At 72.4% G+C, this 110,064-nt stretch carries 119 protein-coding genes, 2 tRNA genes and 2 pseudogenes (1 of these 123 only partly in view); 52 read left to right on the top strand and 71 right to left on the bottom strand.

The genetic code is table 11. The features are described from left to right. From KBX63_RS22780 to KBX63_RS22770, 3 genes are all read left to right on the top strand, one after another. Positions 1-234, top strand: the 3' end of a protein-coding gene (locus tag KBX63_RS22780; RefSeq protein ID WP_210913801.1) for a LacI family DNA-binding transcriptional regulator. 813 nt of this gene lie to the left of the window's left edge; the window shows 234 of its 1,047 coding nt (coding positions 814-1,047); its start codon lies off the left edge, out of view; its stop codon occupies positions 232-234. A gap of 32 nt (positions 235-266) precedes the next feature. Further along, positions 267-1,901 (top strand): glycoside hydrolase family 13 protein, encoded by a 1,635-nt coding sequence (locus KBX63_RS22775; protein WP_210913799.1) that lies wholly within the window; start codon positions 267-269, stop codon positions 1,899-1,901. Positions 1,902-2,029: 128 nt separating this feature from the next. Beyond that, positions 2,030-2,479: a VOC family protein gene (locus KBX63_RS22770; protein WP_307871802.1), complete on the top strand. Its 450-nt coding sequence runs from the start codon at positions 2,030-2,032 to the stop codon at positions 2,477-2,479. Between the two features lie 46 nt (positions 2,480-2,525). Here the strand turns inward: KBX63_RS22770 and KBX63_RS22765 are convergent, their stop codons facing one another. From KBX63_RS22765 to KBX63_RS22740, 6 genes are all read right to left on the bottom strand, one after another. After that, the gene (locus KBX63_RS22765; RefSeq protein ID WP_210913798.1) at positions 2,526-2,963 is read right to left on the bottom strand and encodes a hypothetical protein; all 438 of its coding nucleotides are present in this window, start codon (positions 2,961-2,963) and stop codon (positions 2,526-2,528) included. Positions 2,964-3,044: 81 nt separating this feature from the next. Continuing rightward, positions 3,045-3,413, bottom strand: a complete 369-nt coding sequence (locus tag KBX63_RS22760) for a GntR family transcriptional regulator (RefSeq protein WP_210913797.1) — start codon at positions 3,411-3,413, stop codon at positions 3,045-3,047. A gap of 17 nt (positions 3,414-3,430) precedes the next feature. Further along, positions 3,431-4,354 carry a YhjD/YihY/BrkB family envelope integrity protein gene (locus tag KBX63_RS22755; RefSeq protein ID WP_210913796.1) on the bottom strand — a complete coding sequence of 308 codons (924 nt, stop codon included), beginning with the start codon at positions 4,352-4,354 and terminating at the stop codon, positions 3,431-3,433. 79 nt (positions 4,355-4,433) lie between these two features. Beyond that, the gene (locus tag KBX63_RS22750; protein ID WP_210913795.1) at positions 4,434-5,015 is read right to left on the bottom strand and encodes a 2'-5' RNA ligase family protein; all 582 of its coding nucleotides are present in this window, start codon (positions 5,013-5,015) and stop codon (positions 4,434-4,436) included. 13 nt (positions 5,016-5,028) lie between these two features. Continuing rightward, positions 5,029-6,054: a tryptophan--tRNA ligase gene (gene trpS, locus KBX63_RS22745; RefSeq protein WP_210913794.1), complete on the bottom strand. Its 1,026-nt coding sequence runs from the start codon at positions 6,052-6,054 to the stop codon at positions 5,029-5,031. A 33-nt stretch (positions 6,055-6,087) separates the two neighbouring features. Beyond that, positions 6,088-7,233 (bottom strand): hemolysin family protein, encoded by a 1,146-nt coding sequence (locus KBX63_RS22740; RefSeq protein ID WP_210913793.1) that lies wholly within the window; start codon positions 7,231-7,233, stop codon positions 6,088-6,090. Between the two features lie 247 nt (positions 7,234-7,480). Here KBX63_RS22740 and galE point away from each other — a divergent pair, with 247 nt between their 5' ends. After that, the gene (galE, locus tag KBX63_RS22735) at positions 7,481-8,410 is read left to right on the top strand and encodes a UDP-glucose 4-epimerase GalE (RefSeq protein WP_247662907.1); all 930 of its coding nucleotides are present in this window, start codon (positions 7,481-7,483) and stop codon (positions 8,408-8,410) included. Then, positions 8,407-9,576, top strand: coding sequence for a galactokinase (galK, locus tag KBX63_RS22730; protein ID WP_210913790.1), 1,170 nt, complete (start codon positions 8,407-8,409; stop codon positions 9,574-9,576). Before galE ends, galK begins: the two co-directional genes overlap by 4 nt. Before the next feature lie 118 nt (positions 9,577-9,694). Here galK and KBX63_RS22725 read toward each other — a convergent pair whose 3' ends face one another. From KBX63_RS22725 to KBX63_RS22685, 9 genes are all read right to left on the bottom strand, one after another. Next, positions 9,695-10,990 carry a sulfate adenylyltransferase subunit 1 gene (locus KBX63_RS22725; protein ID WP_210913788.1) on the bottom strand — a complete coding sequence of 432 codons (1,296 nt, stop codon included), beginning with the start codon at positions 10,988-10,990 and terminating at the stop codon, positions 9,695-9,697. Then, positions 10,990-11,901 carry a sulfate adenylyltransferase subunit CysD gene (cysD, locus tag KBX63_RS22720; protein ID WP_210913785.1) on the bottom strand — a complete coding sequence of 304 codons (912 nt, stop codon included), beginning with the start codon at positions 11,899-11,901 and terminating at the stop codon, positions 10,990-10,992. Before cysD ends, KBX63_RS22725 begins: the two co-directional genes overlap by 1 nt. A 73-nt stretch (positions 11,902-11,974) precedes the next feature. Then, positions 11,975-12,805 (bottom strand): inositol monophosphatase family protein, encoded by an 831-nt coding sequence (locus tag KBX63_RS22715; RefSeq protein ID WP_210913776.1) that lies wholly within the window; start codon positions 12,803-12,805, stop codon positions 11,975-11,977. Positions 12,806-12,938: 133 nt separating this feature from the next. Continuing rightward, positions 12,939-13,529, bottom strand: a complete 591-nt coding sequence (gene pth / locus KBX63_RS22710; RefSeq protein ID WP_210913771.1) for an aminoacyl-tRNA hydrolase — start codon at positions 13,527-13,529, stop codon at positions 12,939-12,941. A 94-nt stretch (positions 13,530-13,623) separates the two neighbouring features. Then, positions 13,624-14,322 carry a 50S ribosomal protein L25/general stress protein Ctc gene (locus tag KBX63_RS22705; RefSeq protein ID WP_210913770.1) on the bottom strand — a complete coding sequence of 233 codons (699 nt, stop codon included), beginning with the start codon at positions 14,320-14,322 and terminating at the stop codon, positions 13,624-13,626. A gap of 319 nt (positions 14,323-14,641) precedes the next feature. After that, entirely contained in the window at positions 14,642-15,622 is a 981-nt protein-coding gene (locus KBX63_RS22700; RefSeq protein WP_210913769.1) for a ribose-phosphate diphosphokinase, read from the bottom strand. Positions 15,623-15,679: 57 nt separating this feature from the next. Further along, positions 15,680-17,215 carry a bifunctional UDP-N-acetylglucosamine diphosphorylase/glucosamine-1-phosphate N-acetyltransferase GlmU gene (glmU, locus tag KBX63_RS22695; RefSeq protein ID WP_210913844.1) on the bottom strand — a complete coding sequence of 512 codons (1,536 nt, stop codon included), beginning with the start codon at positions 17,213-17,215 and terminating at the stop codon, positions 15,680-15,682. 105 nt (positions 17,216-17,320) lie between these two features. Further along, a tRNA-Gln gene (locus KBX63_RS22690) sits at positions 17,321-17,392 on the bottom strand. A gap of 144 nt (positions 17,393-17,536) precedes the next feature. After that, positions 17,537-17,725 (bottom strand): hypothetical protein, encoded by a 189-nt coding sequence (locus KBX63_RS22685; RefSeq protein WP_210913768.1) that lies wholly within the window; start codon positions 17,723-17,725, stop codon positions 17,537-17,539. Positions 17,726-17,855: 130 nt separating this feature from the next. Here KBX63_RS22685 and KBX63_RS22680 point away from each other — a divergent pair, with 130 nt between their 5' ends. Both KBX63_RS22680 and KBX63_RS22675 read left to right on the top strand, forming a co-directional pair. Beyond that, a complete protein-coding gene (locus KBX63_RS22680) occupies positions 17,856-18,821 on the top strand; it encodes an acyl-CoA desaturase (RefSeq protein ID WP_210913767.1) in 966 nt (321 codons plus the stop codon). A gap of 224 nt (positions 18,822-19,045) precedes the next feature. Beyond that, positions 19,046-19,726, top strand: a complete 681-nt coding sequence (locus KBX63_RS22675) for a TetR/AcrR family transcriptional regulator (protein ID WP_210913765.1) — start codon at positions 19,046-19,048, stop codon at positions 19,724-19,726. Between the two features lie 6 nt (positions 19,727-19,732). Here KBX63_RS22675 and KBX63_RS22670 read toward each other — a convergent pair whose 3' ends face one another. From KBX63_RS22670 to KBX63_RS22640, 7 genes are all read right to left on the bottom strand, one after another. Then, a complete protein-coding gene (locus KBX63_RS22670) occupies positions 19,733-20,212 on the bottom strand; it encodes a DUF4383 domain-containing protein (RefSeq protein ID WP_210913764.1) in 480 nt (159 codons plus the stop codon). Positions 20,213-20,418: 206 nt separating this feature from the next. Continuing rightward, complete coding sequence (locus KBX63_RS22665) at positions 20,419-20,874, bottom strand: DUF4383 domain-containing protein (RefSeq protein WP_210913763.1); 456 nt, start codon at positions 20,872-20,874, stop codon at positions 20,419-20,421. A gap of 102 nt (positions 20,875-20,976) precedes the next feature. Then, the gene (locus tag KBX63_RS22660) at positions 20,977-22,782 is read right to left on the bottom strand and encodes an ABC-F family ATP-binding cassette domain-containing protein (RefSeq protein ID WP_210913762.1); all 1,806 of its coding nucleotides are present in this window, start codon (positions 22,780-22,782) and stop codon (positions 20,977-20,979) included. A gap of 134 nt (positions 22,783-22,916) precedes the next feature. Then, positions 22,917-23,867, bottom strand: coding sequence for a 4-(cytidine 5'-diphospho)-2-C-methyl-D-erythritol kinase (locus KBX63_RS22655; RefSeq protein WP_210913761.1), 951 nt, complete (start codon positions 23,865-23,867; stop codon positions 22,917-22,919). Further along, positions 23,864-24,448: a Uma2 family endonuclease gene (locus KBX63_RS22650; protein WP_307871800.1), complete on the bottom strand. Its 585-nt coding sequence runs from the start codon at positions 24,446-24,448 to the stop codon at positions 23,864-23,866. Before KBX63_RS22650 ends, KBX63_RS22655 begins: the two co-directional genes overlap by 4 nt. 32 nt (positions 24,449-24,480) lie before the next feature. Continuing rightward, complete coding sequence (gene rsmA, locus KBX63_RS22645) at positions 24,481-25,350, bottom strand: 16S rRNA (adenine(1518)-N(6)/adenine(1519)-N(6))-dimethyltransferase RsmA (protein WP_210913760.1); 870 nt, start codon at positions 25,348-25,350, stop codon at positions 24,481-24,483. Positions 25,351-25,457: 107 nt separating this feature from the next. After that, complete coding sequence (locus tag KBX63_RS22640; protein ID WP_210913758.1) at positions 25,458-26,357, bottom strand: TatD family hydrolase; 900 nt, start codon at positions 26,355-26,357, stop codon at positions 25,458-25,460. A 234-nt stretch (positions 26,358-26,591) separates the two neighbouring features. Between KBX63_RS22640 and KBX63_RS22635 the strand changes: the two genes are divergently transcribed. After that, positions 26,592-27,839: a hypothetical protein gene (locus KBX63_RS22635; protein ID WP_210913757.1), complete on the top strand. Its 1,248-nt coding sequence runs from the start codon at positions 26,592-26,594 to the stop codon at positions 27,837-27,839. 83 nt (positions 27,840-27,922) lie between these two features. Here KBX63_RS22635 and metG read toward each other — a convergent pair whose 3' ends face one another. Then, on the bottom strand, positions 27,923-29,725 hold the full coding sequence (gene metG, locus KBX63_RS22630; protein WP_210913756.1) for a methionine--tRNA ligase: 1,803 nt from the start codon (positions 29,723-29,725) through the stop codon (positions 27,923-27,925). 158 nt (positions 29,726-29,883) lie between these two features. Between metG and KBX63_RS22625 the strand changes: the two genes are divergently transcribed. Next, positions 29,884-31,095 (top strand): hypothetical protein, encoded by a 1,212-nt coding sequence (locus KBX63_RS22625; RefSeq protein WP_307871799.1) that lies wholly within the window; start codon positions 29,884-29,886, stop codon positions 31,093-31,095. 63 nt (positions 31,096-31,158) lie between these two features. On the opposite strand, the gene rsmI is transcribed toward KBX63_RS22625, so the two are convergent. Beyond that, positions 31,159-31,998 (bottom strand): 16S rRNA (cytidine(1402)-2'-O)-methyltransferase, encoded by an 840-nt coding sequence (gene rsmI, locus KBX63_RS22620; protein ID WP_247662900.1) that lies wholly within the window; start codon positions 31,996-31,998, stop codon positions 31,159-31,161. Positions 31,999-32,139: 141 nt separating this feature from the next. Here rsmI and KBX63_RS22615 point away from each other — a divergent pair, with 141 nt between their 5' ends. The 3 genes from KBX63_RS22615 to KBX63_RS22605 all read left to right on the top strand — a co-directional run bounded on the left by KBX63_RS22615 (position 32,140) and on the right by KBX63_RS22605 (position 36,305). Beyond that, positions 32,140-33,801 (top strand): dolichyl-phosphate-mannose--protein mannosyltransferase, encoded by a 1,662-nt coding sequence (locus KBX63_RS22615; RefSeq protein ID WP_247662899.1) that lies wholly within the window; start codon positions 32,140-32,142, stop codon positions 33,799-33,801. A gap of 438 nt (positions 33,802-34,239) precedes the next feature. Then, positions 34,240-35,523, top strand: a complete 1,284-nt coding sequence (locus KBX63_RS22610) for a VWA domain-containing protein (protein ID WP_210913752.1) — start codon at positions 34,240-34,242, stop codon at positions 35,521-35,523. After that, entirely contained in the window at positions 35,523-36,305 is a 783-nt protein-coding gene (locus KBX63_RS22605; protein WP_210913751.1) for a peptidase, read from the top strand. Before KBX63_RS22610 ends, KBX63_RS22605 begins: the two co-directional genes overlap by 1 nt. 51 nt (positions 36,306-36,356) lie before the next feature. On the opposite strand, the gene KBX63_RS22600 is transcribed toward KBX63_RS22605, so the two are convergent. Then, positions 36,357-36,626, bottom strand: a complete 270-nt coding sequence (locus KBX63_RS22600; protein ID WP_210913750.1) for a hypothetical protein — start codon at positions 36,624-36,626, stop codon at positions 36,357-36,359. Positions 36,627-36,837: 211 nt separating this feature from the next. Between KBX63_RS22600 and KBX63_RS22595 the strand changes: the two genes are divergently transcribed. Both KBX63_RS22595 and KBX63_RS36480 read left to right on the top strand, forming a co-directional pair. Continuing rightward, positions 36,838-37,494 (top strand): 4'-phosphopantetheinyl transferase, encoded by a 657-nt coding sequence (locus KBX63_RS22595; RefSeq protein WP_210913749.1) that lies wholly within the window; start codon positions 36,838-36,840, stop codon positions 37,492-37,494. A 209-nt stretch (positions 37,495-37,703) separates the two neighbouring features. Further along, positions 37,704-38,636, top strand: a complete 933-nt coding sequence (locus tag KBX63_RS36480) for a DUF4352 domain-containing protein (protein WP_210913742.1) — start codon at positions 37,704-37,706, stop codon at positions 38,634-38,636. Between the two features lie 39 nt (positions 38,637-38,675). Here KBX63_RS36480 and KBX63_RS22585 read toward each other — a convergent pair whose 3' ends face one another. Continuing rightward, positions 38,676-39,455, bottom strand: a complete 780-nt coding sequence (locus tag KBX63_RS22585; protein ID WP_210913741.1) for a ferritin-like domain-containing protein — start codon at positions 39,453-39,455, stop codon at positions 38,676-38,678. Positions 39,456-39,699: 244 nt separating this feature from the next. Between KBX63_RS22585 and KBX63_RS22580 the strand changes: the two genes are divergently transcribed. Then, positions 39,700-39,891 carry a general stress protein CsbD gene (locus tag KBX63_RS22580; protein WP_210913740.1) on the top strand — a complete coding sequence of 64 codons (192 nt, stop codon included), beginning with the start codon at positions 39,700-39,702 and terminating at the stop codon, positions 39,889-39,891. A 116-nt stretch (positions 39,892-40,007) separates the two neighbouring features. On the opposite strand, the gene KBX63_RS22575 is transcribed toward KBX63_RS22580, so the two are convergent. Then, positions 40,008-40,454, bottom strand: a complete 447-nt coding sequence (locus tag KBX63_RS22575) for a hypothetical protein (protein WP_210913739.1) — start codon at positions 40,452-40,454, stop codon at positions 40,008-40,010. An 81-nt stretch (positions 40,455-40,535) separates the two neighbouring features. Continuing rightward, entirely contained in the window at positions 40,536-41,621 is a 1,086-nt protein-coding gene (locus tag KBX63_RS22570) for a Gfo/Idh/MocA family protein (protein ID WP_210913738.1), read from the bottom strand. 107 nt (positions 41,622-41,728) lie between these two features. On the opposite strand from KBX63_RS22570, the gene KBX63_RS22565 reads away from it, so the two are divergent. Beyond that, positions 41,729-42,487, top strand: coding sequence for a hypothetical protein (locus KBX63_RS22565; protein ID WP_210913736.1), 759 nt, complete (start codon positions 41,729-41,731; stop codon positions 42,485-42,487). Positions 42,488-42,492: 5 nt separating this feature from the next. On the opposite strand, the gene KBX63_RS22560 is transcribed toward KBX63_RS22565, so the two are convergent. Further along, positions 42,493-42,927: an Lrp/AsnC family transcriptional regulator gene (locus KBX63_RS22560; RefSeq protein WP_307871798.1), complete on the bottom strand. Its 435-nt coding sequence runs from the start codon at positions 42,925-42,927 to the stop codon at positions 42,493-42,495. A gap of 32 nt (positions 42,928-42,959) precedes the next feature. Between KBX63_RS22560 and KBX63_RS22555 the strand changes: the two genes are divergently transcribed. Together KBX63_RS22555 and KBX63_RS22550 are read left to right on the top strand one after the other, a co-directional pair. Then, the gene (locus KBX63_RS22555) at positions 42,960-43,811 is read left to right on the top strand and encodes an LLM class flavin-dependent oxidoreductase (protein WP_210913734.1); all 852 of its coding nucleotides are present in this window, start codon (positions 42,960-42,962) and stop codon (positions 43,809-43,811) included. Next, positions 43,808-44,233: a nucleoside deaminase gene (locus KBX63_RS22550; RefSeq protein WP_210913732.1), complete on the top strand. Its 426-nt coding sequence runs from the start codon at positions 43,808-43,810 to the stop codon at positions 44,231-44,233. Before KBX63_RS22555 ends, KBX63_RS22550 begins: the two co-directional genes overlap by 4 nt. A gap of 427 nt (positions 44,234-44,660) precedes the next feature. Here KBX63_RS22550 and KBX63_RS22545 read toward each other — a convergent pair whose 3' ends face one another. Next, positions 44,661-44,816 carry a hypothetical protein gene (locus tag KBX63_RS22545; RefSeq protein WP_210913730.1) on the bottom strand — a complete coding sequence of 52 codons (156 nt, stop codon included), beginning with the start codon at positions 44,814-44,816 and terminating at the stop codon, positions 44,661-44,663. A 282-nt stretch (positions 44,817-45,098) separates the two neighbouring features. Between KBX63_RS22545 and KBX63_RS22540 the strand changes: the two genes are divergently transcribed. Next, a complete protein-coding gene (locus KBX63_RS22540) occupies positions 45,099-45,365 on the top strand; it encodes a hypothetical protein (RefSeq protein ID WP_247662872.1) in 267 nt (88 codons plus the stop codon). A 309-nt stretch (positions 45,366-45,674) separates the two neighbouring features. Next, positions 45,675-45,857, top strand: coding sequence for a hypothetical protein (locus tag KBX63_RS22535; protein WP_210913728.1), 183 nt, complete (start codon positions 45,675-45,677; stop codon positions 45,855-45,857). A 107-nt stretch (positions 45,858-45,964) separates the two neighbouring features. Here KBX63_RS22535 and KBX63_RS22530 read toward each other — a convergent pair. The 6 genes from KBX63_RS22530 to KBX63_RS22505 all read right to left on the bottom strand — a co-directional run bounded on the left by KBX63_RS22530 (position 45,965) and on the right by KBX63_RS22505 (position 52,787). Then, positions 45,965-46,038: transfer RNA gene (locus tag KBX63_RS22530), tRNA-Ala, on the bottom strand. A 272-nt stretch (positions 46,039-46,310) separates the two neighbouring features. Then, positions 46,311-47,093, bottom strand: coding sequence for a hypothetical protein (locus tag KBX63_RS22525; RefSeq protein WP_210913726.1), 783 nt, complete (start codon positions 47,091-47,093; stop codon positions 46,311-46,313). 271 nt (positions 47,094-47,364) lie between these two features. Beyond that, positions 47,365-48,015 carry a GNAT family N-acetyltransferase gene (locus KBX63_RS22520; protein ID WP_210913724.1) on the bottom strand — a complete coding sequence of 217 codons (651 nt, stop codon included), beginning with the start codon at positions 48,013-48,015 and terminating at the stop codon, positions 47,365-47,367. Positions 48,016-48,162: 147 nt separating this feature from the next. Beyond that, positions 48,163-49,476 (bottom strand): gephyrin-like molybdotransferase Glp, encoded by a 1,314-nt coding sequence (glp, locus tag KBX63_RS22515; protein WP_074316573.1) that lies wholly within the window; start codon positions 49,474-49,476, stop codon positions 48,163-48,165. Further along, entirely contained in the window at positions 49,473-50,435 is a 963-nt protein-coding gene (locus KBX63_RS22510; RefSeq protein ID WP_210913722.1) for a UTP--glucose-1-phosphate uridylyltransferase, read from the bottom strand. The genes glp and KBX63_RS22510 overlap by 4 nt, the downstream gene beginning before the upstream one ends. Positions 50,436-50,444: 9 nt before the next feature. Further along, on the bottom strand, positions 50,445-52,787 hold the full coding sequence (locus tag KBX63_RS22505; RefSeq protein WP_210913721.1) for a diguanylate cyclase: 2,343 nt from the start codon (positions 52,785-52,787) through the stop codon (positions 50,445-50,447). A gap of 85 nt (positions 52,788-52,872) precedes the next feature. Between KBX63_RS22505 and KBX63_RS22500 the strand changes: the two genes are divergently transcribed. Together KBX63_RS22500 and KBX63_RS35415 are read left to right on the top strand one after the other, a co-directional pair. Beyond that, positions 52,873-53,550, top strand: coding sequence for a 5-formyltetrahydrofolate cyclo-ligase (locus KBX63_RS22500; RefSeq protein ID WP_210913715.1), 678 nt, complete (start codon positions 52,873-52,875; stop codon positions 53,548-53,550). Beyond that, positions 53,547-53,753 (top strand): annotated as a pseudogene (locus tag KBX63_RS35415) (FmdB family zinc ribbon protein); the annotation flags it as partial. The gene KBX63_RS22500 and the pseudogene KBX63_RS35415, both read left to right, overlap by 4 nt. Positions 53,754-53,767: 14 nt before the next feature. Here the strand turns inward: KBX63_RS35415 and KBX63_RS35410 are convergent. Continuing rightward, complete coding sequence (locus tag KBX63_RS35410) at positions 53,768-53,989, bottom strand: hypothetical protein (protein WP_247662916.1); 222 nt, start codon at positions 53,987-53,989, stop codon at positions 53,768-53,770. Positions 53,990-54,199: 210 nt separating this feature from the next. On the opposite strand from KBX63_RS35410, the gene KBX63_RS22490 reads away from it, so the two are divergent. Continuing rightward, positions 54,200-54,775, top strand: coding sequence for a flagellar biosynthesis protein FlgA (locus tag KBX63_RS22490; RefSeq protein ID WP_210913713.1), 576 nt, complete (start codon positions 54,200-54,202; stop codon positions 54,773-54,775). A 64-nt stretch (positions 54,776-54,839) separates the two neighbouring features. Here KBX63_RS22490 and KBX63_RS22485 read toward each other — a convergent pair whose 3' ends face one another. Next, a complete protein-coding gene (locus tag KBX63_RS22485) occupies positions 54,840-55,022 on the bottom strand; it encodes a hypothetical protein (RefSeq protein ID WP_074316562.1) in 183 nt (60 codons plus the stop codon). 104 nt (positions 55,023-55,126) lie between these two features. On the opposite strand from KBX63_RS22485, the gene KBX63_RS22480 reads away from it, so the two are divergent. Then, a complete protein-coding gene (locus KBX63_RS22480) occupies positions 55,127-55,453 on the top strand; it encodes a hypothetical protein (protein WP_210913712.1) in 327 nt (108 codons plus the stop codon). Between the two features lie 18 nt (positions 55,454-55,471). Here the strand turns inward: KBX63_RS22480 and KBX63_RS22475 are convergent, their stop codons facing one another. Further along, the gene (locus KBX63_RS22475; RefSeq protein WP_210913711.1) at positions 55,472-55,954 is read right to left on the bottom strand and encodes a DUF2231 domain-containing protein; all 483 of its coding nucleotides are present in this window, start codon (positions 55,952-55,954) and stop codon (positions 55,472-55,474) included. Positions 55,955-56,153: 199 nt separating this feature from the next. Between KBX63_RS22475 and KBX63_RS22470 the strand changes: the two genes are divergently transcribed. Further along, positions 56,154-56,582, top strand: a complete 429-nt coding sequence (locus KBX63_RS22470) for a Fur family transcriptional regulator (RefSeq protein WP_210913710.1) — start codon at positions 56,154-56,156, stop codon at positions 56,580-56,582. 60 nt (positions 56,583-56,642) lie between these two features. Continuing rightward, on the top strand, positions 56,643-57,506 hold the full coding sequence (locus KBX63_RS22465; protein WP_210913708.1) for an oxygenase MpaB family protein: 864 nt from the start codon (positions 56,643-56,645) through the stop codon (positions 57,504-57,506). Positions 57,507-57,525: 19 nt separating this feature from the next. On the opposite strand, the gene KBX63_RS22460 is transcribed toward KBX63_RS22465, so the two are convergent. From KBX63_RS22460 to KBX63_RS22410, 11 genes are all read right to left on the bottom strand, one after another. After that, complete coding sequence (locus tag KBX63_RS22460) at positions 57,526-58,353, bottom strand: PD-(D/E)XK nuclease family protein (protein ID WP_247662888.1); 828 nt, start codon at positions 58,351-58,353, stop codon at positions 57,526-57,528. 138 nt (positions 58,354-58,491) lie between these two features. After that, positions 58,492-59,106, bottom strand: a complete 615-nt coding sequence (locus KBX63_RS22455; RefSeq protein ID WP_210913704.1) for a MarC family protein — start codon at positions 59,104-59,106, stop codon at positions 58,492-58,494. Between the two features lie 40 nt (positions 59,107-59,146). Continuing rightward, positions 59,147-60,019, bottom strand: a complete 873-nt coding sequence (locus KBX63_RS22450; RefSeq protein ID WP_210913702.1) for a PHP domain-containing protein — start codon at positions 60,017-60,019, stop codon at positions 59,147-59,149. Between the two features lie 71 nt (positions 60,020-60,090). Then, complete coding sequence (locus KBX63_RS22445) at positions 60,091-61,353, bottom strand: hypothetical protein (protein WP_210913701.1); 1,263 nt, start codon at positions 61,351-61,353, stop codon at positions 60,091-60,093. Next, positions 61,350-62,105 carry a SigE family RNA polymerase sigma factor gene (locus tag KBX63_RS35405; protein ID WP_307871797.1) on the bottom strand — a complete coding sequence of 252 codons (756 nt, stop codon included), beginning with the start codon at positions 62,103-62,105 and terminating at the stop codon, positions 61,350-61,352. Before KBX63_RS35405 ends, KBX63_RS22445 begins: the two co-directional genes overlap by 4 nt. A 103-nt stretch (positions 62,106-62,208) precedes the next feature. Next, entirely contained in the window at positions 62,209-63,084 is an 876-nt protein-coding gene (locus KBX63_RS22435; RefSeq protein WP_210913700.1) for a PH domain-containing protein, read from the bottom strand. 7 nt (positions 63,085-63,091) lie between these two features. After that, a complete protein-coding gene (locus tag KBX63_RS22430) occupies positions 63,092-63,250 on the bottom strand; it encodes a hypothetical protein (protein ID WP_165942702.1) in 159 nt (52 codons plus the stop codon). 116 nt (positions 63,251-63,366) lie between these two features. Further along, positions 63,367-64,044 carry a DUF6758 family protein gene (locus tag KBX63_RS22425; protein ID WP_374102256.1) on the bottom strand — a complete coding sequence of 226 codons (678 nt, stop codon included), beginning with the start codon at positions 64,042-64,044 and terminating at the stop codon, positions 63,367-63,369. A 79-nt stretch (positions 64,045-64,123) separates the two neighbouring features. Continuing rightward, a complete protein-coding gene (locus KBX63_RS22420) occupies positions 64,124-64,747 on the bottom strand; it encodes an RNA methyltransferase (protein WP_210913838.1) in 624 nt (207 codons plus the stop codon). Between the two features lie 57 nt (positions 64,748-64,804). After that, positions 64,805-65,320: a hypothetical protein gene (locus tag KBX63_RS22415; RefSeq protein WP_210913698.1), complete on the bottom strand. Its 516-nt coding sequence runs from the start codon at positions 65,318-65,320 to the stop codon at positions 64,805-64,807. A 112-nt stretch (positions 65,321-65,432) separates the two neighbouring features. After that, on the bottom strand, positions 65,433-65,948 hold the full coding sequence (locus KBX63_RS22410; protein WP_121674938.1) for a MaoC family dehydratase: 516 nt from the start codon (positions 65,946-65,948) through the stop codon (positions 65,433-65,435). A 548-nt stretch (positions 65,949-66,496) separates the two neighbouring features. Here KBX63_RS22410 and trxA point away from each other — a divergent pair. The 3 genes from trxA (at position 66,497) to KBX63_RS22395 (ending at position 68,431) form a co-directional block, all read left to right on the top strand. Then, positions 66,497-66,859: a thioredoxin gene (trxA, locus tag KBX63_RS22405; RefSeq protein ID WP_210913697.1), complete on the top strand. Its 363-nt coding sequence runs from the start codon at positions 66,497-66,499 to the stop codon at positions 66,857-66,859. Between the two features lie 163 nt (positions 66,860-67,022). Beyond that, on the top strand, positions 67,023-67,463 hold the full coding sequence (locus KBX63_RS22400; RefSeq protein WP_210913696.1) for a hypothetical protein: 441 nt from the start codon (positions 67,023-67,025) through the stop codon (positions 67,461-67,463). Further along, on the top strand, positions 67,460-68,431 hold the full coding sequence (locus KBX63_RS22395) for an HTTM domain-containing protein (RefSeq protein WP_210913694.1): 972 nt from the start codon (positions 67,460-67,462) through the stop codon (positions 68,429-68,431). The genes KBX63_RS22400 and KBX63_RS22395 overlap by 4 nt, the downstream gene beginning before the upstream one ends. On the opposite strand, the gene KBX63_RS22390 is transcribed toward KBX63_RS22395, so the two are convergent. Beyond that, positions 68,395-68,814, bottom strand: coding sequence for a thiol-disulfide oxidoreductase DCC family protein (locus tag KBX63_RS22390; protein WP_210913686.1), 420 nt, complete (start codon positions 68,812-68,814; stop codon positions 68,395-68,397). The genes KBX63_RS22395 and KBX63_RS22390 overlap by 37 nt on opposite strands. A gap of 87 nt (positions 68,815-68,901) precedes the next feature. On the opposite strand from KBX63_RS22390, the gene KBX63_RS22385 reads away from it, so the two are divergent. Together KBX63_RS22385 and KBX63_RS22380 are read left to right on the top strand one after the other, a co-directional pair. Beyond that, positions 68,902-70,974: an intein-containing Rv2578c family radical SAM protein gene (locus KBX63_RS22385; protein WP_374102255.1), complete on the top strand. Its 2,073-nt coding sequence runs from the start codon at positions 68,902-68,904 to the stop codon at positions 70,972-70,974. A gap of 26 nt (positions 70,975-71,000) precedes the next feature. Next, positions 71,001-71,408, top strand: coding sequence for a CoA-binding protein (locus KBX63_RS22380; RefSeq protein ID WP_210913682.1), 408 nt, complete (start codon positions 71,001-71,003; stop codon positions 71,406-71,408). Positions 71,409-71,567: 159 nt separating this feature from the next. Here KBX63_RS22380 and KBX63_RS22375 read toward each other — a convergent pair whose 3' ends face one another. Then, entirely contained in the window at positions 71,568-72,764 is a 1,197-nt protein-coding gene (locus tag KBX63_RS22375; RefSeq protein ID WP_210913681.1) for an acyl-CoA dehydrogenase family protein, read from the bottom strand. Between the two features lie 177 nt (positions 72,765-72,941). Here KBX63_RS22375 and KBX63_RS22370 point away from each other — a divergent pair, with 177 nt between their 5' ends. Then, the gene (locus KBX63_RS22370) at positions 72,942-73,478 is read left to right on the top strand and encodes a DUF4190 domain-containing protein (RefSeq protein WP_210913678.1); all 537 of its coding nucleotides are present in this window, start codon (positions 72,942-72,944) and stop codon (positions 73,476-73,478) included. A gap of 37 nt (positions 73,479-73,515) precedes the next feature. Here KBX63_RS22370 and KBX63_RS22365 read toward each other — a convergent pair whose 3' ends face one another. Then, positions 73,516-74,421: an SDR family NAD(P)-dependent oxidoreductase gene (locus tag KBX63_RS22365; protein WP_210913676.1), complete on the bottom strand. Its 906-nt coding sequence runs from the start codon at positions 74,419-74,421 to the stop codon at positions 73,516-73,518. 115 nt (positions 74,422-74,536) lie between these two features. Here KBX63_RS22365 and KBX63_RS22360 point away from each other — a divergent pair, with 115 nt between their 5' ends. Then, positions 74,537-75,046, top strand: a complete 510-nt coding sequence (locus tag KBX63_RS22360; protein WP_210913674.1) for a DUF4190 domain-containing protein — start codon at positions 74,537-74,539, stop codon at positions 75,044-75,046. A gap of 74 nt (positions 75,047-75,120) precedes the next feature. Here the strand turns inward: KBX63_RS22360 and KBX63_RS22355 are convergent, their stop codons facing one another. Continuing rightward, positions 75,121-76,077 (bottom strand): CoA ester lyase, encoded by a 957-nt coding sequence (locus KBX63_RS22355; protein ID WP_210913672.1) that lies wholly within the window; start codon positions 76,075-76,077, stop codon positions 75,121-75,123. A 129-nt stretch (positions 76,078-76,206) separates the two neighbouring features. On the opposite strand from KBX63_RS22355, the gene KBX63_RS22350 reads away from it, so the two are divergent. Next, entirely contained in the window at positions 76,207-77,031 is an 825-nt protein-coding gene (locus tag KBX63_RS22350) for an SDR family NAD(P)-dependent oxidoreductase (protein ID WP_210913835.1), read from the top strand. Between the two features lie 10 nt (positions 77,032-77,041). Then, entirely contained in the window at positions 77,042-77,317 is a 276-nt protein-coding gene (locus tag KBX63_RS22345) for a hypothetical protein (protein ID WP_307871795.1), read from the top strand. Here the strand turns inward: KBX63_RS22345 and KBX63_RS35400 are convergent. From KBX63_RS35400 to KBX63_RS22330, 3 genes and pseudogenes are all read right to left on the bottom strand, one after another. Continuing rightward, positions 77,314-77,901: a hypothetical protein gene (locus KBX63_RS35400; RefSeq protein ID WP_247662868.1), complete on the bottom strand. Its 588-nt coding sequence runs from the start codon at positions 77,899-77,901 to the stop codon at positions 77,314-77,316. The two genes, KBX63_RS22345 and KBX63_RS35400, sit on opposite strands and share 4 nt — an antisense overlap. Before the next feature lie 47 nt (positions 77,902-77,948). Further along, positions 77,949-78,134 (bottom strand): annotated as a pseudogene (locus tag KBX63_RS36795) (sigma factor); the annotation flags it as partial. Between the two features lie 87 nt (positions 78,135-78,221). Beyond that, positions 78,222-79,181 carry a DMT family transporter gene (locus tag KBX63_RS22330; protein WP_210913665.1) on the bottom strand — a complete coding sequence of 320 codons (960 nt, stop codon included), beginning with the start codon at positions 79,179-79,181 and terminating at the stop codon, positions 78,222-78,224. Positions 79,182-79,286: 105 nt separating this feature from the next. On the opposite strand from KBX63_RS22330, the gene KBX63_RS22325 reads away from it, so the two are divergent. Beyond that, positions 79,287-79,994, top strand: coding sequence for an HAD family hydrolase (locus KBX63_RS22325; RefSeq protein WP_210913664.1), 708 nt, complete (start codon positions 79,287-79,289; stop codon positions 79,992-79,994). Positions 79,995-80,011: 17 nt separating this feature from the next. Here the strand turns inward: KBX63_RS22325 and KBX63_RS22320 are convergent, their stop codons facing one another. Both KBX63_RS22320 and KBX63_RS22315 read right to left on the bottom strand, forming a co-directional pair. Beyond that, positions 80,012-80,542, bottom strand: coding sequence for a hypothetical protein (locus KBX63_RS22320; RefSeq protein ID WP_210913663.1), 531 nt, complete (start codon positions 80,540-80,542; stop codon positions 80,012-80,014). 15 nt (positions 80,543-80,557) lie between these two features. Next, on the bottom strand, positions 80,558-81,427 hold the full coding sequence (locus KBX63_RS22315; RefSeq protein ID WP_210913662.1) for a PhzF family phenazine biosynthesis protein: 870 nt from the start codon (positions 81,425-81,427) through the stop codon (positions 80,558-80,560). A 33-nt stretch (positions 81,428-81,460) separates the two neighbouring features. On the opposite strand from KBX63_RS22315, the gene KBX63_RS22310 reads away from it, so the two are divergent. From KBX63_RS22310 to KBX63_RS22300, 3 genes are all read left to right on the top strand, one after another. Next, entirely contained in the window at positions 81,461-82,747 is a 1,287-nt protein-coding gene (locus KBX63_RS22310; RefSeq protein ID WP_210913661.1) for a magnesium transporter MgtE N-terminal domain-containing protein, read from the top strand. Beyond that, positions 82,740-83,390 (top strand): DUF1003 domain-containing protein, encoded by a 651-nt coding sequence (locus tag KBX63_RS22305; protein WP_210913659.1) that lies wholly within the window; start codon positions 82,740-82,742, stop codon positions 83,388-83,390. The genes KBX63_RS22310 and KBX63_RS22305 overlap by 8 nt, the downstream gene beginning before the upstream one ends. An 87-nt stretch (positions 83,391-83,477) precedes the next feature. Continuing rightward, complete coding sequence (locus tag KBX63_RS22300; protein ID WP_210913657.1) at positions 83,478-84,626, top strand: Mrp/NBP35 family ATP-binding protein; 1,149 nt, start codon at positions 83,478-83,480, stop codon at positions 84,624-84,626. Positions 84,627-84,879: 253 nt separating this feature from the next. On the opposite strand, the gene KBX63_RS22295 is transcribed toward KBX63_RS22300, so the two are convergent. Then, positions 84,880-85,302 carry a preprotein translocase subunit TatB gene (locus KBX63_RS22295; protein ID WP_210913655.1) on the bottom strand — a complete coding sequence of 141 codons (423 nt, stop codon included), beginning with the start codon at positions 85,300-85,302 and terminating at the stop codon, positions 84,880-84,882. A 76-nt stretch (positions 85,303-85,378) separates the two neighbouring features. Next, on the bottom strand, positions 85,379-86,884 hold the full coding sequence (locus tag KBX63_RS22290; RefSeq protein ID WP_374102257.1) for a trypsin-like peptidase domain-containing protein: 1,506 nt from the start codon (positions 86,882-86,884) through the stop codon (positions 85,379-85,381). Between the two features lie 300 nt (positions 86,885-87,184). Between KBX63_RS22290 and KBX63_RS22285 the strand changes: the two genes are divergently transcribed. Continuing rightward, positions 87,185-87,754 (top strand): O-methyltransferase, encoded by a 570-nt coding sequence (locus KBX63_RS22285; RefSeq protein ID WP_210913834.1) that lies wholly within the window; start codon positions 87,185-87,187, stop codon positions 87,752-87,754. A gap of 6 nt (positions 87,755-87,760) precedes the next feature. Here KBX63_RS22285 and KBX63_RS22280 read toward each other — a convergent pair whose 3' ends face one another. Further along, the gene (locus KBX63_RS22280) at positions 87,761-89,236 is read right to left on the bottom strand and encodes a M17 family metallopeptidase (RefSeq protein WP_210913653.1); all 1,476 of its coding nucleotides are present in this window, start codon (positions 89,234-89,236) and stop codon (positions 87,761-87,763) included. 146 nt (positions 89,237-89,382) lie between these two features. Then, positions 89,383-89,550, bottom strand: coding sequence for a DUF3117 domain-containing protein (locus tag KBX63_RS22275; protein WP_007455245.1), 168 nt, complete (start codon positions 89,548-89,550; stop codon positions 89,383-89,385). A gap of 190 nt (positions 89,551-89,740) precedes the next feature. Here KBX63_RS22275 and KBX63_RS22270 point away from each other — a divergent pair, with 190 nt between their 5' ends. Genes KBX63_RS22270 through KBX63_RS22255 form a run of 4 tightly spaced genes read left to right on the top strand, consistent with a single transcriptional unit; the run spans position 89,741 to position 93,970 of the window. Beyond that, entirely contained in the window at positions 89,741-90,559 is an 819-nt protein-coding gene (locus tag KBX63_RS22270; RefSeq protein ID WP_210913652.1) for a PaaX family transcriptional regulator C-terminal domain-containing protein, read from the top strand. Between the two features lie 4 nt (positions 90,560-90,563). Further along, positions 90,564-91,355: an enoyl-CoA hydratase-related protein gene (locus KBX63_RS22265; RefSeq protein WP_210913651.1), complete on the top strand. Its 792-nt coding sequence runs from the start codon at positions 90,564-90,566 to the stop codon at positions 91,353-91,355. A gap of 58 nt (positions 91,356-91,413) precedes the next feature. Next, on the top strand, positions 91,414-92,712 hold the full coding sequence (locus KBX63_RS22260; protein ID WP_210913650.1) for a DUF1800 family protein: 1,299 nt from the start codon (positions 91,414-91,416) through the stop codon (positions 92,710-92,712). Positions 92,713-92,728: 16 nt separating this feature from the next. Then, positions 92,729-93,970 carry a DUF1501 domain-containing protein gene (locus tag KBX63_RS22255; RefSeq protein ID WP_210913649.1) on the top strand — a complete coding sequence of 414 codons (1,242 nt, stop codon included), beginning with the start codon at positions 92,729-92,731 and terminating at the stop codon, positions 93,968-93,970. Here KBX63_RS22255 and KBX63_RS22250 read toward each other — a convergent pair. The 4 genes from KBX63_RS22250 to KBX63_RS22235 all read right to left on the bottom strand — a co-directional run bounded on the left by KBX63_RS22250 (position 93,967) and on the right by KBX63_RS22235 (position 96,368). Next, a complete protein-coding gene (locus KBX63_RS22250) occupies positions 93,967-94,590 on the bottom strand; it encodes a hypothetical protein (protein WP_210913647.1) in 624 nt (207 codons plus the stop codon). The two genes, KBX63_RS22255 and KBX63_RS22250, sit on opposite strands and share 4 nt — an antisense overlap. A gap of 13 nt (positions 94,591-94,603) precedes the next feature. Further along, positions 94,604-95,185 (bottom strand): DNA-3-methyladenine glycosylase I, encoded by a 582-nt coding sequence (locus KBX63_RS22245; protein ID WP_210913646.1) that lies wholly within the window; start codon positions 95,183-95,185, stop codon positions 94,604-94,606. An 89-nt stretch (positions 95,186-95,274) separates the two neighbouring features. Then, entirely contained in the window at positions 95,275-95,772 is a 498-nt protein-coding gene (locus tag KBX63_RS22240; protein WP_210913643.1) for an SRPBCC family protein, read from the bottom strand. Then, positions 95,769-96,368, bottom strand: a complete 600-nt coding sequence (locus tag KBX63_RS22235) for a DivIVA domain-containing protein (protein WP_210913638.1) — start codon at positions 96,366-96,368, stop codon at positions 95,769-95,771. Before KBX63_RS22235 ends, KBX63_RS22240 begins: the two co-directional genes overlap by 4 nt. Before the next feature lie 155 nt (positions 96,369-96,523). On the opposite strand from KBX63_RS22235, the gene folP reads away from it, so the two are divergent. Then, positions 96,524-97,393: a dihydropteroate synthase gene (gene folP / locus KBX63_RS22230; RefSeq protein WP_210913637.1), complete on the top strand. Its 870-nt coding sequence runs from the start codon at positions 96,524-96,526 to the stop codon at positions 97,391-97,393. Positions 97,394-97,460: 67 nt separating this feature from the next. Here the strand turns inward: folP and ndhC are convergent, their stop codons facing one another. Next, on the bottom strand, positions 97,461-97,838 hold the full coding sequence (ndhC, locus tag KBX63_RS22225; protein ID WP_109819197.1) for an NADH-quinone oxidoreductase subunit A: 378 nt from the start codon (positions 97,836-97,838) through the stop codon (positions 97,461-97,463). A gap of 129 nt (positions 97,839-97,967) precedes the next feature. Here ndhC and KBX63_RS22220 point away from each other — a divergent pair, with 129 nt between their 5' ends. From KBX63_RS22220 to KBX63_RS22210, 3 genes are all read left to right on the top strand, one after another. Then, on the top strand, positions 97,968-99,413 hold the full coding sequence (locus KBX63_RS22220) for a hypothetical protein (protein WP_210913636.1): 1,446 nt from the start codon (positions 97,968-97,970) through the stop codon (positions 99,411-99,413). Between the two features lie 315 nt (positions 99,414-99,728). After that, entirely contained in the window at positions 99,729-101,576 is a 1,848-nt protein-coding gene (locus KBX63_RS22215) for a 2-oxoacid:acceptor oxidoreductase subunit alpha (RefSeq protein ID WP_210913635.1), read from the top strand. Further along, the gene (locus KBX63_RS22210; protein ID WP_210913634.1) at positions 101,569-102,603 is read left to right on the top strand and encodes a 2-oxoacid:ferredoxin oxidoreductase subunit beta; all 1,035 of its coding nucleotides are present in this window, start codon (positions 101,569-101,571) and stop codon (positions 102,601-102,603) included. Before KBX63_RS22215 ends, KBX63_RS22210 begins: the two co-directional genes overlap by 8 nt. Positions 102,604-102,722: 119 nt before the next feature. Here the strand turns inward: KBX63_RS22210 and KBX63_RS22205 are convergent, their stop codons facing one another. Both KBX63_RS22205 and KBX63_RS22200 read right to left on the bottom strand, forming a co-directional pair. Further along, entirely contained in the window at positions 102,723-104,480 is a 1,758-nt protein-coding gene (locus KBX63_RS22205) for a trypsin-like serine protease (protein WP_210913632.1), read from the bottom strand. Positions 104,481-104,945: 465 nt separating this feature from the next. Next, positions 104,946-105,590: an FMN-dependent NADH-azoreductase gene (locus KBX63_RS22200; RefSeq protein WP_247662866.1), complete on the bottom strand. Its 645-nt coding sequence runs from the start codon at positions 105,588-105,590 to the stop codon at positions 104,946-104,948. 82 nt (positions 105,591-105,672) lie between these two features. Between KBX63_RS22200 and KBX63_RS22195 the strand changes: the two genes are divergently transcribed. Continuing rightward, positions 105,673-106,161 (top strand): MarR family winged helix-turn-helix transcriptional regulator, encoded by a 489-nt coding sequence (locus KBX63_RS22195; protein WP_210913630.1) that lies wholly within the window; start codon positions 105,673-105,675, stop codon positions 106,159-106,161. Between the two features lie 22 nt (positions 106,162-106,183). Here KBX63_RS22195 and KBX63_RS22190 read toward each other — a convergent pair whose 3' ends face one another. Continuing rightward, complete coding sequence (locus KBX63_RS22190; protein WP_210913628.1) at positions 106,184-107,197, bottom strand: TrkA family potassium uptake protein; 1,014 nt, start codon at positions 107,195-107,197, stop codon at positions 106,184-106,186. 452 nt (positions 107,198-107,649) lie between these two features. Here KBX63_RS22190 and KBX63_RS36475 point away from each other — a divergent pair, with 452 nt between their 5' ends. The 3 genes from KBX63_RS36475 (at position 107,650) to KBX63_RS22175 (ending at position 109,950) form a co-directional block, all read left to right on the top strand. Further along, positions 107,650-108,147, top strand: a complete 498-nt coding sequence (locus KBX63_RS36475) for a helix-turn-helix domain-containing protein (RefSeq protein ID WP_210913616.1) — start codon at positions 107,650-107,652, stop codon at positions 108,145-108,147. Positions 108,148-108,280: 133 nt separating this feature from the next. Continuing rightward, positions 108,281-108,880, top strand: coding sequence for a ClpP family protease (locus KBX63_RS22180; protein WP_210913614.1), 600 nt, complete (start codon positions 108,281-108,283; stop codon positions 108,878-108,880). A gap of 305 nt (positions 108,881-109,185) precedes the next feature. Further along, the gene (locus tag KBX63_RS22175) at positions 109,186-109,950 is read left to right on the top strand and encodes a hypothetical protein (protein WP_210913613.1); all 765 of its coding nucleotides are present in this window, start codon (positions 109,186-109,188) and stop codon (positions 109,948-109,950) included. The last annotated feature ends 114 nt before the right edge of the window (positions 109,951-110,064 follow it).

Genomic DNA, 110,064 nt, shown 5'->3' with positions numbered 1-110,064 from the left:
TCCGTGGTCGGCTACGACGACTCGCCGCTGATGGCCTTCACCGACCCTCCGCTGACCACCATGCGGCAGCCGGTCATCGCGATGGCGGTGGCCGCGGTCCGGGCCCTCGTGGACGAGATCAACGGGCACGGCGCTCCGCACTCGGAGTACCTGTTCCGCCCGGAGCTGGTGGTGCGCGGCTCCACCGCCGTCGCCCCGAGCTCCGCGCGACTGGCTTACGCAAGATCTGCTTGACTCTTGCAGCGGCGGGCCGGCATATTGCTCAGATGATCAGCACCGCCACCCCGCCCCGCACCGCCGACGACGACTGGTGGCGCTCCGCGGTCGTCTACCAGGTGTACGTCCGCAGCTTCGCCGACAGCGACGGCGACGGCACCGGCGACCTCCAGGGCATCCGACAGCGCCTGCCGTACCTGCGCGACCTCGGGGTGGACGCGCTCTGGCTGACCCCCTTCTACACCTCCCCGATGGTCGACGGCGGGTACGACGTCGCCGACTACCGGGACGTCGACCCGATGTTCGGCACCCTCGCCGACTTCGACGCGATGATCACCGACGCGCACGCGCTCGGCCTGCGGATCATCGTCGACCTGGTGCCCAACCACACCTCCAGCGCACACCGCTGGTTCACCGCCGCCCTCGCCGCCGGCCCCGGCTCGCCGGACCGGGCCCGCTACCTCTTCGCCGACGGCCGGGGCGCGCACGGCGAGCTGCCGCCGAACGACTGGGAGAGCATCTTCGGTGGCCCGGCCTGGACCCGGGTCGCGGACGGCGAGTGGTACCTGCACCTGTTCGACCCGTCCCAACCGGACCTGAACTGGCGCCACCCCGAGGTCCGCGCCGAGTTCGAGGACGTGCTGCGGTTCTGGCTGGACCGGGGCGTGGACGGCTTCCGGATCGATGTGGCACACGGCATGATCAAGGCCGAGGGGCTGCCGGACGTCGGCTTCAGCACGACGACCACCGGCCAGCGCCAGGTCGAGCTGCTCGGCAAGGGCCGGCTGCCCTACTTCGACCAGGACGAGGTGCACGACATCTACCGCGCCTGGCGGCCCATCCTGGACAGCTACCCCGGCGGTCGGATGGCCGTCGCCGAGGCGTGGGCCGAGACCCCGCAGCGGCTGGCCCGCTACATCGGCCCGGACGAGCTGCACCAGGCGTTCAGCTTCGACTTCCTCGACGCGACCTGGTCGGCCGACTCGTTCCGCAAGGTGATCGACACCGCGCTGGCCGAATCGACCGTCGTCGGCGCGCCCACCACCTGGGTGCTCTCCAACCACGACAAGCAGCGACACGTCACCCGCTACGGCGACGGCGCCGAAGGGCTGCGCCGTGCCCGCGCGGCCAGCCTGCTGATGCTCGCACTGCCCGGCTGCGCCTACCTCTACCAGGGCGAGGAACTGGGGCTGCCCGAGGTGCTCGACCTCCCGGACGAGCTGCGCCAGGACCCGGCGTTCCTGCGCACCGGCGAGAGCCGGGACGGCTGCCGGGTACCCATCCCGTGGAGCGGCGAGCTGGCCCCGTACGGCTTCGGACCGGCCGGCAGCGAGCTGAGCTGGCTTCCGGCGCCGGCGACCTGGTCGGCCCTCTCGGTGACCGCGCAGACCGGCGTGTCCGGCTCCACGCTGGAGCTGTACCGGGCCGCGCTGCGGATCCGGCACGAGCACCCGGCGCTGGCCGTCGACGCCGGCGGTGTGACCTGGCTGGAGGGCGGGCCGGGCGTGCTGACGTTCTCCCGCACCGCTGGCGCGACCGTGCTGACCTGCGTGGTCAACCTCAGCGGCGCACCGGTCCCGATCGACGGGTACGGCGAACCGCTCGTCGCCAGCGAGGCGCTCACCGGGCAGGGCTCCGGCCACCTGCTGCCGGTTGACGCGGCCGCCTGGTTGGAACGGCGCTGAGCGGGTAACCCGTCATCGACCTGGTCGTCCGTCGTGCCCCGCGCCGACGGGCGACTGGGCTACCGGCCCCTTGTGGTGGGGGGTGAGGTGGCGCCGGCGCCACGCGGAGTCCGCTCCGCGCGGCGCCGGTGTCCGTCCGGGCCGAGGTGTACTCCGTCGCCACCGCGGGTACCGCATGGGACACCGGCGCGGTGGAGGTGACCCCCATGGTGGTACGGATGGCGCAGTGCACAATCGACGTCGAGGACCTCGACCTGATGGTCGCGTTCTGGTCGGCGGCGCTCGGCTACGAGATCGAACAGGGCGACGACGGCAGCGCCAAGCTCTGGCCGCCGGGGCAGCCCTCCGCCGCGGCGCCCACCATCTGGTTGCAGGGCTCCGGCACGCCGAAGCGGGGCAAGAACCGGCTGCACCTCGACCTCACCGCCGACGGTGACCCGCAGGCCGAGGTGCGGCGGCTGGTCGGGCTCGGCGCGCGGCACGTCGACATCGGGCAGAGCGGGACCGAGCAGTTCACGGTGCTCGCCGACCCCGAGGGCAACGAGTTCTGCGTACTGAACTCCGCGCCGACCCGCTGACCGCGCCGTCACCGGCGGGCGGACGGTGTCGCCGACCCGAAGCCGCTCACTTCGCGGTGAGCAGCGCCGCGATCCGGGTGAAGCCGGCGCGCACCTCGGCCTCGTCCGGCGGCTCGGTGGGTTCGCCATGGCCCGCCTCGTCGGCGGCGGCGTCCAGCTCCTCGTCGATCACGTCCTCGAAGTCGCCGTACAGGTCGGCTCCCTCGACCTGCCGGGCCTCATCCTCGGCGGCGACCTGCGCGGCGGCGATCTCGCTGCGGATCTCGTCGGCGGACAGCGCCGGGAGCAGCGGCTCCACAACGGCCATCAGCTGCTCCTCAGCCACCACCGCCTCGGCCAGTGCCAGCGCGTGCGGCCGCTCGTACGGGCCACAGACCACCGGCTCCCACTCGTCGAGGTCACCGAGCGGGCCGAAGGTGATGATCCACGGCAGGCCGAGCATCGGCGAGTCGGCCGGCAGGTCCAGTGTCATGAGTGCGCCCACCGGCTCATCATGGTCCGCCAACGCGAGCGGCGACGCCGTTCGCCTCGGTTGTCGCCCGTCCGGCGCCCGATCAGGCGCCGGTCAGCCGGGGCGGACGGCGTCCAGGGCGGCGCGGACCAGGGCGAGCGCGGTGGCCGGCGGCACGCCGAGCCGGACGGCCTCGGCGGCGTAACCGGCCGCCGCCCGGTGCAGGCGGTCGACGGCGTCGTCCCGGCCCGGGGCGACGAAGGTGCCGTTACGCCCCCGGGTCTCCAGCAGCCCGGCCGCCTCCAGCTCCCGGTACGCCCGGGCCACCGTGTTCGCCGCCAGCCGCAGGTCCGCGGCGAGCTGCCGGACGGTGGGCAGTCGGCTGCCCACCGGCAACCGGCCGTCGCCGATCAGCTCGGCGAGCTGCCCGCGCACCTGCTCGTACGGCGCCACCGACGAGTCCGGGTCGACCGAGATCAGCATCTGCGCACCTTCCGCCATCAGCCCGCGCCGCCCGGCGTACCGGGATCGGTGTCCTCGTCGAGATTCGCCGGCCGGGCGCCCTCCGCCAGGTCGACCACCCGCCCGCGCGTGCTGGTCGCGAGGAGGGCCGCCCCGAACAGCACCAGCTGGTTGAGCAGATAGAGGTAGAGCAGCAGGCCGACGGCGCCGGCCACCACCGTGTACGCGGGGTTCCGCTCGGTACGCACCACGTAATACCGCCCGACCGTGTTCAGCAGCGTGATGCCGATCGCGACCAGCACCACCACCGGGCGCAGCCGGGACCGGCTCATCCGCAGGCGGGGCACCGCGAGCAGCAGCGCGGTGGCGAGCACGGCGTTGATCAGCACGCTGAGCACGGCGCTGATCGTGGTCAGGCCGACCGAGCCGGTGCTGCGCAGCAGGAAGCGCAGCAGGGATTCCAACGCGTCCACCGCCGCCACCGAGACACCGAGCAGCACGAAGACGCCGACCATCACCCCCAGGTCGACCAGTCGCCGGATCACCAGGTTGCCGGGCTGCTGGTTGAGCCGGTACATCAACCGCTGCGAGGAGCGGATCGCCTCCACCCAGCCGATCCCGGTGAAGCCCAGGATGACGAGGCCCACCACACCGACGGTTCCGCTGGAGTTGGCGATCTGCTCCGCGTCCAGGAACGGCAGGTTCTCCTTCAGGAACCCGGCCGCCGCCGCGCTGACCTCGTCGTTGTCCTCCAGGATCGCGCCGAAGATGGAGTACGCGACCAGCGCCAGGGCGAACACCGCGAAGAAGCCGTAGTAGGCGATCGCCGCCGCCAGCCGCCCGGCCAGCACCTCGGCGTAGAGCGCGCCGGCTCGCCACACGTGGTCGAAGAGCCCCGACCGGCAGCGCGCGGCGCTCACCCAGCGGTCGATGCCCGCCTCGATCCGGCCGATCACGTTCACGCGGTCATCCTCGCCGATCTCCTGCCGCCGTGGTGGCAACCGGCTTCCCCTGCTCGCCGGGCGACGCGGCGCAGGCCGGTCAGCCGCCGAGGCGGAAGTCCCGACGCGGCTGCCACCGGGCCTGCCCGCTGTGCGAGAACAGGGTGAATGCCTCGACCTCGAACATCGCGGAGAAGTCGGCCAGATCCTCGTACGCCTTGTCCAGCGCCTCGGGCGCCACGTCCTGCGCCACGGTGACGTGCGGATGGTACGGGAAGCGGGTCTGGCGGTGCAGGCCCGGCGTCGCGGCGATGGCGGAGGCGAGCAGTTCGCATTCGCTGATCCCGGCGGCCACCGCCACGAACACCACCTGGGTCACCGGGCGGAACGTGCCGGTGCCCCGCAGGTGCAGCGTGAACGGCAGGTGCGCGGCGGCGACGCTGGCGAGGTGCCGCTCGACGGTCGGCAGGTTGGCGGTCGGGATCTCGGTGGGCCCGAGCAGCGTCACGTGCGCGGGTACGGCCAGCGGGTCACCGGCCTCGACCCGCCGCCGGGTGAGCAGGGCCCCCCACGGCTCCGGGATGTCCACCGCGATGCCGATCTGGATGGTGTCACCGGTCGGCGGCACCCCACCACTGCGATCCACGCTCCGCGCCGCCCCTTCGGCCACCGACCCGCCCACCTGTCCCGCGGCGCTATTCGCCGCGCACCGGCGGAAAGAACCCGACCCGCTCGTACGCGGACCGCAGGGTCGCCCCGGCCACCGCCCGAGCCTTCTCCGCGCCGGCGGCGAGCAGCTTGTCCAGCTGCGCCGGGTCGTCGAGGTAGGTGCTGGTGCGCTGCTGGATCGGGCGGACGAACTCCGTCACCACCTCGGCCAGTTCCTTCTTCAGGTCGCCGTAGCCGCGACCGGCGTACGCGGCCACCAGCTCGTCGATGTCGCGCCCGCTGAGCGCCGAGTGGATGGTCAGCAGGTTGGACACGCCCGGCTTGGTCTCGGCGTCGAAGACGATCTCCCGGCCGGTGTCGGTCACCGCCGACCGGATCTTCTTCGCCGACCGGGCCGGGTCCTCCAGCAGGTCGATGATGCCGGCCGGCGAGGACGACGACTTGGACATCTTCGCCGTCGGGTCCTGCAGGTCCGTGATCTTCGCGGTGTCCTTGACGATGTGCGGCGCGGGCACGGTGAACGTCGGGCCGAACAGCGAGTTGAACCGCTGGGCCAGGTCCCGGGAGAGTTCCAGGTGCTGGCGCTGGTCCTCGCCGACCGGCACCGCGTTGGCCTGGTACAGCAGGATGTCGGCCGCCTGGAGAATCGGGTAGGTGAACAGGCCGACGCTGGCCCGCTCGTTGCCCTGCTTCTGCGACTTGTCCTTGAACTGGGTCATCCGGCTGGCCTCGCCGAAGCCGGTGATGCAGCCGAGCACCCAGGCCAGCTGCGGGTGCTCGGGCACCTGCGACTGCACGAAGAGCGTGCTGCGCTCCGGGTCCAGACCGACCGCGAAAAGCTGTGCGGCGGCCACCCGCGTCCGCTGGCGCAGCAGCGCCGGGTCGTGCCCCGCGGTGATGGCGTGCAGGTCCACCACGCAGTAGAACGCGTCGTGGGTCTCCTGCAGGGCCACCCAGTGCCGCACCGCGCCGAGATAGTTGCCGAGGTGGAACGAGTCGGCCGTCGGCTGGATGCCGGAGAAGACGCGGGGGCGGGCGGGAACGTCGGACATGCCGATAATTCTGTCAGCAGGCAACGGGGTCCGTCATGACGGCCCGGCGGGTCGGCCGCGGCCCGCCGGTGTCGGGGCGTTGACCTCGCGCGCTTCCCTCGCGCCGACCCGGCGGGCGGGGGCGACACCGGCCTCGCGCTGCTGCCCCGCCACGACCTCCCACGCCTGCTCCGCCCCGGCGTCCCGCGCCGACCCGGCGCCGGACTCACGGCGTTGCTCCGGCACGCGCAGGGCGGAGACGGCGAGCCGGGCCACCCGGCGTCCGTCCAGTGCCAGCACCCGCAGCAGCCAACCGCCCGGTGGGTCGGTCGGGTCGGGCGCGCCGGCTTCGGCCGGCTCAGCGGGGACGGGCACCTCGTCGCCGGTGACCGGCAGTCGGCCCAGCGCGGCCATCACGAACCCGCCGACCGTCTCGTACGGCCCGGCGGGCAGCGCCACCCCTGTCCGCTCGGCGAAGTCGGCGAGGTTGAGCCGGCCGTCCACCACGGCGGGCAGGCCGGCGTGCACCGGGTCCGGCGCGACGTCGTACTCGTCGTGGATCTCGCCGATCAACTCCTCGATCAGGTCCTCCAGGGTGACGATCCCGGCGGTGCCGCCGTACTCGTCGACCACCACCGCGAGGTGCTGACCCTCCCGACGCATCTCGGTCAGCGCGGGCAGCACCCGCTTGCTGCCGGGCAGCCGCTTCACCTCCCGGGTGAGCTCGCCGACGGTGGCGCACGCGTCGGCCTCCGGGCGCAGCAGCACGTCGCGGAGGTGCACGAAGCCGACCACGTCGTCATGGGTGCCGTCGGTGACCGGGTAGCGGGTGTGCGTCTCGGCACGGACCAGCTGGGCGGCCTCGGCGATGGTCAGCCGGGCGGACAGGAAGACCACCTCGGTGCGGGGCATCATCACCTCGCGGACCAGGCTGGCGCCGGCCACCAGAACCTCGTCGATGATCCGCCGCTCATCCGGGTCGAGCAGCGTGTTCGCCGCGACCAGGTCCCGCAGTTCGGCCTCGGAGATGCGTTCCCGGCCGGCTGCCGGGCCGGTCCCCAATAGGTCGGTGACGAGACGGGTGGCGCCGTCGGCGGCGCGGACCAGCACCCGGGCGACGGCCCGGGCGAGCGGGCCAGGGTCGCGACGGGGCCTCCCCCGCGCGCCTCGCCGGAGCCCGGTACGGGCCGCTTCCCGCATGACAGAGATGGTAGACATCGGCGGCCCGTCGCACCGGGGTTCGCATGGAGCGAACCGAATGTTCGGCTCTGTTTAATCATGAGAGATTATGATGGAATAGGGGTGGCGGGTGATCCACCGAGGCACATCACCCGCCGCCGTAGGGTGATTCACCGAGGCCACGTCCCGGGCGGGCCAGGCAGGAGGCAAGGACGTGAAACTGCTCGTCACCGGGGGTGCCGGCTTTATCGGCAGCGTAGTGACCCGGATGCTGCTCGACGCGGGTCACCAGGTGGTGGTCCTGGATGATCTGCGCACCGGCCACCGCGAGGCGCTCGCTCCGGACGCGACCCACGTCGACGCGTCCATCCACGACGCCGCGCGGATCGTCACCCCCGACGCCGGCTTCGACGGGGTGCTGCACTTCGCCGCTCTGATCGCCGCCGGCGAGTCGATGGTCAAGCCGGAGCTGTACTGGCAGACCAACACGGTCGGCACGTTGGCCCTGATCGACGCGGTCCGGGCCGCCGGGGTGCCCCGGATGGTCTTCTCCTCCACCGCCGCCGTCTACGGCAACCCCACGGAACTGCCCATCCCGGAGACCGCGGTCAAGGCGCCCACCAACACGTACGGCGCCACCAAGCTCGCCGTCGACATGGCGCTCACCTCCGAGGCGATCGCCCACGGGCTGGCCGCCGTGTCGCTGCGCTACTTCAACGTGGCCGGCGCGCACCTCGCCGGTGACGTCGCGCTCGGCGAGCGCCACGACCCGGAGACGCACCTGATCCCGATCGCGTTGGAGGTCGCCGCCGGCCGGCGGGAGAAGCTCCAGCTCTTCGGCGACGACTACCCCACCGTGGACGGCACCTGCGTCCGCGACTACATCCACGTCGCCGACCTGGCCCGGGCCCACCTGCTGGCGCTGGACGCGGCGACCGCGGGCCAGCACCGGATCTACAACCTGGGCAACGGCAACGGCTTCACCAACCGGCAGGTGGTCGACGTCGTCCGCGAGGTCACCGGGCACCCACTGCCGGTCGAGGTGGCGCCGCGTCGCGAGGGCGATCCGGCCGAGCTGGTCGCCTCCTCCGCGCTGGCCCGTGACGAGCTGGGCTGGGTGCCGCAGAAGCCGACCCTGCACGACATGGTCGGGGACGCCTGGACCTTCTACCGCACGCACATCCTGGAGCAGTCATGACCCGGCCGACCGGTGACGTCGCCGAGCGGGCCGCCGCCGGCTTCACCGCGCAGTACGGCGACCAGGCCGCCGGCCGCTGGGCGGCTCCTGGCCGGGTCAATCTGATCGGCGAGCACACCGACTACAACGACGGGTTCGTGCTGCCCTTCGCGCTGCCACTGCGGACCGTCGTCGCCGCCGACCGGCAGGACGGCGAGCGGTGGACGGTCTGGTCGGAGCTCTCCGACGAGACGATCACCTTCGGCGCGGACGACGTCGCCGAGCCGGGCCGGGTCACCGGCTGGGGCGCGTACGTGGCCGGTGTGGTCTGGGCGCTGCGCGAGGCCGGCCACCCGGTGCCCGGCGCCCGGCTCGCGATCACCTCCGACGTGCCCCTCGGCTCCGGTCTCTCCTCCTCGGCCGCGCTGGAGTCGGCCGTGCTCGCCGCGCTGCTCGACCTCGGCGGGCTGGAGCTGCCCACCGAGCGGCAGCCGCGGCTGGCGCAGCGGGCGGAGAACGTCTACGTCGGCGCGCCGACCGGGATCATGGACCAGTCCGCCGTGATCCGGGGCCGCGTCGGGCACGCACTCTTCCTCGACTGCCGTGACGAGTCCGTCGAGCACATCCCGTTCGACCTGGACGCCGCCGGGCTTGCCGTGCTGGTCATCGACAGCCGGGCGCCGCACCGGCACGCCGACGGCGAGTACGCCGCCCGCCGCCGGTCCTGCGAGGCGGCGGCCAAGGCGCTCGGCGTCCCCGCGCTGCGCGACGTGGCCGTCGACCAGCTCGACACCGCACTTGCCCGGCTCGACGACGAGGAGACCCGGCGGCGGGTTCGGCACGTGGTCACCGAGGACCAGCGGGTGCTGGACACGGTGGCGCTGCTGCGTGCCGGCCGGGTCCGGGACATCGGCCCGCTGCTCACCGCCTCGCACGTCTCGATGCGCGACGACTTCGAGATCACCGTGCCCGAGATCGACACCGCGGTCGAGTCGGCGCTCGCCGCCGGCGCGCTGGGCGCCCGGATGACCGGCGGCGGTTTCGGCGGGTGCGTCCTCGCCCTGGTCGGCACGGATCGGGCCGACGCGGTCGCCGCCGCCGTGACCGCCGCCTACGCCGAGCGCGGCTTCACCGCGCCGGGCGCCGTCACGGTCCTCCCCGCCCCCGGCGCCGCCCGCCTCGACTAGCCCCCACCCAAACGGCAGGGGGAGATCGTGCCCGTTCATGGAAGTAGTGGCCACGTCCCTCGGGCGAGGCCACTACTTCATGGATCGAGCGTGATCTTGCTCGGGAACCGAGCGAGGGTCAGCTGGCTTCGACGATCATGCCGGCGCCGACGGTGCGGTTGGTGGCCTCGTCGATGATGACGAACCCGCCGGTGGTCCGGTTACGCCGGTACTCGTCGGCCAGCAGCGGGACCGTGGTGCGCAGTCGCACGCGGCCGATCTCGTTGAGCCGCAGCGCGTCGGCCGACTCGTCGCGGTGCAGCGAGTTGACGTCCAGCCGGTAGTGCAGCCCGCGCACGATCGCCCGCGCCGACCGGGTGGTGTGCTTGATCGCGTACCGGCCGCCGACCTGCAACGGGCGGGACTCGTCCATCCAGCAGACCATCGCCTCGATGTCCTGGGCCACCGCCGGCGCGTTGTTCGGCCGGCAGATCAGGTCACCCCGGGAGATGTCGATCTCGTCGGCCAGCCGTACCGTCACCGACATCGGTGGGAACGCCTCCGCGACCGGCCCGTCGGCGGTCTCCACCGCGGCGATCCGGCTGGTGAAGCCGGACGGCAGCACCATCACCTCGTCGCCCGGCTTCAGCACGCCGGAGGCGACCTGACCCGCGTAGCCGCGGTAGTCGGTGACCGTGGTGGACTGCGGCCGGATCACGTACTGCACCGGGAACCGGACGTCGACCAGGTTGCGGTCACTGGCGATGTGCACCCGCTCCAGGTGGTGCAGCAACGACGGGCCCTCGTACCACGGCATGTTCTCCGACCGGGTGACGATGTTGTCGCCGCGCAGCGCGGAGATGGGCACCACGGTCAGGTCCGGCACGTCGAGCTTCGCGGCGAACGCCGTGAACTCGTCGGCGATCCGCTCGTAGACCTCCTGCGACCAGTCCACCAGGTCCATCTTGTTGACGCAGAGGACCAGGTGCGGCACCCGCAGCAGCGAGCAGAGGAACGCGTGCCGGCGGGACTGCTCGACCAGGCCCTTGCGCGCGTCCACCAGGATCAGCGCCAGGTCGGCCGTGGACGCCCCGGTGACCATGTTGCGGGTGTACTGGATGTGTCCCGGGGTGTCGGCGATGATGAACTTGCGCCGCGGCGTCGCGAAGTACCGGTACGCCACGTCGATGGTGATGCCCTGCTCCCGCTCGGCGCGCAGGCCGTCGGTGAGCAGCGCCAGGTTGGTGTACTCGTCCCCGCGGGCCGCGCTGACCGCCTCCACCGCGGCGAGCTGGTCGGTGAAGAGCGACTTGGTGTCGTAGAGCAGCCGGCCGATCAGGGTCGACTTGCCGTCGTCCACGCTGCCGGCGGTGGCGAACCGCAGCAGGTCCATCGGTCGGGCTTCGGGAGCCGGGGCCACGATCTCGGTGGTCATCAGAAGTAGCCCTCCCGCTTGCGGTCCTCCATGGCGGCCTCGCTGACCCGGTCGTCACCACGGGTGGCGCCGCGCTCGGTGATCCGGGTGGCCGCCACCTCCTCGATGACCTTCTCCACGGTGTCCGCGTCCGAGCGGACCGCCGCCGTGCAGGAGGCGTCGCCCACGGTGCGGTAGCGCACCTGCGCCTTGAAGCGCTCCTCACCCGCCCGGGGACGGAAGAACTCGTTGACCGCGTAGAACATGCCGTCCCGCTCGATCACCTCGCGCTCGTGCGCGTAGTAGATCGACGGCAGCGGGATCCGCTCCCGGGCGATGTAGTGCCACACGTCCAGCTCCGTCCAGTTGGACAGCGGGAAGACCCGGATCGACTCGCCCGGGTGGTGCCGGCCGTTGTACAGCGACCAGAGCTCGGGCCGCTGGTTCTTCGGGTCCCACTGGCCGAACTCGTCGCGGAAGCTGAACACCCGCTCCTTGGCCCGGGCCTTCTCCTCGTCCCGGCGGGCGCCACCGAAGAGCGCGTCGAAGTGGTGCTTCTCCACAGCGTCCAGCAGCACCGGCGTCTGGATCCGGTTGCGCATCCCGTCGCCGGACTCCCGGACCAGCCCGCTGGCCAGCGCCTCCGGCACGCTCGCCACGATGAGCTGCAACCCCAGCTCGGCGACCCGCTGGTCGCGGTATTCCAGGACCTCGGGGAAGTTGTGCCCGGTGTCCACGTGCATGACCGGGAAGGGGATGTTGGCCGGGGCGAACGCCTTCTGCGCCAGCCGCAGCATGACGATCGAGTCCTTGCCGCCGGAGAAGAGCAGCACCGGGCGCTCCATCTCGGCGACCACCTCGCGCATCACGAAGACGCTCTCCGCCTCCAGCGCGTCCAGATGGGAGACCCGGTAAGCCGCGGGGGTGGTCACGACACCGGCTCGATTCGCTCGCTCATCCGATTTCCAGACCTTTCCGGTCGGGCATGTCAAGAAGTGCCTCAGGCTACCCGGAATGCCTCTGCAGCGCTGCAAGCAACCGGCTGGCGAGATCCCTGCGGCAGACCAGCAGGTCCGGCAGGCGCGGATCCGCCTCGTTGTATCTCAGCGCAGAACCGTCGATACGGGAAGCGTGCAGTCCGGTGGCCGTCGCCACAGCCACCGGCGCCGCCGAGTCCCACTCGTACTGCCCGCCGGCGTGAATGTAGGCATCCACCTCACCGGTGACCACCGCGGCGATCTTCGCCCCGGCCGACCCCATCGGCACCAGTTTCGCCCCCACGTCCTCGGCCAGATCGGTGAGGAACACCGGCGGCCGGCTCCGGCTCGCCGCCAACCGGATCACCCGCGCGCCGGCCGTCGCCGCCTCCACCGTCATCGGCGGGTACGCCGGCGGGTAGTCCGTACCCAGCACCCGGTGCTGCGCCGGCAGTCCCACCGCGCCGGCGACGAGCCCGTGCGGACTCGGGGCGTTGCGGGCCCAGAGCGCCACGTGCACCGCCCAGTCCGAGCGGCCCTCCTCGGCGTACTCCCGGGTGCCGTCCAATGGATCGATGATCCACACCCGGTCCGCCGCCAGCCGGGACACCGCCTCGGCGTTCACCTCCGCCGCCCACGCCAGCCGCGACCCCTCGTCCTCCTCGGAGAGCACCGCGTCGTCCGGCCGCCACTTCGCCAGCTCCGTGCGGATCAGGTCGTGCGACACCTTGTCCCCGGCCGACTTCAGGGCGCCGGTGTCCGCGAAACCCAGCTCCGCCCGCAGGTCGAGCAGCGCCTGACCGGCCCTGGCCGCCAACCACCGGGCGAACGCGCCGTCGATCATCGGAGGACTGCTCATTGCCACTCCCGTCGCCTCGCCGCGACCCGTACCCACCCGGATCGCCACACCGCGACCCGCGTCGCCGGTCGCGGCACGCCGAAAGGCGCAGACTACCGGCCGGCCAACCCCGACCCGGTACGCCCCGCCCGGCTCAACCGCCGTGGTAGAGGTTCTGCGTCGGCTCCACGCCCTTGACGATCACCGACTCCACCACGTCGGCAGCCCGGTCCACCAGGAAATCCAGCTCCTTGCGCTCCGCCGCGCCGAAATCCGACAGTACGTAGTCCGCCGGGTCCTGCCGCCCGGGCGGCCGGCCGACGCCGAACCGCACCCGGATGTACTCCCTGGTGCCCAGCGACTTCGACATCGAGCGCAGGCCGTTGTGCCCACCCTCGCCGCCACCGCACTTGACCCGCACCTGGCCGTACCCGATGTCCAGCTCGTCGTGCAGTGCGATCACCTGCGCCGGCGGCACCTTGTAGAACTGCGCCAGCGCCGCCACCGGCCCGCCGGAGAGATTCATGTACGTCAGCGGCTTCGCCAGCACCAGCTTCGGCCCGCCGAAGCCCAGTCGCCCCTCGGCCACCTCGGCGACCGCCCGCTTGTGCCGGCCGAACCGCGCGCCGACCCGCCCGGCCAGCAGATCGGCCACCATGAACCCGACGTTGTGCCGGTTCCCGGCGTACTCCCGACCCGGGTTTCCCAGGCCGACCACCAGCCACGGCCCCGCCTCGTCCGTCACGACCCGCCCCTCCCGACGTCCGTCCCACCGACTCCCGATACGACGGCAGGCGCCCCCGAACCCTCGGGGACGCCTGCCGCACAGTACGAACCGATCAGGCCTCGGTGCGCGCCTCGTTGTTCTCCCCGCCCTCGGCGGTCGGGGCGGCGTCCGCACCCTCGGAGCCCTCGGTGACCTCGCCGACCTCGGCCTCGGCCTCCTCGGTGGCCTCCTCGACCTCGGGCAGCGTCGCCTCGAGCTGCTCGGCGGTCGGCGCGGCGGTCACCGCGGCGACCGTCAGCTCCGGGTCGACGGCCAGCTCGACACCGGCCGGCAGCTGCACGTCGCCGGCGGTCACCTGGGAGCCCGCCTCCAGGCCCTCGATCGACGCCTCGAGGTGGTCCGGCACCTTGGTGGCGTCGGCGGTCACCGAGAGGGTGTCGTGGTCGTGCACGATCAGGGTGTCCCGTGCGGCCTCGCCGGTCAGCTGGATCGGGACCTCGACGGTGACCTTCTCGCCCCGGCGGACCAGGATGAGGTCAACGTGCTCGAAGGTGTCGCGGATCGGGTCACGCTGGATCGCCTTCGGCAGCGCCAGCACCTGGGTGCCGTCGGTGATGTCGATCGCGAAGAGCTGGTTGGCGCCACCCTTGCGGATCGCCGCGGCGAACTCCCGGGACGGCAGCGCGATGTGCTTGGGCTTCTCGCCGTGGCCGTACAGCACGGCGGGCACCTTGCCGGCCCGGCGGGTACGACGGGCACCACCCTTGCCGAACTCGGTACGGGGCTCGGCGCTGATCTTTACCTCGGACACGGGGAAACTCCTGATGCTTTCGCTGCGGCGGCTTGTCGTCTTGCGGTGCTGGGGCGAGGGGCTCGCTGGGGCTCATGCGTCATGAACGACTGCCCGGAGCACCGCGTCGATGACGGTGCCTCCGTGCGGCGCTATTCAGCGGCCCGCCGGGCACCCTCGCCGTGGCAACCGCACCAGTCTACCCGAGCGGATTCCGAGGTTCCCGGCAGTCCCCAGGTCACCGCTCCCACCGGCGCGCCGGCCGCGCGACCGACGCCGGTCGGGCGCGTTCCCGCCGGCGTCCCAGCCGGCGGGAACGGGCCTCACCGCAGCGCGACGCTCAGCTCAGCCCACCGAACAGGGTGGTCACCGAACCGTCGTCGAAGACCTCCCGGATCGCCCGGGCGAGCAGCGGCGCGATCGACAGCACGGTCAACTTGTCCAGCTGCTTCTCCGGCGGCAACGGCAGCGTGTTGGTCACCACGATCTCGCTGATCGGGCTGTTCTTCAGCCGCTCGGTCGCCGGGTCGGACAGCAGCGCGTGGGTCGAGGCCACCACGATCTCCGCCGCGCCCGACTCCTTGAGGATGTCCGCCGCCCGGGCGATCGTGCCACCGGTGTCGATCATGTCGTCGACGATCAGGCAGACCCGACCCTCGACCTCACCGACCACCCGGTTCGCCACGACCTGGTTCGGCTTCATCGGGTCACGGGTCTTGTGGATGAACGCCAGCGGGCAGCCGCCCAGCCGGTCGGTCCACCGCTCGGCCACCCGCACCCGGCCCGAATCCGGCGCCACCACGGTCATCGGCCGACCCGCGTACTTGTGCTCCACGTACTCGGCGAGGATGTCCATCGCGAAGAGGTGGTCGACCGGACCGTCGAAGAAGCCCTGGATCTGCGCGGTGTGCAGGTCGACGGTGAGGATCCGGTTGGCGCCGGCCGTCTTCAGCAGGTCCGCCACCAGCCGGGCCGAGATCGGCTCGCGACCCCGGTGCTTCTTGTCCTGCCGCGCGTACGGGTAGAACGGCAGCACCACGGTGATCCGCTTGGCCGACCCCCGCTTCAGCGCGTCCACCATGATCAGGGTCTCCATGACCCAGGTGTTCACCCCGTGCGTCACGGACTGCACCACGAAGGCGTCCGAACCACGCACCGAGTCCTTGAACCGTACGAAGATCTCGCCGTTGGCGAACTCGTACGCGTCGGCCGGCGTCGGCGCGACGCCGAGCACCTCGCCGATCTCCTTGGCCAGCTCCGGAAAGCCACGTCCGGAGAAGAGCATCAGGCTTTTGCGGTTTTCGGCGACGATGCTGCCCATGGGCCCGTCTGCTCCCGTTTCTCGGTGGTACCCGGCCCGGTGGTGGTGGGTCGGGGACTATTCGGTTGCAGTATCTCCCGCGCCGGAGCCGCCGCCCACCGTCTCGGCCTGCCCGTGCATTGCCTCACTGTCGCTTGCGGCGCCGACCCCGTCCGACGCACCCTCAGCGTCGCGGGCGCGCTGCGCGGCCTCCGCCGCGGCCGTGCCGGCCCGCCGCTTCACCACCCAGCCCTCGATGTTGCGCTGGCGTGCCCGGGCGACACCCATCGCCCCCGGCGGCACGTCGTCCACGATGACCGAGCCGGCCGCCGTGTACGCGCCGTCGCCCACCTCGACCGGCGCCACGAACATGTTGTCCGCCCCCGTCCGGGCGTGGCTGCCGATGACCGTCCGGTGCTTGTTCACACCGTCGTAGTTCACGAAGACCGACGCCGCGCCGATGTTGCTCTGCTCGCCGATCGTCGCGTCACCCACGTACGTCAGGTGCGGCACCTTGGAGCCGGCGCCGATCTGGGAGTTCTTCACCTCGACGAACGTGCCGATCTTCGCCTTGTCGGCCAGCCGCGCCGCCGGCCGCAGGTACGCGTACGGCCCGACGCTGGCACCCGCGCCCACCTCCGCGCCCACCGCGTGACTGCGCACCACCGACGCGCCGGGACCGACGATCGTGTCGACCAGCGTCACGTCCGGGCCGATCTGCGCGCCCGCCCCGACCACCGTACCGCCGCACAGCTGGGTGTTCTGGTCGATCACCGCGTCGCGGTCCACCGCCACCGTCACGTCGATCCAGGTGGTCGCCGGGTCCAGCAGGCTCACGCCGGTGCGCATCCACGCCTCGTTGATCCGGTCGCGTAGCAGCCGGCGCAGCGTCGCCAGCTCCACCCGGTCGTTGCAGCCCAGCGTCTCGACGTGGTCGACGGCCACGTGCACCGCGACCGGCTCGCCGGCCGAGCGGAGCAGGCCGAAGACGTCGGTCAGGTACTCCTCACCCTGGTCGTTGTCCGTGGAGAGCTTGCCCAGCGCAGCGCGCAGCCGCACCGCGTCGAACGCGTAGATGCCGGCGTTGATCTCCCGGATCGCGCGCTGCGTCGCGTCGGCGTCCCGCTCCTCGACGATCTGCTCCAGCCGGCCGTCGGCGTCCCGGACGATCCGCCCGAGCCCGGTCGGGTCGGGCACCTCGGCGGCCAGCACGGTGGCCGCCGCGGCGGCCTCCTCGTGCGCGGCCACCAGCGCGCCCACCGTCTCCGGGCGCAGCAGCGGCACGTCCCCGTTGATCACCACGACCGTGCCGGCGCCCTCCGGCACGGCGTCCAGCGCGATGCGGACGGCGTGCCCGGTGCCGAGCTGCTCGGCCTGGAGCACCGGTGTGGCGTCCGGGGCGACCTCGCTCAGGTGTCCCCGGACCTGGTCGGCGCCGTGCCCCACCACCACGACGGTGCGGTCCGCGGCCAGCGGCGCGGCCGCGCTCAGCACGTGACCGAGCAGGGTCCGGCCGAGCAGGGGGTGCAGGACCTTGGGCAGTGTCGACTTCATCCGCTTGCCCTCACCGGCGGCGAGCACGACGACGGTACGAAGGTGGGGCTGGGGCACGATGTGGCTCCCGTCGGGACGGCGGACACTCTCGCGGTCATGCTAACCGCGGGGCCCGGGACGTCTCCGCCTTACCCCACTGCAACCCAAACCAGACTTAGGGGGCAGCTCGGCCGCCAGGGTTCGAACCTGAAACACGGGTACCAAAGACCCGGGTGTTGCCAATTACACCACGGCCGATCAGCGACGCAAGCGCGTCACATCCGGGGATGGGGATCCCGCCGCTACACCTTAGCGCCCCGGCCGCCGGACGCCAGCGCTCATTCCGCCATGCCCGAGCGGCCGGCGCCCCGCCGGTCGACGGCCGGGCGGGCCGTCCGAAGGTCAGGGACGCGACGACCAGAGGTTGGACCCGCCGGCGACGTCGATGTTCTGCGCGTTCGGTCGGGAGTACCGCCGCCAGTTCGGCGCACCGCCGAGCCTCGATGCCGCCCGGCTGCGCAGCGCGATCCGCAGCGCCGCGCCAACCCCGCCGTGCGGGCCGAACGTGCCGCCGACCGCACCCCCGATCAAGGCTCTGACCTGCGTCTCAGCAGGGTTCTGCAAGGGCTTTCGGAAACTTCGCCGTGCGATCTACGGTGCCGTAAGTTACGGTGACGTAGGCGTAGCTTCGTGATCGTTCCCGTCCCCTCTGCGAGGTGCCATGTCCACCGCTCTGCTCGAACCCGACACCGCCGGGCCCGGCCCGAAACCCCTCACCGACGGCAGCCAGACCCCCGGGATCCTGGTCGCCCTCTGGGCCTTCGTCGTGATCCCCTTCGTCGCCCTGCTGGTCGCCGTGCCGGTGGCGTGGGGCGGCTGGCTGGGCTGGACCGACATCGTCATCGGCCTGGTCTGGTACGTGGTCTCCGGGCTCGGCATCACGGTCGGCTTCCACCGCTACTTCACGCACGGCTCGTTCAAGGCCAAGCGGTGGCTGCGGGTGACGTTGGCGGTCGCGGGTTCGCTGGCGGTGCAGGGCGAGATCATCCAGTGGGTGGCCGACCACCGGCGGCACCACGCCTTCTCCGACCTCGAGGGTGACCCGCACTCGCCGTGGCGCTTCGGCACCAGCCTGTGGGCACTGACCCGGGGCCTGTTCCACGCGCACGTCGGCTGGTTGTTCCGGCGCGAACTGTCCAACCGCGAGCGGTTCGCCCCCGACCTGCTCGCCGACCACGACATCCGCCGGGTGGACCGGCTCTTCCCGATGCTGGTGGCCATCTCGCTGCTCGGCCCGGCGCTGGTCGGAGGCCTGGTGACCTGGTCCTGGCAGGGCGCGCTGACCGCGTTCTTCTGGGCCGGGCTGGTCCGGATCGGCCTGCTGCACCACGTGACCTGGGCGATCAACTCGGTCTGCCACGTCTACGGCGAGCGCCCGTTCGCCATGCGCCAGGGCGACCGGGCGTCGAACTTCTGGCCGCTGGCGATCCTGTCGTTCGGGGAGAGCTGGCACAACCTGCACCACGCCGACCCGACCAGCGCCCGGCACGGCGTGCTGCGTGGTCAGGTGGACATCTCCGCCCGGGTGATCTGGCTGTTCGAGAGGACCGGCGCGGCGTCGCAGGTGCGCTGGCCGAAGCCGGAGCGCCTCGCGGCAAAGCTGGTGAAGCCGGTCGCACCCCGGTAAAAGCGGGCGGTGCTCCGGGAGGCCGCCTGGCAGGATGGCTGGGTGATCGAGCGACGCGGGGGGACCGGACGGCTCGGCGGACGGGGGGCCGGGCCCGATCCGGGTACGGTCGGACGGCGCGGCTGGGCGGTCCGACCGCCCGCCAGTGAGGCGACGACGTGAACGGGCACAGCGGAGGCACCATCCCACGGCAGGGCGTCACCGAGCGCCAGCGAGGCGGCGACATGCCTGAGCTCACCGACGGAACGGGTGGCCGGCGTGCGGCGCCGGCTCCACCACCCAAACCCACTTCCCGGGTTCGCATGTCAGCGACCCAGCGGCGGGAGCAGCTGATCGCGATCGGCCGGCAGCTCTTCGCCGAGCGCGGTTTCGACGCCACCTCCATCGAGGAGGTGGCGTCCCGCGCCAAGGTCTCCAAGCCGGTGGTGTACGAGCACTTCGGCGGCAAGGAGGGGCTCTACGCGGTGGTGGTGGACCGGGAGGTCCGGGCGCTGCTGGACCGGATCACCACGGCGCTGACCGCCGGGCACCCGCGGGAGTTGCTCGAGCAGGCGGCGATGGCCCTGCTGGGCTACATCGAGGAGGAGACCAGCGGGTTCCGGGTGCTGGTCCGCGAGTCGCCGGTGATGTCCGGGACGGGCAACTTCATCAGCGTGATGAACGACGTGGCACACCAGGTCGAGCACATCCTGGGCGCCGAGTTCAAGAGCCGCGGCTACGACCCGAAGCTGGCCGAGCTGTACTCGCAGGCGCTGGTGGGCATGGTGGCGCTGACCGGCCGCTGGTGGCTGGAGGTGCGCAAGCCGCGCAAGGAGACGGTGGCGGCGCACCTGGTCAACCTGGCCTGGAACGGGTTGTCCCACCTGGAGGCGAAGCCGACACTGATCACGGCCCGCCGCCGCTGACCGCGGTCAGCGGCGGGTGTGCACCTCGGCCACCGGGTGACTGCGGTTGCGCCGTGCCGCCTCGGCGTGGTCCTCGGGGCCGACCTTGTCGTAGAGGCCGGTGCCGAGCAGGATCAGGCCGAACAGCATCGACACGACCACGGTCGACATCGAGAAGTTGAGGAAGTTCGCATCGGTCTGCAGCACCGACATCATCAGGATGCTGGTCAGCAGGAACACCACGCCGGCGGTGAGGTTCATGTAGTGGCCGAGGTTGCTGCGCCGGGACGCCCCGACGATCAGAACGACTCCGAAGACCACCGAGGCGAGTGAGAAGGCCAGGTTGGTGCGCAGCCCCAGCACCCAGTTGCTGCCCCGATCGAAGAGCGGATCGCCGATCGTCTGGGCGACTCCCCAGACGCCGAAGACCAGGATGTAGACGCCGATCATGCCGGCGAGGACCCGGTAGAGCGGCCGTGCCGGATGGTTCACCGGAAAGTGCGCCATGCCCTGATCCCCTCCACCTGAATTGACCGTTTCAGGAGGATTGTCGCCCGAGAAACCGGGCATGTCCGGGGAACCACAAATGCGGGAGGTCCGCCAAAGGCCGGACCACGTCAGGTTTTCGCCGGAGCCCGAGCTGCGCAGGGATCAAGCCTGATCGCCCGGAGCAGCTCGGGCTCCGGCGAAAACCCACCAGAGCGGGAACAGAATCAGAGGACCAGGCGGGCCTTCTTCCAGGCCTCCGACTCCTCTTCCGTGCCGACCTTGCCGTACATGCCGACCATGAGCAGCACCAGGGCCGCGCTCATCACCACGATCACGGTGGTGATGCTGAAGTTGAAGAAGTTGGCGTCGGTCCGGATGAACGCGAGGCCGGCCAGGCTGATCACCATCAGGGCGTACGCCAGCCACTGGTTGATCGCCACGTCGATGTTGCGGCCGAGCGCGGTGCCAGCCAGCACGAGGAGCCCGAGCAGCACGCTGAGCAGCGAGAAGCCGAGGTTGGTGCCCTGGCCGAGGACCTTGGTGTCGTCCTGCGCGAGGACCTCGGTCCCGGCGCTCGTGATGATGCCGAGCACACCGAAGACCACCAGGTACAGACCGGTCAGCCCGCCGATCGCCCGGTAGATCGGCCGCGCGGGGTGGTTGACGGGGGTGTGGGCCATGTCTGAGTCTCCAACGCCGTGGGGTGAGGTGTCGCGGACGATTGTCCCGCATGTGGCGGTGTGACGCCGCACACGGCCCCCGGGCCGGCGCGCCCGGCCCGGTCAGCTCTCCGGCAGGTCCTCGGCGAGCGTCATCCAGGTCTCCTCGATCCGCTCCCGCTCGGCGCGCAGATCCTTGAGCTGGGTGTCCAACTCGGCGACCCGGGCGTAGTCGGTGGCGTCGGCGGCGAGCTGGTCGAGCAGCGTGACCTCGCGCTGGTCGAGCTTGCCGAGCTGGCGTTCCAACCGGGTCAGCTCCTTGCGGGCCTGACGGACCTCGGCGGCGGACATGCCGGTCACGCTGGTGCCGGTCGGCGCGGCTGCCGGGGTGGCGCCAGCCCGGGAGGGGCCGGCCCGCTCGGCGGTTCGGGAGAGGTACTCGTCGACGCCACCGGGCAGGTGCACCAGCCGGCCGTCACCGAACATCCCGTACGCCGTGTCGGTGACCCGTTCGATCAGGTAGCGGTCGTGGCTGGCCACGATGATCGTGCCGGGCCAGGAGTCGAGCAGGTCCTCCAGCGCGGCCAGGGTGTCGGTGTCCAGGTCGTTCGTGGGCTCGTCGAAGAGCAGCACGTTGGGCTCCCCGGCGAGCAGCCGCAGCATCTGCAGCCGGCGGCGTTCCCCGCCGGAGAGGTCACTGACCGGGGTCCACAGCCGTCGGTCGTCGAAGCCGAAGACCTCGGCGAGCTGGGCGGCGGAGACCTCCCGGTCGCCGAGCTGGACCCGGCGGGCGACCTCCTCGACGGCCTCGAGCACGCGCAGGTGCCCGGGCAGCTCGGCGAGCTCCTGGGAGAGGAACGCCGGCCGCACCGTGGAACCGGTGCCGAGGCGGCCACCGTCGGGGCGGGTGATGCCGGCGAGCATCCGCAGCAGCGTGGTCTTGCCGGCGCCGTTGGCACCGAGGATGGCGATCCGGTCGCCGGGCCCGACCAGCCAGGTGACGCCCCGCAGGATCTCCTTGGGGCCGGCGTGCAGCTCGACGTTCTCCAGGTCGTAGACCTGCTTGCCGAGCCTGGAGGTGGCCATCCGTTGCAGCGACATGGTGTCGCGCGCCGGCGGCACGTCGGCGATCAGGGCGTTCGCGGCGTCGATGCGGAACTGGGGCTTGGAGGTACGCGCCGGCGGGCCGCGGCGCAGCCAGGCAATCTCCTTACGGAGCAGGTTCTGCCGGCGGGCCTCGGTGGCGGCGGCGACGCGCTCGCGCTCGGCGCGGGCCAGGGTCCAGGCGGCGAAACCGCCCTCGTAGGCGCGGACGGTCTGGTCGGCGACCTCCCAGCTGGTGGTGCAGACCGCGTCCAGGAACCACCGATCGTGGGTGACCACGACCAAGGCGCCCTTGCGACCCACCAGGTGCCGGGCCAGCCAGTCGACACCGCCCACGTCGAGGTGGTTCGTGGGCTCGTCGAGGATGAGCAGGTCGGAGTCGCGCACGAGCAGCGCGGCGAGCGCCACCCGGCGTCGTTCGCCACCGGACATCGGGCCGACCGGCTGGTCGAGGCCGAGGTGCGGCATGCCGAGACCGTCGAGGATGGCCCGCACCCCGGCGTCGCCGGCCCACTCGTGCTCAGCGCCCATGCTCTGGCCGAGCCAGGCGGTGCCGAGCACGACGTCCCGCACGGTGGCCTCGGGGGCGAGGGTGAGCTGCTGCGGCAGCCAGAGCACCCGCAGGTCGCGGCGGTGGGTGACCCGGCCGTCGTCGGGATCCTCCTGCTTGGTGAGCAGCCGCAGCAGGGTGGACTTGCCGGCGCCGTTGAGGCCGACCACGCCGATCCGGTCGGCGTCGTCCAAGCCGAGCGAGACGTCCGTGAGCAGCGGCCCGGCGGCCCCGTACCCCTTGGACACCCGGTCCAGGTTGACGATGTTGGCCACGCTCCCACCCTTCATGATCAAGGCGTCCCGGTGCCGGCGGGCACCTGGACGCCTGACCCAAGGGTACGCGGACCCCGCGGTCGCCCGCGCCGCACGCCCGCAGGTCCCAGCGGCGGCCCGCTGGTACGCCGGGGTCAGCCGACGCGAGCGCCGGCGACCGGGCCGTGCGCGACCCGGGCCTCCCGGCACACACCCCCGGTGGTCAGCTCAGCGGCGATCCGCTCGGCGTGGGCCGCGTCGGCGGCGAGGAACACACAGGTCGGGCCGGAGCCGGAGACGATGCCGGCGAGCGCGCCCGCCCCCTCGCCGGCCTTCAGGGTGTCGGCCAGCGCCGGGCGCATGGCCAGCGCGGCATCCTGGAGATCGTTGCCGAGCGTGGCGGCGAGCACCCGGGGGTCGCGCTGGCGCAGCGCGCCCAGCAGCGCGTCGGTGCTGCCCAGCGGTGCGCCGGCGGTGCCGGTGTCGCGGAGCCGGTCCAACTCACGGTAGGCGGCCGGCGTGGACAGGCCCACGTCGGCGATGGCCACGACCCAGTGCCAGGAAGTGGGGCGGACCAGCACGGGGCTGACCGCCTCACCCCGGCCGGTGCCCAGCGCGGTGCCACCGTAGATCAGGAACGGCACGTCGGACCCGAGGTCGGCGGCGATCCCGGCCAGCTCGTCACGGGACAGCCCGGTGCCCCAGAGCGCGTCGCAGGCCACCAGCGCGGCGGCCGCGTCGGCGCTGCCGCCGGCCAGCCCGCCAGCGAGCGGGATCTGCTTGCGCAGGTGCAGCCGGGCGTGTGGCAGCACCCCGGCGTACCCGGCCAGGGCGTGCGCGGCGCGGATCACCAGGTTGGTGTCGTCCAGCGCCAGCTCGCCGGTGCCCTCGCCCTCCATGGTCAGGGCGAGCGTGTCGCCCCGGCGGGCGGTCAGCTCGTCGTAGATGGAGATCGCGTGGTAGACGGTGTTCAGCTCGTGATAGCCGTCGCGGCGCAGCGGGCCCACCCCGAGGTGCAGGTTGACCTTGGCGGGCACCCGGACCTTCACCGGCCCGCTGGCCCCGCGCCGCCCGTCCTCGTCGTCCGGTCGCCAGGCCTCGGTCACGGGGTGATGTCCCGCACGCGCAGGGGCATATCGAACGGCTTGGCCACGATCAGCTCCTCGGCGGAGTCGGCAGCCAGCTCATACCGGCCACCGACCAGGTCGTACGCGTACACGTGCAGCGGGCCCTGCTCGATCCGCCAGTAGTGCGGGATGCCGGCGTCCGCGTAGTCGGCCGGCTTCTCCAGCCGGTCCCGACGACGGGTGCCGGGCGAGACGACTTCGACGGCGAGCACAACCTGATCAGCCTCGAAGTAGTGGTGGTCGGCCGCCACCGGACGCTGCAGCAGGACGACGTCGGGTTCGAGAGTGTTCCGGTAGTTGATCGCCACCCCGACGGCGGTGGCCGGCGTCAACTCGGCCGGAGCATGCTGCCGCAGCCACATCCACAACAGGTTGCCGATGTTCTGATGACCAAAGGTCGGGGAAGGGACCACGACGAGGACTCCGTCACGTAGCTCGACGCGGGGGGCTTCGTCGGGCAGGGCCAGCACGTCCTCGATGGTGTGGTTGGCCAGCCGCTGCCGCATGGGATCCGGGCTCCACATCCCCTGGGCGGTGGGCTCGATCGGCTGCGCGGTCACTCGTACACCTCCTCGGCGGGCACGGCGTCAGCCTACTTCGCGGCCGGCGTACCGACCGGAGCCGACGCGGCGATGGCGGCGAACTGCTCGACGGTGAGCGACTCCCCCCGGGCGCCGGGGTCGACGCCGGCGGCGGTGAGCGCGGCGGCCGCCCGGTCCGCGCCGCCCGCCCAGCCCGCCAGCGCGGCGCGCAGGGTCTTTCGGCGCTGCGCGAACGCCGCGTCCACCACGGCGAAGACCCGTTGCCGGGGTACGTCGGCCCGGGGTGGTTCGCGGCGGGTGAAGGCGACCAGGCCGGAGTCGACGTTGGGCACCGGCCAGAAGACGTTCGGCGGTACCCGGCCGGCGCCCCGGGCCTGGGCGTACCAGGCGAGCTTGACCGACGGGATGCCGTACACCTTGGAGCCGGGACCGGCGACCAGCCGGTCGGCTACCTCCTTCTGCACCATCACCAGTCCCTTCCGCAGGCTGGGCAGCTCGGCGAGCAGGTGCAGCACCACGGGCACGGCCACGTTGTAGGGCAGGTTGGCCACCAGCGCGGTCGGCGGCGGGTCGGCCAGCTCGGCGGCGTCGATGCGCAGCGCGTCGGCACGGTGCACGGTGAGCCGACCGGCGTCCGCGGCGGCGTGCCGGGCGGCGGTCTCCGGCAGCGCGCCGGCGAGCACCGGGTCGATCTCCACGGCGTGCACGTGCCCGGCGACCGGCAGCAGCCCGACGGTGAGCGAGCCCAGCCCGGGGCCGACCTCGAGGGCCACGTCGTCGGGGGTCAGGCCGGCGGCGGTGACGATCCGCCGCACCGTGTTCGGGTCGTGCACGAAGTTCTGGCCCAGCTTCTTGGTGGGCGCGACGCCCAACCGGGCGGCGAGCTCCCGGATCTCCGCCGGGCCGAGGAGACCGGTCATGGTTGGCAGCGTATGCGCCCCCACTCCGCCCTTAGGAAGGGCCCCTTGCACAACAGCAGGCGATTGCAAGGTGCCCTTCCCAACGTCCGGGCGGGTGGCGCGGGGCGTCACCAGGGGCCGAAGACGCGGTCACCGGTGGCGGAGATGGCCGCGCAGAGCTCGTCCAGGTCGGTGCCGGTGGTCGCGGCGAGCGAGCGGACGGTGAGCGGAATCAGGTACGAGGCGTTCGGCCGGCCGCGGTGCGGCGTCGGGGTGAGGTACGGGGCGTCGGTCTCCACCAGGATCTGGTCCACCGGGGTGAGCGCGGCGGCCTCGCGCAGCGCGGTGGCGCTGCCGAAGGTGACGGTGCCGGCGAAGCTGAGCAGGTAGCCACGGCGAACGCACTCGCGGGCGAAGTCGGCGTCACCGGAGAAGCAGTGCAGCACCACGGTGTCCGGCGCAGCCTCGTCGTCGAGGATCCGCAGCACGTCGGCGTGCGCGTCCCGGTCGTGGATCACCAGCGCCTTGCCGTACCGCTTGGCGATGGCGATGTGCGCCCGGAAGCTCTCCTCCTGCGCGGCGCGCCCCTCGTCGCCGGTCCGGAAGAAGTCCATCCCGGTCTCGCCGATCCCCCGGACCCGGTCGCGGGCGGCGAGTGACTCGATCTCCCGCAGCGCCTCGTCGAGGTCGGCCAGCCGGGGCGCCTCGTTGGGGTGCAGCGCCACCGTGGCCAGCACCGCGGGATGCCGGTCGGCGATCTCCGCACCCCACCGGGAGGACGCGACGTCCACACCCACCTGGACCAGCCGATCCACGCCGACCTTGGTGGCCAGTGCGATCGCCACCGCGACCGGATCGTCGGCCGGCCCGCCGCCGGGTACGCCGGCCTCGCTGACTGTGATGTCCAGGTGGGTGTGGCTGTCCGGCACCGGCCGGGGCAGCGGCTCGGGGGCGGGCGGGAACTCTCCGGCCCGCCGGGCGGCACGCTCTCGGCGGGTTTCAGTGGGCTCGCTCATCAGCGACAGCATCACACACCGGGGCTGTCCATCCGCCCGCCACCCGACGTTCACCTCGACTACGCCGCGCGACTCTACCGTCGCCGCGTGAGCGCACGGTGTGCGCGACCGGGCGGGCGCGGCAACGTGACGCCCCGCATCTCGCCGGGAGAAGGCAGGTGACGACGTGAGCGAGCGCAGCGAGCGGACCATGAGGCACAGCAGCGTGGCGCCTCGCGCCGCGGCCGGGCGGAGCGAGGCGACGGCGTGAGCGTCACCCCCCAGGCCGGCGGCGCCGCCAGCGAACGTACCGGGCTGCGGGTGGCGTTCGGTGGCGGCGTCCACCCGGCCGAGGAGATCGCCCGCGGCGCCGCGTACGAGCTGTTCAGCGCCGACGAGGTGCCCGGCTTCGAGTGGGCTCCCCGACCGAACAGCGCCCTGCCGTGGCGCCGGTTCGTGCACGTCACCGAGGTGACGGCGGTGCACGGGGCGGCGGAGCCGGCCGAGGAGCCGGACACTCCGCTGATGCTGCCGGCGCACCGGGAGCGGGGGTGGAGGCAGCTGCACCAGCTCAGCCAGCAGCCGGCCGCGGCGGGTGATCCGATGCTGGCAGCGGCGCGTGCGTCGGCGGTGGTCCGGCGGGGCACCCGGATGGTGAAGGTGCTCTCCCCCCGACAGCTCGCCGGGTACGTGCGGGGGTGGTTGCCGCACGGCTTCTGCTACCGGGAGCACGACGTGGCACACCTGCGTACGCCGGCGGCGACCACGGTGCTGCGCACCGACGGCGAGGTCGACCGGGACGGCCTGGATGTGGCGTACGCGCTGCGCTGGCGGGCCGCCGACCCGGGCGACTACGACGTGCCGGTCGGCGAGGCGCACCAGGGCCTGACCGCGCTGGCTCCCCGGGACCGGCTGGGTCCGCCCGTGCTGGGTACGGGTTTCGTGCCGAGCAACGCCCAGCTCATCCCGGAGTTCATCACCCGGGACTTCGCCGACCTGCCGATGCCCGCGAACGCGGCCCTGCTCGCCTACCCGGCGGAGGGGGTGGAGGTGGTGCTCTACACCTACCAGGCCGAGCAGCGCGGGTGGTTGCGGATGGTGGGCCCGCAGTGGCGGCATCTGCTGGCCGCGGTGCCGGGTCTCTCCCCGGACCAGGAGTACGTGCCGACCGGGGACGCGCCGCGCTCCACCCAGCTGGTCGGCGTGCACGGTGACGGCGAGTACGAGGCGGTGGCGGACCTTCCCGGCGGGTTCCGGGTACTGGCGATGACCCGGGCGGCCCGCTACCCGGTGGAGACGGTGGCCCGCCGGCTCCGGTTCGCGTGGTGGCGGGGCGTGTCCTGCCTGGTGCTGCGGGAGGAGGCCGGTTGGCTGCGGCTGCGGCTGCGCCACCCGGATCCGGACACGGTGTTCGCGACCGGGGCGCAGTGCCACGATCGCGGCGTCTACGAGACCTGGGCGCCGGGCGCCGAGGTGACCGACGATCAGGTGATGGACACCCGGTACGCGATGTGACACCGGCCGCCCGGTTCACAGATGAGGCGCGGCCCCGGGGATTTCCCCGGGGCCGCGCTCAGCCGTGCGGCGGCGCGTCGTGGTCAGCCGGCCAGCCGGGTCAGCTCCTCGTCGACGATCGACGGGTCGAGCTTGCGGAACACCGGCTTCGGCGTGGCCAGCGGCCGGCCGGCTTCCAGCGGCACCGACTCCCAGCGCGCGCCGACCGTGTAGTCCCCGGTCAGCACCGGGTACGCCGGCCCGCCGTCCAGGTCGTCGACCTGCTCGATGACCGGCATCGGCGCGTGCACGCCGGTGCCGCCGAGCAGCTCGTGCACCTGCTGCGCGGAGTGCGGCAGGAACGGGGTGAGCAGCGTGTTGGCGTCGCTGACCACCTGGAGGGCGACGTGCAGGATGGTGCCCATCCGGGGCTTGTCCGCCTCGTCCTTGAGCTTCCACGGCGCCTGCTCGGAGAGGTACCGGTTGGCCTCGGCGACCACCTTCATGGCCTCGCCGATCGCCTGCTTCTGCCGGTGCCGGCCGATGAGGTCGCCGACCGTGGTGAAGCCGGCACGGGCCACCGCGAGCAGTGCCTCGTCCGCCTCGGTGAGCCCGGCCGGGTCGACCGGCGGGATGGCGCCGAAGTTCTTCGCCGCCATCGAGACGGACCGGTTGACCAGGTTTCCCCAGCCGGCGACCAGCTCGTCGTTGTTGCGGCGGAGGAACTCCGCCCAGGTGAAGTCGGTGTCGTTGCTCTCCGGGCCGGCGGCGGCGATGAAGTAGCGCAGCGCGTCGGCGTCGTAGCGCTCCAGGAAGTCCCGGACGTAGATGACCACCTTGCGGGACGAGGAGAACTTGCGCCCCTCCATGGTCAGGTACTCGCTGGAGACCACCTCGGTGGGCAGGTTGAGCTGGCCCAGCTCACCCGGCTCACCGTCGCGGGAGCCCTCGCCGGAGTATCCGGAGAGCAGCGCCGGCCAGATCACCGAGTGGAAGACGATGTTGTCCTTGCCCATGAAGTAGTAGGACCGGGCGTCCTTGCCCTCACCGTCGGCGGACCACCACTTCCGCCACGCCTCAGGGTCGCCGGTGCGGCGGGCCCACTCGATCGAGGCGGACAGGTAGCCGATCACCGCGTCGAACCAGACGTAGATCCGCTTGTCCGGCCGGTCCCGCCAGCCGTCCAGCGGGATCGGTACGCCCCACTCCAGGTCTCGGGTGATCGCCCGGGGCTGGAGGTCGTCGAGCAGGTTGCGGGAGAACCGCAGCACGTTGGGCCGCCACCCCTCCCGGGTGTCCAGCCACTGCCGCAGGACGTCGGCCAGGGCGGGCAGGTCCAGGAAGAAGTGCTCGGTCTCGACGAACTTCGGGGTCTCCCCGTTGATCCGCGACTTCGGGTCGATCAGGTCGATCGGGTCGAGCTGGTTGCCGCAGTTGTCGCACTGGTCGCCGCGGGCGCTGTCGTACCCGCAGATCGGGCAGGTGCCCTCGATGTACCGGTCGGGAAGGGTGCGCCCGGTGGACGGGGAGATCGCGCCCATGGTGGTCTTCGGCACGATGTAGCCGTTGCGGTACATCCCCTCGAACAGCTCCTGCACCACGGCGTAGTGGTTGCGGGTGGTGGTGCGGGTGAACAGGTCGTAGGAGAGCCCCAGGCCGTGCAGGTCCTCGACGATCACCCGGTTGTACCGGTCGGCCAACTCGCGCGGGGTGACCCCGTCGGCGTCGGCCTGCACCTGGATGGGGGTGCCGTGCTCGTCGGTGCCCGAGACCATGAGCACGTCGTGGCCGGCCATCCGCATGTACCGGGCGAAGACGTCGGAGGGAACGCCGAAACCGGAAACGTGGCCGATGTGGCGTGGGCCGTTGGCGTACGGCCAGGCCACTGCCGCGAGAACGTGACTCATGAGCAGCAAGCCTAGTGACCTCTCCGGGACGCCCGCGAACCAATAGGGGGTGCCGGGTCGGCGGACCGGGCCGGACACCCCGCCCATTGGTCCGATTTGTCGCCGACACGCACTCAAGCTGCCCGATCCGACTCCGGTAGCGGTGTGCAATGAACGTCGTGACTGGCAGACGAGCGGCTCGGGACCATGACGACCGTCCCACCGGGCCGGCGGTCGGCGACGACACCAGCCCCGAGCCCGGTGGGGCCCGTGGCGGAACGGTCGCACCCCAGCCCCGGCTGGTGCCCGGCGCCGACCCGAGCCGTACGCCGGACGACGCCACCCCCCGGCCGGGCGCCACCGCACGGTCCGGCCCGAGCCCTCGACCGGGCGCCACCCCTGCACCGCCCCCCGCCGCCGGTCGGCCGGGCAGGCAGCGGCCCACGCCGGCGGGGCGGGCCGTCACGCCGAAGCCGGAGGACACGGCGGTAATCGCCGCGACTCCGGTCCGTCCCACGCCGGCCGCGCCGACACCGACCCCGGCCCATCCCACGCCGGCCGCACCGGCACCCACCCCGGCCCGTCCCGGTCCGGCGGGCCCGTCGGGCGGCAGGGCACCGGCCGGCGGAGAGCCGGCGCCGGCCGTCGAGCTGGAGCCGACCACCGGGGCGCCGGTGGACGCGGTGCCGCGCAGGGTGCCGGTCCGGCAGCACAGCCGCTGGCACCGGGGCGCCCGCCGGGCCGACGGCGACACACCGCCGGACGGTGACGACGGCACCTTCTGGGCGCCGATCGAGCAGGTGCACTGGGACGGCACCCCGGTCCGGGAAGATCCCGCGCCGGAGCGGGACCGCGGCGCCGGCGCGGCCCGACCCCGGACGCCGGCCCGCACCATTCCGCCGCCCGACCCGCTGCCCGGGCTCGCGGTGCTGGTGCTGCTGAGCCTGGTCGCGGCCTTCTTCGCCTGGGTCAGCGCCGGCCCGTTCTGGCTCGCGGTCGGGCATGCCCGGGTCGGCACGGTGGTGATCGACGACTGCACCGGCGGTGGGCTCACCCAGCGCTGCCGGGGCGTCTTCACGGCGGACGACGGGCGGTTCCTGGCGCACGGGGTACGGGTCGGCGGCGTACCCGCCGGCCGGGACGTCTCCGGGACGGCGCTACCGGCGCGGATGGCCGGCCCCGACGGCGGCACCGCGTACGTCGACACCGGCGTGGCCCGGCACCTCCGCTGGCTGCCCGGCCTGCTGGTGGTGCTCGGCTGCGCCGCCGGCATCGCCCGGTGGACCGGGGCGACGCGGCTGCCCGGCCGGCGGAACCGCCGCTGGGCGGTGACCGTCGCCGTCGCCGGCCCGGTGCTGATCACCCTCGGCTTCCTCGCCGCCGCGTGGTGAACCCGTCCGCCCGGTGAAGGCGCTGGCCCGGCCATTCGGTGACCGGCGCGCCGGGAGCGCGGTTCAGCTGTGCACGATGGTGTAGACGTCGCGGCGGCGCAGGGCGTACTCGGTGGCGACGTCGGTGATGGCGTCGCGGCGGGACCGGCCGGCCGCCTCCCGCTCGGCGACCGCCGCGCGCAGGGTGTCGTCGTCGGGGCGTTCCGCGGCGGTCACCGGCGCCCCGGCCACCACCAGGGTGATCTCCCCGCGCGGATCTCCCTCGGCCGCCCACCGGGCCAGCTCGCCGAGCGGGCGGCGGAGCACCTCCTCGTAGGTCTTGGTGAGTTCCCGGCAGAGCGCCGCCGGCCGGTCCGCGCCGAACGTCTCGGCCAGGTCGGCGAGCGCCGCGCCGATCCGGTGCGGCGCCTCGAAGAAGACCAGGGTGCGCTCCTCGGCGGCGAGTGCGCGCAGCCGGGATCGGCGGGCGCCGGCGGTACGGGGCAGGAAGCCCTCGAAGCAGAACCGGTCGCAGGGCAGCCCGGAGATCGCCAACGCGGTGGTCACCGCGCTCGGCCCGGGTGCGACGCTCACCGACGCCCCGACGTCCAGTGCGGCCCGGACGAGCCGGTAGCCGGGGTCGGAGACGCTCGGCATCCCGCCGTCGGTCACCAGCGCCACCACGTATCCGCCGAGGATGACCTCGACCAGCTCGGGGGTCCGCCGCTCCTCGTTGCCCTCGAAGTAGGAGACGATCCGGCCGCCGACGGTGATGTCGAGGTCGCGGGCCAGCCGGGTGAGCCGGCGAGTGTCCTCAGCGGCCACGACGTCGGCGCTGGTCAGCACCTCCCGGAACCGGGCCGAGGCGTCGGCGGGGTTGCCGAGCGGGGCGCCGAGCAGGATCAGGCGCCCAGCTTCGGACATTTCACCCACAGGATCGTCTCCTTCGTTGACAGCGGATACCGGTATCAGGGACGACGGGCGCCACCGGACACGTTGGCAGCCTACGATCGCCGGGTGACGAGTGCGTCGACAGCGCAGAGCCCGAGCGCCGACCCGGCAAAGATGGTCGACGTGACGAGCGACCAGAGCCCCGACCAGGAGCCCGCGGCGCCCAGCGCCGGCGGTAGCGGGGTGTCCGGCGTGGTCCGCCGACGGTTCGCCACCGTCGACACCCGACTGGACCGCTTCTCGTGGCTGGCCACCGCCGTGGTGGTGGCCATCGCGGCGATCCTGCGCTTCGTCGGCCTGTCCAGCCCGAAGGGCAAGATCTTCGACGAGACGTACTACGCCAAGGACGCCTACGGGCTGATCAGCCGTGGCGTCGAGTGGAACTACAAGGACAACGCCCCGTCGTACGTGGTGCACCCGCCGCTGGGCAAGTGGCTGATCGGCCTCGGCGAGTGGGCCTTCGGCTATCAGGACGCGGATTCCAAGGTCTCCGTCCCCGGGCACCTGATCACCACTGCCCCGGAGTTCGGCTGGCGGTTCTCGGCGGCCGTGGTCGGCACGCTGTCGGTGCTGCTGCTGGTCCGCATCGGCCGGCGGCTGTTCCGCTCGACGGTGCTGGGGTGCGCGGCCGGCCTGCTGCTCGCCCTGGACGGCTTCCACCTGGTGCTGTCCCGCGCCGCGCTGCTCGACATCTTCCTGCTCTTCTTCGTGCTGGCCGCGTTCGGCGCGCTGGTGCTCGACCGCGACGCCCGCCGCCGGCGCTGGGCGCGGGCGCTGGACGACGGGCTCGACCCGTCGCTGCCCGGCAGCGCCGGCCGACCGCCGACCGGCTGGCGCACCTGGCCGTGGTGGCGGCTCGCCGCCGGCGTGCTGCTCGGCTGCGCCTGTGCGGTGAAGTGGAGCGCGCTCTACTTCGTGCCGGCTTTCGCACTGCTGGTGCTCCTCTGGGAGGTCGGCGTGCGCCGTTCGGCGGGGGTCCGCCGGCCCTGGCGGGACACCCTGCTCGACGAGCTGCCCTGGCTGGCGCTGGCCGGTGTGCTGATGGTTGGCACCTACCTTGCCACCTGGTCGGGCTGGCTGCTCAGCGACGACGGCTACTACCGGCTCGCGTCGTCCTATCCGAGCGCACCGCTCAGTGACGCCCCGGTGATCGGCCCGCTGATCAACCTCTTCGAGTACCACCGGGCGGCGTACGGCTTCCACACCGGGCTGGACGACACACACAAGTACCAGTCGTGGCCATGGCAGTGGCTTCTGCTCGGCCGTCCGGTGGCGTTCCACTGGTCCGGCGAGGGCGCCTGTGGCGCGCCGACCTGCGCCTCCGAGATCCTGCTGCTCGGCACCCCGCTGCTCTGGTGGTCGTTCCTGCCCGCCCTGGTGGCGCTGGTCTGGCTGGGTGTGGCTCGCCGCGACTGGCGGGCCGGTGCGCTGCTGCTCAGCGTGGCGGCCGGGCTGCTGCCCTGGTTCGTGTTCGCCCTCGAAGGCCGGACGATGTTCTCGTTCTACGCCGCACCGGCACTGCCCTTCCTGGTGCTGGCCGTCGTCTACGTGCTGGGTGCGCTGATCGCCCCGACCGGGGGTGACGTCGGCGAGGTGGCGCCACTGGTGCCTGGCGACCCGGGCTACGAACGCCGGTTGGTGGGCAGCGTCGTGGCCGGTGCGTACGTGCTGCTGGTGGCGCTCTGCTTCGCGTACTTCTATCCGATCTTCGTGGGCCGCGTGATGCCGTACTCGGACTGGCTGGCCCGGATGTGGCTGGACGGGCGCTGGATATAAGCATCGACAGGCGACGCGCCGCTCAGCGCGCGACGAAACGGGCCCGCACGCTTCGGCGTGCGGGCCCGTTCCACAAAGACGCGCGCCCCGATCGCCTGCCACGGGGGAAGCGGGCGATTGGGGCGCGCATGAAGAGCTTAACCACCGCGCACCACCGACACAACGGGTCGACTTGGGTCAGATTTCCGACGGATACCGGCAGGGCCGACGCCTCCCCTCCAGCCGTTGACCGTGGGTGACCCGGCGTGGACTCAGCGCCCTGAACGAGCAGGTCCGAGGCCGCGTGATCCGGCTCGCCGCACCCACCACCGGCACCCGCCACTCGTGCCCGCGGCCCGGCATCAACGGGTGACGGAGACCGCTGCGGACCGGGCGCTCGGCGATCACCAACCGCCACCCGAATGATCATCCAATGTGGATCTCACTACACTGCGGGCCGTGATCAACTTCAGACGATCGGCGGCCGTCCTTCTCGGACTGCTGGCGACCACCGCACTGACCGGGCCGGTCCCGGCTGCGGCCGACGAGGAGCCGGTGGCCGAGCCGCCCCGGGTCGAGCTGGTGCTCGACGTCAGCGGCTCGATGCGGGCCGCGGACATCGACGGGCGTAGCCGAATCTCGGTCGCTCAACAGGCGTTCAACGAGGTGGTGGACGCGCTGCCCGCGGAGACCCAGCTCGGCATCCGGGTGCTCGGCGCGACCTACAAGGGCAAGGACAAGAAGGTCGGCTGCCAGGACACCCAGCAGATCGTGCCCGTCGGGCCGGTGGACCGGGCCCGCGCCAAGGCGGCGGTGGCGACGCTGCGGCCGACCGGGTTCACGCCGGTCGGCCTCGCGCTGCGCTCCGCCGCGCAGGATCTGGGCACCGGCGCCACCACCCGACGGATCGTGCTGATCACCGACGGGGAGGACACCTGCGCCCCGCCGGACCCGTGCGAGGTGGCCCGCGAGTTGGCCGCCCAGGGCACCAGCCTGGTGGTCGACACGCTCGGCCTGGCTCCCGACGAGAAGGTCCGCCGGCAACTTCTCTGCATCGCCGGGGCGACCGGCGGCACCTACACCGCGGCGCAGAGCGCCGAGGAGCTGACCGACCGGATCAAGCAACTCGTCGAGCGTGCCGGTGACACGCACACCCTGGCCCCGACCGTGGTCGGCGGCGCGAACGCCTGCGACTCGGCGCCGCTGCTGGCCCCCGGCGTCTACGCCGACCGGGAGGCGTTCTCCGAGCACCGGTACTACCGGGTGCCGGTGCGCCCCGGCCAGGAGCTGCGGGCGTCGGTGAGCATGGCCCTGGACCGGCCGGTGAACCGGGACTACGGGGTGCTGCTGCGGGCCACCGCGGCGGACGGCCGGGAACTGGTCCGCGGCGCGGACGCCGGCAGCGGGCGGGCCGACGTGCTCTCCGCCGGGCTGCGCTGGTCGGCCAGCGCCGACGACGAGGACGCCGCCGAGGTCGAGGAGACCGCCACGGCGGCCATCGAGCCCACCACCGTCTGCCTGGTGGTGAGCAACTCCTTCGCCCCGCGCCCCGGCACCGCGGCGACGCCCGGCATGCCGGTGGAGCTGACCATCGATGTGGTCGCCGCCGCGCCCGCGCCGGACGGGCCCGACCTCGGCCGGGGCTGGGCGCTGCTCGCCCTGCTCACCGTGGCCGGCCTGCTCGCCGGATTGCTCGCCGGCCTGCTCACCCGCTGGTGGGTCGCCACTTGGAGGGAGAACTGATGCGCATCGCACTGTTCCGGTCGCTGGCGGCGGTCCTCGCCGCCGGCGGATCCGCGCTGCTGCCCGCGGCGGCCGTCGCCGCCCCCACCCCATCGCCGGGTGCCACGCCGGTGACCCGGGCCGGCACGTCGTTCCTGACCGCCACGCCGATCACCGCCGGGCAACCGGTGCGGGTGGACGCCTCGGTCGGCGACCACCTCTACTGGTCCTTCCCGGCAAGGGCCGGTCAGGTGCAGGAGATCAGCGCCACCGTCACCTTCCCGAAGGCGCGCAGCGGTGCGTCCACCTGGACGGTCGACGTCTTCGACGGGCTGCGCCGGCGGCAGGCGTGCACCGCCGGGGCGCAGACCCCGACCGTGGACGCGCAGGCGTCGAGCGTGGCGCTGGGCTGCACGCTGCGCGAGGTGCGGCCCTGGGCGGAGCCGTGGTCGGCCGATCCGCTGCCCGGCACGTACGTCGTCCGGCTCTCCGTGGTGGACCTGCCGGAGCCGGACCTGGGCGCGCCGATCGACGTGGACCTGCTGGTCGGCACCGCCGCCGACCGGGGCGCCTCGGCCGACGACGGCGAGCTGGCCGCGCCGCTGGTGCCGAACACCAGGGCCGGCACGGTGCTCAACGCCGTACCGGCGGCCGACGCGGAGGCCGACGACGAGGGTGACCCGCTGACGGACTGGCTGCCGGATCTCGGCTCGCGCTGGGTCTGGACGGGCATCGGCGGCGTGCTCGCCGCGGTGGCCGGCGTCGTCGGCTTCGCCCTGACCCGGCGGCCCCGGCGCGCCTGAACGAGCCCGGCCCTCGGTGGCCCCGCCCGACGGGTGGGGTCACCGGCGGGCTCAGCCGCGTCGCGAGCCGCGCGGCAACCAGCCGATGAACCGATCCTGGAGGGACATCACCGGGGCGGCGCGCAGGTCCTCCGTGGCGGCGGCGAGACAGGAGCCCAGGTAGACGCTGAGCATCGCCCGGTCACCCCCGTATTCGGCCAGCAGCCGGCTGCGCTTCGTCGCGCACGGCCACTCGTCGCCGCAGGAGCCGCAGCTCCAGCCGGGGGTTGTCGGCGCGTGATCGTCAGCCCGGCCCCCCGGCCGTTCCGCACCATCGGTCATCGCACGTCCTCTCCAGATGTCCGTGGGGCTGGCGGTTGCCGTGCCCCGGTCAGCGGTTGATGGTGGCCCCCCGGGTGCCATCAGGGCGAGCGCTGTGCGTCCCTCCGGTGTTACATCCTTCCGGTACGTTCTCCCCTCGTGACAGTCGGAAAGTTGACGGTCGACCGAAAGTCGTCGCCGCGCCTCCGTTCCTACCGACCGGTAGCCCGCGATGCGTGACCTGCTGCCGCCGACGGTCGCGGTGGCCGTCGCCCGCCCGGACGACTGGGCCGGGGAGCTGCTCGCCGCCGAGCAGGCGTGCCTGGGCGAGAGGGCGGTTCAGACCCGCCGGCGGGACTTCACCGCCGGGCGGGTCTGCGCTCGGCGGGCGATGGCCGGTCTCGGCCTGCCGCCCGCCGCCGTGCCGGCCGCCGCCGACCGCGCGCCCGTCTGGCCGGCCGGGGTGGTCGGCAGCATCACCCACACCACCGGCTACTGCGCCGCCGCGGCGGCACGCAGCACCGACCTCCGGTCCGTCGGCATGGACGCCGAGCAGCACCGCGAGGTCAATGCGGGAGTACGCCGACTCGTGCTCCTGCCCGAGGAGGAGGAGACCTGCGCGCGGCTGCCCCGCGGCATCTCCTGGCCGGTCGTGCTGTTCAGCGCCAAGGAGACCGTCTACAAGGTCTGGCACCCGGTCGTCGGAAGCTGGCTGGACTTCCACGACGCCCGGCTGGAGGTCGACCCGGACGCCGGCACTTTCACCGCCCGGATCTCGCCGGCCCGGGTGGACGCGGCGGCGGTCGCCGACCCTCCGGCCACGGTCAGCGGCCGGTTCGTGGTCGCCGACGGGCTGGTCCGCACGGCCGCCGTGCTCCCGCTCCGCTGACGCCCAGGCGTTCACCTCTCCCTGGTGTGAGCTTTCCCTGATTCAGCTTGCCGCCGACCGTCCTTGGTGGTGGGTCGGTAACGATCACACGCCCCGTCGGGCTCGCACCGGGCGTGCGACCGGATCCGGCGCGACGACCGGGCGGTCGGCGACGCACGGTAGCGTCGGCGGGTTCGCGAACCGCACGTACCGAGGCGCCAAGGAGTACGGTGACCCACCCCCAGCCCCCCGTCGGGCCGCAGGACCCCCAACAGCCGAACCCGGAGCCGCCGACCCAGCCGTTCCCGGCGACACCGCAGCAGTCCGCCGCCGAGCCGACGGTCCCGCAGGCACCCGTACCGCCGAACCCGTGGTCGGCAGAGGGGAACACGCCTCAGCCGCCGTACGCCAGCACGCCGTACCCGACCCCGCCGGGCCAGGCCTGGCCGCAACCGCCGCTCCCGGGCGGCGCGTACCCGGCGGCTGGCAGCGGCGGCTACCCGCCACCCGGCGGGCCGGGCTACCCGCTCACCATGCCGCCGCCCGTGCCGGCGAAGAACTCCAACAGGACGGTGGTGGTCGTCGCGGTCACCGCGGCCGTGCTCACCCTGCTGTGCTGCGCCGGCGGCATCGTGGCGGTGGTCATCGGCGCGAACCATGCCGCCAACGACGTGACGGACGCTCTGCCCACCCCGGGCGTGACCCGGGGCGTCGGGCAGCCGCCGAGCGACGCCCCCTCGTCGGCCCCGCCATCGGCCGACGACGACACTCGGAACATGTCGCCCGGGGACACCCTGGTCATCGACGGCGACGACGGCACCGTCGAGGTCACGGTGACGAAGTTCAGCACCTCCACCAAGCCCTGCAAGTCGTACGGCCTCAAGCCCGACGAGGGCATGTACGTGATCGCCGACGTGACCTTCACGGTCACCAAGGGCACCGGCTCGGCGAACCCGTTCTACTTCCAGTGGGTCGCCGCCGACGGCACCGAGACCAATGCGATCGGTGGGGCCTTGTCGGGGTGCGGCAAGCCCATGCCCGCCGGCAACGACCTGACCGCCGGCACCAAGCGCACCGGCAGCGTCGTGTTCGACGTGCCCGACACCAAGGGCGCGCTGGAGTACCAGCACGAGTTCGAGACCTCCGGCTCCTGGAAGCCGTGACGCTCTGGGGTGGAGTCGGTCCAACCGGACCGGCTCCGCCTACCTGGCGAGGTGGCGGTGTCCGCGCCTGTCTCGCTGCTCAGCCCCGTGCTGTCCCGGCGGCTCGTCACGGTCGGACCGACACCGTTCAAACAGCACGTCGCGCACGACTGGTCGAAAGAGCGTCGCGGTTTCGGCGATGAAGCGGAGCCGACCGACACCGAGCAGGCGTAGAGCCGAGCCGTGCCCGTACGCGACCACGCATGCCGCGCCGAGCAGCAGTGCCCACCAACCGGCCGCCACCGTTGCCCGCGCCGGCCGGCCCAGCCCGGCGAAGCCCTCGCCGAGCCGCTGGGTGTGGAACGGCACGTGTGACTCCTCGTCGGCCAGGATGCGGCGACCAACATCCGTGACCAGCGGATCCGCTGTCCCGTCGCGTACCGCTCGGTAGTAGCGCAACGCGACGACCTCCGCGACCATCAGCGTCATCAGTTCGAGTCGCAGCCCCAGTGCGCGCCGCAACGCCACGAACACCCGATCGCTCCAGTGGCCGTCGATCGTGGAGGCACCCGCACTGAGCAACAGATGTTTGAGAAGCCGTGCGTGGTTCTGTTCCTCGGCGACAAACAGCCGAATGGCCGCCAGGTAGTGCGGGTCGCCGACCAGGTCGCTCTTGTGGATGAGCCTCGCGCCGTCGCCGTCCTCGCCGGCCTGGAATCGCTGCACGCTCTGAATCAGGGCCGGGTCCAATGGGCGCGCCGCTTCCCACGCCGGGTCTCCATCGAGCCGGCGGCGCTCGGCATTGTCCGCGAACCGTCGTACCCAATCCTCGAAACTCACGTTGCCCACCCATCTTCATCGCCGCTCCTCGAACGCTATGCGGACGGCTTCTGGCGCCACAACGAGTAGCGACGGACCTCCATGAGATCTGCACGCCGCGAACACATCTCGTCCGGCCGGGACCGGATAGGAGCACCCAGAAACCAATTCCGGGTCATCCTTCGGGAGCTGCCCAGGGTTTTCCCCAACGGAGGGCGGGGACGCGGGTCAGGAGAGGCATCCCGCCGGACGAGAGGGAGGCGACATGAGCGTCGAGAGAGCGAACGACCAGGTCGAGCGCGTGGCCGGTCCCGCCGGGGCGCAGGTGGGCAACATGACCCAGAACGAGCGGTCGCAGGCGGATCGGGTGGCGCAACGGGATGAAATCCGGGGCAACAAGCCCGGCGAGCACGTCCAGGAGGACGCCCGGGACGTTTCGGACGACTTCACCAGCTGACCCATCACGACGTGGCGCCTCCGGCCTATGTGTCGGGGGCGCGACCGCACCGCTTGCAGCCGGGCGACGATCGGCACTCACCCTCTCGGGTTCGTCGTGCACGCGCAGGACGACGGTCAGCCGAAGGTGTCGCTGCAGACGCGCCAGCCCGGTTCGGTCTCGAGCCGGAGACTCACCGACGTCGCCGCACCTGAGCGGCCGGTCAGTCGCACGGTCACGAACGCACTGCTGCCGGCTTCGTTGCCGAATCCGGCCCGCCCGAGATCGTGGGAGACCGGGCGGCCCAGGCGCTCCACCGCCTCGGTGAACTCTGCGACGGTGATCCGGTCCTTCGCCTGCGAGCACATCGAGCGGTAAGCGGCGTCGTCCTGGTGCTGCTCCAGGTGCTGCACGAACCGATCGGCTGCGACTCGCGGCTCATCGATGTCCGGGCCGCCGTACGCCAACACCAGAAAGCCGAGCACCGGAGGGATTGCCGCCGCCAGCAGCCCCACCACGCAGGCGGCGGCGACGGCCCACGGCCCCCAGCTCCGCTGGCCAACGACCCCGGACGGCGTGTGCATCGGTGGCGTCATACCCGGCACGCTAGCCACGGCGAGTCAGGACCCGAACACGACCGGAGCACAGATCGATCTCGGCTGCGGCTACCGTGCCCACGCCTCCCTGGCGGTGACGACCGGACGGTCGGTGCGTACCGATTCCTCGATGGCGAGGCTGATGAGGTGGTCCTGGCACGCCTCCGCCAGGGCATACGGCGCCGGGCCTTCTTCCCGCGCCCAGGCGCCGGCACGAGCCATGATGTCGGCCACGGCGATGTCGTCGTCGGACATTCCGCTGCCGACGAACGGATTCCGGTACACCACGCTGCCGTCGAAGCTGATGTGCTTCAGGTCGAGCCCTTCGAGGTTCAGGTCGACGCCGGTCTGCCGCCGCACCAGGGACGACTCCACCGGCGTGGTCGGGTCGACCAGGCGGACGACCCGATCGTCCACCAACTCGCCGAGCGACCCCCGCACCACCAACCGACGGGCACGCAGGGGGTTCCACCACTGGTTGTCGGTGAAGTCGTACAACCCCATCCGCCCGCCGAAGTCGATGGTGGCCAGGGTGGTGGAGAGCTGCTGCGGAGTGGCGTCACCGCTCCAGCCGGCGGGTGACAACGGGTTGGCCAGCGGCGCGACGAACGCCCGCGCGCTGACCTCGGCGGCGTCGTACCCGACGCCGAGCAGGCCACGGATCAGCGAGACCGCGTGGTACAGGTGCGTCGAGGAGACCTGGACCGAGGTCGGTTCACCGAGCACCCCGGCGCGGACCACCTCCAGACGGGCCGCGTGCCCGGGCATCAGCAGGTACTGCTCGGCGACCTGCACCAGGCCGCTTTCTCCGACGTCGGACCAGAGGGACCGCAGCCCGGCCAGGTCGGGCGCCGGCGGCGTCTCGGCGAGTACCGGCACGCCGGCCGCGACCAGGTCGCGGGTCACCTCGGGCGTCACCGGCCAGGGCACCGACACGATGACGAAGTCCGGCCGTTCGTGGGCGAGCAGTTCGGCCGCCGTGCGGAAGGTCCGCACGCCCCACTCGGCCGTCACCGCGGCACCGCGCGATTCGGTACGCGTGACCGCCCCGGTCGCCCGGAACCGCTCCGGCAGGAGTCGAGCCAGGCGGAGGAAGAACTCGCCCCGCCAACCACTGCCGACGAGGCCGAACCGAGTCTGGGGCGCCGGTTTCATGTGGACTCCTCACGTCGACACCGGATGCTAGCCGCCCGGGACACCGCCTCCCTTCGCTACGGTGGCCCGGAATCCCCGATCGAGACCGAAGACGGAGGATGTCGCTGATGCCTACCGCGCCGCTTCGCACAGAACCTGGGACGACGGTCGTCGAGGCGACCGAGCGGCGGCTTCCGCTCGATTACTACCTGCTCCTGACGAATCCGGGCGACCGTGGTCCGACCGCCGATGTGGACGGGATCGTCGTCGAGGAGTTCACCCGACACGCTGATTTCTCGACGGCGGGGCTGGACAGCGCCGGCTGGACGCCGTCAGGTGCCGACTGGTGGAGCTCCGCTTCGTTCAGCCGGAGCCTGCGCAGGGATCGCGAAGTGCTGGACCGGGTCGTTCCCACCTCCCGTAAGAAGGCCGAGAGCGTCTACCGCGAGCTCGGCGGCGGGCAGTTGCCACCCGAAGCGGTCCTGCGCACCTACTTCCGCGACCACCAGCCGTTCGCCACCGCTCCGCCGCTGCGGCTCGGCCCCGCGCACCCACCCGCCGGGTTCCACGAACGGCGCGTCTACCGCATCCTCTTCGCGAAGGATCTCCGGGAGGATCATGTGACGAGCCTCAGGACGCTCTGGCAGTCGACGGTCGACGGCACACCGCGTTCTCCGGGGTCAGTCGTCGCCGGCCGCCTGGATCAGGGCGACGACCAGTTCGCCTGGGACGTGCGCCGAGTCGGTCGAGACGTTGCCTGGTGCCTCGACGTGACCGTCCTGTTGAGAGACGGTCCCTCCGCGGCATTGAGCGCAACCCTGCACGAGTTGACGAACGTCATGCGACAGCACGGCCTGGTACCCGTGATGACGGAGCGTTTCTCCTGACGTGGTTATCCCGATCGTGTCCGGCGAGGGCCGGCGTGAGGGCCTCGCCCATCCTGTGCAGGTCGGGGCTGCCTCGGGCGCGGGCCGCGATAGGGCAGGGTGGCGCTGTAGACGACGTTGGTGGTGGTGCTGCCGAACGCGGCGAGTTCGTTGACGATCTGTTCGAGGTGTGCCATGGACGTCGCGGCGACCTTCAGCACGTGACAGTCGTCACCGGTGGTGCGCAGGCACTCCAGGATCTCCCACCGTCGCTCCAGCAGCCGGCGCAGCGGTTCGTGCCGGCTGCCGGGGTACTCCAGCCGCACCACCGCGAGCACGACGAAGCCCGCCTTGGTCAGGTCGACCTCGGCGCGGTAGCCCGTGATCACACCGGTCGCCTCCAGCCGCATCATGCGTGGATTCAGCCAGGAGCCACCAAGGCCCGTGAAAACGATGTTCACGCGTCGGTTCCACGCTGACTAGCCTTGAACCCGTGCAGATTGGCGTGAACGTACCCAACTTCGCCCCGGGCACCGATCCCGAGATGCTGCGGCGGTGGGCGCAGACGGTCGAGGGGCTCGGCTTCGACCTGCTGATGGTCTCCGACCACATCGCGGTGACCCCGGACGTGGCCGAGCAGTATCCCGCGCCGTTCTATGAGCCGTTCACCACGCTGTCGTGGCTGGCCGCGTTGACCCGCCGGGTCCGGCTGGGCACCACCGTGCTCATCGTCCCGTACCGGCATCCGCTGCTCACCGCCCGAATGGCGGCGAACCTCAACCGGCTCAGCGGCGGCCGGCTCGTCCTCGGCGTCGGCGTCGGCTGGGCCCGGCAGGAGTTCGAGGCGCTCGGCGTGCCGTACCGCCGGCGCGGCGCGCTGACCGACGAGTACCTGAACGCCATGCGTGACGCCTGGCGCGACACCGACGACTACGACACGGAGGCGGTCCCGATCTGGGTCGGCGGCAACAGCGACGCCGGCATGCGACGCGCCGTCCGACTCGGTGACGCCTGGCACCCGCTGCGGTTCACGCCTGGATGGTTGACGGAGGCGGCCGAGCGGCTCAAGGCCATCGCCGACGAACTGGGTCGCGCGGTGCCCGCGTTGGTGCCGCGCATGGCACTTCGGGAGACCCATGAGCCGGTCAGCGACCCGGACCGGCTCGCCGGTATCGGCACCATCGAGCAGATCATCGCCGACATCGACCAGGTGCGCCAGCTCGGCGCGGAGGCGGTGGTGCTCGACCCGTTCAACGGCGACCTGACCGAGATCCGCCAGCCCGAACGCGCCTGGCAGACACTCGCGGCCGTGGCCGCTCACCACAAATCCCAGGAGGACCGATGACCCCCGACGATGAGAAGTTTCTCCGCCGTGCCGTGGAAATCGCAGGCCAGGCCGGGGCGTCCGGCGAACGGCCGTTCGGCTCGCTGCTTGTCGATGCGGACGGCACAGTCCTGATCGAGGACCACAACACCGTGGTTTCCGACTCGGACATCACCGCCCACCCGGAGCTGAAGCTGGCCCGCTGGGCCGCCCGGGAACTCGCCCCCGACGTGGCGGCCGGCACCACCATGTTCACCAGTTGCCAGCCCTGCCCGATGTGCGCGACCGCGATCGATCGGTCCGGCCTCGGCCGGGTGGTGTACGCCCTGTCCACCGAACAGTTCGAGGAGGTCAAGCCCGCCACCCCGCCACTGCCTCCGGTGCGGTACGAGGGCCCGGCGCTGTTTGACGAGGCGCGCCAACCCATCGACAACCACTACTAGGGCCTGGCCGCCGCCTCCACGACGGCACAAGATCGAAAAGGCCGCCTCCACACTGGGAGACGGCCTTTGATCCGGGGTGGAGCTGAGGGGATTTGAACCCCGCGCACCTTCGAATTTGATAGATCATCTTGAATCGTGCGGATCCGCGGCACCACCCGCACAGCCGTCGCCAAGGTCTGTCGACGTTTGACACGGCTTTTCGCTCCCGTTGTGCCGGATCTGTGCGGGTGTCAGACACGCTCCATCGTTTGACACCCCGGTGCCGTGCTGGCACCCCTTGGGCAGGTGGGTGGGATGACTCCGTCCCGCAACCACCACGCCCCCCGACAATCGGTCGGGGCTGTGGAACCTGGTTGCCTGCCCGTCCGGCGGGGGCAATTGTTCTTGCTGCTGAGACTCGGAAGCCCCGCTTCCGTCGGTCGCCGCGTCAGCGACGGTCGCGCGGGTGCTGCGGCGGCTCCAGAACGTCCGATGGTGGTGGCGGCTTCTTCGGGCCGAGCCCGTACCGCACCACCCAGAACGCGATGACCGCCACGATGACGACGACCAGAAAGAAGCATGCTATGCCCCCGGTGATGCCCATATCGCAAAATTATCGTGTTGCGCACAGCGGAGGACTCGGTTTCGAGGACCTGCCTGACCACTCAAGCGGCTGGGGCTTCGTCTGGTATGGCGCGCCGCCGGCGGAAGCGTGAACGTCAAGGGCGGGTTGCGGCTCGAAATAGCAATAACTTCGTAAGTGAAGGTTACGGTCAGTGCGCTCCAGCCGAGCCTCGTACTGTCTCTTGATTCTTCAGCAGTCGCAGCGGGTCGCTGCGACCTCCCTGAGCATTCGCCAGTAATCCGCGCGTACCCACCCGTCCTGGTGGAGCTGCCAGACATCACCGCGGGCACCCCGGACCGCGGAAAGCAACCCAAGCACCGCCTGGTCCCGCTGCTGGTCACCGACGATCAGGGCCGGCCGATCCATGACCAACGCTGGTCCCAGATATGGCGGACCTGGCGTGAGGCGGCCGGCTGGCCCGATGAGGGCACCTTCCACTCCCTGCCCGTGACCATGAACATCGACGCGCAGGTCGCCTCGGAGGCGACCGAGACGGCACTCAGCCGGCTCGGCGAGCAGTTCCATTGAGCTGCTGTACTGTCGCCCCGGTCTCGATCAACAGAAGGGGCGTCAGGGTGGAGCCGTTGGGGATCTCGCATGACGCCTTCGGTCGGCTTCGCCTGGCCGACTTCATAGCGCTGGAGCACCTTGAGCAGCTTCGCGGCTGGGAGTACCTGGAGCGTTGCTGGGTCGGGGAGGCGTCGGGCTTCACACAGTGGCTTCGTCTTGAATCGGATCCCGAGGTGACGCGTTCGGTAGCGATCGACCTCGTCGCCCTGCCGGAGCCAACGGTCCAGAGCATGACCGACGCGCTCCGGCTCCCCCCTACGGGCAGGGTTGGACCAGCAAGAGATCACCAACGTCTTCGGGGAGCTCACCGGCACACAGAGATTCGTGCAGGATCGAGTCACCCTCATCTTCCGCATCGGCGCTGTCGAGCCCTACGAACTGGGTTGCACGGTTCACCAGGAGCAGGGGCTGATCTACCTGACGATGCACCCCACGCCACTGCCGGATTAGCTCGCGGTCAGCTCCATCGAGCCCAGGGCCAGCAACTGCTGTACTTCGCTGCTGTACGGAGTCGAAAAAGGCCGTCTCCCACCACGGGAAACGGCCTTTGAACTGGGTGGAGCTGAGGGGATTTGAACCCCTGACCCCCTCGATGCGAACGAGGTGCGCTACCAGTCTGCGCCACAGCCCCTCCGCCGGCGAACCGGCTTCGGTCCGACCCGGCTTACACCGGGCGGGCCGGCAGCAAGGCTAACAGGTCGTCGGCCCCGACCGCGAATCCGCCCCCAGCGCGGCGCTCCCACCCACCGAAAGATCCACTCCACCTCCCGGAAATCGGGGTATCCAGGACGCCGTGACACCCCGACCTTCAGGAAACCGAGTGGATCAAGCGCCAGCACCCCTCCACATCGCCGATATGGAGTCGATCAAGCGCCAGCGCCAGCGCGGATCGGGTCAGGCCGGTCAGGCGCCGCGGCCGGCCTCGTAGGGGCGCCCGCGCAGCCCACCGGACCGCCGGTAGGAGACCGAGCCACCGTTGACAGCGGCCGGCAGGTCCCCCGGGCGGTCCAGGCCCATCGCGGCGCGGCGTACCCCCTCGCGCTGGGCTGCCAGCCGGCGCTGCGCCTCCCGGCGGGCCGCGGCTCGGCGAGCCTGCTCGCGGCGCACCTCGGCCTGCCGGGCGGCCAGCCAGGCCGCCTCCCGGGCCCGGGCCCGGCGCCGGCGCCGGCCGGCCAGGGCCCGGCCGCGCAGGTGGACGACGTACACGGCCAGCAGCATGAAGGTGACCGAGAAGCCGATCCAGAAGCCGGGGCTGACGAACAGCACGCCGATCAACTCGACGACGTTGAGCAGCAGCAGGGCGGCGAGCACACGGCGGCGCCGGTACACGGCGGGGGTGTGCTGCCGGCGGGGCGGCGGGCGGCGCCGGGACCGCTTCGGTGCGGGCGGCACGGCGCGCAGCCGGCCGGAGCGGCGGCCCGCCGGGGGCGCGGAGACCGGCGCTGTCAACGCTCCGGTAGCCGCATCTTCACTGAGGGTGACGACAAGCGATCGCGGCGGGTGCACGGGTCGCCGCCCCGGCACAGTGCGGCGCCGCCGGCGGCGCTGGAGCACCCGCGCCGTCGACTGCGCCCGCTCCGCCACCAGCCGCTCGGTGGCGTCGTACCGGCGAACCAGCGCCGGGGCCAGGGCGAGCAGGCCGGCGGCGGCGAGGACGGCGAGGAGCACCGAGGTCGGCACCCTCACCCCTCCCGTCACCGAATTCGGAGCAACCACCACCCGACCGCAGGATCTTCCACCGATCGCGCTTGGTTGCGTGGATCGTCCGGATGGGCGGCGCTTGCCGAAGCTTGCAGTTACTTGAGGTTACGGCGCGCCGACCGGGATGCCGCCGCGCCGCGCCGATCCCGTCCGTGGGACGACCGAGAGGCTGTCGGCAGATCCCGTCGCGGCTACAAGCGAACCCAGCCGACGACCGGCGGCGTCGGAGGTCGATCCGGGATTTTCCGACAGCCTCTTACCGCGCACTGGCGCGTACCCGGTGCCATCGGGCCAACAGGCCACCCTCGGCAGCTATTTCTTCACTCGTCATGGCGTATCCGATGTGGTCCCGCCACGCGCCGTCGATGTGCATGTAGCGCACGTGGTACGACTCCTCGCGGAAGCCCAGCTTCTCCACCACCCGCCGGGACGGCCGGTTCTCCGGCCGGATGTTGATCTCCACCCGGTGCAGCCCACCCGGACCGAACGCGTGGTCCACGGCCAGCGCGAGCGCGGTTGGGATCACGCCCTGACCGGCCACCCGGGCATCCACCCAGTAGCCGACGTACCCGGAGCACAACGCCCGCCGCACGATGCTGCCCACGTTGATGTGCCCGACCAGCCGGTCCCGGTCGGCCTCGCGCAGGCAGACCGCGAACGGCATGCCCTCGCCCTCGCGGGCCGAACGCCGCTGGTCACGGTGCACCCAGCGGAACGCGGCCGGCGAGTTGAGCTCGTCCCAGTCGCCGGGCAGCGACGACTCCCAGGGTGACAACCAGGACTGGTTGGCCCGGCGCACCTCCGACCAGGCCGCCGCGTCGGAGCGCCGGTAGGGCCGCAGCAGCACCGGGCCGTCGACCAGCACCGCCGGCCAGCCGGGCGCCCGCTCGGGGCCGAAGAGACTCACCCGCTCAGTCTCCCGCGCGGGACCGTGTCGCGCGCAAGTGGACCCACCGCGCTCAGCGCGAACGGCCGCATGATCGCGCGGTGGGGATGCGGACCGCCGGCCACCCGGACGCACCGCCACACCTGCGGGCGGACGACCGGGACACCGTCACCGGCGACGGTCCAGCAGCAGGACGTCCACGGTGGAGCCGGCGGCTGCGGTGGTGACCCGTTCGCCGAGCACCAGCAGCCCGTTCGCCTCAGCCAGCCCGGAGAGGGTGAACGGCCCGCCGCTGAGCGGCTGCACCGTGTACCCGCCGCCGCGCCGCTCGGCGACGTGGGCGGGCCGGAACTCGCGCAACCCGCCCGGGGACGACACGGTCTCCAGCAGGTGCGCCCGCACGCTGGGCCGGAACACCGGCTCCGCGCCGGCAAGCAGTTGGATGGCGGGGCGGGCCAGCACCTCGAAGCCGATCAGCGCCGCGCCGGGGTCGCCGGGCAGGCAGACCACCGGCACCTCCTCGGCGCCGACCGTGCCGAACCCGAGCGCGGTGCCGGGATAGAGCGCCACGTCGGTGAAGGTGACCGGCCCCGCCCGGCCGCCCTCCCGGCGGGACAGGATCCGGCGCACCATGTCCCCGGGGCCGGTGCCGGTCCCCCCGGTGGTGATGATCAGGTCGGCGCGCAGGGTCTGGTCCTCCAGCAGCCCGCGCAGCCCCTCCGGGTCGTCGTCGCAGATGCCCACCCGGTACGCCAGCGCGCCGACCTCGGCCGCGGCGGCGGTCAGCGCGTGCGAGTTCGCGTCCACCACCTGTCCGGGCTGACTGCCCCGGCCCACGTCGACCAGCTCGTCGCCGGTGGCCACGATGACCACGCGTGGGCTGGGCCGGACCACCACGTGCCCGATGCCGGTGGCGGCGAAGACCGCGACCAGCGCCGGGGAGACGTACGTGCCGGCCCGGGCGAGCAGGGTGCCGGCGGGCAGCTCCTCACCGGCGCGGCGTACCCCGTACCCCCGCTTGGGGGTGCGGAAGATCTCCACCGCGGCCATGCCCTGGTCGGTCCACTCCACCGGGACCACCACGTCGGCGGCGACCGGGAGCGGCGCCCCGGCGGCCACCGAGAAGCACGAGCCCGGGGTGAGCCGGACGGGCCGCCAGCTCGCGGCGCCGAGGTCGCCGACCACGTTGAGCCGGATGGTCCGGCCACCGGGCGTGCCGGAGGGGGCCGGGACGTAGCTCGGGCCCCGGCCCCCTCCGGAAATGTCCTCCCAGCGGGCCGCGTACCCGTCCACGGCCGCCTGGTCGAAGGCCGGGAAGGCGTGCGGCGCGACGACGTCCTCGGCGAGGACGTTGCCGTACGCCTGGGTGAGGTCGAGGTCGAGTGGCGGCAGCGCTCGTAACCTGCGCAGCACGCTGCCCAGGTAGTCGGCGAGCGGCGTCAACTCGTTCGCGGCCGCCTCGGCGTCGGCCGTCGCGGTCATGTACCAGATCCGCCTGCCGCGTCGGCCTTGACGAAGTCGGCCAGCCAGGAGCGGAACTCGGCGCCCATGTCCTCGCGCTCGGCGGCGATCTGCACCACCGTCTGGAGGTAGCCCAGCGGCATGCCGGTGTCGTAGCGGGTGCCCCGGTAGACGATCGCGTGCACCGGGGTGCCCTCGGTGCGGAGCAGTTCCATCGCGTCGGTCAGCTGGATCTCGCCGCCGCTGCCCGGCTTGGTCCGCCGGATCGCGTCGAAGATCGTGCCCGGCAGCACGTAGCGGCCGAGCACCGCGAGGTTGCTCGGCGCCTCCTCCGGCTGTGGCTTCTCCACCATGCCGGTCACCTTGACGATCTCGCCGATGTCGGTCAGCTCGGTCTCGGCCGGCTCGACCGAGGCGATGCCGTACCGCTTGGTGTCGGCCGGGTCGACCTCGAAGAAGGCGAGCACCACGCCACCGGTGCGGGCCTGCAGCTCCAGCATGGCCGGCAGCAGTGGCTCGGACGGCTTGACGAACTCGTCGCCGAGCAGCACCGCGAAGGGCTGGTCGCCGACGTGCGCCTCGGCGTACCCGACGGCATGGCCGAGCCCGAGCTGCTCCGGCTGCCGGACGGTGTAGATCTCGGCCAGGTCGCTGGGCCGGCGAACGGCGGCAAGCCGCTCGGCGTCGCCCTTCTCCTCCAGCCTGGTCTCCAGGTCGGGGCGACGGTCGAAGTGGTCCACCATCGACGTCTTACCCCGACCGGTGATCAGCAACACGTCGCCGATGCCGGCCTGGGCGGCCTCCTCGACGATGTACTGCAACACCGGCCGGTCCACCACTGGCAGCAGTTCCTTGGGCACCGCCTTCGTGGCCGGCAGGAACCGGGTGGCCAGTCCGGCGGCCGGGATGACGGCCTTGACCGCCAGGGGACGGCCGGTTGCGGCGACCGTCGATGAGGGGTTCGCTGAGTGCTCCGACATGCCGCGAGACTATCGGCCACGGCTCTGCCGCGGCGGGTGTGGCCCAGAAGACGCGCCGCCGCTTGACCCCGGCCGGGTGGCGTCCGGGCCGGGCCGGGCCGTGTCCGTGGCGCTGTCCGCCTGACTCTCGGCCGGTTCCGGCCGGGCGTGCGTCGGTCCCGACGGCGATTCGGGTACGCCCGCGGCGGGCTCCGACCGGGCGGGCCCGCCCGGCTCCCGGACGACCTGCACGGGCCGGCCGGCGCGCGGCAGCCCGTCCGGTGGGCTCACCGCGCCTGCCGGGACCGGGATCTCCAGCCTCGGCACGTCCGGGCACACCTCGGCGACCCGGTAGGTGTCCCGGCCGGCGGCCTTCGCCGCGTAGAGAGCGTCGTCGGCGGCCTCCAGCACCTCCCGTCCCGTGCTGCCGTGGTCCGGATAGACGGCGATGCCCACCGACACGGTCACCACGATCGGCCCCGCGTACGCCTCGACGGCGACCGGCGTCTCCCGGACCGCCGCTCCCAGCCGCTCCGCCACGATCGCCGCGCCCCGGGCGTCGGTCTCCGGCAGCAGCAGCACGAACTCCTCGCCGCCCTGCCGGAAGGCGAGGTCGACCTCCCGGATCTCGCCGCGCACCCGCCGGGCGAACTCGGCCAGCACGGTGTCCCCCGCCGCGTGCCCGTACGTGTCGTTGACGTCCTTGAACCGGTCCAGGTCCAGGGCGAGGACGCTGAGCATCCGGCCGAACCGGCTGGCCCGCTCCACCTCCCGCCGGATCGACTCGCGCAGGTAGCGGTAGTTCCACAGCCCGGTGAGCGGGTCGGTGAGCGAGAGTCGCTGCGCCTCCTCGTGCACCCGGACGTTGTCCACCGCCACCGCCGCGTGCCCGGCGAAGGTGCGCAGGGTGACCAGGTCGTCGTCGTCGAACTCGTCCGCGCCCAGCCGGTCGTAGAGGGCCAGCACGCCGAGCGCCACCGCCGGCGCCCCGGCCTCCTCGCCGGTGGCACCGCCGCCTCCGACCTGCGTCCCGGGCCCACCCGGGGTGGCCGTGGTGCCGCCGCCCGGAGTGGCGAAGGGGACCGCGACGTACGTGCGGCAACGCGGCTCACCCGCCGGGGCCCCGGTCGGCTCCACCCGCCCCCGCTGGGGCTCCCCGGTGGCGGCGACAGCGCCGACGACCCCGACGCCCACCGGCACCCGCAGCGTCTCCGGCCCGCCCCCCTCCGGAAAGCGCCCGTCCAGCCCCTCGGTGCACTGTGCGACGAGCACCCCACCGGCCTCCACCAGCAGCACCGCGCCGGCCCGCGCCCCGGTGGCCGCGATGGCGCTGTGCAGGATCACCCGCAGGATGCGTTGCAGATCGTGCGTGCTGGCCAGGGTGTCCCCGAGGACGGCGAGGTGCCCGCGCAACTGGTCCCGGCTGCTGGTCAGCGCCGCGACGTACGATCCGGTCTCCCGGGTCATCCGGTTGAACGCGGCGGCCAGCCGACCCAGCTCGTCACGGGTGCGCACCGGCACCCGGGCGGTCAGGTCGCCGTGCGCCACCCGGTCCACCGCGCCGGCCAGCTCCACCAGCGGCCGGGTGGTCACCCGGGCCAGCCGCCAGGCGGTCAGCACGGCGAGCAGCCCGGCCAGCACGACCACGCCGAACAGCGTGACGTGCAGCGCGGGTGGCCGCTCGCTCGCCACGGAGAGCACCAGCGGCAGCGGCTGCCCGGAGGACGGGCCGATGCGCCGCACGTACCGGCCCTCGGTGGTCTCGGTGACCCGCTCGCCGTCGGTGGCGTTGGCCGCGGCCAGCACCGCGTCGCGTACCTCGCGGGACTCGGTGGTGTGGGTGACCCTCGGGGCGCTGGCACCACCGTCGAGCAGGGTGACCGCTACCCCGGTCACCGCCGCCAGCCGGGCCACGAAGGCCGGGTCGACCAGCTGCGCGGCGGCCACCGTGCCCAGCAGGGTCCCGGCCCGGTCACGCAGGTCGACCCGGGCGGCCAGGGCGCGAACCGGGCCGGGCGGCACGGTCGACCCGGAGCAGTCCCGCCAGGGGGTCGACGGCGCACCGGGCGAGGCGTACGTGACCTGGCCGGTCACGTCGGTGATCAGCACCCCGGCGGCCAGCCCCCGGCCGACCAGCTGGGCGGCGGCGCCGGCCGGGTCGCCGGTGAGGGCCACCGCGTCGGCGGTGGCGCGCAACTGCTGGCAGAGCGCGTCGACCGAGGTACGCACGGTGGACGCCGCCACGGCCAGGCGCTCGGTGGAGCGGCTGCGGTCCACGGCGGCGACGGTGGAGGCGACGAAGAACGCGCCGAGCAGGACCGGCCCGAGCACCACCACGAGGAAGGCTGCCGTCAACCGCCCGCGTAGCGTCACTCGGTCCCCCCGGACGTTCCGCTTCCGTTGCTTGCGATGCTGACACAGAGCAACCGTGGGAGAGGCGTTGCGTCAGGAGTGTTGCGTGCCGGATTTTTCTGATGAAGCGGAAGTGACCCGGGTGGTGAAGCGGGACACCCGCGTCGAACTGCTCGCCCGCCGTCGGGCGCTGAGCGGTCCGGCCCGGGCCGTCGCCGCCGGGCGCGTCCAGGCCGAGCTGGTCACGCTGGTACGCCGGCTGCGTCCGCGCCGAATGACGGCGTACGTGCCGGTCGGCCCCGAGCCGGGCGGGGCCGACCTGCCCGAGGTGCTGCGGGCGGCGCTGCCGGCCGACGCCGAACTGCTGCTGCCGGTGCTCCGCGCCGACCTCGATCTGGACTGGGCGGCGTACACCGGGCCGGATGCCCTGATCGCGGTCGGGCGGGGTATCCGGGAGCCGGTCGGACCCCGGCTCGGGGTTGCCGCGGTGACCGGCGCGGACCTGGTGGTCGTTCCGGCGCTGGCGGTCGATCGGCGCGGCCGGCGGCTGGGCCGCGGCGGTGGCTCGTACGACCGGGCGCTGGCCCGGGTGCCCACGGCGACGCTGACCGTGGTTCCGCTGCACGACGGCGAACTGGTCGAGGCGCTGCCGGTGGAGCCGCACGACCGCCCGGTCCGCGCGATCGTCACCCCCGCCGACGGGGTGCGTACGCTTGACGACGGCCCCGGTGCGGCGCATGGTGTCGCGCCCCACACGTCCGCTGGACGAACCCGGGGCGAATGACGCACCATTGGCACTCGAATACGTCGAGTGCCAACTGGCTGAGCCCAGATCCGGAGGAGAACGTGCCCACGTACCAGTACGCCTGCACCGCGTGCGGTCACCAGCTCGAGGCGGTCCAGTCCTTCTCTGACGCGCCGCTGACCGAGTGCCCGGCGTGTGAGGGGCGGCTGCGCAAGGTCTTCAACTCGGTCGGCATCGTCTTCAAGGGCTCCGGCTTCTACCGCACCGACTCCCGGGCGTCCGGCTCCGAGACGTCCGCCGGCGGCACGGCGGGCAAGCCGGCCAAGTCCGAGTCGTCCTCGTCGTCCTCGGGTGGAGACTCCGGGTCGTCGTCGGGCTCCTCGACCGGGTCGTCGTCCTCGTCGTCCGGATCGTCCTCGTCGTCCGGCTCCTCGTCGTCCGGCTCCTCGTCGTCCGGCTCCTCGTCGTCCGGCGGCAAGGCCCCGGCAGCCAGTTCCGCATCCTGACCGCCCCGCCCGCTTCCCGAGCGGGTGGTCGTCCGCTGTCATATCAGGTCCGGCCGGTCGGTGGACGTTGTCCACAGGCCGGCCGGTTGTCCACAGGCGCCGGCGGACGATCAGCTCAGCGGGCCCCGACCGGCCTAACCTGCCACGGGTGTCGCAGCGACACCCGGGACGGGAGGCGGCAGATGGCGACCGGCGATCCAGACTCCGCGCGGGCGTTGCGGCCGCTGCGGCGGCTGACCCTGCCCGGCGGGCGCACCCTGCTCCGGGCCGGCCTGGTCGCCGCGCTGCTCGGCCTCGCCGCCGCCGTCCTGCACACCCCGACCGGCTGTCCGCCGGCCGTCCGCGCCACCCCGTCCCCCGGCCTGCCCGGCGCGGGAACGGTCGACGGGGGAGGCCCGACCGACGCGGTCGACGGGCCGCGGCCGACCGGCACGAGCGCAACCACGGACGGGGCGGGAGCGACGTCCGGTCCGTTACCGCTGCCCAGCGGCGCGGTCGGGGTGCCGGTCCGGCTGGCCGAGCCGGCCGCGCTGGCGGTGGTCCGACCCGGGGCCCGGGTCGACCTGCTCGCTGCGCCGCCGGGCGGAGCGGGCACCGAAGCCGCCCTGCTCGCCCCCGGAGCGCTGGTGCTGGACGTGCTGGGCGCCGGCGCGACCGACGGGTCGTCGGCGCTCTATCTGGCGCTCCGCCCCGACCAGGCGCAACGCGCGGTCGGGCTGCCCGAGGGCAGCCGGTTCGCCATCGTCGTCCGCGGTTGACCGCGCCCGATGAGGCTCGCTGGAGGGGTTATCCCCGCCCGGGTGGCGAGGCCGGGGAGCGGGGTCAGCCCCAGTGCGGGGGGCGTTCGGCGAGCAGCCAGTCGTCGTTGCCGCCGGGCCGCTCGCCCCAGCCGCGGTCGGTGTCGTCGGCGGTCTGCTCGGGCAGCACCACGAAGTCTTCGCTCAGGTCGACGGTGCGGTCGTCGTCGCCGCGCGCGCCCTGCGTGCCGGGGTCCTCGGTGCTCACGAGCGGCAAGACTAGCGCAGCCGACGGCAGCGGACCGGTGGCGGACGGTGGCGCGCCGGCCAGAAGCGACCGAGCCGCCGGCCGCGTTGGTAGCGTCGGACGGCGTGACGACCCCCAGCGGTGGCAGCACCCCGGACGACTACTGGCGGCGGCCCGGGACCGGTGGCGACGGCGCACCGGACCAGGCCGCCGCCGCGCCCGCGCCCGCGAGCGGGTACGCCGGCCCGCCGCCGAGCGTGCCGCCGCCAGCGGGCTGGCGTCCGCCCGTACACCTGGAACCGGCCCCGCCCCGGCGGCTGCCGCCGCAGGACATGGCCGGCCTCGACGCGGCCGAGCAGCGCGCGCAGCGGGTCACCTATGGCTTCGGAGCGGCGGTCGGCGTCGTTCTGGTGGTCCTGGTCTGCCTGCTCTGCTCGCGGGTGATCTTCTGACCGCGTCGTGACCGTCCGTCAGAGCGTGGTGCCCCAGACGGCCTCGGCGCCGGAGTGGCCGGTCAGGTAGACGTAGACCAGGGCGGCGATGGAGAGCGCGACGACCGCCACCGCCAGCACCGGGGTCATCAGCGCCGGCAACTGCGGCACCCGGGGGTGCCCGCTGGTCGCCACCAGCAGCAGAACGGCCGCGATCGCGAGCGGCACCACGATCCGGAACAGGATGTCGCCGTAGCGGGAGTGCTCGAAGATCTGGTCGAGGATCGGGCCCTGGAAACCCCGGGCGACCAGCGCGTCGGTGAACGCCTCACCCGACTGGATCGCCACGAACGCGGTCAGCGGGGCGGCCACGGCGAGGATGCCCACCGCCCAGTCGAGCCGGTGCCGCCAACGCGGCAGCCCCACGTACGCGACGGCCAGCACAGCCAGCAGCGGCACGAACAGGACCACCGCATGGACCACCAGGACGTGGACCGGTAGACCCTGGATCTCCTCGAACATCGACACCCTCCAGGTGGATCACGGTCACGGGTCGGCCAGCCTACGGTTCGCCGGTCGACCCCAGGCTCTCGACCGGACACACGCGCGGCGGCCCGATCGGGTTCACCGCGTCCCGGTCCGGCCGCCCGCCGGCTGTGTCCGCGGCCACCCCGACCGGGCGTCGGTTGTCGGCACCGGTCGCACGTGCTGTCATTGGCGCATGTCCGGTGCCGAGGAACTGCTGCGATCGAGGGGCCTGCGCGTCACCCGACCGCGGTTGGCGGTGCTCGACGTGCTGGCCGGCGGCGGCCACCTGGAGGTGGACGAGATCACCCGGCAGGTCCGCGAACGCCTCGACTCGGTTTCCACCCAGGCTGTCTACGACGTGCTGGGGGCGCTGTCCCGGGCCGGGCTGTCCCGCCGGATCGAGCCGGCCGGCAGTCCCGCCCGGTACGAGGCGCGCGCCGGCGACAACCACCACCACGTGGTCTGCCGGGGCTGCGGCGAGATCGCCGACATCGACTGCGCGGTGGGCAGCGCCCCCTGCCTCGAGCCGAGCGTCGCGCACGGCTTCGACGTGGACGAGGCGGAAGTGACCTTCTGGGGCCTCTGCCCGGGCTGCCAGGCCCGCCGCTCCGCCGACAGCTGACGGGTCTCGCGTCGGGAAAGGTGACCGGCGGGGTCGGCCGGGCCGTGGCACTCTTGGGCGGTGGACTCCGATGACCTCGGCCTCTTCGGTCCGGGTTCGGTCACGTGGAAGGTGCACGAGGAGCCGATCCTGATCGTCGCCGGCCTGCGCTCGCTCTACCTCCAGGCGTTGCACCCGCGGGCGATGGCCGGGGTCGCCCAGAACAGCAACTACCGCACCGATGCCTGGGGCCGCCTGGTTCGCACCGCCACCTACGTGGCGACCACCATCTACGGGACCACCGCCGAGGCGGAGGCGGCCGGGGCACGGCTGCGCCGGCTGCACGACCGGATGCGGGCCACCGACCCGGACACCGGCGAGGAGTTTCGGATCGACGAGCCGGATCTGCTGCGCTGGGTGCACGTCGCCGAGGTCGAGTCGTTCCTCAGCACGGCCCGGCGGGCCGGGCTGCCGCTCACCGACGACGAGGTGGACGGGTACTACACCGAGCAGCGCCGCTCCGCCGCCCTGGTCGGCCTCGACCCGGGCAGCGTCCCGGGCACCGCCGAGGAGGTCGCGGAGTACTACCGCGCAGTGCGGCCGGATCTACGGATGACCCGGGAGGCCGCGGAGACCGCGCTCCTGCTCACCGCCCCGCCGCTGCCGTGGAAGCTCAACCTGCCGGCCCGGCTGGGGCTCACCCTCGGGCCACCGCGCTGGGCGTACCTGGGGATCGCCGGCACCGCGCTGGCGCTGCTGCCGGCGTGGGCTCGCCGGATGTACGGCGGGCTCGGGCTGCCCACCACCGCCCTGTCCGCGGACCTGACCGTGCGTGCCCTGCGGCTGGCGCTCGGCGCGGTGCCCCGCCGCTACCGGGAGGGGCCGATCCTGCAGGCCGCCAAGCAGCGGGCCGAACGGCTCACCGCCACCCCGCTGGCCGGTTGACCCGACCCAGCCGGAGGTTTCAGCCGTCGGTGGGCCGGTCCACGGCCGCCCACGGCTCCTTGCCCGGCGTCTGCGCGCCGGTCGGGCAGTGGCGCCGGTAGTCGCACCAGCCGCAGCGTGGGCCGGGCGCCACGGGGAATGCCTCATCCGCGTCGCCGCCGTCGGCGACCGCCCGCTCGGCGGCCATGATGTCGCGGGCCGTCTCCTCGGCCCGGGTCAACTGCCGGGCCAGCGACTCGACGGTGTGGTCGTGGCCCGCGACCGTGCCGGTCGGCAGGTGGTGCAGCTCGACCCGGCGGCACGGGCGGCGGAACACCCGCTCGGCCGCGTACGCGTAGAGCGCCAGCGCCTGCGAGCCCCGGGCGTCATCGGTGTCCAGCCCGGTGCGGCCGGTCTTGTAGTCGACGATGACCAGCTCCTGGCCCTCCGGCCCGGGGCGGGAGTCGATCCGGTCGGTGCGGCCGTTGAAGGCGAGCACGGCGGTCTTGACCGCCACCACCCGCTCCACGCCGAGCGGGTCGACCTCCGGCTCCAGCGTCTCGACGTACGCCTCCAGCCAGCCCAGAGCCCGCCGGTAGGCGGCCCGCTCCTGCTCGTCGTCGCGGTAGCCCTCGCGGACCCAGGTGCCCTTGAGCAGGGTGGCCAGCGCCTCGGGGCGGCGCCGGTCGGCGGGCAACGCATACCAGTTCTTCAGCGCGGTGTGGACGCTGGCGCCGAGCGAGTTGTGCGCCCACGGCGGGCCCTTCGGCGGGGCCGGCCGGTCGACGTAGGAGTAGCGGTAGCGGCGCGGGCAGTCCGCGTACGCGCCGAGTTTGCTCGGGGTGCAGACGAACAGCCGCTCCGGCATGCCCTCGAAGCCGAGCTGCTCGGCGTCGCCGGCGCGCTGCTGGGGGGTCCAGCCGCCGGCGGCCGGTCGTCCGGCTGAGGAGGATCGTCGCACGCCTGCGATCCTGCCACCCACCCCCGACAGCACGGGAGCGCCGGGTCAGGTCATGTTCACGTACTGCGTGACGAAGGCGGCCACCGCGTCGGCGATGAGCTGCACGGCGATCGCGGCCAGCAGCAGGCCGGCGATCCGGGTCAGCACCTCGATCCCGCCGGGGCGCAGGATCTTCACGATGCCGCCGGAGAAGCGCAGCACGATCCAGACCGCGACCATCACGGCGAGGATCGCCGCGGCGATGGCGGTGAAGTCGCGCAGCCCGTCGGCCTGCTGGACGAAGAGCATGGTGGCGACGATCGCGCCGGGGCCGGCCAGCAGCGGGGTGCCCAGGGGCACGAGCGCGATGTTCGAGGTGACCTGCTGGCTGGGATCGTCGGCCTTGCCGGTCAGCAGTTCCAGGGCGACCAGCACCAGCAGCAGGCCGCCGGCGGCCTGCAGGGCGGGCAGGTCCACGTGCAGGTAGTCGAGCAGGGTCTGCCCGGCCACCGCGAAGATCACGATCACGCCGAGCGCCAGCGTGACCGCCTGCCAGGCCGCCCGGTTGCGGTCCCGGGCGGGCAGCGGGCCGGTCAGCGCGAGGAAGATCGGCATCATGCCCGGCGGGTCGGTGATCACCAGCAGGGTCACGAAAACCTCGCCGAACAGCTTCAGATCCACGTGATCAACCTAGCCGCGCCCGTGTGGGCCGAAACCCGGATCAGCCCGAAGCGACCTCGGTCACCCCTGCGGCGACGATCCGCTCGTACGCCTCGGCACCGGTGCTGAACGCGCCAAGCTGGACGGTCTTGTGGGTGCCGTGGAAGTCCGACGAGCCGGTGACCAGCAGGCCCAGCTCGGCGGCGAGCGCCCGTACGTGCGCCTGCTCGGTTGGGGTGTGGTCCTCGTGGTCGGCCTCCAGCCCGGCCAGCCCGGCGGCGGCCAGCTCGGCGATCAGCTCGTCGGGCACCACCCGGCCGCGTCGGGTGGCGCGTGGATGGGCGAAGACCGGCACCCCGCCGGCCGACCGGACCAGCTGGATCGCCCGGAACACGTCGATGTCCTCCTTGGGCAGCCGGTACCGCTCGCCCAGCCAGTCGGGACCGAACGCCTCCCGGGTGCTGCCGACCAGGCCGGCCCGGATCAGCGCCTGCGCGATGTGCGGCCGGCCCACCGTGCCGCCTCCCGCGCCGGCCAGAATGTCCCGCCAGCTCACGTCGATGCCGTCGGCGCGCAGCAGCGCGATGATGCGTTCGCCCCGCTCCTCGCGGGCGGCGCGCACCCGGGCCAGCTCGGCGACCAGCTCCGGATGGTCCGGGTCGAACAGGTACGCCAGCAGGTGCAGCGGCACCGCCGGCTGTGCGCCGGACCAGCGACAGGACAGCTCTGCGCCCCGGATCAGGCGCAGTCCGGGCGGCAGCGCCCGCACGGCCGGCGCCCAGCCGGCGGTGGTGTCGTGGTCGGTGATCGCCAGCACGTCCAGCCCCGCGCGGGAGGCCGCGCGGACCAGCTCGCCGGGGCTCAGCGTGCCGTCGCTGGCCGTCGAGTGGGCGTGCAGGTCGATTCGCGGGGCGGGGCCGGTACGCGAGGTCATCCGCCGACGCTACCGAGCGCCACCGGCTCCGGTGTTGTCGAGGCCGGTCCGCCCGCGACCGGTGGAGGTGGTCAGGAGCCGGTCACCAGGACCGGCCGGTCTCCCGGCTGCACGCCGGGCACCGGGGCCGGTTGGGCCGGCTTTCCGGCCCGCACCCGGTCGACGTCGATCCGGACCAGCTGGCCGGCGCCGTCGACGTAGGTGGCGTCCGAGTCGGTCGTCCAGGCGATCGCGCCGCTCGCTGGAGGCCCTGCCGGCACGGCTGTCAGGTCCGGTCCGAGCCGGTGCAGGTCGACCAGCAGTGCCCGGGCGGCCTTGCCGACCCACCCGTTCACCAGCAGCCACCGCCCGTCTGCGGAGATCCCGCCGGCTCCGTCCGGGCTCAGCTCCGGCCCGCAGCCGGTGCTGATCCGCTTCAGGTCCCGCTTCGGGTCGAGTACGGCCAGGCAGGTCTTGCGCGTGTCGGCAGCGGAGAACTGGCCGACCAGCCGTCCGTCGGGCAGTGCGCCGTACACGCTCAGCGTGCTCCGGTCGGCCCCCACGGTCAGCTGCCCGGCGCCCGGCCGCCACAGGGCGTGGCCCGCGCGATCGGTGCCGAGCCGGACCAGCACGCTGTCGCCGACGAACCGGACCGGTTCCGCGTCGGCGGGCAGGGGAGTGCGCACCGGACCGATGAGCTGGGTGCCGACCACCCCCGCCACCAGCAGGCCGGTGCCGTCGCGCCAGGCGACCTGGCGGCCGTCGGGCGCCACGACGATCGCGCCCGCCCCGGCCAGCAGCACCTGCACCAACCCGTCGCGCTGCGCCACCCAGAGGGAACGGCCAGCGGTGGTGGGCGCGCCGACCACCAGCCAACCGGCGCCGCCGGGCAGCAGGTGGGCGGCCTCGGCCGGCCCGACGCCGGGCAACTCCAGCCGTTCCCCGTCCGCGCTGATCAGCGTCCCGCCGACGAGCAGGTCGACGGGCGTCCCGGGCGAGGGCGCGGGGGCGGCGACGGTGGCCGAGGGAATCGGCCGGACCGACGGGTTCGGGTCACCGATCACGACGATGGGGGTGCCCTGCCCGCCGGAGTCGTCACCGAGCTGGGCCATGCCGGTGCTGACCAGCACGGTGGCGACCGCCGCGAGGGCGAGGCCGCCCGCGGTACGACGGCGCCGGATCCGGTTCGCCCGGCGGATGGCCTGGCCGGCCGGGTCGGCGCTCAGTGGGCGTGCGACGGCGACCTGGTGCGAGAGCGTCTCCCGCACCGCATCGTCCAGCTCGTCAGGTCGCACGTGGTAGGGACGCGGCGGGCGGCCCGTCAGGTTGCCTGACCGGCCGGGGAATGCACTCACCGCTGCTCTCCGGTGCCCGTGCCGACGGGCACGGCCGCCGGGGCGACGGGCAGCTCGACCGGACGGGGCGCGGCCGGACGGGGCACGACCGGGCTGTTCGTCGTCCGGGGCCGGCTGGGCGCGGCATCGCCGGTGGCCGTGACCTGCCCGGTCGGGGCGGCCGCGCCGCCGGCACGCGCGGTGCCCGCGCCGCCGCTCCGGACCGCGCCGGCAGCGGCGGTCCGGCCGCCGCTGGTGGCCCCTGGGGCCAGCTCTGGTGCGGCCGCGCCCATCCGCCGGCGCAGCGTGGACAGCGCCCGGGAGGCCTGGCTCTTCACGGTGCCCGGGGAGATGTTCAGCATCGCGGCGGTCTGCGCCTCCGACATGTCTTCGTAGTAGCGCAGCACCAGGACGGCCCGCTGCCGGTTGGGCAGCTCCCTGAGGTGCCGCCAGAGCAGGTCACGGTCCAGCTGCTGTTCGATCTCGTCGACACCGGCACGCTCGGGCAGCACCTCGGTGGGGCGCTCACCGTGCCAGCGCCGCCGCCACCAGCTCGTCGATGTGTTGACCATGACCCGCCGGGCGTACGGCTCGACCGCCTCGATCCCGCCGAGCCGCTTCCACGCCAGATAGGTCTTGGTAAGCGCCGTCTGGAGCAGGTCCTCGGCCGTGGCCCAGTCGCCGGTGAGCAGATACGCGGTGCGCAGCAAGGCGGCGGAGCGAGCCGCGACGAACTCGCGAAACTCCTCCTCCAACGGGTCCCTGCTCGCCACCGCGTACCTCCGCACCCCAGCCGTCCTGGCAGAGTGCCACGTCAGAGGCCGTCTGGTCCATGACGAAAGGTGCGCACTTGCTCCGATGTTCGGACGAAAACTTTCACGCCCCGTCGTCGGCCTTGGCCTCGTCGGCTTCCTTGCCCAGCCGGGCCTCGACCGCCTGCGGCTCGTACATCTCTTCGACCACTCGCAGGTAGAGCTCGTTCGGGTTGGGCAGGTTCTTGATCTCGCGCAGCGCCTGCTCCTGGCCGGCGGACTCCAGCACGAAGGTGCCGTAGTTGAGTGCCCGGCCGCTGGGCGTCTGCTCGTATTTCATGTCGGTGACCCGGACCAGCGGCATCATGGCGACCCGGCGGGTGATGATGCCGTTGACGACCATGACCCGCTTGTTGGTCAGGATGAATCGGTCATACCACCAGTCGGCGACCTTCCACGCCACCCAGCCCATCACCGCGAACCAGAGCAGCACGGCGATGGTGGTCAACGCGCCGACGTTCTGACCGGCGAGGAAGCCGGAGAGGTAGCCGAGCACGAAGGTCGCCGCGATGCCGACCAGCAGCGGGGTGGTGAGGTGGATCCAGTGCCGCTTCCACTCACCCCGGTAGCGCTCGGTGGGGAAGAGGTAGCGGGCGACCAGCGAGCTGGGCTCGTCCTCCAACGGCAGCACCCGCCGGGGGGCCGAGCCGGTCGCGTCGGCGCGCAACCCGGCCAGCTCGTCCTCGGAGATCTGCGGCGGCTGGTAGCCGGCCTCGGGATCGCGGATCCAGGCACGGCCGGAACGACCCTCGCCGGCGTAGCCCGGCCCCTCGCCGTAGCCGACGTCGTCCGATAGGGACGGACCGTCGGACAGGCCGGGGCCGGCGCCGTAGCCCGGGCCGTCATCGGGCCCGATCCGCGGGATCGGCTCGGTGTCGCGCTCGCGGCGCTCCCGGTCGGGGTCGTCCGGGTCGAAGGGTGGACCGGAGGGGCTGCCCATCGAACTGCTAGGCGACGAGGCTGGTGAAGAAGTCGCCGAACCCCTGGGCGATGTCGACGATCCCGCCGCCGAGCGACTTGAACACATCCGCCGCGGAGTTTGGCCGGTAGGCGACGAAGAAGATCAAGAATGCGATTCCGGCCCAGGTGAGGACCTTCTTGACCATGGCGGGCCATCCTCTCGCGCGGCGCCGGGTCCCATTACCGCAGCGGCACCCAGAGTATCAGTGTGGTGTCGTACAGTGAATATCTGCGTCCGTTCTCCGTCAAACCGGGAGAGTTGTCAAGCTCTCCCGGGCAGGTACGGGGACGGTGCGCCGTACACGAGCTCGGGCGGAGTCCACTCGGTCAGATCGTGCAGCACGACATCTTCCGCGAGCAGGTGACCCGCACTCGCCGGCCAGGCTATCGCATGCAGCCACATTCCCCGAGCCTCGCCAGCGTACGCGCTTCGATCCGTCGGTGAATTGACCAGCCACAGTGGAGTGGGGTGCCCGCCCACCCGGATCCGGGCCTGACCGACGTGCTCGGGGTGGCCCGGCCCAGGGTCGGCCAACGCGTCGGTCAACTCCGGTCCCGGGTCCGGGCCGGCCAGCCCGGCCAGCCGGGTGCCCAGGCCGACGCCCGGCTCCTCAGCCACGAAGACCAGGTCGGCCGGGCCGCCACCGAGCGGGGCCGGGCCCGCGCAGGCCACCGCGGTCGCCCGCACTCCGGTGCGGTCGTCCCCGGCGTACGCCACGCCGGTGAGGGTCCAGCCGGGCGGCAGCGGCCACGGGCACCACAGCGGTGTGCCCGGCTGATCCGCGGTCGCGGTGATCCGGTCCACCACGCTCGCCACGATCTCCGCTCCGATGTGCTCGGGCACGTGCAGCGGTGGCACCGGGCCACAGTGCAGGCACCTCGAGTCGGTGTGCATCAGATCCGGCGCCCGTACCGGGCCCCCGCATCTCGGACAACTCACCGCGACACTCACATCCCCACCGTCGCCCCGCAGGGCCGGCCCGTCAAGCCGGAACGTCCGATTCGGCACCGGGGCGTGGTCAGCCCGGTGGTGGCCCGGCGTGGCTGCGGATCCAGGCGTGCATGGCGATGCCACTGGCCACGCCCGCGTTGATCGACCTCGTGGAGCCGTACTGGGCGATGGAGTAGAGCTGGTCGCAGGCCGCGCGGGCCGGTTCGGAGAGGCCGGGACCCTCCTGGCCGAACAGCAGCACGCACTCCCGTGGCAGGGTGCCGGTCTCCAGTGGGCGCGAGCCGGGCAGGTTGTCGATGCCAAACACCGGCAACCTCTGTCCGGCCGCCCAGCCGACGAACCCCTCGATCGTCTCGTGGTGCCGGACGTGCTGGTAGCGATCGGTCACCATCGCGCCGCGCCGGTTCCACCGTCGCCGTCCGACGATGTGCACCTCCGCGGCGAGGAAGGCGTTGGCGTTGCGGACCACCGTGCCGATGTTGAAGTCGTGCTGCCAGTTCTCGATGGCGACGTGGAACCCGTGCCGGCGCCGGTCCAGGTCGGCGACGATGGCCTCGTGCCGCCAGTAGCGGTAGCGGTCGACCACGTTGCGCCGGTCCCCCTCGGCCAGCAACTGCGGGTCGTAGCGCGGGTCGTCCGGCAGGTCCCCCGGCCAGGGGCCCACGCCCACCTCAAGCTGGTCGTCGGTCACGGTCATCAGAGAGTACGGACCCGTCCGGCGCTCGCCAGCGACGGCCCGCCTGCCGGGTCAGCTCAGCCCCAGCGCGGCACCGAGCCGGTCCAGGAAGCGCCGGTCGGCGGGGCTGGCCGGCTGGCCCGGTGACGGCTCGCCAGGGGCGGGCACCGCCCGGCAGACCCGGGCCGCGACCGACTGCACCCACTGGCGGTACGCGGCCGAGTCGGCTGGGTCGGCGCGCCGGTGCAGGACCCGGACCGCCGCCCGGCAGGCGGCCAGGAGGTCCACCAGATCGGTGAGCCGTTCGGTGGGGGTCTGGGTGCCGTCGTGGCGGGCGTAGATCGCGGCGACCACCGCGCGGACCAGATCGCTGTCGAAAGCCCGGCCGGCGGCCACCGCGTCCAGACCGGCCAGGCCCGCCATGACCCCCCGGGCCGGGCGGCCGGGACCCGGGGCGGCGGTGGCCACGAGGACCCGACCGGGCAGGCTGGTGAGCAGGTCCCACTCGGCGGCGGAGTAGACGGCGGTGGTCAAGGGTGCGGCTCGGCGACCGGCAGAGGGCGGCTCTCCGGCGACGGAGTGGCTCATCGGAACCTCCGGCGCCAGCATATGCCCCGAAACGGGAATAGGGCCCCTTCCCCATCAGAACCTGATGCGGGGAAGGAGCCCGGCGCCGACGGCGGTCGACCCGCCGCGCTGCTCAGCGCGGCTCGGGGAAGCTGGGCCGCTCCGGGTCCACTCCCTCTCCGGCGGCGCTGGCCGCGTACTCCCGCTTGGGGACCATGACCTTGCGGCGGAAGACGCAGACCATGGTGCCGTCCTGGTTGTAGCCCCTGGTCTCCACCGACACCACGCCCCGGTCGGGCTTGGAGCCGGATTCCCGCTTGTCCAGCACGGTGGTCTCGCCGTAGATGGTGTCGCCGTGGAAGGTGGGGGCCACGTGCCGTAGCGACTCGACCTCCAGGTTGGCGATCGCCTTGCCGCTGACATCCGGCACCGACATGCCGAGCAGCAGTGAGTAGATGTAGTTGCCCACGACGACGTTGCGCTTGAACTGGCTGGCCGTCTCGGCGTAGTGCGCGTCCATGTGCAGCGGGTGGTGGTTCATGGTGAGCAGGCAGAAGAGGTGGTCGTCGTACTCGGTGACGGTCTTGCCCGGCCAGTGCCGGTAGACCGCGCCGACCTCGAACTCCTCGTAGTAACGGCCGAACTGCATCCTGGTCCCCTTCGACGGGCGGCGATGGAGTTCGGCACAGCATGCCTTACCGGTGGTTAAGGTGACCGGCGGGGCGCGACCCCGGCGGAAAAGTCACACCGGTCGCTCGCACGGGGGGAGACGCAATGAGCGGCGGGGCCCTCCCCGGCACCCGCCGCCCACGCTCTGATGCGGAGAATTCTGCCCTACGCAAGCGTAGGTTCGACAGAGACCGGCGTCACATTTATCTTTTTGTAACACTACTCTCCGTAGCGAATCACTGGGTGATCAGCGATCTCCGCAGGCCTGATACCTCCTTGTCAAGGGGCAAGTTACCGATTCGTAGCGCTCGATCGAGTGGATCTCCTTGGAAACGCTCCCATTACGACAGGTCACGCAAGTGCGTCATGCACTTGCGTTCCGCACACCGGGACGTACAGACGCGAGTCGATGACTCTCGGTACCCGCCACCAGCCGGGAGCACGTTTCGTGCCCGACCGCCCGGGAATTCGATACGGTCAGCCCTGGTTCTACGGGACGTAGACAAACCGCGGTGATCGGAGAGTGCAATGGCAACCGTTGAGCTGACCTCGGCGAACTTCGACGAGATGACCGGCAACGACGGAATCGTCCTGGTCGACTTCTGGGCCGACTGGTGTGGTCCGTGCAAGCGGTTCGCGCCGGTCTACGAGCGCTCCTCGGAGAAGCACCAGAACATCGTCTTCGGCAAGGTCGACACCGAGGCGCAGCAGGAGTTGGGCGCCAAGTTCGACATCCGGTCGATCCCGACCATCATGGCGATCCGCGACGGCGTCATCGTCTTCGCCCAGCCGGGCGCCCTCCCGGAGTCCGCGCTGGAGAACCTGATCGAGCAGGTCGAGGCTCTGGACATGGACGACGTCCGCAAGCAGCTGGCCGAGCACAACCACTGAGCCGTCCTGCGACGGCACGCGAGGCCGGGCCCGGTTCGGGCCCGGCCTTCGTCGTACCCGGGCACGTGCGGAGAGACGCCACCCCGGTCGCCGACCCTGGCAACCGGAACTGACCGTCGGAGGGACCCGGCGCGGCCGGTACATCCCGTATCGTCACGACCCGATGGAGAACTTGACCACCCGCGGGCGCGCCACCCGGTTGGGCGCGACCGCACTCGGTTTCGCCCTGCTGCTGGTCGGCACCCTCTGGGGCAACGACGACGATTTCCCGTTCGGGCCGTTCCGGATGTACTCGACCTCCAACCCGCCGAACGCCCCCGCCCCGGACACCCGGGTGGAGGGGGTGAACAGCACCGGCACCGTGGTCGACCTCGACCAGGACGCGACCGGCATCCGCCGCGCCGAGATCGAGGGTCAGCAGGACCGGTACGCCGCCGACCCGGCGCTGCTCGCCGAGGTCGCCGACGCGTACGCCGAACGTCACCCGGACGCGGCCGCGCTGGTCGAGGTTCGGATCGTCATCCGCTGGCACGGCATCCGTGCCGGCCGACCGACCGGCCGGCACACCGACGAGACCGTGGTCCGCTGGCAGGCACCCCGATGAGCCGCTGGCTGACCGAGGCGGTGCCACGGGGCCGGGTGGCCGCGTTCCGGACCCTGATCTACCTCTTCGTCGCCGCCGACCTGGTGGTCTTCACGCCCTGGGTACGGACCCGGGCCAGCGTGCCCGGCGAGCTGTACCAGCCGCTTCTGGTCGGCCGGATCCTCCCGCTGCCCACGCCGACCCCGGCGCTGGTGGCGGTGATCTTCTGGGCGCTGCTGCTGCTCGCCCTGCTCGCCGCGACCGGACGGGCCCCCCGGCTGCTCGGCTGGTCGGTCTGCGCGCTGTACCTCGAGTGGATGATCATCGCGATGAGCTACGGGAAGGTCGACCACGACCGGTTCGGGCTGCTCGTCGCGCTGGCCGTACTGCCCACCGCCGGCCGGGCACGGCACGGCGACACCACCCGCACCGAGGCCGGCGGCTGGGCGCTGCGGGTCACCCAGATCGCGGTGATCTGCACGTACTTCCTGGCCGCCTGGGCCAAGCTGCGCTTCGGCGGGTTGGACTGGCTCACCGGCTCGGTGCTGGCGCGGGCCATCATCCGGCGCGGCACCGACCTCGCGGACCTGGTCGCCCAGGTGCCGTACCTGCTGATCGTCGCCCAGTTCGGCATCGTGGCCTTCGAGCTGTTCAGCCCGGTGGTCTTCCTGCTTCCGGCCCGCTGGCGGCTGGCCATGGTCGGCTTCTTCTACTCGTTCCACGCGGTCACCATCGCGACCATCACGATCTCGTTCGCGCCGCACCTGGCCGCGATGACCAGCTTCCTACCGCTGGAGCGGGTGCGCCCGCTGGTCTGGGCACGCCGACTGATCGGCCGCAGCCCTTCCGAGGCGGCGACGACGGATGCCCCGGAACCGCGCCCGGCCGAGGTCGACCCGGTGTCGGCCGACCAGGGCCCGGTGGCAGCCGGCGCGGGGCCGGCGCTCGACGGTCAGGCGCCGGTGGTCGGGCGACGGGCCGGTCCGTAGAGCCGCTCCCGGGCCTCCTGGGGCAGGGAGCAGGCCGCCGTGCCACCGGGAAGTCGGTGCCGGTTGCGCGCCACCCAGCGGTACAACGGCCAGGCCGCGACGCGTACCGGAGGAATCCCCAGGCCGGCGCCGGCGATCCGCCAGAGCGGACCACTCGCGGCGAGCAGCTTCGCGATGGCGTCCGGACCGGCCGCGCGCGATCCGTCCGCGCCGACCCACTGCACGGCCTCCTCGCACTCGGCCACGGTGAGGCCGAGCGCGTCCAGGTCGGCGAACTGCCAGGGCACCACCCGCGCGGCGGTGGGGATGCGGCGCTCGATGAACTCCGCACAGCTCGTGCAGAACGCGCAGTCCCCGTCGTAGACGAAGGTCGACGTCTCCATGGCGTCCATCCTCCCCTCCCCGACCACCCGGAAGCCCACCGGTGTACGGCGGGTCACTTGCGCTTGCCTCGTACACGTGTTCGAATAATGGCCATGCGCTGGGACAACCTCACCGCTCCCCCGGTCGAGGGAGACCCCGAGCGGGCAGCGCCAGCGACGCCACCCCTGCCGCTGGCGCTGCCCGGCGCCGTAGCCCGCACCTTCGACACCCCCGAGTTCGCCGGGATGACCTTCTACGAGGTGCAGGCCAAGTCCATCCTCAACCGGGTGCCCGGGCAGTCCCGCGTCCCGTTCGAGTGGACGATCAACCCGTACCGGGGCTGCTCTCATGCCTGTGTTTACTGCCTGGGCGCGGACACCCCGATCCTGATGGCGGACGGTCGCACGAAGCCGATCAGCGAACTGGAGCCTGGTGACCGCATCTACGGGACCGAGCGACGGGGCGCCTACCGCCGATACGTGATCACCACCGTCCTCGACAAGTGGTCCACGGTGAAGCCGGCCTACCGGGTCACCCTGGAGGACGGCACGATGCTCATCGCCAGCGGGGACCACCGGTTCCTCTCTGAACGTGGCTGGAAGTACGTCACCGGGGCCATGCATGGCAGGGCCCGACGCCCCTACCTGACCATCAACAACCGTCTGATCGGCACCGGTCGTTTCGCCGTCGGGCCCAAGGAGTCACTCGACTACCGCCGGGGCTACCTGTGCGGCATGGTCCGCGGAGATGCGCACCTGGGCACGTTCTCGTACTCGTACGGGACGGTGCACCGGTTCCGGCTGGCGTTGGCCGATGACGAGGCATTGAGCCGCAGTGAGCGGTACCTCGCCCTCGAAGGGATCAAGACGCAGCGTTTCACCTTCGCGCAGGTCAGCACCACGCGACGTGCGATGACCGCCATCCGCACCTCGAAGCAGCGGGACATCGAGACGATCGGTGACCTTATCCGCTGGCCGGTCGAGCCCAGCGACGACTGGCGGCTTGGCTTCCTGGCCGGCATCTTCGACGCAGAGGGCAGTTGCAGCAGAGGCGTCCTGCACATCAGCAACAGCGACGACGCCATCCTCGACCAGACGACGGCAGCACTGCGCCATTTCGGTTTCGCCTGCGTGCGAGAAGACCGCGGCCTACCCAACCGTGTGCGGGAGATCAGGCTGACCGGGGGCCTCGCCGCCCGGCTCCGGTTCTTTCACCTGACCGACCCTGCCATCACTCGGAAGCGGTCGATCGAGGGTGGCGCACTGAAGCATCAGGGCGCCCTCAAGGTTGTCGGCATCGAGGCACTCGGGCTGGAGCTGCCGCTCTGGGACATCACGACTGGCACCGGGGACTTCATCGCCAACGGAGTGGTCAGCCACAACTGCTTTGCCCGAAATACTCACACTTACCTCGATCTTGACGCCGGTGCGGACTTCGACCGGAAGGTGATCGTCAAGGTCAACGCCGGTGAGCTGGTCCGGCGGGAGTTGGCCGCGCCGCGCTGGCGGGGCGCGCACGTGGCGATGGGCACCAACGTGGACTGCTACCAGCGCGCCGAGGGTCGTTACCGGCTGATGCCGCAGATCATCGGTGCCCTGCGAGACTTCGCCAACCCGTTCTCGATCCTCACCAAGGGCACGCTGATCCTGCGCGACCTGCCGCTGCTGCGCGAGGCCGCCGAGGTGACCACGGTGGGCATCTCCTTCTCGGTGGGGTTCGTCGACGAGCACCTCTGGCGCACCGTCGAGCCGGGCACACCGCACCCACGCCGCCGGCTGGACGCCGTCCGGGCACTCGCCGACGCCGGATTCTCCGTCGGCGTGCTGATGGCACCGATCCTGCCCGGCCTCAGCGACAGCGACGAGTCGATCGATGCCACCGTCTCGGCGATCGCCGCCGCCGGTGCGACGAGCGTGACCGCCCTGCCCCTGCACCTGCGTCCCGGCGCCCGAGAGTGGTACGCGCACTGGCTCGCCCGCGAGCACCCGCACCTCGTGCCCCGCTACCGCGAGCTCTACCGGGCCGGCGCCTACGCTCCGCAGGCGTACCAGCGGGAGCTGACCGCACGGGTCCGGATCGCGGCCCGCCGGCACGGGCTGCACCGTGGTGAGCAGGGCGACAGCCGCCGCCCGCCCGAGCCGACGCCACCACCGGCTGCCGAGCAGCTGACCCTGCTCTAACCGGCGGGCGGCGCTACAGTCGGCGGGTGCGTACCGCTCAGCAGATCCTCGCCGACTCCGCCGTGATCGCCGTCGTGGGCGCGTCGCGCGACCCCAGCAAGGCCGCGCACGGCGTGCCGTTGCAGATGCAGCAGTACGGCTGGCGGATCATCCCGGTCAACCCGACCGTCGACGAACTCTTCGGGGAGCGGGCGTACCCGACGCTGGCCGACATCCCCCACCCGGTCGACCTGGTGGACGTGTTCCGGCCGGCGGCCGACGCCGTGCAGGTGGTCCGGGACGCCGCGGCGATCGGCGCCCCGGCGGTCTGGTTGCAGCTGGGCATCGTCTCGGCCGAGGCGCGGCGGATCGCCGAGGCCGCCGGGATGGACTACGTCGAGGATCGCTGCCTCCTCGTCGAACGCGCCGCCGCCGGCCTGACCCGCCTCCCCTGACTCGCCCCCACCCGCCACCCGTCAAGAAGGGCCCCTTCCTATGCACCAGGCGTTGGGGCCTGTGTCAAAGTCCTCGGTCGAGCCGAGGCGGAGTCCAGACGGCGGCAGGCCGGCCAGGGGCTTTGACACAGGCCCTAACAAGGGGCCCTTCCTTACGGCTCAGAGCTTGTACTCCTTGAGCAGGCCGCGGGAGATGATGGTCTTCTGGATCTCGGAGGTGCCCTCGCCGATGAGCAGGAACGGGGCCTCCCGCATCAGCCGCTCGATTTCGTACTCCTTGGAGTAGCCGTAGCCGCCGTGGATGCGGAACGCCTCCTGGACGACCTCGGCGCAGTATTCCGAGGCGAGCAGCTTGGCCATCCCGGCCTCGACGTCGTTGCGCTGGCCGGCGTCCTTGAGCCGGGCGGCGTTGACCATGAGGGCGTGTGCGGCCTCGATCTTCGTGCCCATCTCGGCGAGCTTGAAGGCGATGGCCTGGTGCCTGGCGAGCGGCTGACCGAAGGTCCTGCGCTGCTGGGCGTAGCTGACGGCCAGCTCGAAGGCGCGGATGGAGATGCCGCAGGCGCGGGCGGCGACGTTGACCCGGCCCACCTCGATGCCGTCCATCATCTGGTAAAAGCCGCGGCCCACCTTGTCGGCGCCGCCGAGGATCGCCGAGTCGGGCACGGTCACCCCGTCGAGCACCATCTCGGTGGTCTCGACGCCCTTGTAGCCCATCTTTTCGATCTTGCCGGGGATGCTCAGCCCGGGTGCGGTCTCCCCGAAGCCCGGCTCCTTCTCCAGCAGGAAGGTGCTCATGTTGCCGTACACCGACTCGGCGCCGGTGTCGGTCTTGACCAGGGTGGCCACCACCGAGGAGTAAGCCCCGTTGGTCAGCCACATCTTCTGTCCGTTGAGCACGTAGCGGTCGCCGTCGCGGACGGCCCGGGACTTGATGGCCGAGACGTCGGAGCCGGTCTCCGGCTCGGACATGGAGAAGGCGCCGCGCACCTCACCGGTGGCCATCTTCGGCAGCAGCCGGGCCTTCTGCTCGGCCGAGCCGTGCTGGGAGATCAGGTACGCCACGATGAAATGGGTGTTGACGATGCCGGAGATCGACATCCAGCCTCGGGACAGCTGCTCCACCACCAGCGCGTAGGTGAGCAGCGACTCGCCGAGGCCGCCGTACTCCTCGTCGATGGTGAGGCCGAACAGCCCCATCTCGCGCATCCCGTCGAGGATGTCGGTGGGGTATTCGTCAGCGTGCTCCAGCCGCTGAGCATGCGGGATGATCTCCTTGTCGGCGAACTCCCGGACGGTCTCCAGGATCGACCGCTGCACATCGGTCAGGCCGGGCGTCTGGGCGAGTCGAGCCATCTCAGCCTCCGGGGATCAGCGCACTACTCGTGGGTAACTGAACGCTGGGTCAGTATCGGCCTCCGGAGCCGGCGAGGCCAAGGTGACCAGTCCACACAACCGCTGTGAAAAGGTTCACCGCTGCGGGTAGCGTCCGGCAAGAGGGACTTTTCCGGCACCGGCAGGAGGAGGACAGCCGTGAGCTACCCGCCGCCGTCGGGACCGCCCGGGGACGAGCAGCCGCCGTCACCCTACGAGCCACCCCGGGACCAGTCGCCCTACGCGCCGCCGCCGGCGGGCCAGTCGCCGTACGCGCCGCCGCCGGACCAGTCGACCTTCGGGCCGCCGGAGCGCTCACCGTACGGGCCGCCGGCGGACGACCCGTCGCCGTACGAGCAGCAGGGCCCGCACCAGCCGGCGCACTGGGGGCAGCAGCCGCCGTACCCCCCGCAGGGCCCCTACGGGCAGTACGGCCCACCGACGTCCGGGCCGGGTCGGGGCACCAACGTGCTGGCGATCCTGTCGCTGGTGTTCGCCTTCGTGTTCCCCCCGGCCGGCGTGGTCCTCGGCCACGTGGCCAAGCGGCAGATCCGCACCAGCCGTGAGGAGGGCGACCAGCTCGCCACCTGGGGTCTGATCCTCGGCTACGTCTTCACCGGGCTCACCCTGCTGGCCTGCTGTGGTTGGCTGGCCCTGGTCCTCATCGGCAACACCGGCGACAGCGGCGGCTACTGACCGGCGACCGGCGCCCGCCCGATGTGGACGCGCCCGGTCAGCGGAACCGGGCCTCGCGGACGCTGTTGCCGCCGTCCACCACCAGCATCTGACCGGTGATGTACGAGGCGGCCGGCGAGCAGAGGAAGCTGATCGCGGCGGCGACCTCGTCCGGAGTGCCCGGTCGACCGACCGGCGTGCCCAGCCCCTGCTTGATCTCCGCCATCGTGGACGCCGCGGTGTAGATGGTGCCCGGGGCCACCGCGTTCACGGTCACCCCGTCGGCGATCATCTCCATGGCCAGCGCCCGGGTCAGCCCGACCACCCCGGCCTTCGCTGCGGCGTACGCGGCCTCGGTGGGCAGGGCGTTGACCGGACCGGCGGTGGCCGCGAGGTTGACGATCCGCCCCCAGCCCCGCTCGGCCATCCCGCTGATGAACGCCCGGCTGCACAGGAACGCGGTGGTCAGGTTGCGGTCGATCTCGGCGCGCCACTCGTCGTAGGTCAGCTGCGCGACCGGTCGCAGCACCTCCGGGCTGGCCCGGCTGGCCAGGCCGGCGTTGTTGACCAGCACCTCGACGTCGCCCAACTGCTCGGCGACCGCATCGGCCAGCGCGCCGACCTCGGACTCGTCGGTCAGGTCCGCCACGAAACCGGTCACTCCCAGCTCGCCTGCCCGCTCGTGGATGCGCCGGGTCGTCGAGACGATGGCCACCCGGGCGCCCAGGTCGGAGAGCCGGCGGGCGGTGGCGTACCCGATGCCGTCCGGGCTGCCCGCACCGGTAACCAGGGCGACCCGTCCGTCGAGCCGCATGGTCACCGGGTCGGCGAGCGCGACCGGCTCGTCCGCGCCGGGGGCACCGGCCGGTGTGGCCGCACGGCCGCGCCGCCCGGCGCCCGGGCGGCTGACGTCCCGTCTCGGTCGACTGCCGGAACGATCGGCGGCGCGCGCATCCATTGCCATGCCAGGATCCTGCCCCGTCGGACGGGCCCGAGCAACGCGGCACCCGGGAGCAGGGGCATCGGGTTTGGTCGCCGCTGGCTACCCTGACGGCGCCCCCGACCTGACGGAGAATCGCATGACCTATCCCCACCCGCCCGGCGGCTGGACCGATCCCACGGGCCAGCAGTCGAGCCCTCCGGTGGAGCCGACCCTTGTGGCCGGTCAGCCGGTTTTCACCCAGCCCGGCGCGACGGACCCGTACGCGCCGGTCGACCCGTACGCCGGTGGGCAGTTCCCCCCGGGCCAGCCCATGCCCGGCTACGCCCCGCCCGGCTATCCGCCGCAGTACGCCGGCTACGGCTACCCGGTGCCGCAGAAGACCAACGGGATGGCGATCGCGGCGCTGGTGCTGGCCCTGCTCGGCCTCACGTCCTGCATCACCGCACCGGTCGGGGCGATCCTGGGTCACGTGGCCCAGAAGCAGATCCGGCTCAGCGGCGAGGGCGGCGAGGGGATGGCGAAGGCCGCGATCATCATCGGCTGGATCCTCACCGGGCTGCTGGTGCTGCTGATCGCCTTCTACGTCGTGATGATCGTCCTAGCCATCACGACGAGCGCCGGCAGCAACAGCAGCAGCAGCTACTGATCGGCGAACAGGTTGGCACAGCGCCGGTTGTCGGGCCGGGACGACAGGGCGGCTGTCGTCCCGGCCCGGCGCGTTCACTCCGAAGGCGGGGTGAACGACGAGGTACGGCTCATCCCGGCGGCCCGGCCCTTGGCAGCGACCACCAGCGCCATCTTGCGGGACGCCTCGTCGATCATCTCGTCGCCGAGCATCACGGCGCCGAGCCTGCCGCCGGCCTCCGAGGTGTAGTGCTGGTACGCGTCGAGGATCAACTCGGCGTGGTCGTAGTCGGCCTGCGCCGGCTGGTAGACCTCGTTGGCGGCGTCGATCTGGCCCGGGTGCAGCACCCACTTGCCGTCGAAGCCCAGCGCCGCCGAACGCCTGGCGACCTCGCGGAAAGCGTCCACGTCCCGGATCTGCAGGAACGGGCCGTCGATGGCCTGCTTGTCGTGCATCCGGGCGGCCATCAGGATCCGCATCAGGATGTAGTGGTACGGGTCGCCGGGGTAGTCCGGGATCAGCGCGCCGACCACCAGCGACTTCATGTTGATCGAGGCCATGAAGTCGGCCGGGCCGAAGATGATGGTCTCCACCCGGGGCGAGGCGGCGGCGATCGCGTCCACGTTGACCAGGCCGGCGGCGTTCTCGATCTGCGCCTCGATGCCGATCCGGCCGATCTCCAGGCCGAGCGTCTTCTCGATCTGGGTGAGCGTCAGGTCCAGCCACTGCACCTGGGCGGCCTCCTGCACCTTCGGCAGCATGATGCAGTCGAGGTTCGCGCCGGCGCCCTCGACCACCTCGATGACGTCCCGGTAGGTCCACGGGGTGGTCAGGTCGTTGACGCGGACCACGCGCGTCTTGCCGGCCCAGTCACCCTCGTTGAGCGCGGCCACGATGTTCTTCCGCGCATCCGGCTTGGCCAGCGGGGCCACCGCGTCCTCCAGGTCGAGGAAGACCTGGTCGGCCGGGAGCCCCTGCGCCTTGCCGAGCATCTTGACGCTGGAACCCGGTACGGCGAGGCAGGACCGGCGGGGACGACCGACTGCGGCCATGGATGCGCTCCTTCCAGCGTCCGGCGGGCACGCCGACGCCACCTGATGACAGATCCGAGAAACTTAACGATCCCAAAGGGCGTGGTGACGTCACGGTAACCTCGCGCCATGACCGGGGTGAATGGACCTGTGGAAGATCTCACTGGGCGTCGACTGGTGGTGGTGACCGGGGCCAGCTCCGGCATCGGGCTGGCCGCCGCCGTGGACCTGGCGTGCCGTGGCGACCAGGTGGTGCTGGTCGGGCGGGACCCGGCCCGGTTGCAGGCCGCTGCGGAACGGGTACGGGAGACGTCGGGTGAGCGCCCGGAGCTGTTCCGGGCCGACTTCGCGGTGCTCGACGACGTGCGCCGGCTCGCCGAGCGGCTGCGCGACGCGTACGACCGGATCGACGTGCTGGTCAACAACGCCGGTGCCATCGCACTCCAGCCGCTCACCACCGTCGACGGCTTCGAGCTGTCGATCCAGGCCAACCACCTGGCCCCGTTCCTGCTGACCAACCTGCTCGCCGACCGGATCGGCCGGATCGTGGTCACCGCCTCCGGCGCGCACCGGAGCGGCGTGCTGGACCCGAACGACCTGAACAAGCCACTGCGCCGCTACCGGCCGATGGTCGCGTACGGCACCAGCAAGCAGGCGAACATCCTGTTCACCGCGGAGGCGGCCCGGCGCTGGCCGGGCATCCCGGCACACAGCTTCCACCCGGGAGTGGTGCGCACCCGGTTCGCCAACGACAGCCGGCTGGTCGCCGTCGGCATGCGGATCCTGCCGTTCCGCAGCCCCGAGAAGGGTGCCGAGACCCTGGTCTGGCTGGCCAACCAGGACCGGTCCCGGCTGGTCGACGGCGGCTACTACCACAACCGGCGGCTGCGTCGGCCGTACCGCAAGGCCGCCGACCCCCAGCTGGCCGCCCGGCTCTGGGCGGCCAGCGCCAAGGCCGTCGGCATCGCGGACTAGCGTGGCCACCGTGTTGACGCTTGTCGCGCTCGTCGAGTTCACCGCCGGGGCCGAGGCCGCCGGACAGCGCTACGAGGACACCGTGCTGGCAATGCTCGGCCGGCACGGCGGCCGACTGGAACGGCGGCTGCGCGGCATCGACGAGCGGGCCGAGGTGCACGTGATCCGGTTCGACGCCCGAGCCGGGTACGAGGCGTTCCTCGCCGACCCGGAGCGGTCCGCGCTGCGGGCCGCCCTCGGCGAATCCGCGCCGACCACCCGCGTGATCGAGGTGTACGAGGCTTAGGGCAACTGGCCGGACCGGCGGCGCGCGGCGCGTCGGTGGGGCCGTCGACCGCGCCAGCGCCCCAGCAGCGACAGCACGGGCAGGCCGACCACGAGCGCCAGGACGAACCCCACGGCGAGCAGCCAGAACGGCAGCGGTCCGTAGTCGGGTCGGCCACTTTCGCGTACCGCGCCGTCAATCGCCAGGTCGGCGGCGACCGTCAGCTCGGTGATGCCCTCCGGGGTGCGGAAGAGCACCTCCGGCGCCGGTGCGCCCCGGCGCAGCACCACGAGTTCCACCCGGTCCGTGCCCGGCTCGTGATACGGCCCCCAGGCGATGTCGTGGTCCTCCGGCCGGTCCACCGCCTCGGGGCCGGGCACACCGACCAGGGCCACCGCCTCGTCCGCCGAGCGCCAACCGAGCAGCTGGACGAACGTACGGGAGCGCAGCGGTGGGAACGCCGCGCCGGCCTGCGGTGCGCCGTCGTCAGCCGCGCCAGGGCCGCCCGGAGCACCAGCCGCAGGTCCGTGTCGTCGCCGGGACCGGCCCGCTCGGGCGGCGCTCCGCCCAGCCGCTCCGGCGGGCGGGCCCGGCGCCACCGCCACCAGCTCGCCGCCTGCGTGTAGAGCACCCGACGCAGGTAGGCGGCCGGGTCGTCGAGCCGTTCCCAGCGCACCGCGACCCGGGCCAGCGCCACCTGGACCAGGTCCTCGGCGTGGTGCCGGTCGCCGGTCAGCAGGTACGCGAACCGGGTCAGCCCGGCGGTCTCGGCCCGTACGAAATCGGCGAAGCCGTCCCGGGTGCGGTCCTCAGTCGTCAAACGGATCGCCCTCCTCATCCGGGCAGACGCCGGGCGGGCCCGCCCCGGAGGGAACCGCCACCCACGTTCCTCAGGTCGTCCTGGACACGCCGGCCGCGACGGCGGTCAGTCTGTCAACGGGGCGGCGTCGGCGGGGAGCGGGGTGGGCGGCGTGACACGGCGGCCGGCCCGGGCGCCGCCGAGCACCACCACCGCCACCCCGACCAGCAGCAGCGCCATTCCCGCCAGCGCGTACGGGCGGGGCAGCTGCCCCAGCCAGACCCAAGCGAGCAGGGCCGCGCCGGGCACCTCCAGCAGGATCAGCACGCTGACCGTGGTCGCCGGGATCCGGTGCAGGGCGTAGTTGAACATCGAATGGCCGAGCAGTTGCGCGCCGGCCACCAGGGCCAGGATGGCCAGCCAGGTACGGCCGTCGAAGCCGGTCATCCGGACTCCACCGAGCAGGCAGACCACCAGCAGGATCAGCGCGCAGATCCCGTAGCAGATGGTGGTGTACGTGGTGGTGCTGATGCTGGCGCGGGCCCGCTCACCGAAGGCGGTGTAGACGGCGGCGAACAGGCCACCGGTCAGCGCCAGCAGGTCACCGAGGACGGCCCGGCCGGAGATGCCCACGTCCGCGCCGGTGGCGATCACCGCGCCGCCGACCGCCACCGCGATGCCGATCCAGACCACCCGGGGCAGCCCGCGGCCCTGGGCACGGGCGATCAGCCCCTGCCAGACCGGCTGGGTGGCGACCAGAGCGGTGGCCGTGGCGACCGAGGTGAGCTGCGCGCTCGGCATCCAGGTGGCGAAGTGCGCTGCCAGCGCGACCCCGGAGAGCACGCAGTACAGCCCCTCCCGCCGGCCCGCCCGTCCGGCCAGCGCACGGAACTCGGCGCGGCGCCGAACCAGCGAGAACGGGCTCAGCACGGCCACCGCGAGCAGGTTGCGCCAGAACGCGATGGCCAGCGCGGGCGCGGCGGCGTAGGCGATCAGTGGCGCGGACGACGACACGGCGACCACGGCCAGGCCGACCGCGCCGGTGGTCAGCGGATCCAGGGGCGGGCGGTGTGTGGAAGGGGGCACGGGAAGCAATCCTCACACGCTCGCGGACGACACAGAACGTCAGCACTCCGTTACGATCACGCGGGTCCGCGCCGGCGACCCTCGACCGCCCGGAGGCGCTCCCCCATGCCCAGCTACCAGGCGGTGCTGTTCGATTTCTTCGGCACCCTGACCCGTCCGGTCCAGCGCGGCGCTGCGCACCTCGGCACCGCCGCGCTGCTCGGATGCCACACCGACACGTTGACCGAGGTGCTGAACCGCACCTACTACGAGCGGGCCACCGGCCGGCTCGGCAACGCCGAGGCGACGCTGCGGTGGGTCTGCGCCCAGGCCGGCGTACACCCCAACGACCATGCGGTACGCGCGGCCGTGGCATCCCGGCACCGCGCGGTCCGCGCGGACACCCGGCTACGGGCCGACGCGGTGCCCGTGCTGGCGGCGCTGCGCCAGCGCGGCCTGCGCACCGGGGTGATCAGCGACTGTACGCACGAGCTGCCGGCCTTCCTGCCACAGCTCGCGGTCGCCCCGCTACTCGACGTGCGGGTCTTCTCGGTGCAGGTCGGACGGTGCAAGCCGGATCCTGCGCTCTACCTGACCGCCTGCCGGCGGCTCGAGCTCGCGCCGCGCGACTGCCTGTACGTCGGCGACGGCGGCAGCCAGGAGTTGACCGGCGCGGAGCGCGCCGGGATGACCGCGGTCCGGCTCGCCGCGCCCGACCTGGCCGAGCACATGGTCTTCAACGCCGACCGGGACTGGCGCGGCCCGACACTCGGCTCGCTGTGCGACGTGCTCGACCTCGTCGACGCCGAAGTCATCGGCGTGGGCGTCGGCTGACCGGACGGAGCGGCGGGTCAGCGGCGGCGGACCCGGTGCAGGCGGAACGGCTTGCGGGTGGCCCGGACCGCAGGGGTGGGCCGGGGTGGTTCGGCCTGCTCGTCGGCCGGCAGGTCGGCGCCGGCCAACGGCTCACCGGCCGGGGCGAGCCGGTTCAGCGCGCAGCCGTCAGCGGCCCACCGGGCCACCAGGTCGGCGGTCGGGCCGGGCGCGTTCAGCCGCTTACCCGCCACCAGCGGCGCGGTGGTGTCCCATGCCTCGGTGCCCGGCCGCAGCCGGGTCACCCGGGCCGGCCAGGTGACGATCCGGCCGCCGTGGTCACCGCGCAGGGTGACCTGCGCCTCGGCCGCGTCGGCCAGCCCCGGCGCGGCCTGCTCACCCGGCCCGCTGACCACGAACAGCGCGCCCTCCAGTGGGGCGCACCAGAGTGCGAGCGCCGGCCCACCGGCCACGCTCACCCAGGCCACCGCGGCCTTCTTCATCGCCTCGTCGACCAGTGGCGTGCCACGGGGGGCATCCTCGTCCGTCACACCCGCATTGTCCCGCATCGGCGCCTCCGCCGGTCAGCCCACGAAGGGTGGCACGGCGATCTCGCCCCGGGCCACCGGCATAACCTGGCCGGCGACCGTCGCACCGACCACCACGCCGTTCTCCGCGGTAACCGTGCAGGCCAGCGCGGACGGACGCTTCATCTCCACACCCTGACGGACGGCGTATCGGGACAGCCCTTCCCCGGGCAGCAGGCCGCTGGCCACCAGCCAGACACCGAGACCGAGCGCCGCCGAGCCGGTCGCCGGGTCCTCCGGCACGCCGAGGCCGGGCACGAAGACCCGGGCGTGCGCGGTTTGCGCGGCCGGGTCCCAGGAGAAGACGCTGACGTGCGCGACCCCGTACCGCTCCGCCGCCGCCGGGTTCACCCGGGCCCGGGCCACCGACTCCGGCCGCACCGGCAGGTACGGGAACTCCAGCCCGCAGCCGGCGACCCGTGGGGCCGGCCCGACGTGGTCGTCCGGGACCAGCCCGGCGATCTCCAGCAACGGCTCCGGGTCCAGCTCGGGGCCGAGCGTCGGGCTCCCACCGGTGAGGGTAGCCCCGGACGCGGTCACCTCGATCGGCAGCACACCGGCGCCGCACTCCTGCAGGACCTGCCCCACACCGAACATCCCGCGCCGGCTCGCGGTGACCGCCGCGCCGACGCTGGGGTGCCCGGCGAACGGCAACTCCTCCACCGGGGTGAAGATCCGGGCCCGGTATGTGGCGCCGACCTGGGTCGGGGGCAGCACGAACACCGTCTCGGAGAGGTTGAACTCCAGCGCGAGCGCCTGCATCTGCTCCGTGCCCAGCGCCTCCGCGCCGAACACCACGGCCAGCGGGTTGCCGGCGAAAGGGCGATCGGTGAAGACGTCCACGATCTCGTAGGCCAAGGTCGACATGTTGATAAACACTAGGCGCTTAGGCTGGTGCCCGTGAGCACGCCGACCCGGGTCTACATCGCCCGCCTCGCCGGAGTCGCCGTCTTCGATCCGAACGGCGACCAGGTGGGCCGGGTTCGTGACGCGGTGGCCCGGCTCCGGGCGACCAAGCGTCCCCCGGAGGTCGTGGGCCTGGTCGCCGAGATGCCGATGCGCCGGCGGATCTTCCTGTCCATCAACCGGATCACCTCCATCGACGCCGACGCGGTCGTGCTCGGCTCCGGCACCCTCAACCTGCGGCGCTTCGAGAAGCGCCCGAACGAACTGCTGGTGCTCCAGGAGCTGCTGGACCGGCGGGTGCAGCTCGAGCCGGGCGGCCAACCCGGCGCGGTCGTGGACGTCGCGATGGAGTGCACCCGGGGCGGCGAGTGGTCGCTCACCCGGGTCGCGGTCCGCGAGCAGACCGGCCGACTCAGCCGACGCGGTCACCTGCACCAGGTGGAGTGGGACCGGGTGCGCGGGCTCAGCGGCATCGCCGACAACCGAGGTACGGCGAATCTGCTCGCCGTGCTGGAGGACATGCGCCCGGCCGACCTGGCCAACGCATTGCAGGACCTACCCGACGCGCGGCGCAACGAGGTCGCGGCGGCACTGGACGACGAGCGGCTTGCCGACGTGCTCAGCGAGTTGCCGGAGCGCGACCAGGTGGAGATCCTCGCCGCGCTGGACCGGGAACGGGCCGCGGACGTGCTGGAGGAGATGGACCCGGACGACGCGGCGGACCTGCTCAACGAGTTGCCCCCGCCCGAGCAGGACGTGCTGCTGGACCTGATGGAGCCGGACGAGGCCGACCCGGTGCGCCAGCTCCTCAAGTACACCCCCGGCACGGCGGGCAGCGTGATGACCTCGGAGCCGGTCATCCTGCCGCCGGACGCCACCGTCGCCGAGGCGCTCGCCCGGATCCGGGAGCCACAGCTCTCCCCCGCCGTCGCCGCGCAGGTCTTCGTGACCCGGGCCCCGCAGAACACCCCGACCGGCCGGTACCTGGGCATGGTGCACTTCCAGGCGTTGCTGCGCGAACCCCCGGCCGACCTGCTGGGCAAGGTGGTGGTCAACGACATCGACCCGCTGCGCCCCACCACCCCGCTGCCGGAGATCACCCGTCGGATGGCCACCTACGACCTGGTCGCCATGCCGGTGATCGACCGGAACAACCGGCTGGTCGGCGCCGTGACGGTGGACGACGTGCTGGACCATTCGCTGCCCCGGGACTGGCGGGACCGGGACGCCCTGGGTGCCCTGACCGCCGCAGAGCAGGCGGCGGATGGCGCGGATGGCTGACCAGCGGCGGGCCGAACGGCTCGACCAGCCACGCGAGCCCCGGGGTATCAAGCTGCCCCGGTTCGACGCGGAGGCGTTCGGCCGGTGGTCCGAGGGCATCGCCCGCGGCATGGGCACCGCGAACTTCATCGTCGTCATGACGGTGGTGATCGCGATCTGGTTCGGCTGGAACACGCTGGCGCCGGCCCATCTGCGCTTCGACCCGTACACCTTCACGTTCCTCACCCTGGTGCTGTCGTTGCAGGCCAGCTACGCGGCGCCGCTGATCCTGCTGGCACAGAACCGGCAGGCCGACCGGGACCGGGTGGCGTTGGAGGAGGACCGGCGGCGGGCCACCGCGCAGAAGGCGGACACCGAGTACCTGGCCCGGGAGATCGCCGCGCTGCGCATCGCGCTGGGCGAGGTGGCGACCCGGGACTTCCTCCGCTCGGAGCTGACCCGGCTGGCCGAGGAGCTGGACGAGGCGGGGCAGCGCCGGCAGCGGCTGGAGCGCCGCCAGCAGGAGAGGGACAGCCGGCAGGAGAAGCGTGGCCAGCGGCCGACCGACGGTGCCGGGCTGGACGAACCCCGTGACGACCTGGACACCGACTTCGCCCCCGGCACCCGGCCGGACGGCACCGGGCCCCGCCCGCAGGACGGCTGACCGGAGGGCCCGATCGGCTCATCGATTCGCTCACACCGTTCCCGGCCAGCGGCCGGAGCGGATGCCCCGCGACGTAGCATTGCGGGCATGTCAGCACCCGTCAGCACCGTCGAGGACGCGATCCAGGCCGCCCTGGCCACCGTCAACGACCCGGAGATCCGCCGGCCGATCACCGAGCTGGGCATGGTCCGCTCCGCCACGATCGGCGCCAGCGGCGTCGTACGGGTCGAGCTGCTGCTCACCGTCGCCGGTTGCCCGCTCAAGGACAAGCTGCGCACGGACATCACCGCCGCAGTCGCCGCGGTGCCCGGGGTGACCGGCGTGGAGATCGACTTCGGTGTGATGAGCCCCGAGCAGCGGCAGTCGTTGCAGTCGCAGCTGCGCGGCGGGGGTGCCAGCGAGGAGCCGGTCATCCCGTTCGCCCAGCCCGGCTCGCGGACGCGGGTGTACGCGGTGGCCAGCGGCAAGGGTGGCGTCGGCAAGTCCAGCGTGACCGTCAACCTGGCGGCGGCGCTGGCCGCCCGCGGGCTCTCCGTGGGCGTGGTCGACGCGGACATCTACGGCCACTCGGTGCCCCGGATGCTGGGCGCGGACGGTCGGCCCACCCGGGTCGAAGACATGATCATGCCGCCGCAGTCGCACGGCGTGAAGGTGATCTCCATCGGCATGTTCACGTCCGGCAACGCCGCGGTCGTGTGGCGCGGCCCGATGCTGCACCGGGCCTTGCAGCAGTTCCTGGCCGACGTCTACTGGGGCGACCTGGACGTACTCCTGCTCGACCTGCCGCCGGGCACGGGTGACGTGGCCATCTCGCTGGCCCAGTTGCTGCCCAACTCGGAGATCCTCATCGTCACCACCCCGCAGACCGCCGCCGCCGAGGTGGCGGAACGGGCCGGCGCGATCGCCCTGCAGACCCACCAGCGGGTGGTCGGCGTCATCGAGAACATGTCCTGGCTGGAGCTGCCGGACGGCTCCCGGATGGAGATCTTCGGTGCTGGCGGCGGCGCGGCGGTCGCCGAGTCGCTGAGCCGGACCATCGGCGCGCAGGTGCCGCTGCTCGGTCAGATCCCGCTGGACACCCGGGTCCGGGAGGCCGGCGACGCCGGCAACCCGATCGTGCTGGCCGAGCCGGAGTCCCCGGCCGCGCAGGCACTCGGCACGATCGCCGACCGGCTCGCCCTGCGCCGCGAATCACTGCTCGGCAAGCCCCTCGGCCTCAAGCCCGCCGGGCGCTGAGCCGGTCGGCCCTCCGGGCGCTGAGCCGGTGCCCCGGGCCGGGCGTTGGGCCGTCGGCCCTGGCCAGGTTTGCCGAAGCCTGCCCGGGTCACGCACGGCCCCGGTCCACGACCCCTCGTGGCCGTCCTGTGGAGCTGATGTCGCGAACGGATCGTCCCGGGCCTGTTGCCGGGCCTCGAGCGTGATGACGCGAACGACTCAGCTCCACAGGACCGGACGGAACCATGGGGCCGGAGGGCCGTAGCGGCCGGGGTCAGGTGGCGTCGTCGTAGCTGGCTCGGGGAGCCGGCGCCGACGGGGTGTCAGTGGCCGTGGCGGCCCGGGTCCCGTTCGACCGCAGGTCCGCGGCGTTGGCCACGTCCTTCAGCTCGTTGTGCACGCCGCCGACATCCGCGCGCAGGTCGTCGTAGACGCCCTGCAACGGCTTGCGGATCGCCGCCTCATCCTCCTCGCTGAGGAGGTGCTTGCGGATGAAGGCCTTCGGGTGCAGATCCTCGAGCTGGATGTCGGTGCCCAGCTCACGACTCAGGTCACCGGTGGCGTTGCGGGCCATGTTGCGCAGGTTGCGCACCAGCCGCAGGCCGTCGGTGATCACGGCGGGCAGCCGGTCACCGAAGATCAGCAGCGCCACGAGCAGCAACGCACCGATCTCCCACCAGTTCAGGTTGTCGAGCATCCCGTGGGCCTCCTCTCGGCGTCAGCAGCAAGACTACGCACGTCGGACGGCTTTCGGGCAGAGGGTGACGCGCTGTTCACTTGGCATCGGCAGCAAGGGTGACAGAGGTGTTCTGTCGGTCCGCTCCACGCCGGAACTCGACGGTCACCACCGAGCCGGGCGCGAACTTGCGGACCAGGGCGATCAGGTCCGTCGGCTCGGTCATCGGCCGGCCGTTGAGCTTCAGGATCACGTCGCCGACCCGCAGTCCGGCGCCGGCCGCCGGACCGGACGGCTCCACCGCGGCCAGCCGTACGCCGCCGCTGGCTCCCGCGCCCGGTCCGCCGACCTGGGCACCGATCACCGTACGCCGGGCCTTGCCGGTGCCGATGATGTCCTGGGTCACCCGCTTGGCCTGGTTGATCGGGATGGCGAAGGCGAGCCCGATGTTGCCGGCCTCCTGCCCCTCGGCGACCAGCGACTTGATGGTGGAGTTCACCCCGACCACCCGCCCGGCGCCGTCGACGAGCGGGCCGCCCGAGTTGCCGTGGTTGACCGCCGCGTCGGTCTGGATCGCCGCGTAGTACCGCACCGGACCGCCGGGCTCGCCGGCCTGCATCGTCCGGTCCAGGGCGCTCACGATGCCGGCGGTGACCGTGTTGGCCAGCGAGAGCGGTGAGCCGATGGCGAGCACCGGGTCGCCGACGGCCAGCGCGTCGGAGTCGCCGAACTCCACCGGTCGTAGCCCGGTCCGGCTCACCTTGATGACGGCGATGTCCGACTCCGGGTCCTGGCCGACCAGCGTCGCCGCCGCGGAACTGCCATCGTTGAAGATCACCGAGGCCTTGCCGCTGCCGCCGGCCACCACGTGGTCGTTGGTGATCACGTGCCCGTCGGCGCTGGCGATGAAACCGGAGCCCTCACTCGTCCCGCCGAGGCTGCTCACCCGCACGGTGACCACGCTGGGCAGGATCCGTTCTGCCACTCCGGCCAGCGACTCCGGCTTGCGCTGGGCCAACGCTGGCGGCTGCGCCGGATCGGCGCCGAGCACCGTTCCGCCGGCCCCGCCACGCACCGCGAACGCGTAGCCCAGCGCGCCACCGAGGGTGCCGGCCAGCAGCGCGGTGATCACCGGGATGAGCAGCAGGTGGCGCAGCGTCGGCCGCCCCGGCGCATCCGGGTCGGTGACCGGCTCGGGCTCCGTGCCCGCCGCCACGACCCCGGGCACCACCACCGCCGTCGGCGCCGCCGGATCCCGCCACGGATCTGCGAGTGCGTCGGACCACCAGGGCGACGCGCCGGCGGCGCCGGGCCCTCCCGACACCACGGTCGATGCCGGCCAAATGGTCGGTGGCGGGTTCGATGCCGGCCAGGCGGCCGGCGAGCCGTCATCGGGCACACCCGCCACGGGCGTCGCCGATGAGCCCGCTGGCGGGCTCCCGGCCATCGATGGGTCGCCGGGCGACGCCGCGGGCACGCCGCCGGCCCCCGGCGTGGTCGGCGACCCCGCCGGCGGGGCCTCTGCCCCGGGCGGTCGCGCCGGAGCCGGAGTTTCACCGCCCCGGCGCCAGTCCCAGCCGTCGGTCACGTCGGTGCCTCCCAGTCCGTCCCCGGATCCCGCGCCGCGTCGTCCGGCCACCGACCGGCGCGGTCGCGGCTGACGGGATACCGCCTCCAGGATTGCACGGATACACGCGGTGGAGTCAGCGGTTGCCCCCGGTGATCGCCGAGGGCGGAGGCGCGGCCGCGCCGCGCGGGGGTCGCCTCTACGCTCACAGTGCCAACCCGCCCCCGCACCACGCACCGCCCCCGGAGGTGCCCCATCGCCACGGTCGCCGGTTCCGGCAGTTCGACGACCCAGGCTCAGCAGTTCGCCGAGTCGTACGTCACCGAGGATCTCGTCCTGCGCACCGCCCGCAGCCTGGCCCACGAGGTGGGCCTCGACGCGGTCACCCCCGGCGCCGGAGCGGCGCTACGGCTGCTGGCCGCGGCCGGCAACGCCCGCGCCGTGGTGGAGATCGGCACCGGCACCGGGGTGAGCGGTCTCTGGCTGCTACGCGGCATGCGCGCCGACGGCGTGCTCACCACCATCGACGTGGAGGTGGAGCACCAGCGGATCGCGCGGCGGATCTTCAGCGAGGCCGGCTTCGCCGCCGGTCGCACCCGGATCATCACCGGTCGCGCCCTCGACGTGCTGCCCCGGCTCGCCGACGGGGCGTACGACCTGGTCTTCGTGGACGCCGAGGCGACCGGCTTCCACGCCTGCGTGGAAGCCGCACTGCGGCTGCTGCGCCCGGGGGGCGTGCTCGCGCTCAACGGCATGCTGGCCGGCGGTCGGATCGCTGACCCGGCCGCCCGCGACGCGGAGACGGTGACGGTCCGGGAGACGATCAAGGCGGTGCGGGAGTCCGAGCACTGGATCCCCGCGCTGCTCCCGGTCGGGCACGGGGTGCTCGCCGCGGTGAAGTGCTGACCCCGGTCAGTCGACGCTGGCCAGCCACCGCAGCAGCGAGCGGACACCCCAGCCGGTCGCGCCGCGGCTGAGCTCGGCGTGGTCGCCGTCCGCCCAGGACGGGGCCGACATGTCCAGGTGCAGCCAGCGGTCCCGCAGCTCGCCGGTGAACTCGCGCAGGTAGAGCGCGGCCACCACCGACCCGGCACCCTGGGACGGTGCGCTGTACAGGTCCGCGATCTCGCTGCCCAGGTACTCGACGTACTCGGTGGGCAGCGGCATCCGCCAGGCCGCCTCGCCGGCCGCCTCGGTCGCGGTGAGCACATCGGCGGCCAACTGGTCGTTCTCGCTGTACAGGGCGGCGGTCCGCTTGCCCAGCGCCACGGCGTTGGCCCCGGTGAGGGTGGCCAGGTCGAGCAGCAGGTCCGGCGCGAGCTGCTGCACCGCGTACGCCAGCGCGTCGGCGAGGACCAGCCGGCCTTCCGCGTCGGAGTTGGTCGTCTCGCTGGTCGTCCCGCCGTAGTGCCGGACGATGTCGCCGGGGCGGAACGCTGAGCCGCTGACCATGTTCTCGGCCAGCGGGGCCAACGTGGTGACCCGGACCGGCAACCGCAGCGCCGCGGCGCCGAGGGTGGCGGCGACGACCGCCGCCGCGCCGGCCATGTCCTTGCGCATCAGCTTCATCGCCGGCACCGGCTTGATCGAGATCCCGCCGGTGTCGAAGGTGATGCCCTTGCCGATCAGCACCACATGGGTACGCACGCTGGCGGGGTGCCAGTCCAGCTCGACCAGGCGGGGGCCGCTGGCCGAACCGCCACCCACGGCGAGGATCCCGCCGAAGCCCTCGGCGGCCAGCTCGTCCGGGCCACGGACCCGCAGGCGCAGGTCCGGCAGGTCGGCTGCGGCGGAGGCCACCTGGTCGGCGAACCACTGCGGATTCTTCACCGACGAGGGCGTGTTGGTCAGGTCACGGGCGAGGCGGGTCATCGCAGCGGTGGTCCGGGCCGTGGCGATGGTGGCCTCGTACGCGGCCGGGTCGGCGAGCAGCAGGTCGACGGCGCCGAGCGCGGGCGGGTCACCGGCCTCGGTCAGCCGGAACCGGTACGAGGCGAGCAGCAGCCCCTCGGTCAACCCGCCGACAGCGGCCGACGTCACCTCCGCCGGAAGTGCCACTGTGATGTGCGTCTCATCCACGGCGGCGCGGGCCAGGGCCGCGCCAGCGGCCCGCCAGGCCGCCTCGCCGCCGTCGCCGATGCCGAGCAGCAGCAGCCGGCCGGGCGTACGCCCCGGGCGCAGGTGGGTGCGGATCTCGCCGGCCCGGCCGGTCAGCCGGGCGACCGGTGCCAGTGCGGCGGCCTCTTCGGCGGCGCCGTCCGGCAGTGCCACAGCGGTCAGCGCCGGTTCGGCCGAGGCTTCGCCATCCGCTGCCGAATCGGTCGGACGGACGGGCAGGACGAGGACGTCGAGCCGGTCGGGCTCGGCGATCGGACGGATGGCGAGCACGCGGAACCGCACCTCCAGAAAAGTGTCGCGGAGCGGGACCGGACCCGTCTGTCCGCACAGATGAAGACCCTGAGCCACCGGCGATGCCGGTGGCTCAGGGACCGAGGAATCTCCGGGAGGTGTACGCCGCCCGGATCACTCCTCACTCAGCCGGCGGCCGCCTTCAACGCGTCACCGAGCGCGTTGGCCTCGTCGGGAGTCATCTCGACGACGAGCCGGCCACCGCCCTCCAGCGGGACCCGCATGACGATGCCCCGGCCCTCCTTGGTGACTTCCAGCGGACCGTCGCCCGTCCGCGGCTTCATCGCCGCCATGTTGTCTCCCCTCAGACCTACACCAGGGTCGGTGGGTTGCCCCACAGCCACTTCGTCACGACCACCCGCAACGGTCGCGGGGGTGTCGACCAACGATTTTCCCTGATGAACACCGCCGGACCCAAACCGGAGCAGCATTGATGTAACAGCATCTAGCTTATCTTGAGAAGGCCTGTCACAATGTGCGGTCATGCAGGCACGGTCGGCACTCTTCGACCTGTACGGCGACCACCTCCGACCGCGGGGTGGCCGGGCACCGGTCGCCGCCCTGGTCAAGCTATTGGCACCGTTGGGAATCGCGCCGCCGGCAGTGCGCACCGCCGTGTCCCGGATGGTGCGTCAGGGCTGGCTCGACCCGCTCCGACTGGTGTCCGGACCGGGATATTCGATCACACCGAAAGCCGCCCGGCGACTGGACGAGGCGGCGGCCCGAATCTACCGAACCGGCCGGGTCAGCTGGGACGGCCGGTTCGATCTGCTCGTGCTGGAGGCCCCCGGCTCCCGGCGGGAACGGCAGCGGCTCGCCGCCAACCTGAGCTTCCTGGGCTACGGCACGCTGGACGAGCAGACCTGGGTGGCCACCCGGCCCGCCGACGACGTCGACCTGCTCCTCGCCGAGGCCGGCGTCCGGTTCGAACGATTCACCGCCTCGCACTTCGCCGGCACCCCCGGCGCGATGGGCGTGGTCCGCCGGGCCTGGGACCTGACCGAGATCGGTCGCGCCTACGAACGGTTCGTCGCGGACCAGCGCCCGCTGCTCGGCGCGGTCACCGCACGCAGCAGCGACGAGGAGGCGTACGCCGCCCGGTTCCGGCTCGTGCACGCGTGGCGTACCTTCCTGTTCCAGGACCCGCAGCTGCCCCCGGCGCTGCTGCCCGAACGCTGGCCCGGCACCGCCGCGGCCAGTTTCTTCGACCGGCACGCGGCTCGCCTGCGCCCGGCCGCCGACCGGTACGTCGAGCAGTGCCTCGACGCCGGCAACCGCATCGTCCGACAGAAGGGTCGTTAGACACGTGACCGAGCCGTTGCTGGTCGACCGGACCGACGCCGTCGTCACCCTCACGCTGAACCGGCCGAACGCGATGAACGCCCTCGACGTGGCGCTCAAGGAGGCGCTTCGGGACACCCTCGCGGAGCTGGAGACCGACCGGTCCTGCCGGGCGGTCGTGCTGGCGGGCGCGGGTGCGTCGTTCAGCGCCGGTCAGGACCTGCGCGAGCACGTGTCGACGCTGGAGAACACCGCCAGCGACCCGCTGGGCACCGTCCGGGCGCACTACAACCCGATCGCGGCCCGGCTGGCCAATCTGCCCAAGCCGGTGGTGGCGGCGGTCCGTGGGATGGCTGCCGGGGCGGGGGCGTCGCTGGCCTTCCTCGCCGACATCCGGATCGGTGGCCCGACCACCAGCTTCCTGATGGCCTTCGCCAAGGTCGGCCTCGCCGCCGACACCGGCGCGTCCTGGACGCTGCCGCGGCTGGTCGGCCATGCCAAGGCGGTGGAGCTGTTGATGCTGGCCGAGCCGGTACGCGCCGAGGAGGCCTGCCGGTTGGGGCTGCTCAACCGGCTGGTGGACGACGACGAGCAGGTGCTGCCGACCGCGCAGGAGCTGGCCGCGCGCCTCGCCGCCGGTCCCACCGTCGCGTACGGGGCGATCAAGCGGCAGCTCTCCATCGCCGACGCCGGCACCCTCGCCGACGCGCTGGCCGCCGAGGCGCAGGCACAGTCGATCTGCGGCGCCACCGTCGATCACCGGGCGGCCACCCTCGCCTTCGTCGCGAAGCGGAAACCGGTCTTCGAGGGACACTGAACGCGACTCGCACCCCGCCCTTACCGTCCTCGAACACGGGCCGCCTAGCGTCGCCCACATGACCGACCGTGAAGCGGTGGCACACCTGCTGCGCCGGGCCACCTTCGGGCCGACCGCCGACGAGGTGGACGCGGCCGAACGGGCCGGGCCGGCAGCCACCCTGGACAGCCTCCTGAACCCGAACCGGGCGGACCGGGGCGCAACCGCCACCCCGCTCCCGGCGTTGCCCCCGGACCCGTACGCCGCGCTGACCAAGGAATCCACCCGTGAGCAGCGGCAGCACGCCAACGCCGAGCGCCGGGAGCAGCTCCAGCGGCTGACCCTCTGGTGGCTGGACCGGATGGTGGCGGCCGAGGACGGGCTGACCGAGAAGCTGCTCTTCTTCTGGCACGGGCACTGGGCGACCAGCGCGCAGAAGGTCAAGTCCGCCCGCCTGATGCTGGGCCAGTTGGAGACGCTGCGCCGCCACGGGCGCGGGCCACTGGGGCCGCTGGTCGCCGCGATGGTGCGCGACCCGGCCCTGATCCTCTGGCTGGACGGGCAGAAGAACACCCGCAAGGCGCCGAACGAGAACCTGGCCCGCGAGCTGATGGAGCTGTTCACCCTCGGCATCGGCAGCTACACCGAGGCCGACGTGAAGGCCGGCGCGCGGGCGCTGACCGGCTGGGTGGTGGACCGGCGCACCGGCATCGCGCGATTCGAGACCCGCCGGCACGACCCTGGGGAGAAGACCATCCTCGGGCACAGCGGCCGGTTCGACGGCGAGTCGTACGCCGGGCTGCTGGCCGCCCAGCCCGCGGCGGCGACGTTCGTGGCCGGCCGGCTCTGGTTCCGCTACGCCGGCACCGACGTCCCGGCGCCGGCCGGCCTGGCCGGTACGGACACCGTCGCCACCCTCCGCACGCTCTTCTCCTCACCAGTTTTCGCCCAGACCAGGGGCACCCTGGTCAAGCAGCCGGTGGAGTGGGTGGTCGGCGCGCTCCGGCAACTCGGCATCCGACCTTCGAAGCTGCCGGAGCAGCGACGCAAACAACTGCTGGCCGGCCTGAACGCGCTGGACCAGGTGCCGCTGCGCCCGCCCAGCGTGGGCGGCTGGCCGGCCGGGCCCGCCTGGCTGACCACCTCGTCGTTGCAGGCCCGGCTCCGGACGGCCGGGATGCTGGCCGCCGCCGCGACACCGGCGGTGCTGGCCCGGCTGACCGCAGCGCCCACCGCCGGCCGCCCGGACGCCCTGGCCCGGCTGCTGGTGGTCGACGGATGGGGTGCCCGCACCCGCGCCGCCCTGACCCCGCTGGCCGGCGAGCCCCGGACGCTGCTGGCCGCCGGCCTGGTCAGTCCCGAGTACACCGTCAGCTGAGCCGAGGAGTCGATCGATGGACACCGTGACCCGACGGAAGTTCCTGCTCACCAGCGGAGTGGTCGGCGCGGGCGCGCTGGCCGCCGGGGCCGGCGCGTACAGCCTGCGGGACCTCCTGGACACCGCCGGAGACCGCGATCCGCAGTCCCGCACCCTGGTGCTGGTCACCCTCTACGGCGGCAACGACGGCCTGAACACCGTCATCCCGTACGGCGACCCGGCCTACCGGACGGCTCGCCCCGAGCTGGCGTACCCGGACGGGGAGGTGCCCCGGTTGGACGACGACTTCGGTCTCAACCCCGCGCTGGCCGGCCTGCACCAGCGCTGGTCCGGCGGCGGACTGGCGATCGTGCGCGGGGTCGGCTATCCGAAGCCGGACCGCAGCCACTTCCGGTCGATGGACATCTGGCACACCGCGCAACCGGACCGGCCGGGCAACACCGGCTGGCTGGGTCGCTGGCTGGACGGGGCAGGCGGGGACCCTCGGCTGGCGGTCTCCTTCGAGCCGGCGCTGCCGCCGCTGCTGGCCGGGGCGCGGAGCGCGGGCGCCGCGGTACCGGTGGCCGACCGGAAGGCCGCCAGGGGGCTGTCAGCGGAGACGCTGACCGCGTTCGCCGCCCCCGAGGCCGGCGAGTCGGCGGCCCGGGGTCGGGCCGCCGCCTGCTTCGCCGACCTGCGGTCGGTGGACGAGATGATCCGCCACGTCCGCGACTCCACGGACACCGAAGCGGTGGACCCGGACGGCGAGCAGGCGACGGCGACGGCCACCGGCGGGGCACGGACACCCCTGGACGCGCAGCTGGACCTGGTCGCGCAGTGTGTCGAGGCCGAGGTGTCCACCCGGGTCTTCTCGGTGTCCCTCGGCGGGTTCGACACGCACGCCGACGAGAAGCAGTTGCAGGCCGTCCTGCTGGGTCAGGTGGACCGGGCGTTGACCGGCTTCGCCGACCGGATGAGTCGCACCGAGGCGGGGCGGAAGGTGGTCGTCGCGGTCTACTCGGAGTTCGGCCGCCGGGTCCGGGCCAACGCCTCGGACGGCACCGACCACGGCACCGCCTCGGACATGCTGCTCCTCGGTTCCGGGGTTCGCGGCGGCTGGCACGGCGCGCCGCCCAGCCTCACCGACCTCGACGACGGGGACCTGAAATACACCACCGACTTCCGGGACGTCTACGCCACGCTGCTGGAGCGGGTGCTGGACACCGACCCGGGCCCGGTGCTCGCCGACTGGCGAGGGCGGCTGGACGGCCTTTTCTAGTCGTCCTCTTCCGGGTCCTGGTTGGCCTCCGCGCCCAGCACGAACGCCTGCATGGCCAGCTCGTCCCCGGAGGGCGACACGAAGGCGGGCAGCTCACGCGGCCCCAGCTCCTGCACGTAGGACCAGAAGAGCCGGACCGCCTCGGCCGGCGTGCCGGCCTCGATCGGCAGGTCGAGGCTGACCAGCCAGGTGCGCCGCACGGGGGGCGGGCCGAGCCGGTCGGCCAGCGCCCGGAAGGCCACCGTATCCAGCGCGGTGAGAGGCCCGTCGAGCGCCAGCCGGTCGGCCGGCACCGGCTCGTCGAAGGCCCGTCGGGTGTACGCCACGACGAACGTCCCGGGCTCGACCGGGGATTGCGGATCGTCCGGGTCTTCCCGGTGCCGTCGGGCCGGTGCGGTGACCCGGCCGAGCGCCACCAGCCGGGGCGGCGTGTCGGCCACCACCGCCACCCGGTCACCGGGGCCCGGCAGGCTGACGTCCGTCAGCCCGGTCAGCTCCAGCGTGTCGTGGTGCACGAGCCGCTCGGCCTCGTACCGCTCGGCGGGCAGCAGCAGCGCCCAGGTGCCCGTCCCGTCGACGTGGCCGGCCTCACCGGCCCGGTGCGCGGTCTCGGTCGTCATGTCTGCCATCCCATCACGCCGCCGGTGGGAGCGTGACGTGGCAGCCGACGATGTGATCGTCGACCATGCCGGTGGCCTGCATGAGCGCGTACGCGGTGGTCGGCCCGACGAACCGGAAGCCGCGCTTCTTGAGCGCCTTGGCCATCGCCGTCGACTCCGGGGTGATCGCCGCGAGCTCGGCGAACGACGAGGGGCGGGCCGGCCGGGGCGCCGGGGCGAAGGACCAGAGCAGCGCGGAGATCCCATCGGGCAGCTCGAGCGCGGCGCGGGCGTTGGCGATCGCCGCCTCGATCTTGGCTCGGTTTCGGACGATGCCGGCGTCGGCGAGCAGCCGGGTCACGTCGGCGTCGCCGTAGCCGGCGACGGTCGGGATCCGGAACTCGTCGAAGGCCAGCCGGAACGCGGGGCGCTTGCGCAGGATGGTCAGCCAGGACAGGCCGGACTGGAACGCCTCCAGGGTCATCCGCTCGTAGAGCGCGTCGTCGCCGTGCAGCGGCCGCCCCCACTCGGTGTCGTGGTAGACCGCGTAGTCGGGGGTGCTTCCCCCCCAGGCGCAGCGTGGCAGCCCGTCGGCGCCGATCACCAGGTCAGTCACCTCGTACACGCTAGGCCATCGGGCCGACAGCCCATCGCCGCCGGCCGCCCCGGCTGCCCCGCGCCGGCTGACAGCCGCCGCGAGCATGGTCAGGGCAGCCGGCCCTGCTCGACCAGACGGGCGAACCTCTTCAGCGCCTGGGTGAGGCTGACCTTGGAGCCGGGCCAGAGCACCGGCCACGCCAGCCGACCGGCCGGGCCACCCGGAAGGTGGAACCACTCGTGCCAGACCACCTGGGTGCGGGCCCGGTCCATCTGGGTGCAGCGCAGCACACCGGGGCCGCGCAGCAGCCGGCCGCAGTGCACCACCCCGATCTCGTACGGCTCGTCGACCCGGACCACCCGCATCTCGTCGCGCAGCACCACCGGGCCGAGAGCGGTCACGGCCTCGATCAGGCTGCCCTCACGGCCATCGCCCTCGACCACCCGCAGTCGGGTGAACGGGATCCAGTCGGACTGACGTTCCCAGGCGAGCAGCGCGGTGAAGACCCGCTCCGCCGGGGCGTTGACGATCACCGTGGCGGTCACTTCGCCGGCACCGGGTTGGGCAGCCTCGCGGAGATCGTCGGCGCCCGCCGGGTCGGTCACGCCGACTCCGACCGAACCACCGCGCCGTGCTGTCCGGTGCCGTCGGCCGACTCACCGTCGGCCGGCTCACCGTCACCCTGAGCGGCGGCCGGTGCCACGCCGTCGGAGTCCGCCGGAGAGGAGCTGGCACCGGGCAGGGGGCCGGCGACGGCCGAGCCGACCGGGGCAGCGCCGGATCCGGCGTCGTCGACCGGCCGCTCGACCTGCTGAGCCGCCGCGCCCTCGTTCGTCGCGGCGCCGGCGGACTGCTCACGGGCCCGGCGCAGCGCGTCCGCGTCGGCGGTGCGTCCCGCACGCAACGCGGTCACCTCCGCCTCCAGCACGCCGATCAGCTCCGACTTGTAGCCGATGTCGTAGGCGGCGCGGCGCATCGCCTGATCGACCTGGGCCATCCGGTACCCGCGCAGCCCGGTGTCGAAACGGACCGCGCCCACATCGGATTCGTGCAACGGCCGGGTGCCCGGCAACGCCACGGCCTGGGAATCCGGCTCGGCGGGCGCCAGGCCCGGATCACGACCGGTGACCAGCACCGTCACGCCGAACACCACCGCCGCGACGGTCAACGCCACGACCAGGAGGAGCAGAAGCTGACCCATGCACTGATCGTGGCATGGCGACCGGCCGTGAGCGAGCCCACCACCCACCCCGATCACGATCAACGCCGACGCCGCGCGGCGTTCCGGTCCGCCGACCGGCTAGCGTCGGGACCGGCCGACGCGGTGGCGACGGTGCGGAGTCTCAGGAGGCGGGCATGACCGGGGCGCTTCGGCTGGGTGGGCGGACGTTCGCCCCCGGCGAGCTGGTGGTGATGGCGATCGTCAACCGTACGCCGGACTCGTTCTTCGACCGGGGCGCCACCTTCGCCGCCGACAGCGCCCTGCGCGCGGTCGAGCGGGCCGTGGACGAGGGCGCGGCGATCATCGACATCGGCGGGGTGAAGGCTGGGCCCGGCGCCGAGGTGGACGTCACCGAGGAGATCCGGCGCACGGTGGACACCATCGCGGCCGTCCGGGCCGCGTTCCCGGAGGTGGTCGTCTCCATCGACACCTGGCGCGCTGAGGTGGCGGTGGAGGCCGTGGCGGCCGGCGCCGACCTGCTCAACGACACCTGGTCGGGCGCCGACCCGGCGCTCGCCCGGGTGGCCGCGCAGACCGGCGCCGGCCTGGTCTGCTCGCACGCCGGCGGGCTGGTCCCGCGGACGCGGCCGCACCGGGCCGCTTTCGACGACGTGGTCGCCGACGTGGTCGCGACGGTGACCGGGCTCGCCGAGCGCGCGGTGGCGGCGGGGGTACGCCCCGACGGAATCCTGATCGACCCGGCGCACGACTTCGGCAAGAACACCCGGCACTCCCTGGAGATCACCCGCCGGCTGGACGAGTTGACCGGGACCGGCTGGCCACTGCTGGTGGCGCTCTCCAACAAGGACTTCATCGGCGAGACGCTGGACCTGCCGGTGGCCGAACGGCTGGAGGGGACGCTCGCCGCGACGGCGATCTCCGCCTGGCTCGGTGCCCGGGTGTTCCGGGCCCACCAGGTCGCGCCCACCCGCCGGGTGCTGGACATGGTGGCCGCGATCCGCGGCGACCGGCCGCCCGCGGTGACCCGCCGGGGCCTGGCCTGACCGCTCGTCCCGGCAACCGGCCGCGAACGGTCGGGCGGACCGGCACGATCGCCGGAGGCCCGGGCGGTCAGGTCCAGCGCAGGATGTTCCTACGCCAGGCATAGAGGATGCCCAGTGCGAGCACCGCCACGAACACCGCCATCTCCACCACTGTGACCAGGCCGAAGCCCGGCCGGTCGAAGACCACCGCCCAGGGGAAGAGGAACACCGCCTCGACCGCGAAGAGGACGTAGAGGTAGGCGTAGACGTAGTAGCGGATCTGCATCTGCGCCCAGTCCGCGCCGACCGGGTCGAGCCCGCACTCGTAGCTGGTCCGCTTGCCGTGCGGATCGGCCGGACGGGCGGGACGTAACACCCGGTTGGCCGAGAACGCCGTAACGAAGAACAGGACGCTGGCGAGCAGCAAGAGCCCGAGCGTCGCGTACGAGCCCAGGTATCCGGTCACGTCCGGGAGCCTACCGTCCGCCCGGATCGGCCGTCCCGAACACGTTACGGATTTGTTTCCGAATGGGACTAGTGCTCCAAGGCAACCGTTACCGAATACTGGACCCCCACCCATGTCACCGGAGGACAGATGGCCAGCGTGCAGGTTCCGCCCGACCCCCGGGCGGCCCGGCGGCGTCCCAGGCCCCTGCTGGCGACCTCGCTCGCGCTCGGCCTGCTCACGGCGCTCGCCGTGGCACCGGCCTGGGCCAGCGCCGGGGTGCCGGACGCCAGTCCGGTCGCGGGGGTGACCGACCCGGCGACCGAGCCCGAGCCGGGCCCGGAAACCACCCCGGCGGAGGAGCCCACCCCGACCGGGGATCCGGATGGCGATCCCGTGCCGACCGACCCCGCCCCGGAGACCACCGCACCACCGCCGGAGACGACGCCACCGGCCCCGCAGACCACCGCGCCCGACGTACCACCGGCGCCGACCACCACCGCGCCCGCGCCGGGCAGCAGCACCGCCCGGCCGCCCACGCCCGGGTCACCGGCGCCCCCGACGCCGTCCGCGCCCCCGGTCCGTCCGCCGGCACCGGGCCCGGAGCCGCCGGCGCCGAACCCGCTCGGCGTACGGGTCACCACCGAGGACGTCACCCTCACGGGCGCGTACTGGAATGCGGCCAGCACCGCCACCACGCTGCGGGTCACGGTGACCAACACCGGCACCACCGCCCAGCGGATCCGGCTCTCGTACACCCTGCCCGCCGGGCTCACCGACGCCGGAACGAAGGGCTGCGCCACCACCGGTGGCGGCGCGTACCGCTGCGGGGCCTGGACGGCCGAGGCGGGCGCACGGTTCAGCAGCCTGCTCCGGCTGCGGGTCGCCGGCACCGCGTGGAAGCGGATGCCACTCAGCGGCTCCGTGCAGGTCACCGCGAACGCACCGGGAGTGGCCGGTGAGGCCGCCGACGACCAGGGCTTCGCGGTGCTCGTCCCGCCGGGTCCACCGGTGTCCGGGATCTCGCTGGCCGCCGACGACGTGAGCTTCGACATCAGCGGCGCGGCGAGCACCCTCGCGGTCCGGCTGGGCAACACCGGCACGGTGGATGCGACCGGCCGGGTCGAGGTGATCCTTCCGGCCGGGGTGAGCGTGCCGGCCCCACCGGCCGGATGCGTGGCGGTCGACCCGACCCGCACCCGGTGCGACATCGGTCCGGTGCCGGCGGGCAGAACCGCCGAGCTGCGGCTGCCGGTGGAGGCGACCGCGCAGGCCCAGCGGGAGGCGCCGCTGTCCGGCGCGGTGATCGGGCAACTCGACCCGCGCAGCGGCCCGACCCGGCAGGTACAGATGAGCTTCCGGATCACCGCGGCGGCCGCGCTGGCCACCCCGGTGGTCTCCCCGCCCGCGCCCACGGGCTCGCAGGGCGTGCTCCCCGCCGGGGGCTCCGCCGACGATGGCGGGATGACCTCGGTGCAGCGCACCGCGGTCATCCTGATCGTGGTCTCCGCGTTGCTGGTGGTGCTGGCCCTCACGTTGGCCACCACCTCGCTGCGTCGCCGGCTCACCGACCCGACCACGGTCCCCACCGACTGACCAGCCGCACCACGCGCCCCGCCACCCCGAGGGTCGCCGGCGGGACGTCGACGGTGATCTGGATTACGGCGGGCTGGTCGAAACGCCGCAATACGCCGCAATACCCAACCGGATCCGGTCCCAGTCGGCGGACCTCCGGGGGAGGTCGGGGGTCTGTTCGACGTAGGCTCTCAGGTGAGGAACGACAGCGGACCGGACCAGCCTGGAGCGGTGCGGTGCAGCGGTGCGTCAAGGAGGTCCCGTGACCGGGCAAGGCGAGGTCACCATCATGTTCAGCCGCCCGCGCGACCGCGCGCAGCGAAGCGAGGTGCAGGCGTGACCAAGCAGATCCGTCAACTCGACCGGGTGGTCATCCGGTTCGCCGGTGACTCCGGCGACGGCATGCAGCTGACCGGCGACCGGTTCACCTCGGAGACGGCGCAGCTCGGCAACGACATCTCCACACTGCCCAACTTCCCCGCCGAGATCCGGGCGCCTGCCGGCACCCTGCCCGGCGTGTCGAGCTTCCAGGTGCACTTCGCCGACTACGACATCCTCACCCCGGGCGACGCGCCCAACGTGCTGGTGGCGATGAACCCGGCGGCGCTCAAGGCCAACCTGGCCGACCTGCCGCGCGGCGCGGACATCATCGTCAACACCGACGAGTTCACCAAGCGCAACCTGGCCAAGGTCGGCTACCAGGTCAGCCCACTGGACGACGACTCGCTGGCCGGTTACGTCCTGCACCCGGTGGCGCTGACCTCGATGACCGTCGGCGCGCTCGCCGCGCACGACGTGTCCAAGAAGGACGCCGAGCGGTCGAAGAACATGTTCGCCCTCGGCCTGCTCTCCTGGATGTACTCCCGGCCGTACGAGTCGACGCTGCGCTTCCTGGAGCGCAAGTTCGCCGCCCGTCCCGAGTTGGTCGCGGCGAACGTGGCCGCCTTCAGGGCCGGCTGGAACTTCGGCGAGACCACCGAGGACTTCGCGGTCCGCTACGAGGTCAAGCCGGCGAAGATGAAGCCGGGCACCTACCGCAACATCACCGGCAACGCGGCGCTCTCGCTGGGTCTGGTCGCCGCCGGGGTCCGCTCCGGGCTGCCGGTCTTCCTCGGCGCGTACCCGATCACGCCGGCGTCGGACATCCTCCACGAGCTGAGCAAGCACAAGCGCTTCGGTGTGATCACCATGCAGGCTGAGGACGAGATCGCCGCGGTCGGCGCGGCGCTGGGCGCGTCGTACGGCGGGTCACTCGGGGTGACCACCACCAGCGGCCCCGGCGTGGCGCTCAAGAGCGAGACGATCTCTCTCGCGGTGGCGCTGGAGCTGCCACTCGTGATCGTGGACGTGCAGCGCGCCGGCCCGTCGACGGGCATGCCGACCAAGACCGAGCAGGCCGACCTCAACATGGCGCTCTACGGCCGGCACGGCGAGGCACCCGTCGCGGTGATCGCGCCAAGGTCGCCGTCGGACTGCTTCTTCGCCGCGCTGGAGGCGGCCCGGATCGCGCTGACCTACCGCACCCCGGTGATCCTGCTGTCCGACAACTACGTCGCCAACGGCTCGGAGCCGTGGCTGCTGCCCGACGTGGAGTCGCTGCCCGACCTGCGGGTGGAGTTCACCACCGAGCCCAACGGCGAGGACGGCACCACCTTCCTGCCCTACCTGCGCGACCCCGAGACCCTGGCCCGGCCGTGGGCGATCCCGGGCACCGCGGGCCTGGAGCACCGGATCGGCGGCCTGGAGAAGGCCGACAAGACCGGTGACATCTCCTACGACCCGGCCAACCATGACTTCATGGTCCGCACCCGCGCGGCCCGGATCGAGACGATCCCCGTGCCGGACATCGAGGTGGAGGACCCGGACGGCGACGCCCGCGTGCTGGTACTCGGCTGGGGGTCGACGTACGGGCCGATCGGGGCGGCGTGCCGCGGGCTGCGCCAGCGCGGCCTGTCCATCGCCCAGGCGCACCTGCGGCACCTGGCCCCGATGCCGGCCAACCTGGCTGAGGTCCTGCGCTCGTACGACCGGGTGGTCATCCCGGAGATGAACCTGGGCCAGCTCGCCCACGTCATCCGGGCCCGCTACCTGGTCGACGCGATCAGCTACAACCAGGTCCGCGGCCTGCCGTTCACGGCCACCGAGCTGGAGACGACGCTGGAAGAGGTGCTGAAGAATGTCTGAGCCCGTCGCCCTCAAGCTCACCGCCAAGGACTTCAAGTCCGACCAGGAGGTGCGCTGGTGCCCCGGCTGCGGCGACTACGCGATCCTGGCGGCCATCCAGCAGTTCATGCCGGAGCTGAACATCCCCCGGGAACGGACCGTCTTCGTCTCCGGGATCGGCTGCTCGTCACGCTTCCCGTACTACATGAACACGTACGGGATGCACTCGATCCACGGCCGCGCTCCGGCGATCGCGACCGGCCTCTCGGTGTCCCGGCCCGACCTGTCGGTCTGGGTCGTCACCGGTGACGGTGACGCGCTCTCCATCGGCGGCAACCACCTGATCCACGCGCTGCGACGCAACGTCAACCTCAAGATCCTGCTGTTCAACAACCGGATCTACGGGCTGACCAAGGGGCAGTACTCGCCCACCTCCGAGGTCGGAAAGGTCACCAAGTCGACCCCGGCCGGTTCGGCGGACGCCCCGTTCAACCCGCTCTCCCTCGCGCTCGGCGCGGAGGCCAGCTTCGTCGGCCGGACCATCGACTCCGACCGCAAGCACCTGCAGTCGGTGTTGCGGGCCGCCGCCGAGCATCAGGGCTCCGCATTCGTGGAGATCTACCAGAACTGCAACATCTTCAACGACGGGGCTTTCGACCAGCTCAAGGACCCGACCACCCGGGACGACTACCTGATCCGCCTGGAGCACGGGCAGCCGATCACCTTCGGTGCCGAGGGGCAGTTCTGCGTGGTGCACCCGCCGGGCGGGTTCGGCCTGGAGGTCCGGGAGACCAGCTCGGTCCGCCCGGAGGAGGTCGTCGTGCACGACACGACGGTCGCCGACCCGGCGTACGCGTTCGCGCTGTCCCGGCTGCCCGGCCTGGACCTGCGGAACACCCCGATCGGAGTGTTCCGCTCGGTGGACCGCCCGTCCTACGACAGCGTGGTGCAGAGCCAGCTCGCCGCCGCCAAGGCGAAGGTCACCGAGACCCCTGAGCAGCAACTGGCGGGCCTGCTGGCCAGCGGCGACACCTGGACGATCATCTGACCCTCGCGGCCGCAGGCGCACCGCGCGCCGAACCGGCCATCGGAGCGATGGAGAAACGGCGAGAAGGGGCCCGCAACCAATGGTTGCGGGCCCCTTCCGTTTGCGGTGACAGCCCTCGATCAGAAGATCGGGTTGAACCCGCCCCAGCCGCTGGAGATCACCTTGCCGCTCGCGTCGAGCCACTGACCGTAGCCGTTGGTGGTGTAGAGCCGCATCTGGTTGCTGCTGTTGACGCCCAACAGATCCATCATGTTGTCGCCGCTCCAGTCACCCGGAACCATGATGGTCTTGTAGTTGGCCCAGCCGCTGCCGATCTGGGTACCGGACGGGTTGGTCCAGCCGCCCGTGCCGTTGGACTGGTACATCTTCAGCACGCCCGTGGAGGTGCGGCCGATCAGCACCTCCAGCCCGTCACCCTTCCAGGCGCCCGGGGTGAGGAACAGGTTGAACCCGTTCCAGCCGGTGCCGATCCGGGTGCCCGACGGGTTCTCCCAGCCGCCCGCACCGTTGCTGGTGTAGCGGAGCAGGTCGCCGTTGGACTTGCGGACCATCAGGCTCGGACGGTTGTTACCCAGCCAGTTGTTCGTCACCATGAGAGCGGTGAAACCCGCCCATCCGCTGCCGATCTTCTTGGCTCCGCCGACGAAGTTGCCGGCGCCGTCGGTGTTGTAGATGAACAGCTCACCGTTCGGCTTCATGGCCATGATGGACGGCTTCTTGTCGCCATTCCAGTTGTAGACCCGGAAGACCCGGCTGAAGCCGGACCACCCCGAGTTGATCTGCCGCTTGTAGTAGAAGCCGCCAAAACCGTCGTTGGCGAAGCCGCTGCCGTAGTACAGCTGCAGGTTGCCCGCGCTGTCCCGACCGATCAGGTCGGTGTGCCCGTCGCCGGACCAGTCGGCGTTGATCAGCTTCGGCCGGGTCAGGTCCGCCTTGATGGCACTGTTGTAGAAGCTCAGCCGCTCGTAGTAGCCCGGGGACGACCCGCAGGGCTCGAAGCCCCAGTCGGTGATACCGACCTGGACCCCGTTGACGAGCAGCGGACCGCCCGAGTCACCCCCGCAGGTGTCGCTGCTCGGCGTGGTGTCGGTGCCCGAGCCAGCGCAGATCATCCGGTCGGCGATGTAGAGCCCCGTGTCGTCGCAGACCTCGTCGGACTGAATCGGGACGGTCGCCTTGCGCAGCCGGCTGTCCGGGGCCGCGTCGTTGGACGAGGTGACGCCGTAGCCCGCGATCTGGGCCGGGGTGCCGGCCACGTACGGGCTCTGGTCGCCCTGGGCGCTCAGCGACACCGGGGTGTACGCGCTGGGCAGGTTCTGCTTGAGCGTGAGGACCGAGACGTCGTCCACGATCGGAGCGAAGGGGTTTTCGTACTGGGCGGCGATGTTCCAGCCCGGGTGGGTCCAGGTCGAGCCGACCTCGGCGACGAACCCGCTGCCATCGATGATCTGACCGGTGCTGTCGAACAGCCGGTCCTTGCCGGCGATGACCCGAGTGGTGCCGGGCCCGTCGGCGGTGCAGTGCGCGGCCGTCAGCACCTTGTTGGGGGCGATGATCGTGCCGGTGCACCAGTACCAGAAGTAGTCCGAACCTTCCTGGAAGCTGGTGACGATGCCCACGATGTACGGGAACTCGGAGGCGCTCGCCAGGCTCCCCTGGAAGACCTTGGGAGACGCAACCGTGCCGGACTCGAACGCCCGGCCCTTGGCGCCCGGCTCGGGAAGCGTGAGCTTCCCCTTGTGCAGGTTCGGCAGCTTCTTGAACCGGTCCGGTTGCGAACTTCTCGCCGCGTCGTACACGCCGCCCCCGGCGGGGGCGGCCTGAGCACTGGTCGCAGGCGCGACGGCCGCCACGCCCATGAGAGCGAGGCTCGCCACGACACCGGCGTACCACCGCCGTCGGGCTCCTGCGGATGTTGCCACTTCAGCCACTGATTGCTTCCCGTCGTTCGATTAACGAGGCACTCGGAACGGCCCGGATGAGATGCGTCCGATCGGACGGGAAGACCACGACCGACGCCGGGAGCCCATGGCCCCTTGCGAAAAGTGTGTTGCCCCCGTCGTGCCTGCGCCAACGACACCGCGCCGAACACTCGCTACGGCGACCTCATTGGCAGTTCCAAGCCGCCACACACTAGCAAGCATCACGGCGTGAAAAAAGCGCCAAATAGAGGACCTTCACTCAGCCTTGGGGGCGAACCGCGCGGCTCGAAGGGTGACCGGCTGGAGCACGCGCGAGAAGAACGGTGAAAGCCCTCGGGTCAATCGAAATGGGGAACAGCGGGGCGGTGGCTGGCCTTTCGGTGCAGAACGGCCAGCCACCGTCCGAACGGGAGGCTCCGGTCAGCGCTGCGCGGACGCCGGCAGCCAGAGGTTGTCGATCTCCTTCTCGGTTGCCGCGAGGCTCGCCTCGTGCAGCGGAATCAACTCGGCCATCGCCGGGACCGACGGGGCGAGTGTCAGCTCGGTGCTGATGAAGCGCGGCTCCATGCCGGTCAGCGAGAGACCGTGCGGGAGCCACGGCTCGGCGTGGTCCCAGCCGTTGCGAGGCGTGCCCTCGCCGTAGCCACCACCCCGGGTGGCCAGCACGACGAACTCGCGCCCGCCGAGCAGGCCCTCCTGAGACGCCGGGTCGTACGCCAGGCCCGGCACGATCAGGTGGTCGACCCAGGCCTTGACGCTGCTGGGCGCGCCGTAGTTGTAGAGCGGCAGGCCGAGCAGCACCACGTCGGCCTGCTTCACCTCGTGGACCAGCTGCTCGCTGAGCTCCCAGGATTCGCGCTGCGCCGGGGTGTGCTGGTCGGTGGGCGTCATCCGGGCCAGACCGCCCGCCGCGTCGAGGTGCGGCAGTGGCTCGGTGCCCAGGTCCCGGTACGTCACCGTGCCCTCGGGGTGGGCCGCCTGCCAGACGGCGACAGCGCGGGCGGTGAGCCGTCGGCTGACGGACCACTCGCCACGGATGCTCGAGTCGATATGTAGCAGGTTCATTATTCCCCCTCCAGGGATCGTATGTGAAGCACCAACTATTTATAGCAGGTTGATGTTCCACCAGCTCGGTAGACTGGGTCACATGTCCGCCGCGCCGCTCGACTCCTCGGAGCACCGCTCAGGCCCGCTGCTGGACCATCTGGCCAGGCGCATGCGGCTGCGGTCCGAGTCGGTGCTGTCGCCACTGGGCCTGCGGCCGCGGCATCTGGTCGCGCTCACCGTGCTGCGGGACGGCGGCGGGACCAGCCAACAGGCGCTCGCCAGCACCCTGGCCATGGACGGCACCAACATCGTCGGGCTGCTCAACGACCTCGAGTCGATGCAGCTGATCGAGCGGCGCCGCTCGCCCGAGGATCGCCGCCGACACGTCGTCGAACTCACCGATGACGGGGCAAAACGGCTCAACGAGGCGGAGTGCGCCCTCGCCAGCGCCGAGAACGAGGTGTTGGGGGCACTGGAGCCCGACGAGCGGGAGAAGCTCTACCTACTGCTCCGGCGGGCCGCCACCGGGACGACGATCACCTGCGAAGCGGTGATCCTCGAGGACACGTCTCCCGTCGACAGCCGCTGATACCACGGCAGCGGCGTGCGGCTCAGACCGCCGTGGTCGACTGGGGGCGATCGTCGCGGACGTGCACCAGCATGTCGCCGGTCTCGATCACCGCGCCGGCCCGGTCGGCCAGGGTGACCACCTTGCCCCGCCGGACCAGGGCGATCACCAGCGATTCCAGCTCACGCGGCGAACGACCCACCTCGTCGCGCTCGGCCGAACGCATCGCCAGCGCCATGCCCTGACCCGGGGTGAGCAGGTCCTCCACCACGTCGATGAGCGGCGGCGCCGAGGTGGAGAGACCGAGCAACCGACCGGCGGTGGCCGAGGAGACGATCACGTGGTGCGCACCGCTCTGCTTGAGCAGCGGAGCGTTCTCCGCCTCCCGGGCAGCTGCGATGATGCGGACCTGACCGGCGGTGAGCTGCCGCACGGTCAGCGCCACCAGCACCGAGGCGTCATCACTGTCGGTCGCGATGATCACGGCCTTCGCGTTCCGGACGTGCGCCTCGTTGAGCACCGACGACCGGGTCGCCGAGCCCTCGATGGCGACCAGCCCGGCCGAGGTGGCCTGCCGCAGGGCGGCGCCGCTGCGCTCCACCACCACGATCCTCGACCGGTCCAGACCGTTCTCCATCAGGGCGGAGACCGCGCTGCGGCCCTTGGTGCCGTAGCCGCAGATGATGACGTGGTCCTTCACGGTTCTCCTCCACCGCGACAGGCGACGGCCGGTCCGGTACTGCTCGGTCAGGACTTCCAGGGTGGTGCCGACCAGGATGATCAGGAAGAGCACCCGGGCGGGCGTGACGAAGAGGACGTTGACCAGCCGGGCCGACTGCGCGGCCGGGGTGATGTCGCCGTAGCCGGTGGTGGAGAGCGAGACCACCGCGTAGTAGAAGCAGTCGAGCAGCGTCAGGCCGTCCTCGTTGACGTCGCGGTAGCCGTCCCGGTCCAGGTAGACCGCGCTGACCACGGCCAGGACCAGGCCCAGGGCGGCGGCCAGCCGTAGGCTCAACGCGCTCAGCGGACCTCGGCGCTGAGCAGGGAAATGGATCACCGTCGAACCTGCTCCGCCACCGTCGCCTGCACGCCCACAACATAGCCGGTACGGCTCGGTTCCCAGTCCGGGGTGCCGATCGGGCAACCGATCGCGGCACCGGGCCCGACTACCAGGCGACAGCGACGAACCGGCCGAGGCCGAACACCACGGTCGACGGGCATCCGGCGCGGTTCGGTGGGCAGGATGGCGAGGAGTCGCTGACCGTCTACGACGTCAACGGGGCGACCGTGACGATCGACGACGACGCACTGCTGCCCGCCGGCGGCACCCGGGCCCTGTTCCGCGCGGTCACGCTGGTGCCCGAGCCGGCCACCTGGCACACCCACCTGGGCCGATGAGGTGCCGGGTCCGCGTCGACGCGTCGGCGCGGACCCGTACGGGTCGGCCGCGAGAGCCGGGAACGGGCATGATGGGGCTGACCATCCGACGACCGCGAAAGCGAGGCCCGCATGTCGTTGCTGCGACGAGTGATCGGCGGTGTGCTGCGCCGCCACCGTCAGCGCCAGGGCCGCACGCTGCGCGATCTGGCCCAGTCGGCCGGCGTCTCCGTGCCCTACCTCTCGGAGGTGGAGCGGGGGCGCAAGGAGGCCTCGTCCGAGGTACTCGCGGCGATCTGCCGGGCGCTCGGCATCAGCCTCTCCGACCTGCTCGGGGAGGCCCGCGACGACATGCGCCGGGTCGAGCCGCGCATCCCAGCCGCGCCGCGAGCGGTGTTGAGCCGGCTCGAGCGGGTCGAGGTGGCCCGACACGACGCCGGAAACCACGCCCTGCGGGTGGGCCCGCGCACCTCCGGGCCGATCCTGCACCGGGGGCCGGGGGCGACCGGCCCGACCCTGCACGTCGGAGCGATGGCCTCCACCGGTGGCCTGCGCCCCGGTCCGCGTACCGCCGCCCCGCGGGGCTGCGCGCGGGCCCGGGCGGGTGCGCGGCGCTTGACCGCCGCGTAGGCCGCGCGGTTCTGCCGTCGGCAGATCTGCCACCGGCAGAATCCCTGGGCCAGCCACCGCCGCCGCCGCACGCTGGAGGGGCCGGTCCACCGGGCGGCCCCGCCGCCCGCCGGCACGGTGGAAGGCGGGCGCGATGATCGGGTACGGCGTGCGGATGTTGGACGGCGGGCAGCCGTCCTTCGGTGACCAGGTGTTCGAGCGGCTGCTGCGGGAGCGGATCGTCTTCCTCGGCACCGAGGTGACCGAGGAATCGGCCAACCAGATCTGCGCGCAGATCCTGCTGCTCGCCGCCGAGGACCCTGATCGGGACATCTACCTCTACATCAACTCGCCGGGCGGCTCGGTGAGCGCCGGGATGGCGGTCTACGACACGATGCGCTACGTCCGCAACGACGTGGCCACGCTGGCGCTGGGGTTCGCCGGCTCGATGGGGCAGTTCCTGCTCTGCGCCGGCGCGGCCGGCAAGCGGTACGCGCTGCCGCACTCGCGGATCATGATGCATCAGCCATCCGGCGGGATGGGCGGCACCGCCTCGGACATCAGGATCCAGGCGGAGAACATGCTGCACGTGAAGCACACCATGCAGGAGCTGATCGCGCAGCACAGTGGACGAACGCTCGCCGAGATCCAGCGGGACTGGGACCGCGACCGCTGGTTCACCGCCGAACAGGCCCTGGAGTACGGCCTGGTCGACCACGTGCTCACCCGGGCCGAGCAGCTACCGGCGGTCTGACCCGCGGCGGGTCGGGGCAGGTCGACGTTCCTGTTCAGCGCGTTGAACCTGTGCCGATGCCGGACGCGACCCCCTCGATCCGCGTCCGACCAGGCACGGGGCGGGCTTGCGTGAAGCTGGCCCTGAACTTCGGAGCCTATTCCCACCGGTGGGAATAGGCGCGGCAGACGAGGGGCAGCGCATTTTCCCCGATTCTCGTTACAGAGATGTTTGCAAATCTCAAGTGCCCGTCACCGGCACCTCGGCATCGCGGTGGGGGTGGTGCTCACGAAATCGGCTGGCGGTCGCCCGTTAGGGTCACGTCTATGCGTCGACTGATCCCAACCCTTTCGATCGCCCTCGTCGCCGCCCTCGTGGCCGGCTGTGGCACCAACTCCGGCGGCGACTCCGCCGCACCCCCATCCGCCCCCGCGACGTCCAAGGCCGACCCGGTCACCACCATCCGGCAGGCCATGGATCGCAGTCTCGCCGGCACCGTCACCATGGACGCTTCGATCAAGGCCGGCACCCAATCCATCACGCTCAGCGGAAAGATGGATCCGGCCTCCCGGGCGGTCCAGGTCACCGGTAATGCCCCGGAGCCGATGGAGGCCCGGCTGATCGGCGACGCCGCCTACATCAAGTCGGACTCGCTCGAGGGCGAGAAGCCGTGGATGAAGATCGACCTCACCAAGCTCAGGCCAACCAGCTCGCTGCGCCAGTCCTTCGACATCAAGTCGCAGACCGGCCTCATCGGCGGCGTCGTGTCCGCACAGGAGGTGGACGGTGGCCGTTACACCGGCACCGCCGACCTGAACAAGGCTGCCGAGGCCGCCAGCACCGATGGCGGCATGCGCGAGGGCCTGGAGTCGTCAGCGAAGCTGGCGAAGGACCCGAAGGCGATTCCGTTCGAAGCGACTGTCGACGCCGACGGCCGTCTCACCGCGCTGTCCTACACGATCGCCACGAAGACCGTGGGCGACCTGGTCACCGACATGCGCATGAGCGGCTTCGGCGAGAAGGTCTCGGTGACCGCGCCGCCCGCCAACGAGACCGAGAACGCCTCCGCGGAGATGTACAAGTTCCTCTGACCGGCCAGCACGCCCCCGGCACAGGTCGAGGGGCATCCCGGGCCGCGTCCACCGGCCGTCGGCGTCGACGACCGCCAGCCCGGGCGCCACTGGCAGTGACGCGAAGCACCCCCC

It is taken from the genome of Micromonospora sp. U21, assembly GCF_018070045.1.
Lineage (GTDB): Bacteria > Actinomycetota > Actinomycetes > Mycobacteriales > Micromonosporaceae > Micromonospora.
Note: the sequence above shows the minus strand (reverse complement) of the source record. Positions and strands in the feature narration are given on the sequence as shown.

Excerpts from the sequence above, each read along its gene's own strand:
- KBX63_RS22760 (WP_210913797.1), bottom strand. The coding sequence starts at position 3,413 with ATGCTGATCTCGGTCGACCCGGACTCGTCGGTGGCGCCGTACGAGCAG.
- KBX63_RS22575 (WP_210913739.1), bottom strand. The coding sequence starts at position 40,454 with ATGCACACGCCGTCCGGGGTCGTTGGCCAGCGGAGCTGGGGGCCGTGG.
- KBX63_RS22415 (WP_210913698.1), bottom strand. The coding sequence starts at position 65,320 with ATGAGCCACTCCGTCGCCGGAGAGCCGCCCTCTGCCGGTCGCCGAGCC.
- KBX63_RS22490 (WP_210913713.1), top strand. The coding sequence starts at position 54,200 with ATGGCGACCGGCGATCCAGACTCCGCGCGGGCGTTGCGGCCGCTGCGG.
- KBX63_RS22570 (WP_210913738.1), bottom strand. The coding sequence starts at position 41,621 with ATGAAACCGGCGCCCCAGACTCGGTTCGGCCTCGTCGGCAGTGGTTGG.
- KBX63_RS22320 (WP_210913663.1), bottom strand. The coding sequence starts at position 80,542 with ATGCGGGACAATGCGGGTGTGACGGACGAGGATGCCCCCCGTGGCACG.
- KBX63_RS36475 (WP_210913616.1), top strand. The coding sequence starts at position 107,650 with ATGTCGTTGCTGCGACGAGTGATCGGCGGTGTGCTGCGCCGCCACCGT.
- KBX63_RS22305 (WP_210913659.1), top strand. The coding sequence starts at position 82,740 with ATGGCTGACCAGCGGCGGGCCGAACGGCTCGACCAGCCACGCGAGCCC.
- KBX63_RS22175 (WP_210913613.1), top strand. The coding sequence starts at position 109,186 with ATGCGTCGACTGATCCCAACCCTTTCGATCGCCCTCGTCGCCGCCCTC.
- KBX63_RS22375 (WP_210913681.1), bottom strand. The coding sequence starts at position 72,764 with ATGGCTCGACTCGCCCAGACGCCCGGCCTGACCGATGTGCAGCGGTCG.
- KBX63_RS22580 (WP_210913740.1), top strand. The coding sequence starts at position 39,700 with ATGAGCGTCGAGAGAGCGAACGACCAGGTCGAGCGCGTGGCCGGTCCC.
- KBX63_RS22740 (WP_210913793.1), bottom strand. The coding sequence starts at position 7,233 with ATGCGGGAAGCGGCCCGTACCGGGCTCCGGCGAGGCGCGCGGGGGAGG.
- KBX63_RS22470 (WP_210913710.1), top strand. The coding sequence starts at position 56,154 with ATGTCCGGTGCCGAGGAACTGCTGCGATCGAGGGGCCTGCGCGTCACC.
- KBX63_RS22235 (WP_210913638.1), bottom strand. The coding sequence starts at position 96,368 with ATGGGTCAGCTTCTGCTCCTCCTGGTCGTGGCGTTGACCGTCGCGGCG.
- KBX63_RS22665 (WP_210913763.1), bottom strand. The coding sequence starts at position 20,874 with ATGGCCCACACCCCCGTCAACCACCCCGCGCGGCCGATCTACCGGGCG.
- KBX63_RS22670 (WP_210913764.1), bottom strand. The coding sequence starts at position 20,212 with ATGGCGCACTTTCCGGTGAACCATCCGGCACGGCCGCTCTACCGGGTC.
- KBX63_RS22615 (WP_247662899.1), top strand. The coding sequence starts at position 32,140 with ATGGTCGACGTGACGAGCGACCAGAGCCCCGACCAGGAGCCCGCGGCG.
- KBX63_RS22475 (WP_210913711.1), bottom strand. The coding sequence starts at position 55,954 with ATGTTCGAGGAGATCCAGGGTCTACCGGTCCACGTCCTGGTGGTCCAT.
- KBX63_RS22565 (WP_210913736.1), top strand. The coding sequence starts at position 41,729 with ATGCCTACCGCGCCGCTTCGCACAGAACCTGGGACGACGGTCGTCGAG.
- KBX63_RS22275 (WP_007455245.1), bottom strand. The coding sequence starts at position 89,550 with ATGGCGGCGATGAAGCCGCGGACGGGCGACGGTCCGCTGGAAGTCACC.
- KBX63_RS22725 (WP_210913788.1), bottom strand. The coding sequence starts at position 10,990 with ATGACCACCGAGATCGTGGCCCCGGCTCCCGAAGCCCGACCGATGGAC.
- KBX63_RS22430 (WP_165942702.1), bottom strand. The coding sequence starts at position 63,250 with ATGGTCAAGAAGGTCCTCACCTGGGCCGGAATCGCATTCTTGATCTTC.
- KBX63_RS22390 (WP_210913686.1), bottom strand. The coding sequence starts at position 68,814 with ATGGAGACGTCGACCTTCGTCTACGACGGGGACTGCGCGTTCTGCACG.
- KBX63_RS22700 (WP_210913769.1), bottom strand. The coding sequence starts at position 15,622 with ATGGGCAGCATCGTCGCCGAAAACCGCAAAAGCCTGATGCTCTTCTCC.
- KBX63_RS22355 (WP_210913672.1), bottom strand. The coding sequence starts at position 76,077 with ATGGCCGCAGTCGGTCGTCCCCGCCGGTCCTGCCTCGCCGTACCGGGT.
- KBX63_RS22210 (WP_210913634.1), top strand. The coding sequence starts at position 101,569 with ATGTCTGAGCCCGTCGCCCTCAAGCTCACCGCCAAGGACTTCAAGTCC.
- KBX63_RS22450 (WP_210913702.1), bottom strand. The coding sequence starts at position 60,019 with ATGACCTCGCGTACCGGCCCCGCCCCGCGAATCGACCTGCACGCCCAC.
- KBX63_RS22195 (WP_210913630.1), top strand. The coding sequence starts at position 105,673 with ATGTCCGCCGCGCCGCTCGACTCCTCGGAGCACCGCTCAGGCCCGCTG.
- galE (WP_247662907.1), top strand. The coding sequence starts at position 7,481 with ATGCTGCTCGACGCGGGTCACCAGGTGGTGGTCCTGGATGATCTGCGC.
- KBX63_RS22510 (WP_210913722.1), bottom strand. The coding sequence starts at position 50,435 with ATGTCGGAGCACTCAGCGAACCCCTCATCGACGGTCGCCGCAACCGGC.
- KBX63_RS22640 (WP_210913758.1), bottom strand. The coding sequence starts at position 26,357 with ATGCTGTCGCTGATGAGCGAGCCCACTGAAACCCGCCGAGAGCGTGCC.
- KBX63_RS22460 (WP_247662888.1), bottom strand. The coding sequence starts at position 58,353 with ATGCCGGAGCGGCTGTTCGTCTGCACCCCGAGCAAACTCGGCGCGTAC.
- trpS (WP_210913794.1), bottom strand. The coding sequence starts at position 6,054 with ATGTCCGACGTTCCCGCCCGCCCCCGCGTCTTCTCCGGCATCCAGCCG.
- glp (WP_074316573.1), bottom strand. The coding sequence starts at position 49,476 with ATGACCGCGACGGCCGACGCCGAGGCGGCCGCGAACGAGTTGACGCCG.
- KBX63_RS22365 (WP_210913676.1), bottom strand. The coding sequence starts at position 74,421 with ATGGCAATGGATGCGCGCGCCGCCGATCGTTCCGGCAGTCGACCGAGA.
- rsmA (WP_210913760.1), bottom strand. The coding sequence starts at position 25,350 with ATGACCGGTCTCCTCGGCCCGGCGGAGATCCGGGAGCTCGCCGCCCGG.
- trxA (WP_210913697.1), top strand. The coding sequence starts at position 66,497 with ATGGCAACCGTTGAGCTGACCTCGGCGAACTTCGACGAGATGACCGGC.
- KBX63_RS22595 (WP_210913749.1), top strand. The coding sequence starts at position 36,838 with ATGCGTGACCTGCTGCCGCCGACGGTCGCGGTGGCCGTCGCCCGCCCG.
- KBX63_RS22295 (WP_210913655.1), bottom strand. The coding sequence starts at position 85,302 with ATGCTCGACAACCTGAACTGGTGGGAGATCGGTGCGTTGCTGCTCGTG.
- KBX63_RS22385 (WP_374102255.1), top strand. The coding sequence starts at position 68,902 with ATGGCCATGCGCTGGGACAACCTCACCGCTCCCCCGGTCGAGGGAGAC.
- KBX63_RS22600 (WP_210913750.1), bottom strand. The coding sequence starts at position 36,626 with ATGACCGATGGTGCGGAACGGCCGGGGGGCCGGGCTGACGATCACGCG.
- KBX63_RS22220 (WP_210913636.1), top strand. The coding sequence starts at position 97,968 with ATGGCCAGCGTGCAGGTTCCGCCCGACCCCCGGGCGGCCCGGCGGCGT.
- KBX63_RS22250 (WP_210913647.1), bottom strand. The coding sequence starts at position 94,590 with ATGACGACCGAGACCGCGCACCGGGCCGGTGAGGCCGGCCACGTCGAC.
- metG (WP_210913756.1), bottom strand. The coding sequence starts at position 29,725 with ATGAGTCACGTTCTCGCGGCAGTGGCCTGGCCGTACGCCAACGGCCCA.
- KBX63_RS22325 (WP_210913664.1), top strand. The coding sequence starts at position 79,287 with ATGCCCAGCTACCAGGCGGTGCTGTTCGATTTCTTCGGCACCCTGACC.
- KBX63_RS22775 (WP_210913799.1), top strand. The coding sequence starts at position 267 with ATGATCAGCACCGCCACCCCGCCCCGCACCGCCGACGACGACTGGTGG.
- KBX63_RS22315 (WP_210913662.1), bottom strand. The coding sequence starts at position 81,427 with ATGTCGACCTTGGCCTACGAGATCGTGGACGTCTTCACCGATCGCCCT.
- galK (WP_210913790.1), top strand. The coding sequence starts at position 8,407 with ATGACCCGGCCGACCGGTGACGTCGCCGAGCGGGCCGCCGCCGGCTTC.
- KBX63_RS22680 (WP_210913767.1), top strand. The coding sequence starts at position 17,856 with ATGTCCACCGCTCTGCTCGAACCCGACACCGCCGGGCCCGGCCCGAAA.
- KBX63_RS22550 (WP_210913732.1), top strand. The coding sequence starts at position 43,808 with ATGACCCCCGACGATGAGAAGTTTCTCCGCCGTGCCGTGGAAATCGCA.
- KBX63_RS22260 (WP_210913650.1), top strand. The coding sequence starts at position 91,414 with ATGACCGACCGTGAAGCGGTGGCACACCTGCTGCGCCGGGCCACCTTC.
- KBX63_RS22255 (WP_210913649.1), top strand. The coding sequence starts at position 92,729 with ATGGACACCGTGACCCGACGGAAGTTCCTGCTCACCAGCGGAGTGGTC.
- KBX63_RS22400 (WP_210913696.1), top strand. The coding sequence starts at position 67,023 with ATGGAGAACTTGACCACCCGCGGGCGCGCCACCCGGTTGGGCGCGACC.
- KBX63_RS22360 (WP_210913674.1), top strand. The coding sequence starts at position 74,537 with ATGACCTATCCCCACCCGCCCGGCGGCTGGACCGATCCCACGGGCCAG.
- KBX63_RS22270 (WP_210913652.1), top strand. The coding sequence starts at position 89,741 with ATGCAGGCACGGTCGGCACTCTTCGACCTGTACGGCGACCACCTCCGA.
- folP (WP_210913637.1), top strand. The coding sequence starts at position 96,524 with ATGACCGGGGCGCTTCGGCTGGGTGGGCGGACGTTCGCCCCCGGCGAG.
- KBX63_RS22715 (WP_210913776.1), bottom strand. The coding sequence starts at position 12,805 with ATGAGCAGTCCTCCGATGATCGACGGCGCGTTCGCCCGGTGGTTGGCG.
- KBX63_RS22435 (WP_210913700.1), bottom strand. The coding sequence starts at position 63,084 with ATGGGCAGCCCCTCCGGTCCACCCTTCGACCCGGACGACCCCGACCGG.
- KBX63_RS22410 (WP_121674938.1), bottom strand. The coding sequence starts at position 65,948 with ATGCAGTTCGGCCGTTACTACGAGGAGTTCGAGGTCGGCGCGGTCTAC.
- KBX63_RS22675 (WP_210913765.1), top strand. The coding sequence starts at position 19,046 with ATGCCTGAGCTCACCGACGGAACGGGTGGCCGGCGTGCGGCGCCGGCT.
- rsmI (WP_247662900.1), bottom strand. The coding sequence starts at position 31,998 with ATGTCCGAAGCTGGGCGCCTGATCCTGCTCGGCGCCCCGCTCGGCAAC.
- KBX63_RS22200 (WP_247662866.1), bottom strand. The coding sequence starts at position 105,590 with ATGAACCTGCTACATATCGACTCGAGCATCCGTGGCGAGTGGTCCGTC.
- KBX63_RS22300 (WP_210913657.1), top strand. The coding sequence starts at position 83,478 with ATGTCAGCACCCGTCAGCACCGTCGAGGACGCGATCCAGGCCGCCCTG.
- KBX63_RS22395 (WP_210913694.1), top strand. The coding sequence starts at position 67,460 with ATGAGCCGCTGGCTGACCGAGGCGGTGCCACGGGGCCGGGTGGCCGCG.
- KBX63_RS22180 (WP_210913614.1), top strand. The coding sequence starts at position 108,281 with ATGATCGGGTACGGCGTGCGGATGTTGGACGGCGGGCAGCCGTCCTTC.
- KBX63_RS22605 (WP_210913751.1), top strand. The coding sequence starts at position 35,523 with ATGCGCATCGCACTGTTCCGGTCGCTGGCGGCGGTCCTCGCCGCCGGC.
- KBX63_RS22545 (WP_210913730.1), bottom strand. The coding sequence starts at position 44,816 with ATGGGCATCACCGGGGGCATAGCATGCTTCTTTCTGGTCGTCGTCATC.